Source organism: Herbiconiux sp. 11R-BC, from assembly GCF_049472555.1.
GTDB lineage: Bacteria > Actinomycetota > Actinomycetes > Actinomycetales > Microbacteriaceae > Herbiconiux.
This window is the reverse complement of the sequence record NZ_JBCEBO010000001.1, coordinates 629,614-741,627: the sequence shown is the minus strand read 5'-3', so window position 1 is coordinate 741,627 and position 112,014 is coordinate 629,614. Positions and strand designations below refer to the sequence as shown.

109 protein-coding genes, 1 tRNA gene and 1 riboswitch (2 of these 111 cut by a window edge) are annotated in these 112,014 nt (G+C 71.0%); of the genes, 60 read left to right on the top strand and 50 right to left on the bottom strand.

Features of this window, described 5'->3' with window-relative positions:
* The 3 genes from VD659_RS03325 to pcaC all read left to right on the top strand — a co-directional run.
* A protein-coding gene (locus VD659_RS03325; RefSeq protein WP_423259709.1) for a lyase family protein crosses the window boundary here: on the top strand, positions 1-466 show its end. 911 nt of this gene lie to the left of the window's left edge; the window shows 466 of its 1,377 coding nt (coding positions 912-1,377); the start codon falls outside the window, past its left edge; its stop codon occupies positions 464-466.
* Positions 467-554: 88 nt separating this feature from the next.
* On the top strand, positions 555-1,355 hold the full coding sequence (locus tag VD659_RS03320) for an alpha/beta fold hydrolase (protein ID WP_423259708.1): 801 nt from the start codon (positions 555-557) through the stop codon (positions 1,353-1,355).
* The gene (gene pcaC, locus VD659_RS03315; RefSeq protein WP_423259707.1) at positions 1,352-1,798 is read left to right on the top strand and encodes a 4-carboxymuconolactone decarboxylase; all 447 of its coding nucleotides are present in this window, start codon (positions 1,352-1,354) and stop codon (positions 1,796-1,798) included. Before VD659_RS03320 ends, pcaC begins: the two co-directional genes overlap by 4 nt.
* 11 nt (positions 1,799-1,809) lie before the next feature.
* Here the strand turns inward: pcaC and VD659_RS03310 are convergent, their stop codons facing one another.
* Complete coding sequence (locus tag VD659_RS03310; RefSeq protein ID WP_423259706.1) at positions 1,810-2,448, bottom strand: NADPH-dependent F420 reductase; 639 nt, start codon at positions 2,446-2,448, stop codon at positions 1,810-1,812.
* A gap of 35 nt (positions 2,449-2,483) precedes the next feature.
* Positions 2,484-3,296 carry an inositol monophosphatase family protein gene (locus tag VD659_RS03305; RefSeq protein ID WP_423259705.1) on the bottom strand — a complete coding sequence of 271 codons (813 nt, stop codon included), beginning with the start codon at positions 3,294-3,296 and terminating at the stop codon, positions 2,484-2,486.
* 104 nt (positions 3,297-3,400) lie between these two features.
* Here VD659_RS03305 and VD659_RS03300 point away from each other — a divergent pair, with 104 nt between their 5' ends.
* The 4 genes from VD659_RS03300 (at position 3,401) to VD659_RS03285 (ending at position 6,378) form a co-directional block, all read left to right on the top strand.
* A complete protein-coding gene (locus VD659_RS03300; protein ID WP_423259704.1) occupies positions 3,401-4,330 on the top strand; it encodes a LysR family transcriptional regulator in 930 nt (309 codons plus the stop codon).
* Between the two features lie 9 nt (positions 4,331-4,339).
* Positions 4,340-4,909, top strand: coding sequence for a TetR/AcrR family transcriptional regulator (locus VD659_RS03295; RefSeq protein ID WP_423259703.1), 570 nt, complete (start codon positions 4,340-4,342; stop codon positions 4,907-4,909).
* A 69-nt stretch (positions 4,910-4,978) separates the two neighbouring features.
* Positions 4,979-5,854, top strand: a complete 876-nt coding sequence (locus VD659_RS03290; RefSeq protein ID WP_423259702.1) for an SDR family oxidoreductase — start codon at positions 4,979-4,981, stop codon at positions 5,852-5,854.
* 56 nt (positions 5,855-5,910) lie between these two features.
* Complete coding sequence (locus VD659_RS03285) at positions 5,911-6,378, top strand: DUF2269 family protein (protein ID WP_423259701.1); 468 nt, start codon at positions 5,911-5,913, stop codon at positions 6,376-6,378.
* Positions 6,379-6,458: 80 nt separating this feature from the next.
* On the opposite strand, the gene VD659_RS03280 is transcribed toward VD659_RS03285, so the two are convergent.
* On the bottom strand, positions 6,459-7,586 hold the full coding sequence (locus tag VD659_RS03280) for an FAD-dependent monooxygenase (RefSeq protein WP_423259700.1): 1,128 nt from the start codon (positions 7,584-7,586) through the stop codon (positions 6,459-6,461).
* A gap of 106 nt (positions 7,587-7,692) precedes the next feature.
* Positions 7,693-8,148, bottom strand: coding sequence for a MarR family transcriptional regulator (locus tag VD659_RS03275; RefSeq protein WP_137838110.1), 456 nt, complete (start codon positions 8,146-8,148; stop codon positions 7,693-7,695).
* A gap of 136 nt (positions 8,149-8,284) precedes the next feature.
* Here VD659_RS03275 and VD659_RS03270 point away from each other — a divergent pair, with 136 nt between their 5' ends.
* Positions 8,285-9,535 carry an MFS transporter gene (locus VD659_RS03270; protein WP_423259699.1) on the top strand — a complete coding sequence of 417 codons (1,251 nt, stop codon included), beginning with the start codon at positions 8,285-8,287 and terminating at the stop codon, positions 9,533-9,535.
* Here the strand turns inward: VD659_RS03270 and VD659_RS03265 are convergent.
* The 8 genes from VD659_RS03265 to VD659_RS03230 all read right to left on the bottom strand — a co-directional run bounded on the left by VD659_RS03265 (position 9,495) and on the right by VD659_RS03230 (position 17,839).
* Positions 9,495-11,402, bottom strand: a complete 1,908-nt coding sequence (locus VD659_RS03265) for a heavy metal translocating P-type ATPase (protein ID WP_423259698.1) — start codon at positions 11,400-11,402, stop codon at positions 9,495-9,497. The two genes, VD659_RS03270 and VD659_RS03265, sit on opposite strands and share 41 nt — an antisense overlap.
* Positions 11,399-11,782 (bottom strand): ArsR/SmtB family transcription factor, encoded by a 384-nt coding sequence (locus tag VD659_RS03260; RefSeq protein ID WP_423259697.1) that lies wholly within the window; start codon positions 11,780-11,782, stop codon positions 11,399-11,401. The genes VD659_RS03265 and VD659_RS03260 overlap by 4 nt, the downstream gene beginning before the upstream one ends.
* A gap of 43 nt (positions 11,783-11,825) precedes the next feature.
* Complete coding sequence (gene chrA / locus VD659_RS03255; RefSeq protein ID WP_423259696.1) at positions 11,826-13,046, bottom strand: chromate efflux transporter; 1,221 nt, start codon at positions 13,044-13,046, stop codon at positions 11,826-11,828.
* 105 nt (positions 13,047-13,151) lie between these two features.
* Positions 13,152-14,402, bottom strand: coding sequence for a sensor histidine kinase (locus VD659_RS03250; protein ID WP_423259695.1), 1,251 nt, complete (start codon positions 14,400-14,402; stop codon positions 13,152-13,154).
* Positions 14,399-15,067, bottom strand: a complete 669-nt coding sequence (locus VD659_RS03245; protein WP_423259694.1) for a response regulator transcription factor — start codon at positions 15,065-15,067, stop codon at positions 14,399-14,401. The genes VD659_RS03250 and VD659_RS03245 overlap by 4 nt, the downstream gene beginning before the upstream one ends.
* A gap of 29 nt (positions 15,068-15,096) precedes the next feature.
* Entirely contained in the window at positions 15,097-15,858 is a 762-nt protein-coding gene (locus VD659_RS03240; protein ID WP_423259693.1) for an FAD:protein FMN transferase, read from the bottom strand.
* A 2-nt stretch (positions 15,859-15,860) separates the two neighbouring features.
* On the bottom strand, positions 15,861-16,424 hold the full coding sequence (locus tag VD659_RS03235; protein ID WP_423259692.1) for an FMN-binding protein: 564 nt from the start codon (positions 16,422-16,424) through the stop codon (positions 15,861-15,863).
* Positions 16,421-17,839 carry a ferredoxin reductase family protein gene (locus tag VD659_RS03230; RefSeq protein ID WP_423259691.1) on the bottom strand — a complete coding sequence of 473 codons (1,419 nt, stop codon included), beginning with the start codon at positions 17,837-17,839 and terminating at the stop codon, positions 16,421-16,423. Before VD659_RS03230 ends, VD659_RS03235 begins: the two co-directional genes overlap by 4 nt.
* Before the next feature lie 146 nt (positions 17,840-17,985).
* Here VD659_RS03230 and VD659_RS03225 point away from each other — a divergent pair, with 146 nt between their 5' ends.
* The 6 genes from VD659_RS03225 to VD659_RS03200 all read left to right on the top strand — a co-directional run bounded on the left by VD659_RS03225 (position 17,986) and on the right by VD659_RS03200 (position 25,247).
* Entirely contained in the window at positions 17,986-18,729 is a 744-nt protein-coding gene (locus VD659_RS03225) for a VIT1/CCC1 transporter family protein (protein ID WP_423259690.1), read from the top strand.
* 57 nt (positions 18,730-18,786) lie between these two features.
* A complete protein-coding gene (locus VD659_RS03220) occupies positions 18,787-19,428 on the top strand; it encodes a response regulator (RefSeq protein ID WP_423259689.1) in 642 nt (213 codons plus the stop codon).
* A complete protein-coding gene (locus VD659_RS03215; RefSeq protein WP_423259688.1) occupies positions 19,425-21,659 on the top strand; it encodes a hypothetical protein in 2,235 nt (744 codons plus the stop codon). Before VD659_RS03220 ends, VD659_RS03215 begins: the two co-directional genes overlap by 4 nt.
* A gap of 110 nt (positions 21,660-21,769) precedes the next feature.
* The gene (locus VD659_RS03210; protein WP_423259687.1) at positions 21,770-22,444 is read left to right on the top strand and encodes a GAP family protein; all 675 of its coding nucleotides are present in this window, start codon (positions 21,770-21,772) and stop codon (positions 22,442-22,444) included.
* Between the two features lie 26 nt (positions 22,445-22,470).
* Complete coding sequence (locus VD659_RS03205) at positions 22,471-24,045, top strand: carboxylesterase/lipase family protein (protein WP_423259686.1); 1,575 nt, start codon at positions 22,471-22,473, stop codon at positions 24,043-24,045.
* Between the two features lie 41 nt (positions 24,046-24,086).
* Positions 24,087-25,247, top strand: coding sequence for a cation:proton antiporter (locus VD659_RS03200; protein ID WP_423259685.1), 1,161 nt, complete (start codon positions 24,087-24,089; stop codon positions 25,245-25,247).
* A 77-nt stretch (positions 25,248-25,324) separates the two neighbouring features.
* Here VD659_RS03200 and VD659_RS03195 read toward each other — a convergent pair whose 3' ends face one another.
* From VD659_RS03195 to VD659_RS03185, 3 genes are all read right to left on the bottom strand, one after another.
* On the bottom strand, positions 25,325-25,957 hold the full coding sequence (locus VD659_RS03195; protein ID WP_423259684.1) for a TetR/AcrR family transcriptional regulator: 633 nt from the start codon (positions 25,955-25,957) through the stop codon (positions 25,325-25,327).
* 84 nt (positions 25,958-26,041) lie between these two features.
* Positions 26,042-26,956, bottom strand: a complete 915-nt coding sequence (locus tag VD659_RS03190; RefSeq protein WP_423259683.1) for a quinone oxidoreductase family protein — start codon at positions 26,954-26,956, stop codon at positions 26,042-26,044.
* A gap of 29 nt (positions 26,957-26,985) precedes the next feature.
* A complete protein-coding gene (locus tag VD659_RS03185) occupies positions 26,986-27,735 on the bottom strand; it encodes an SDR family oxidoreductase (RefSeq protein ID WP_423259682.1) in 750 nt (249 codons plus the stop codon).
* Positions 27,736-27,915: 180 nt separating this feature from the next.
* Here VD659_RS03185 and VD659_RS03180 point away from each other — a divergent pair, with 180 nt between their 5' ends.
* The 4 genes from VD659_RS03180 (at position 27,916) to VD659_RS03165 (ending at position 31,170) form a co-directional block, all read left to right on the top strand.
* The gene (locus tag VD659_RS03180; RefSeq protein WP_423259681.1) at positions 27,916-28,788 is read left to right on the top strand and encodes an HpcH/HpaI aldolase/citrate lyase family protein; all 873 of its coding nucleotides are present in this window, start codon (positions 27,916-27,918) and stop codon (positions 28,786-28,788) included.
* Positions 28,789-29,010: 222 nt separating this feature from the next.
* On the top strand, positions 29,011-29,262 hold the full coding sequence (locus VD659_RS03175; RefSeq protein WP_423259680.1) for a type II toxin-antitoxin system Phd/YefM family antitoxin: 252 nt from the start codon (positions 29,011-29,013) through the stop codon (positions 29,260-29,262).
* Positions 29,259-29,519 (top strand): Txe/YoeB family addiction module toxin, encoded by a 261-nt coding sequence (locus VD659_RS03170; protein ID WP_423259679.1) that lies wholly within the window; start codon positions 29,259-29,261, stop codon positions 29,517-29,519. Before VD659_RS03175 ends, VD659_RS03170 begins: the two co-directional genes overlap by 4 nt.
* A gap of 136 nt (positions 29,520-29,655) precedes the next feature.
* Entirely contained in the window at positions 29,656-31,170 is a 1,515-nt protein-coding gene (locus VD659_RS03165) for an MFS transporter (protein ID WP_423259678.1), read from the top strand.
* 124 nt (positions 31,171-31,294) lie between these two features.
* On the opposite strand, the gene VD659_RS03160 is transcribed toward VD659_RS03165, so the two are convergent.
* Positions 31,295-35,038 carry an OmpL47-type beta-barrel domain-containing protein gene (locus VD659_RS03160; protein ID WP_423259677.1) on the bottom strand — a complete coding sequence of 1,248 codons (3,744 nt, stop codon included), beginning with the start codon at positions 35,036-35,038 and terminating at the stop codon, positions 31,295-31,297.
* Positions 35,039-35,175: 137 nt separating this feature from the next.
* On the opposite strand from VD659_RS03160, the gene VD659_RS03155 reads away from it, so the two are divergent.
* Positions 35,176-37,614: an HAD-IC family P-type ATPase gene (locus tag VD659_RS03155; protein WP_423259676.1), complete on the top strand. Its 2,439-nt coding sequence runs from the start codon at positions 35,176-35,178 to the stop codon at positions 37,612-37,614.
* On the opposite strand, the gene VD659_RS03150 is transcribed toward VD659_RS03155, so the two are convergent.
* The 8 genes from VD659_RS03150 to VD659_RS03115 form a co-directional block, all read right to left on the bottom strand.
* Positions 37,601-38,026: a hypothetical protein gene (locus VD659_RS03150; RefSeq protein ID WP_423259675.1), complete on the bottom strand. Its 426-nt coding sequence runs from the start codon at positions 38,024-38,026 to the stop codon at positions 37,601-37,603. The two genes, VD659_RS03155 and VD659_RS03150, sit on opposite strands and share 14 nt — an antisense overlap.
* 178 nt (positions 38,027-38,204) lie before the next feature.
* Positions 38,205-39,545 carry an MFS transporter gene (locus VD659_RS03145; RefSeq protein ID WP_423259674.1) on the bottom strand — a complete coding sequence of 447 codons (1,341 nt, stop codon included), beginning with the start codon at positions 39,543-39,545 and terminating at the stop codon, positions 38,205-38,207.
* A gap of 35 nt (positions 39,546-39,580) precedes the next feature.
* Entirely contained in the window at positions 39,581-40,051 is a 471-nt protein-coding gene (locus tag VD659_RS03140; RefSeq protein ID WP_423259673.1) for an RpiB/LacA/LacB family sugar-phosphate isomerase, read from the bottom strand.
* The gene (locus VD659_RS03135; protein WP_423259672.1) at positions 40,048-41,178 is read right to left on the bottom strand and encodes a PfkB family carbohydrate kinase; all 1,131 of its coding nucleotides are present in this window, start codon (positions 41,176-41,178) and stop codon (positions 40,048-40,050) included. The genes VD659_RS03140 and VD659_RS03135 overlap by 4 nt, the downstream gene beginning before the upstream one ends.
* A gap of 102 nt (positions 41,179-41,280) precedes the next feature.
* The gene (locus tag VD659_RS03130; RefSeq protein WP_423259671.1) at positions 41,281-42,267 is read right to left on the bottom strand and encodes a LacI family DNA-binding transcriptional regulator; all 987 of its coding nucleotides are present in this window, start codon (positions 42,265-42,267) and stop codon (positions 41,281-41,283) included.
* Between the two features lie 418 nt (positions 42,268-42,685).
* Complete coding sequence (locus VD659_RS03125) at positions 42,686-43,249, bottom strand: immunity 22 family protein (protein WP_423259670.1); 564 nt, start codon at positions 43,247-43,249, stop codon at positions 42,686-42,688.
* 9 nt (positions 43,250-43,258) lie between these two features.
* Positions 43,259-43,771 (bottom strand): hypothetical protein, encoded by a 513-nt coding sequence (locus VD659_RS03120; protein ID WP_423259669.1) that lies wholly within the window; start codon positions 43,769-43,771, stop codon positions 43,259-43,261.
* A 109-nt stretch (positions 43,772-43,880) separates the two neighbouring features.
* Positions 43,881-45,374 carry an Ig-like domain-containing protein gene (locus tag VD659_RS03115; RefSeq protein WP_423259668.1) on the bottom strand — a complete coding sequence of 498 codons (1,494 nt, stop codon included), beginning with the start codon at positions 45,372-45,374 and terminating at the stop codon, positions 43,881-43,883.
* A gap of 285 nt (positions 45,375-45,659) precedes the next feature.
* Between VD659_RS03115 and VD659_RS03110 the strand changes: the two genes are divergently transcribed.
* Together VD659_RS03110 and VD659_RS03105 are read left to right on the top strand one after the other, a co-directional pair.
* Complete coding sequence (locus VD659_RS03110; protein WP_423259667.1) at positions 45,660-46,124, top strand: RNA polymerase sigma factor; 465 nt, start codon at positions 45,660-45,662, stop codon at positions 46,122-46,124.
* Positions 46,125-46,258: 134 nt separating this feature from the next.
* The gene (locus tag VD659_RS03105; RefSeq protein WP_423259666.1) at positions 46,259-48,274 is read left to right on the top strand and encodes an amidase; all 2,016 of its coding nucleotides are present in this window, start codon (positions 46,259-46,261) and stop codon (positions 48,272-48,274) included.
* 15 nt (positions 48,275-48,289) lie between these two features.
* On the opposite strand, the gene VD659_RS03100 is transcribed toward VD659_RS03105, so the two are convergent.
* The gene (locus tag VD659_RS03100) at positions 48,290-49,126 is read right to left on the bottom strand and encodes an SDR family NAD(P)-dependent oxidoreductase (RefSeq protein ID WP_423259665.1); all 837 of its coding nucleotides are present in this window, start codon (positions 49,124-49,126) and stop codon (positions 48,290-48,292) included.
* 135 nt (positions 49,127-49,261) lie between these two features.
* Here VD659_RS03100 and VD659_RS03095 point away from each other — a divergent pair, with 135 nt between their 5' ends.
* A complete protein-coding gene (locus VD659_RS03095) occupies positions 49,262-49,855 on the top strand; it encodes a TetR/AcrR family transcriptional regulator (RefSeq protein ID WP_423259664.1) in 594 nt (197 codons plus the stop codon).
* Between the two features lie 60 nt (positions 49,856-49,915).
* Here VD659_RS03095 and VD659_RS03090 read toward each other — a convergent pair whose 3' ends face one another.
* Positions 49,916-50,176: a hypothetical protein gene (locus VD659_RS03090; RefSeq protein WP_423259663.1), complete on the bottom strand. Its 261-nt coding sequence runs from the start codon at positions 50,174-50,176 to the stop codon at positions 49,916-49,918.
* Positions 50,177-50,316: 140 nt separating this feature from the next.
* On the opposite strand from VD659_RS03090, the gene VD659_RS03085 reads away from it, so the two are divergent.
* The gene (locus VD659_RS03085; RefSeq protein ID WP_423259662.1) at positions 50,317-50,841 is read left to right on the top strand and encodes a VanZ family protein; all 525 of its coding nucleotides are present in this window, start codon (positions 50,317-50,319) and stop codon (positions 50,839-50,841) included.
* A 34-nt stretch (positions 50,842-50,875) separates the two neighbouring features.
* Here the strand turns inward: VD659_RS03085 and VD659_RS03080 are convergent, their stop codons facing one another.
* Genes VD659_RS03080 through VD659_RS03070 form a run of 3 tightly spaced genes read right to left on the bottom strand, consistent with a single transcriptional unit; the run spans position 50,876 to position 53,465 of the window.
* A complete protein-coding gene (locus VD659_RS03080; RefSeq protein WP_423259661.1) occupies positions 50,876-52,048 on the bottom strand; it encodes an acetyl-CoA C-acyltransferase in 1,173 nt (390 codons plus the stop codon).
* Complete coding sequence (locus VD659_RS03075) at positions 52,045-52,770, bottom strand: CoA transferase subunit B (protein ID WP_423259660.1); 726 nt, start codon at positions 52,768-52,770, stop codon at positions 52,045-52,047. The genes VD659_RS03080 and VD659_RS03075 overlap by 4 nt, the downstream gene beginning before the upstream one ends.
* Positions 52,767-53,465, bottom strand: a complete 699-nt coding sequence (locus tag VD659_RS03070; RefSeq protein WP_423259659.1) for a CoA transferase subunit A — start codon at positions 53,463-53,465, stop codon at positions 52,767-52,769. Before VD659_RS03070 ends, VD659_RS03075 begins: the two co-directional genes overlap by 4 nt.
* Before the next feature lie 144 nt (positions 53,466-53,609).
* Between VD659_RS03070 and VD659_RS03065 the strand changes: the two genes are divergently transcribed.
* Positions 53,610-54,407, top strand: coding sequence for an IclR family transcriptional regulator (locus VD659_RS03065; RefSeq protein ID WP_423259658.1), 798 nt, complete (start codon positions 53,610-53,612; stop codon positions 54,405-54,407).
* Between the two features lie 78 nt (positions 54,408-54,485).
* Here VD659_RS03065 and VD659_RS03060 read toward each other — a convergent pair whose 3' ends face one another.
* On the bottom strand, positions 54,486-55,409 hold the full coding sequence (locus VD659_RS03060) for a LysR family transcriptional regulator (RefSeq protein WP_423259657.1): 924 nt from the start codon (positions 55,407-55,409) through the stop codon (positions 54,486-54,488).
* A 147-nt stretch (positions 55,410-55,556) separates the two neighbouring features.
* Here VD659_RS03060 and VD659_RS03055 point away from each other — a divergent pair, with 147 nt between their 5' ends.
* The 6 genes from VD659_RS03055 to VD659_RS03030 are packed head-to-tail and all read left to right on the top strand — an operon-like array spanning position 55,557 to position 61,689.
* Positions 55,557-56,573: a VOC family protein gene (locus VD659_RS03055; RefSeq protein WP_423259656.1), complete on the top strand. Its 1,017-nt coding sequence runs from the start codon at positions 55,557-55,559 to the stop codon at positions 56,571-56,573.
* Positions 56,573-57,538 (top strand): fumarylacetoacetate hydrolase family protein, encoded by a 966-nt coding sequence (locus tag VD659_RS03050; RefSeq protein WP_423259655.1) that lies wholly within the window; start codon positions 56,573-56,575, stop codon positions 57,536-57,538. Before VD659_RS03055 ends, VD659_RS03050 begins: the two co-directional genes overlap by 1 nt.
* On the top strand, positions 57,535-58,530 hold the full coding sequence (locus tag VD659_RS03045; protein ID WP_423259654.1) for a cyclase family protein: 996 nt from the start codon (positions 57,535-57,537) through the stop codon (positions 58,528-58,530). Before VD659_RS03050 ends, VD659_RS03045 begins: the two co-directional genes overlap by 4 nt.
* 56 nt (positions 58,531-58,586) lie before the next feature.
* Complete coding sequence (locus VD659_RS03040; RefSeq protein WP_423259653.1) at positions 58,587-59,720, top strand: FAD-dependent monooxygenase; 1,134 nt, start codon at positions 58,587-58,589, stop codon at positions 59,718-59,720.
* Positions 59,717-60,721, top strand: a complete 1,005-nt coding sequence (locus tag VD659_RS03035; protein ID WP_423259652.1) for an amidohydrolase family protein — start codon at positions 59,717-59,719, stop codon at positions 60,719-60,721. The genes VD659_RS03040 and VD659_RS03035 overlap by 4 nt, the downstream gene beginning before the upstream one ends.
* A complete protein-coding gene (locus tag VD659_RS03030) occupies positions 60,718-61,689 on the top strand; it encodes a fumarylacetoacetate hydrolase family protein (RefSeq protein ID WP_423259651.1) in 972 nt (323 codons plus the stop codon). The genes VD659_RS03035 and VD659_RS03030 overlap by 4 nt, the downstream gene beginning before the upstream one ends.
* A gap of 103 nt (positions 61,690-61,792) precedes the next feature.
* On the opposite strand, the gene VD659_RS03025 is transcribed toward VD659_RS03030, so the two are convergent.
* From VD659_RS03025 to VD659_RS03005, 5 genes are all read right to left on the bottom strand, one after another.
* The gene (locus VD659_RS03025; protein WP_423259650.1) at positions 61,793-63,058 is read right to left on the bottom strand and encodes an MFS transporter; all 1,266 of its coding nucleotides are present in this window, start codon (positions 63,056-63,058) and stop codon (positions 61,793-61,795) included.
* A gap of 131 nt (positions 63,059-63,189) precedes the next feature.
* Positions 63,190-63,762 carry an SRPBCC family protein gene (locus tag VD659_RS03020; protein ID WP_423259649.1) on the bottom strand — a complete coding sequence of 191 codons (573 nt, stop codon included), beginning with the start codon at positions 63,760-63,762 and terminating at the stop codon, positions 63,190-63,192.
* Positions 63,763-63,795: 33 nt separating this feature from the next.
* Entirely contained in the window at positions 63,796-64,251 is a 456-nt protein-coding gene (locus VD659_RS03015) for a hypothetical protein (protein WP_423259648.1), read from the bottom strand.
* Positions 64,248-65,462: a serine/threonine-protein kinase gene (locus VD659_RS03010; RefSeq protein WP_423259647.1), complete on the bottom strand. Its 1,215-nt coding sequence runs from the start codon at positions 65,460-65,462 to the stop codon at positions 64,248-64,250. Before VD659_RS03010 ends, VD659_RS03015 begins: the two co-directional genes overlap by 4 nt.
* Positions 65,463-65,473: 11 nt before the next feature.
* Entirely contained in the window at positions 65,474-65,734 is a 261-nt protein-coding gene (locus tag VD659_RS03005; RefSeq protein WP_423260041.1) for a DUF6458 family protein, read from the bottom strand.
* A 155-nt stretch (positions 65,735-65,889) separates the two neighbouring features.
* On the opposite strand from VD659_RS03005, the gene VD659_RS03000 reads away from it, so the two are divergent.
* Positions 65,890-66,561, top strand: a complete 672-nt coding sequence (locus tag VD659_RS03000) for an ArsR family transcriptional regulator (protein WP_423259646.1) — start codon at positions 65,890-65,892, stop codon at positions 66,559-66,561.
* A 48-nt stretch (positions 66,562-66,609) separates the two neighbouring features.
* Positions 66,610-67,461: a TrmH family RNA methyltransferase gene (locus VD659_RS02995; RefSeq protein ID WP_423259645.1), complete on the top strand. Its 852-nt coding sequence runs from the start codon at positions 66,610-66,612 to the stop codon at positions 67,459-67,461.
* Between the two features lie 7 nt (positions 67,462-67,468).
* Here VD659_RS02995 and VD659_RS02990 read toward each other — a convergent pair whose 3' ends face one another.
* Positions 67,469-68,404 carry a Ppx/GppA phosphatase family protein gene (locus VD659_RS02990; RefSeq protein WP_423259644.1) on the bottom strand — a complete coding sequence of 312 codons (936 nt, stop codon included), beginning with the start codon at positions 68,402-68,404 and terminating at the stop codon, positions 67,469-67,471.
* 91 nt (positions 68,405-68,495) lie between these two features.
* Here VD659_RS02990 and VD659_RS02985 point away from each other — a divergent pair, with 91 nt between their 5' ends.
* The 3 genes from VD659_RS02985 to VD659_RS02975 are packed head-to-tail and all read left to right on the top strand — an operon-like array spanning position 68,496 to position 70,614.
* Positions 68,496-68,942 (top strand): FAS1-like dehydratase domain-containing protein, encoded by a 447-nt coding sequence (locus tag VD659_RS02985; RefSeq protein WP_423259643.1) that lies wholly within the window; start codon positions 68,496-68,498, stop codon positions 68,940-68,942.
* Positions 68,939-69,367 (top strand): MaoC family dehydratase, encoded by a 429-nt coding sequence (locus VD659_RS02980; protein ID WP_423259642.1) that lies wholly within the window; start codon positions 68,939-68,941, stop codon positions 69,365-69,367. The genes VD659_RS02985 and VD659_RS02980 overlap by 4 nt, the downstream gene beginning before the upstream one ends.
* Complete coding sequence (locus VD659_RS02975; RefSeq protein WP_423259641.1) at positions 69,364-70,614, top strand: UDP-N-acetylmuramate dehydrogenase; 1,251 nt, start codon at positions 69,364-69,366, stop codon at positions 70,612-70,614. The genes VD659_RS02980 and VD659_RS02975 overlap by 4 nt, the downstream gene beginning before the upstream one ends.
* A 40-nt stretch (positions 70,615-70,654) precedes the next feature.
* On the opposite strand, the gene VD659_RS02970 is transcribed toward VD659_RS02975, so the two are convergent.
* Positions 70,655-71,314, bottom strand: coding sequence for a PadR family transcriptional regulator (locus tag VD659_RS02970; RefSeq protein WP_423259640.1), 660 nt, complete (start codon positions 71,312-71,314; stop codon positions 70,655-70,657).
* Positions 71,315-71,415: 101 nt separating this feature from the next.
* Here VD659_RS02970 and VD659_RS02965 point away from each other — a divergent pair, with 101 nt between their 5' ends.
* A complete protein-coding gene (locus VD659_RS02965) occupies positions 71,416-72,381 on the top strand; it encodes an ATP-binding cassette domain-containing protein (RefSeq protein ID WP_423259639.1) in 966 nt (321 codons plus the stop codon).
* A 160-nt stretch (positions 72,382-72,541) separates the two neighbouring features.
* Positions 72,542-73,294 (top strand): ABC transporter permease, encoded by a 753-nt coding sequence (locus tag VD659_RS02960; protein WP_423259638.1) that lies wholly within the window; start codon positions 72,542-72,544, stop codon positions 73,292-73,294.
* Positions 73,295-73,300: 6 nt separating this feature from the next.
* Here VD659_RS02960 and VD659_RS02955 read toward each other — a convergent pair whose 3' ends face one another.
* Positions 73,301-74,194: an ABC transporter permease gene (locus tag VD659_RS02955; protein WP_423259637.1), complete on the bottom strand. Its 894-nt coding sequence runs from the start codon at positions 74,192-74,194 to the stop codon at positions 73,301-73,303.
* Positions 74,191-75,093, bottom strand: a complete 903-nt coding sequence (locus VD659_RS02950) for an ATP-binding cassette domain-containing protein (RefSeq protein WP_423259636.1) — start codon at positions 75,091-75,093, stop codon at positions 74,191-74,193. The genes VD659_RS02955 and VD659_RS02950 overlap by 4 nt, the downstream gene beginning before the upstream one ends.
* Before the next feature lie 111 nt (positions 75,094-75,204).
* Here VD659_RS02950 and VD659_RS02945 point away from each other — a divergent pair, with 111 nt between their 5' ends.
* A complete protein-coding gene (locus VD659_RS02945) occupies positions 75,205-75,990 on the top strand; it encodes an alpha/beta fold hydrolase (RefSeq protein WP_423259635.1) in 786 nt (261 codons plus the stop codon).
* Here the strand turns inward: VD659_RS02945 and VD659_RS02940 are convergent.
* Genes VD659_RS02940 through VD659_RS02925 form a run of 4 tightly spaced genes read right to left on the bottom strand, consistent with a single transcriptional unit; the run spans position 75,944 to position 81,714 of the window.
* Positions 75,944-78,772, bottom strand: coding sequence for a hypothetical protein (locus VD659_RS02940; protein ID WP_423259634.1), 2,829 nt, complete (start codon positions 78,770-78,772; stop codon positions 75,944-75,946). The genes VD659_RS02945 and VD659_RS02940 overlap by 47 nt on opposite strands.
* A gap of 58 nt (positions 78,773-78,830) precedes the next feature.
* Complete coding sequence (locus tag VD659_RS02935; RefSeq protein WP_423259633.1) at positions 78,831-80,030, bottom strand: pyridoxal phosphate-dependent aminotransferase; 1,200 nt, start codon at positions 80,028-80,030, stop codon at positions 78,831-78,833.
* 21 nt (positions 80,031-80,051) lie between these two features.
* Positions 80,052-80,669, bottom strand: a complete 618-nt coding sequence (locus VD659_RS02930; RefSeq protein ID WP_423259632.1) for a MarC family protein — start codon at positions 80,667-80,669, stop codon at positions 80,052-80,054.
* A gap of 10 nt (positions 80,670-80,679) precedes the next feature.
* A complete protein-coding gene (locus VD659_RS02925) occupies positions 80,680-81,714 on the bottom strand; it encodes an AI-2E family transporter (RefSeq protein ID WP_423259631.1) in 1,035 nt (344 codons plus the stop codon).
* A 149-nt stretch (positions 81,715-81,863) separates the two neighbouring features.
* On the opposite strand from VD659_RS02925, the gene VD659_RS02920 reads away from it, so the two are divergent.
* The 8 genes from VD659_RS02920 to VD659_RS02885 all read left to right on the top strand — a co-directional run bounded on the left by VD659_RS02920 (position 81,864) and on the right by VD659_RS02885 (position 87,790).
* Positions 81,864-81,936: transfer RNA gene (locus VD659_RS02920), tRNA-Trp, on the top strand.
* A 27-nt stretch (positions 81,937-81,963) separates the two neighbouring features.
* Positions 81,964-82,236 carry a preprotein translocase subunit SecE gene (secE, locus tag VD659_RS02915; protein ID WP_137837773.1) on the top strand — a complete coding sequence of 91 codons (273 nt, stop codon included), beginning with the start codon at positions 81,964-81,966 and terminating at the stop codon, positions 82,234-82,236.
* A 65-nt stretch (positions 82,237-82,301) separates the two neighbouring features.
* Entirely contained in the window at positions 82,302-83,195 is an 894-nt protein-coding gene (gene nusG, locus VD659_RS02910) for a transcription termination/antitermination protein NusG (protein WP_423259630.1), read from the top strand.
* Between the two features lie 174 nt (positions 83,196-83,369).
* Complete coding sequence (rplK, locus tag VD659_RS02905; protein WP_137837775.1) at positions 83,370-83,801, top strand: 50S ribosomal protein L11; 432 nt, start codon at positions 83,370-83,372, stop codon at positions 83,799-83,801.
* Positions 83,802-83,815: 14 nt separating this feature from the next.
* Positions 83,816-84,505, top strand: a complete 690-nt coding sequence (gene rplA, locus VD659_RS02900; protein ID WP_137837776.1) for a 50S ribosomal protein L1 — start codon at positions 83,816-83,818, stop codon at positions 84,503-84,505.
* 185 nt (positions 84,506-84,690) lie between these two features.
* On the top strand, positions 84,691-85,974 hold the full coding sequence (locus tag VD659_RS02895) for a cell wall-binding repeat-containing protein (protein ID WP_423259629.1): 1,284 nt from the start codon (positions 84,691-84,693) through the stop codon (positions 85,972-85,974).
* 152 nt (positions 85,975-86,126) lie between these two features.
* Positions 86,127-86,669 (top strand): GNAT family N-acetyltransferase, encoded by a 543-nt coding sequence (locus tag VD659_RS02890; RefSeq protein WP_423259628.1) that lies wholly within the window; start codon positions 86,127-86,129, stop codon positions 86,667-86,669.
* A 62-nt stretch (positions 86,670-86,731) separates the two neighbouring features.
* Positions 86,732-87,790, top strand: a complete 1,059-nt coding sequence (locus VD659_RS02885) for a cell wall-binding repeat-containing protein (RefSeq protein ID WP_423259627.1) — start codon at positions 86,732-86,734, stop codon at positions 87,788-87,790.
* 69 nt (positions 87,791-87,859) lie between these two features.
* On the opposite strand, the gene VD659_RS02880 is transcribed toward VD659_RS02885, so the two are convergent.
* Positions 87,860-88,885, bottom strand: coding sequence for an NADP-dependent oxidoreductase (locus VD659_RS02880; RefSeq protein WP_423259626.1), 1,026 nt, complete (start codon positions 88,883-88,885; stop codon positions 87,860-87,862).
* 166 nt (positions 88,886-89,051) lie between these two features.
* Between VD659_RS02880 and VD659_RS02875 the strand changes: the two genes are divergently transcribed.
* Entirely contained in the window at positions 89,052-89,753 is a 702-nt protein-coding gene (locus VD659_RS02875) for a DUF998 domain-containing protein (RefSeq protein WP_423259625.1), read from the top strand.
* Between the two features lie 64 nt (positions 89,754-89,817).
* Here the strand turns inward: VD659_RS02875 and VD659_RS02870 are convergent, their stop codons facing one another.
* The 3 genes from VD659_RS02870 to thiM all read right to left on the bottom strand — a co-directional run bounded on the left by VD659_RS02870 (position 89,818) and on the right by thiM (position 93,852).
* Complete coding sequence (locus tag VD659_RS02870; protein WP_423260040.1) at positions 89,818-90,444, bottom strand: YqaJ viral recombinase family protein; 627 nt, start codon at positions 90,442-90,444, stop codon at positions 89,818-89,820.
* 100 nt (positions 90,445-90,544) lie between these two features.
* Positions 90,545-92,983 (bottom strand): bifunctional hydroxymethylpyrimidine kinase/phosphomethylpyrimidine kinase, encoded by a 2,439-nt coding sequence (locus tag VD659_RS02865; protein ID WP_423259624.1) that lies wholly within the window; start codon positions 92,981-92,983, stop codon positions 90,545-90,547.
* Positions 92,980-93,852: a hydroxyethylthiazole kinase gene (gene thiM, locus VD659_RS02860; protein WP_423259623.1), complete on the bottom strand. Its 873-nt coding sequence runs from the start codon at positions 93,850-93,852 to the stop codon at positions 92,980-92,982. The genes VD659_RS02865 and thiM overlap by 4 nt, the downstream gene beginning before the upstream one ends.
* Positions 93,835-93,927, bottom strand: a riboswitch (TPP riboswitch). It overlaps the preceding gene by 18 nt.
* Before the next feature lie 122 nt (positions 93,928-94,049).
* Between thiM and VD659_RS02855 the strand changes: the two genes are divergently transcribed.
* The 5 genes from VD659_RS02855 (at position 94,050) to rplL (ending at position 97,765) form a co-directional block, all read left to right on the top strand.
* On the top strand, positions 94,050-94,829 hold the full coding sequence (locus tag VD659_RS02855) for a response regulator transcription factor (RefSeq protein WP_423259622.1): 780 nt from the start codon (positions 94,050-94,052) through the stop codon (positions 94,827-94,829).
* Positions 94,826-96,295, top strand: coding sequence for a sensor histidine kinase (locus tag VD659_RS02850; protein ID WP_423259621.1), 1,470 nt, complete (start codon positions 94,826-94,828; stop codon positions 96,293-96,295). The genes VD659_RS02855 and VD659_RS02850 overlap by 4 nt, the downstream gene beginning before the upstream one ends.
* Positions 96,296-96,358: 63 nt before the next feature.
* Positions 96,359-96,523 carry a hypothetical protein gene (locus tag VD659_RS02845; protein ID WP_171010819.1) on the top strand — a complete coding sequence of 55 codons (165 nt, stop codon included), beginning with the start codon at positions 96,359-96,361 and terminating at the stop codon, positions 96,521-96,523.
* Between the two features lie 293 nt (positions 96,524-96,816).
* Complete coding sequence (gene rplJ, locus VD659_RS02840) at positions 96,817-97,332, top strand: 50S ribosomal protein L10 (protein ID WP_137837783.1); 516 nt, start codon at positions 96,817-96,819, stop codon at positions 97,330-97,332.
* A gap of 49 nt (positions 97,333-97,381) precedes the next feature.
* On the top strand, positions 97,382-97,765 hold the full coding sequence (gene rplL / locus VD659_RS02835) for a 50S ribosomal protein L7/L12 (protein WP_137837784.1): 384 nt from the start codon (positions 97,382-97,384) through the stop codon (positions 97,763-97,765).
* 53 nt (positions 97,766-97,818) lie between these two features.
* Here the strand turns inward: rplL and VD659_RS02830 are convergent, their stop codons facing one another.
* Positions 97,819-98,400 (bottom strand): TetR/AcrR family transcriptional regulator, encoded by a 582-nt coding sequence (locus VD659_RS02830; protein WP_423259620.1) that lies wholly within the window; start codon positions 98,398-98,400, stop codon positions 97,819-97,821.
* A 67-nt stretch (positions 98,401-98,467) separates the two neighbouring features.
* Here VD659_RS02830 and VD659_RS02825 point away from each other — a divergent pair, with 67 nt between their 5' ends.
* Complete coding sequence (locus VD659_RS02825; protein WP_423259619.1) at positions 98,468-98,830, top strand: DUF952 domain-containing protein; 363 nt, start codon at positions 98,468-98,470, stop codon at positions 98,828-98,830.
* Between the two features lie 28 nt (positions 98,831-98,858).
* On the opposite strand, the gene VD659_RS02820 is transcribed toward VD659_RS02825, so the two are convergent.
* On the bottom strand, positions 98,859-99,881 hold the full coding sequence (locus VD659_RS02820; RefSeq protein ID WP_423259618.1) for a LacI family DNA-binding transcriptional regulator: 1,023 nt from the start codon (positions 99,879-99,881) through the stop codon (positions 98,859-98,861).
* A gap of 301 nt (positions 99,882-100,182) precedes the next feature.
* On the opposite strand from VD659_RS02820, the gene VD659_RS02815 reads away from it, so the two are divergent.
* From VD659_RS02815 to VD659_RS02790, 6 genes are all read left to right on the top strand, one after another.
* On the top strand, positions 100,183-101,508 hold the full coding sequence (locus VD659_RS02815; RefSeq protein WP_137837788.1) for an extracellular solute-binding protein: 1,326 nt from the start codon (positions 100,183-100,185) through the stop codon (positions 101,506-101,508).
* A gap of 134 nt (positions 101,509-101,642) precedes the next feature.
* A complete protein-coding gene (locus VD659_RS02810; RefSeq protein ID WP_423259617.1) occupies positions 101,643-102,773 on the top strand; it encodes a carbohydrate ABC transporter permease in 1,131 nt (376 codons plus the stop codon).
* Positions 102,770-103,753: a carbohydrate ABC transporter permease gene (locus tag VD659_RS02805; RefSeq protein WP_137837790.1), complete on the top strand. Its 984-nt coding sequence runs from the start codon at positions 102,770-102,772 to the stop codon at positions 103,751-103,753. The genes VD659_RS02810 and VD659_RS02805 overlap by 4 nt, the downstream gene beginning before the upstream one ends.
* Before the next feature lie 132 nt (positions 103,754-103,885).
* A complete protein-coding gene (locus tag VD659_RS02800; RefSeq protein ID WP_423259616.1) occupies positions 103,886-105,793 on the top strand; it encodes an ABC transporter ATP-binding protein in 1,908 nt (635 codons plus the stop codon).
* Between the two features lie 92 nt (positions 105,794-105,885).
* Entirely contained in the window at positions 105,886-108,084 is a 2,199-nt protein-coding gene (locus VD659_RS02795; protein WP_423259615.1) for an adenylate/guanylate cyclase domain-containing protein, read from the top strand.
* Positions 108,085-108,093: 9 nt separating this feature from the next.
* Complete coding sequence (locus VD659_RS02790) at positions 108,094-109,521, top strand: mechanosensitive ion channel domain-containing protein (RefSeq protein ID WP_423259614.1); 1,428 nt, start codon at positions 108,094-108,096, stop codon at positions 109,519-109,521.
* Between the two features lie 12 nt (positions 109,522-109,533).
* Here VD659_RS02790 and VD659_RS02785 read toward each other — a convergent pair whose 3' ends face one another.
* Positions 109,534-110,589, bottom strand: a complete 1,056-nt coding sequence (locus VD659_RS02785; RefSeq protein WP_423259613.1) for a LacI family DNA-binding transcriptional regulator — start codon at positions 110,587-110,589, stop codon at positions 109,534-109,536.
* Positions 110,590-110,774: 185 nt separating this feature from the next.
* On the opposite strand from VD659_RS02785, the gene VD659_RS02780 reads away from it, so the two are divergent.
* Positions 110,775-112,014, top strand: the 5' portion of a protein-coding gene (locus VD659_RS02780; RefSeq protein WP_423259612.1) for a sugar ABC transporter substrate-binding protein. The gene runs 17 nt beyond the window's last position; only the first 1,240 of its 1,257 coding nucleotides appear in the window; it begins with the start codon at positions 110,775-110,777; its stop codon lies beyond the right edge, outside the window.

Here is a 112,014-nt window from a genome sequence, read left to right as displayed (position 1 = left end):
GGTGGCGGCCGTGCTCATCCGCTCGGCCGCACTGCGCGCGCCGCAGCTCGCCGCGACCCTGCACCTGTGCGCCGCGCTCGCCGAGGACGAGCGCCCCGCCGGGGCCTGGCATGCGGAGTGGCCGACACTGCGCGAACTGTTGCGGATCACGCTCGGGGCGAGCGCCCACGCGGCGCGGCTGGCCTCGGTGCTCCGCGTCGACCGCGAAGCCGTCGCCCGCAACCTGGCGCTGACGAACGGTCTCATCCTGGCCGAGCGGCTCTCGCTCGTGCTCACGCCCCTGATCGGCGCCGAGCGCGTGGCCGCCCTCGTGGCCGCGGCCGCCTCGGGCGCCGATGCGGCCGCGCTCATCGCCGCCCTCCCCGAGGCCGACGGCCTCGACATCCCCGCGCTGCTCGAGCCCGCGAACTACATCGGCGACGCCGCCGCCGCGGTCGACCGCGTCTCGGGCAAGGTGGAGTCGTGATGATCGCCGCCCGACCGATTCCGCCCGATCGCCCCCGCAGACCCGATGCCGAACCGGCGGCGGGCCGCGTCGCCCGGCAGGAGCCGCGATGACCGTCCCCGTGATCGCCCTGCAGCACCTCGGCGGCGGCCCCGAGCTGCCGCTGCTCGTGCTCGGCCCGTCGCTCGGCACCTCGACCATCCTCTGGGAGTCGACGGCGCCGGCGCTGGCCGAGCACTACCGCCTGCTGGCGTGGGACCTGCCCGGCCATGGCCGGTCGCCGGCCGCGACGACGTCGTTCACCGTCGCCGAGCTCGCCGATGCGGTCGTGGCCGCGGTGGATCGCGCATCCGACGCATCCGGCGGTCCCTTCTTCTACGCCGGCGTCTCGCTCGGCGGCGCCACCGGCCTCGAACTGCTGCTCCGGCACGGCGAGCGGGTGCGCGCGGCCGCCATCGTCGCCTCCGGCGCCCAGCTCGGCGAGCCGCAGGGCTGGCGCGAGAGGGCCGAGAAGGTGCGGGCGGAGAGCACCTCGAGCATCATCATCCCGTCGGCGGAGCGCTGGTTCGCGCCGCAGTCGATGGCCGCTCATCCCGATCTCACCGGCCGGCTGCTGCACGCCTTGCAGAACGCCGACGACGAGTCGTACGCCCTCTGCTGCGAGGCCCTGGCCGCGTACGACGTGCGCGATCGGCTCGGCGAGGCCGCCGCGCCCGTGCTCGCGCTCTGGGGCCGGTTCGACGCCGTCGCGCCCGAGGCCAAGGCGCTCGAGATCGCCGCGGGTGCGGCCCTCGGCGAGGCGGCCGTGGTCGAGGGCGCCGCCCACCTTCCGCCCGCCGAGCAGCCCGAGGCCACCGCCGCGGCGCTGATCGGGTTCTTCGCCCGCCACACCGAAGGAGCACACCGATGACCCGACCCCGAGGCGACGGCCTCACCGACGTCGAACGCTGGGAGCAGGGCATGGCCGTGCGCCGGGCCGTGCTCTCCGACGAGCACGTCGACCGCGCCGTGGGCGGCACCACCGCCCTCACCGCCGACTGGCAGGACTTCATCACCCGCACGGCCTGGGGCGACGTGTGGTCGCGCCCCGGTCTCGACCGCCGCTCGCGCTCGATCGCCGTGCTGAGCTCCCTCATCGCCCACGGCCACCAGGAGGAACTGGCCATGCACCTGCGCGCCGCCCTCCGCAACGGCCTCACGGTCGAGGAGATCGGCGAGGTCATCCTGCAGTCGGCGATCTACTCCGGCGTGCCCGCCGCCAACACCGCCTTCCGGATCGCCGCCGCCGTGTTCGCCGAGACCCCGGGGGGCGACGGGGCGTCGAGCGCCTCGTCAGGGCCCGCTTCGCCCTGAGCCCGGCCGGTTCAGCGGGCGATCGACACCGCGAAGGGGGCGAAGCCGAGCACGCCGAGCAGGCTCGGAACCAGGAGGGCGATGGCCTCGGTTCCGCGGGCCGACGCGATGCCGCCGAGGTCGAGCATCCCGGCCCCGGTCCACCCGAGGTCTGTCAGCAGCTCGCGCACGCGGGCCTTGGCCTCGGCGTCGTCACCCGACAGGAAGACGGTGGGTGGCGATCCGAGAGACGCCGGTGCGGTCATCGCCGAGTAGAGCATGGTGTTCAGCGTCTTCACCACCGCCGTGCGGGGCAGGGCCGCCTGCAGGAGCTCGCCCAGGCTGGACTCGCTGTGGACGAGTCCACCGGGCAGGCCGTCGCCGCCGCGGGCGGTCGCGTTGGAGACGTCGACGAGGATCTTGCCCGCCAGAGCCTCTTGGAGCGCGGTGAACCGCGCCAGGCTGCTGTCGCCGGGGGTGGCGTTGATGACGATGCCGGCGCGGTCGATGGCCTCGCGGACGTCGACGATGCGCACGGTCGGACCCGTCCAGTCGGCGCGGACCCGCGCAGGATCGCGCACTCCGAGGACGACGTCGCGACCCGACCCGATCAGGGCGGTGGCGAGGGTGGTTCCGACACGGCCGGAGCCGAGGATGGCGATGGTGCTCATGAGGTCTTCTTTCGTCAGGAGGATGGTGTGGTCGGTCACGGCAGGGCGGAGAGGGCGGCGGTCATCGCGGGCGCGAGGCCGGGTGTCGTCGCGATGAACGCCTCGCTGCTCAGCGCCCAGGGCTCGCCCTGCGCGTCGACGACCACGCCGCCCGCCTCGCGCACGAGCAGGGCGCCGGCGACGAGCCCGGATCTGATCTGCCCGAACTGCCAGAACGCGTCGGTGTGCCCGGCGGCCACCGGCGCGAGCTGAAGGGTCGCGGGCACGGCGGCTGCGACCAGCAAGGCATGCTCGAGCAGGGCGTCGATGGATGCGCTGAGCCGGCGACGGATCTCCGGCGCTTCTCCGGGTTTCGCCTGAGCTGTGGAGACCAGTGCCGCCGCGAGCTCGGACTTGGCCGAGACGCTGATCGGAACGCCGTCGAGGAACGCCCCGTGGCCGCGGGCAGCGGTATAGGTCTCCCCGGAGAGCGGCAGGTGCACGGCGGTGAGCACGGGCTCGTCGTCGCGCACCAGGGTCGCGGTGACGGCCCAGCCGGCCGCGCCGTGCACGTGATTCACGTTGCCCTCGGCGGCGTCGGTCACCCACCACTCGCCCGGGCCGAGGGGGCCTGCGCCCTCCTCGTCGTCGTCCCATCGCGCGGTCGGCCGGATGCGCTCGAGAGCGGGCCGAAGAACGGCGGTGGAGGCGGCGTCGTTCGCTTCGATCGCCGCCAGCAGCGACTCCCGGTCGGTCACGCGGTTCTCGGACGAGAAGCGCTCGAGCAGAACCCGCCCGGCGGCCTCGACCGCCTCCGTCGTCTGCGCCAGGATCCGGAGATCCGGATCGTCGCCCTCGTCGTCGGTCATCGGCCAGCCCTTCGTCGTCGCCGGCAGCTCTTGCCGGCACAGCAAAACTACGAGCCCCGCCACTTGACGTCAAAGACAATCCGCGCATCTCTATAATTACCCTCATGCAATTGGACTTGAACCTGCTCACCGCTCTGGACGCTCTGCTCGACGAGCAGAGCGTCAGTGGGGCCGCCGAGCGACTGCACCTCTCCGAACCGGCCATGAGCCGCACGCTCGGGCGGATCAGGAGGGTGACCGGCGACCCGATCCTGGTGCGATCGGGCCGGCTGATGCTGCCCACGCCGCGGGCGCTCGCGCTGCGTGAGGAGGTGCGCTCGCTCGTGCTGCGGAGCCGGGCGGTGCTGTCGCCGGAGACGGAACTGGACATCGGAGCCCTCGAGCGCACCTTCACGATCCGCTGCCACGACGCCCTCGTCTCGGTGCTGGCGCCCCGTCTGGTGGGCCACGCCGCCGGCAACGCCCCCGGCGTGCTCTTCCGCTTCCTCGGCGAGAGCACGCTCGACACCGCCGATCTCGGTCGCGGACTCGTCGACCTCGAGATCGGGTCCGCCGCTTCCGGCCCCGCCGACATCACCTACGAGCACGTGGCCGACGATCGCCTGGTGGGGGTGGGCCGGCGGGGCAATCCGCTCGTCGGCACCGGCACCGGCATCGGCATCGATGCGTACACCTCGGCTGCGCACGTCATCGTCTCGCGACGGGGACGCTTCGAGGATGCGGTCGACCGTGCCCTGGACGAGCAGGGGCGCCGGCGCCGGGTCGTGGCCTCGGTGGTCTCCACCGCGGGGGCGCTGGAGATCGTGTGCGACACCGATGCCGTGGTCACGGTTCCGGCGTCGATCGCCGAGCGGCTCCACGACGACGGTCGCCTGGTCCGTTTCGAACTCCCCGTCGCGCTGGCGCCGGTTCCGGTCGTGCTCGCCTGGCCGAAACGGTCGACCACCGACCTCGCTCACGCGTGGTTGCGCGACCTCGCCCGGCAGGCCATCCGCGCGGTCGTCGCCGGCATTCGACCTGACGCCGTCAGCTAGGCTCGGCCCATGACGACCAGGGCGGAATCCGCCGCCGCGACGCGGAGGGCGCTGCTCGGCGCGGCATCCGGACTGCTCGATGAGGGGGGCCCCGAGGCCGTGACGTTGAGGGCCGTGGGCACCAGGGCCGGGGTGTCGCGGGGCGCGCCTTACGGGCACTTCGCCGACAAGGAGGATCTGCTGGCCGCCCTGGCGATCGAGGGCTGGATGGAGCTGACGGCTGATCTGGATCGGCTGCAGGCCGCCGCGCAGCCCGCCGGCAGCGAGCGTCTCCGCCGGGCCGTCCTGGCGTTTCTCGCGGTGGCTCGCGAGCGCCCTCATCTCTACGCGCTGATGTTCACCGCTCCCGCGCGCGACCCCGAACCCCTGCTGGCTGCGGCGTCGAGGTCGCAGGATGTGTTCCTCGCGATCGTCGGCGACGTCGTCGGCCCCGATGAGGCGAGACGAAGCGGCGCGCTGCTGATGTCCAGCGCCCATGGCATCGCGGGCATGGAGCGCAGCGGCCAGCTGAGCGAGACGAAATGGGGCACCACCGGGGATGAGCTGGTCGAGCGGCTGATCGCCGCGCTCGGCGAGTGAGCCGTCGTCGAGTCGCTCGCCGACGCAATTCATTTGACAGTGTCATATGAGTGACCGTAGGGTTTCCATATGACATCGTCACATGCAACCAGCCCTCTCGCCGTCGTCACTGGCGCTTCCACCGGCATCGGCCGCGCCACCGCCCAGCGGCTGGCCGTCGACGGCTTCCACGTGCTCGCGGGCGTGCGCCGCCCGGCCGACGCGCAGAAGATCGCCGGGCCGGGCATCGAACCCGTCATCCTCGACGTGACCGACGACGCCCAGATCGCCTCGATCGTCGAGCGGGTGACCCACGATTCCGAGAAGCGCACCCTCCAGGTGCTCGTCAACAATGCGGGGGTCGCCGTCAACGCGCCCGTGGAGGTGCTCACCCTCGACGACTGGCGCTTCCAGTTCGACGTCTCGGTGTTCGGCCAGATCGCCGTGACGCGGGCGCTGCTTCCTGTGCTCCTGTCCACGCGGGGGCGGATCGTGAACATCACCTCCGTCGGCGGGCGGGTCGCGATGGCCAATTTCGCGGCGTACTCCGGCGCCAAGTTCGCCATGGAGGCGGTGAGCGATTCGCTGCGCCGCGAGGTCGAACCCTTCGGCGTCACGGTGGTCAAGGTCACTCCCGGAGCCGTCAGCACCAACCTCACCGGAAGCGGGCTCGCCGCGGCGGCCCGGATCGCCGAGACGATGACCCCCGAGCAGCGCGCACGCTACGCCGAACTGCGCCGGGCCTACGTCGCCCAGGCGGAGGGCTTCGCCCGCGACGGCGTCTCGCCCGAGCGCGCCGCGGCCGTGATCTCCCGAGCCGTGACCGCCCGCCGGCCGAAGACCCGCTACACGATCGGGCGCGACGGCGCCCTGTTCACGTTCCTGCCTCGGGTCGTGTCCGACCGGATGCTCGACGCGATGCTGCACAGCCAGAACAAGTCCCTCGCGAGGGCGGGCGCCCGCTGAGCGCTGAAAGGACCTTCGGCCCCTGGCCTCGGCATCCGCTTCGATAGATTCGTCGCATGGAAACTGTCATCTCGATTCTGCACGTGGTCGGCGCCGTCTTCATCGTCGGCCCGATGGCCATCCTCCCGATGTCGGCGATGCGGGCCGCCCGCGCGGGGAACACCAGGCAGGTGGCAACCCTGGCCCGGTCGACGGCCCTGTTCAGCTACCTCTCGCTGGTCGTCTTCCTGCTCGGATTCGCCCTCGTGGGGATGGCGGACCCCAAGTACCAGCTCTCGGTCACGACCCCGTGGGTGCTGGCGTCGATCGTGCTCTACGTGATCGCCGTCGTCGTGAGCCTCGTCGTGGTGGTGCCCGCGCTGAAGCGCGCGGCTCAGCCCTCGGATGCGGATGCCGCCGCGGTCGGCGACAGTGGCGCGGCCGCGGTGAGAGTGGTCGCCGGGCGGGCCGCGATTTCCGCCGGCTCGGGTGTGGTGGCTCTTCTGCTCGTCGCGGTGGTCGTTCTCATGGTCTGGAAGCCCTAGCGCCGGCCGGAGATCCTGGTCGGCGGCGACCGGCGGCCTCGCGAGCAACACCAACACGAGATGCAGACGTGCGGTCCCGCTCATCGGGCGAAGGGGAGCGAGGCCGCCAAGCGCCGGCCGTAGTCGGAGATCGCGCGGCCGACCGGCAGGCGTTCGCGATCGTAGTGGAGGAGCGCCTGGCTCAGCGGGAGCTCGCTCAGCACGCGTGCGAGCAGCAGCGCGTCCCCGGCCGCCTTGGCGGCTCCCATCGCGGTGTGCGGGCGCACCATCACGGCGGCGTCTCCGAGGAGCACGAGGCGGCCTCGCACCATCCGGGGCGGCACGTAGTCGAAGATGGCCTGCAGGAAGGGCCGATTCTCGGCCTCCACCGCCGCGGCGAACGGCCGGGGCAGCTCGCGCTCGGCGTCGGCCAGCAGCTCGTCGCGCAGCGGCGCGGGCAGCTGACCGGGCGCGAGCGACGCACTCTCCGCGGCGCGGCCCGATCGGAGCATCAGGCCGCGGAGCCGCTCGGCGGTCAGGGGCCGGTACCAGACCCAGTTGTAGCGCCGGCTTCCCCGCTGAACCTCGCCCGCCGGGCCGGGCACGAGGTAGCCGAGCACGTGGGCGTTCGGGCCGGTGAAGAAGGCGAAGCGATCCAGCAGCGGATCGGCGGCATCGGCCGGCAGGGAATCCTCCGCGACGAGACCTCGCCAGGTGACGTAGCCGACGTAGGAGTTCTCGCTGTGCTCGGGGGCGACGGCCGGGCGCACCACCGAATTGAGCCCGTCGGCCCCGATCACGAGGTCGAACAGCCGGCGGTCGCCGTCCGCGAAGCGCACGAGGGCGTGCTGCTCCGTCGATTCGACGGAGCGAACCGGGCTCGCGAGCCGGTACGACTCCGGTGGCAGCAGGGAGCGGAGCACCTCATAGAGGTGGTCCCACGAGACCTGCGTCTGCGGGGTGGGGTCGCGATGCAGGATGCGGCCGTCTCGAGCCAGGGTGATCCGCTCGTGGGCGACCACCCCCACCCGGGCCGCGTCGTCGCGTCCGACCGCGTGGAGCAGCTCGAACAGCTCCGGCTGGGCCACCAGACCGGCCCCGCGACGGGCCAGTCCGTGCACGGATCGCTCGAAGACGGTGACCCGGTGCCCCGCTCTGGAGAGTGCGGTGGCGGCGAACAGGCCGCCGATCGAGCCGCCCACCACGGCGATGTCGAGGGTGTCGGTCATCTCAGAACCCGCTGTCTCGGCGCATGCCCAGACGCTACCGGCGATGCGGTGGCCGGCGCCCCGACAGTCGTCGGAAGAATCGCGGAGTTCCGCGCCGGCGATTCCGTCAGGCGTGCAGCGGGCGTGTGAGCTCGTGCAGCGAGCGGGCGAGCGCCGCGAGTTCGGGGGTCTGCTCGGCCTCGTCGAGCGCGGCCTCCAGGGTGCGGTCGTGCACGGGCCGGGCGCGCTCGAGCAGGCGTTCGCCCGCCGTCGTCAGCTCGGTGTAGATGCCCCGCCGGTCGTCAGCGCACAGGATGCGCTGCAGCAGCGCCCGCTCCTCGAGCCGGTTGACGAGACGCGTGGTGGCGCTCGGCGAGAGCGCGGCCGCGCGGCTCAGCTGCTGCATCCGCATGTGCCAGCCGTCCTGCCGGCTCAGGGCGTCGAGCACGGTGTACTCCACCACCGACAGCCCGGCCTCGTCTTCGAGCGCCTGCCCGAGGGCGGCCTCGATCGCGGCGTGCAGGGCGGCCAGGGTGCGCCAGCCGTGTGCTCTGACCTCGACAGCGTCGTCACCGATGCCCATGGGAATCTCCTCTGCTCAGCAGGCGGCAGGTAATTGCTTGCGCACGTATCCAGCGTGTGCAATCATTTTACCCAGCGCGTGCAACAACCAGCGTACGCGTGTATTCACCCTCTCTCAACCCTCAGGAGACGACCACATGCCCATCGGGCTCATCGCACTGGCCCTCGGAGGCTTCGGCATCGGACTCACGGAGTTCGTCATCGCCGGCCTCCTCCCCGAAGTGGCCGCCGACTTCGGAGTCGACGCCGCTGCCGCCGGCTGGCTGATCACCGGCTATGCCCTGAGCGTGGCGGTCGGCGCCATCGTCATCACCCTCGCCGTGACGAGACTGCCCCGCAAGCAGGTGCTGATGGGGCTGCTCGTGTTCTTCATCGCGGGCAACCTCATCTCGGCCCTCGCCCCCACCTACTCCCTGATGCTCACCGGCCGCATCGTGGCCGCGCTCTGCCACGGCGCGTTCTTCGGCATCGGCGCCGTGGTGGCGGCCGGCCTCGTCGCCCCCGAGAAGCGCGCCAGCGCCATCGCGGTGATGTTCACCGGGCTCACGCTCGCCAATGTGCTCGGGGTGCCCTTCGGCACCTTCGTCGGCCAGAGCTTCGGCTGGCGCGCGACCTTCTGGGCCATCACGGTGATCGGCGTCGTCGCGCTCGCCGGCATCGCGTGGCTGGTGCCCGCCACCCCTCGCGCCGGTGCGGCCGGGGAGACCGGGCAAGCCGCCGCAGCGGGCGCCCGGGGTGTGCGGGCCGAGCTCGCCGCCTTCCGCTCCACCCAGGTGTGGCTCTCCATCACCGTCACCGTGCTGGGCTTCGGCGGCATGTTCGGCGCCTTCACCTACATCGCCTACACCCTCACCGAGGTCAGCGGCTTCGACGCCGGCGTGGTGCCCTGGCTGCTGGTGGTGTTCGGTGTGGGCCTGTTCGCGGGGAACCTGCTCGGGGGCAAGGCCGCGGAGCGGTGGCTCGACCCCACGCTGATCGCGCTGCTCGCCGCCCTCGCCGTGGTGCTCGCGGCCTTCGCGCTGCTCGCCGCGATCCCCGTCGCGGCGGTGGTGGCCCTCGTGCTGATGGGCGCCTTCGGCTTCGGCACCGTGCCCGGCTTGCAATCGCGCATCCTCGACCACGCCCCCACCGCTCCCACGCTCGCCTCCAGCGCCAACATCGCCGCGTTCAACGTGGGCAACGCGCTCGGAGCGTGGATCGGGGGCCTGACCATCGCGGCCGGTCTCGGCTACACCTCCCCGCTCTGGGCCGGTGCGGGGCTCACCCTGCTCGCCCTGGCGGTCATGATCACCGCGAGCGGCATCGACCGCCGGGCACGGGCGCACCGGCAGGCGCCGGCCGCCGCGGCTATCTCCACGCCGATCGCCGGAGCAGCCGGAGCCCGTTGAGGGCCACGATGACGGTCGACCCCTCGTGGCCCGCGACCGCGAGGGGCAGGGGCAGCGTGCCCACGAGGTCCCAGAGCACCAGGGTCGCGATGAAGACGCCGGCGATCACGAGGTTCGCGATGACGAAGCGGCGTGCCCGGCGCGAGAGGGTGATGACGTTCGGGATCGCGTGGAGCTCGTCGCGGATGATGACCGCGTCGGCGGTGTCGAGGGCCAGGTCGGAGCCGTGCCGGCCCATCGCGACCCCGATGGTCGCCGTGGCGAGGGCGGGCGCGTCGTTCACCCCGTCGCCCACCACCATCACGGCCGTCCCCGAGGCCTCGAGAGCACGCACCACCTCCGCCTTGCCCTCGGGCAGCAGCCGGGAGTGCACCTGGTCGATGCCGAGCTGAGCGCCCACCGCGCGGGCGGTCGCGTCGTTGTCCCCGGTGAGCAGATGCACGCGGCCGCTCGTGACGAGGGCCAGCCGTTCGACGACGGATGCCGCATCCGGCCGCAGGGCGTCCTCGAGCGCGATCGTGCCGACCGGCACCTCGTCGAGAGTGACCGTGACGACGGTGCCGACGCGATCGGGGTGCTCCGCGGCATCCTGCACGACCCTCACCCGGCGCCCGTCGACGACGCCTTCCACCCCCACGCCGGGGATGGCCCGGAAGTCGTCGGCGGGCGGCAGGGAGAGATGACCGGCGGCCCGCACGATCGCACGGCCGAGCGGATGCTCGCTCTGCTGCTCCACGGCGGCCGCGAGACGCAGGATGCCGTCGGCGTCGAGCGGCCCGATCGGGTCGACGGAGCGCACGAGCGGCGCGCCCTCCGTGAGGGTGCCGGTCTTGTCGAAGGCGACGAGCTGGGTGCGCCCGATCTGCTCCATCACCGTCGCGGATTTCACGAGCACCCCGTGCCGCCCGGCGTTCGCGATCGAGGCCAGCAGCGGCGGCATGGTCGACAGCACGACGGCGCAGGGGGAGGCGACGATCATGAAGGTGATCGCCCGCAGGAGCGCGGACGGGAACGGCTCGCCGAGCGCGAGGGGCAGGAAGAACACGAGCATCGTGGCGACGACGACGCCGATCGAATAGCGCTGCTCGATCTTCTCGATGAAGAGCTGGGTCGAGGCCTTCGTGGCGGACGCGGTCTCGACGAGGGCGACCACCCGCGCGATGACGGATTCGGAGGCGGGCGCGCCGACCCGCACGCGCAACGCACCGGTGCCGTTCACCGTGCCGGAGAGCACCGGGTCGCCGGGCTCGCGACGCACCGGCACGGACTCGCCGGTCATCGCCGCCTGATCGACGTCGGAGACACCGTCGACCACCTCGCCGTCGGCGCCGATGCGCTCGCCCGGGCGCACCAGGATGACGTCGTCGACCGCGAGACCGGCGGTGTCGACGGTCTCGAACTCCTCCGCGCCCGGGCCGGCCAGAACCCGCGTCGCCGTCTCTGGCGCGAGGGTGAGCAGCGACGACACGGAGTCCGCGGTGCGCTGCGTCACCAGGGCCTCCAGTGCGCCCGAGGTCGCGAAGATCACGATCAGCAGGGCGCCGTCGAAGACCTGGCCGATGGAGGCGGCGGCGATCGCGGCGACGATCATCAGCAGATCGACGTCGAGGGTCTTCTCGCGGAGCGCCTGGATGCCGGCCCACGCCGGCTCCCACCCGCCCGCCGCGTAGCAGGCGAGGTAGAGCGCCCACCACGCCCAGTCCGGTGCGCCCGCGAGCTGCAGCGGCCAGGCGAGCAGGAACAGCACGAGGGCGAGAGCGGCCCAACGCACCTCGGGCAGTCGCGCGCCGGTGCGGAGGATCGACGGCGGCTTCGCGAGCATCCGTCCGCCGGCGCGCACCGGGGCATCCGTGAGGGTGCCCGTCACGGTCCGGTCACCACCGGGCGCTCGGCGTCGGCGGCGCGGTGGTGGTGCGGGGTTCCCCCCAGGGAGTGCTCGGCCTGGAAGATCGCGTCCGCGACGAGCTGTTGCGCGTGCTCGTTCTCGAGCCGGTAGAAGATGCGGGTGCCGTCCTGCCGCGTCGACACGATGCGCGCCAGCCGCAGCTTGGCGAGGTGCTGCGAGACGGCGGCCGGCGACTTGTCGACGGTCTCCGCCAGGTGGTTCACCGACAGTTCGCCGGCGTCGCGCAGCGCCATGATGATGCGCACGCGGGTCGCATCCGCGAGCATCGAGAACACCTCCACCGCGAGTTCGACGTACTCGCTCTCCGGAAGGCGGCCGCATCTCGAGGTATCTGCATTCATACGCAGATTATCGCACCGATCCGCGGGACCTCCCCACCCGGGTCTAGCCGATCAGGGCGATCAGGATGCCCCCGGCGGCCCCCACGATGACGACGGCCCAGGCGGGCACCCGCCAGGCGATCAGGAGCACGAAGCAGATCAGCGCGAGTACGAAGGGCGCCGCGCCGGTGATGGCGGTGGTGAAGACGGGGTCGTAGAGCGCGGCGGCCAGGATGCCGACCACGGCGGCGTTGGCTCCGCGCATCAGGGCCTGGGCCCACGGCCGGGAGCGGAAGGCGTTCCAGAACGGGAGCACCCCGGTGAGGAGCAGGAACCCCGGCAGGAACACGCCGACGAGGGCGATCGCGGCTCCCGCCACGCCCCCGGGGCCGACGGTCGAGAGCGTGCCGAGATAGGCGGCGAAGGTGAAGAGCGGTCCGGGCACGGCCTGGGCGGCGCCGTAGCCCGCGAGGAACTGGTCGGGAGTGACCCAGCCGGTGTCGACCACGCCCGCCTGCAGCAGGGGGAGAACGACGTGGCCGCCGCCGAAGACCAGGGCGCCCGCGCGGTAGAAGGCGTCGAAGAGCTGCAGGGCCCCCCACTGCGTGGTCGTGGCCAGCACGGGCAGCCCCACCAGGAGCAGCACGAACAGGGTCAGGCAGATCACACCGGCTGTGCGCGCGACGGGGAAGCGGATCATCGCGGTGGCGGGCACGAGAGCGCTCCGGCAGAAGATCAGTCCTGCGATCGCGCCGATCACGATGGCGCCGATCTGCCCGACGGAGCCGGTGAGCAGGAGGGCGCAGGCGGCGGCGACCACCGCGATGGCGGCGCGCACCCGGTCGGGGGTCAGCGTTCTCGCCATGCCCCACACGGCCTGGGCGACGATCGCGACGGCGACGATCTTGAGGCCGGTGAGGATGCCGCCGCCCACGACGCCCTCGAACAGCGGAGCCCCGTAGGCGAACGCCACCATGAGGGCGGCCGAGGGCAGCGTGAAGGCGAGGAACGCGGCGATCGCGCCGGCGGGGCCGGCCCGGAAGAGGCCCAGGCCGAAGCCGACCTGGCTCGATGCGGGGCCGGGGAGGAACTGGCTGAGGGCGACGAGGTCGCCGTACTCGTTGTCGTCGAGCCAGCGGCGGCGCTGGATCAGCTCGTCGCGGAAGTAGCCGAGGTGGGCGATGGGGCCGCCGAAGGAGGTCACGCCCAGCTTCGAGAAGACCCGCAGCACCTCCCAGGCGGAACCCTGCCCGGCCACGGGGGGAGCGGTGCTGTCCTGGGTCATCGGCCGGTGCCTTCCTGGGTGGCGATGCGCATCCGTTCCCGAGCGACCACGGGTCCGGCGGGACGGCGATCGTTCACACTCTCGACGATACGGGTGAACGGGCGCTTAACGAGCCCGCGCCGCCACGGGGAAGCTGCACACGACGGCACCACCGGGGTGCGACTGGTCGATGGTGACGGTGCCGTCGTGGCGGCGGGCGATCTCCGAGACGATGGCGAGGCCCAGGCCGTAGTGACGGGTTCCGCCGCTCTCCGCGGGAGGATGCTTTCCCGCCCGGCTGCTGGCGAACCGTTCGAACGCGGTCGCGGCGATCTCGGGATCGAATCCGGGCCCGTCGTCGACGACGGTCAGCACGACTCTCGACGAGCCGGCCGTCACCGAGACGCCCACCCTCGTGCGCGCATGGTCGAGCGCGTTGGTGCACAGGGCGATGACCAGGCGCAGCAGCGCGGCCGACGACCCGGTGACGATCGCGGTCTCCGCGCCGGTGCGGGTGAGCTCGATCCGCCGGGCGGTGGCCTCGTCGGCGAGCAGGGCGACGGCCTGATCGGCGACGGCCACGAGGTCGACCGGCTCCTTCTTCGCGTCGCTCCGCGGGTCGGCGGCGATCAGGAGGTCCTCGAGGATCTCGGTCAGGGCGTTCGCGTCGGTGACGACGTCGTCGATGGAGGCGGTCACGTCGTCGGGCAGGCCGTCCCGGCTGCGGCGCCGGAGCATCTGCGCGCGCGTGCTGAGGAGGGTGAGCGGGGTGCGGAGCTCGTGGCTGGCGTCGGCGACGAAGCGGCGCTGGAGGGCGAGCGCGTCGGCGAGCGGGCGCATGGCGCGTCTGGCCATCAGGTACGACGCCGCGAAGGCGAGCACCACCGCGACGGCGCCGCCGAGCAGGAGCGCGGCGGCGAGCCGACCCAGCTCCTCCGCCCCCTCGTGGTGGTCGACGGCGACCTGCACCACGCGGTCGTGGCCGGGGTCGCCGGTGGCGGAGGTGGTGAGCAGCGAGTAGGTGTGGCCGTCGACCGTGCGCTCGGACCGCTCGTCGGCGCCTCCGGCCGCCACCGCCTGGAGGGCGGTCGTGTCGAGGAGCCCGTCGGGCAGGTCGCTCGGGGTGATGATCTTGCCGCCGGTGCGGCCGTCGACGATCGTGACGAAGGTGCCGGGTGTGGCATCCCGGCCCGAGTCGATCTGGGTGGCGGCGACCAGCTCGCGCTCGTTGGCCTCGGTGACGCTCTTGCTCACGATGGCGAAGACGATGACGCCGACGACGGCGAGCAGCACGAGCACGAGTGCCGTGAACTGCACGGTGAGCCGGAGCGACGCGCCCCGGAGGTTCTCGGGGTCGCGCCGCTTCGTCGCCGTCACCGGAGGGTCCCCAGCTGGTAGCCGATGCCGCGGACGGTCTTCACGCAGTCGCGGCCGAGCTTCTTGCGCAGATAGTGCACGTAGGTGTCGACCACGCCGGGGTCGTCGGCGTCGGGGAACACGCTGCCGAGCAGGTCGTCCCGCTCGAAGACCTGGCTGGGGCGGCGCGCGAGCCGCTCGAGCAGTTGGGATTCCCGCTCGGAGAGGGCGATGGTCTCCCCCTTGCGGGTGGTGACGGTGCGGTTGCTCGTGTCGAGGGTGCCGTCGGGCAGCGGGAGCGCGGGCACGGTGCTGCGGTGGCGCCGGAGCAGGGCCCGGATGCGGGCGAGCAGCTCATCGATGTCGAACGGCTTGCCGAGGTAGTCCTCCGCGCCCCGGTCCAGTCCTTCGACCCGGTCGGCCGGGTTGCTGAGGGCGGACAGGATGAGGGCGGGCGTCAGCACGCCGCGATCGCGCAGCCGGTTGAGCACGTCGAGGCCCTCGATGACGGGCAGGCCCCGGTCGAGCACGATGGCGTCGAACTCCTGGGTCAGCCCTTCGTGCAGGGCCCGTTGCCCGTCGCGGGCGAGAACGGTGTCGTAGCCCTCGGCGTGCAGCAGCTGCTCCAGCATGAGGGCCAGGCGCGCGTCGTCCTCGACGAGCAGTATCCGTGCGGGGTCCGGCATGTTCGCAGTATAGGCAGCGATGACCGTGCTCATGCGAGGATCAGGCCCGCGGCGGAGCGGAACCCAGGGGAGGCGGTGACGTCGCCCCGGTCGTCGACGAGGAGCACATCCACGTCGAAGCGGTCGAGCAGGTCGTCGCAGCGCTCCGGGCCGCCGGCCAGGAGCGCCGTCGCGAGCACGTCGGCGGTGACGATGTCGTCGGCGATGACCGAGACCTGCCGGTATGAGCGGCTGTCGGCCGCCGCTGCGGGCCTGCGCCAGACGTGCTCCCCGCGCTCGGCGGTGCCGGAGGTGGCCAGCGCCCGCCGTGCGCCGTCGAGCGCGACGGTGCAGAGCAGGGTTCCCCGCGCATCCGGGTCGACGATCCCGAGTCGCCACGGCATGCCGTCGACCGCGCCCCGCACGAGGATGTCGCCGCCGGCGTTGAGCATCCACGACGGTGCACCGCCGGCATCCAGGATGCGGCCGGCCGCCGCGATGGCGTCGGCCTTGACGAGGCCGGAGAGATCGAGCACGCCATCCGGGCGATGCGGGGTGAAGGCGCCCGCGGTGCTGTGGGACCACGTCATCGCCGCGGCGTAGGTGTCGCGCAGGATGCTGCCGGCGTGGTGCAGAGCGAGCTCGCCCCGGGCGACCCGGCTGAGCTCCGAGTCGTCGCGGTAGAGGCTGAACCGGCGGTCGAAGCCGGCGAAGGCCTCCTCGACCTCGCGCAGCACCTCGCCGCTCGGCGCGGGGCCGGCGGAGCGGATGCTCACGGTGGTGCCCATGGTGTCGAAGACGTGGGTCGGCACGGTCAGAGTCCTGCCTGGTCCAGGGCCGACTGCAGCGAGGTCAGGTACGCCTCGCTCGTGTAGGTGGCGCCGGAGACGCCCTGCACCTTCGCCGACTGGGCGGCGAGCACTTCCTGACGGAGCACCGGGGCGGCGCGGTTGCTGATCGACACCGAGCGGGAGTCCTGGTCGGTGAGCTGCAGCGCCGTGACGTCGGTGATGGTGCCGTTGCTGACGGTGATCTGCACCTGCACGTTGCCGTAGCGGGTGCTCGTGGAGGTTCCGGTGAACGTGCCCGAGGCGCCGGTCGCCGCGGGAGCCGCTGGGGCGGTGGTGGCCGCCGCCGAGCCGGAGTCGGTCGCCGTCGAGCTCGACGAGCCGCTGCCGGATGCGGCCGACGGGGTCGGGGTTGGCGTCGCCGTCGCCGTCGTTCCGGATTTCGTGCCCGTTCCGCTCGTCGCCGGCGCCGCGGCCGGCGCGGACGCGGCCGTGCTGGCCGACTGCTGCCCCTGGCTGCCGATCTGCCAGCCGACCGCGAGCACGGCGGTCGAGGACAGGACGCCGAGGACGACGGCGCGCGCCCTCACCAGTCGAACCTCTCGACGTGGATCTGCGACTCGGGCATGCCCGCGGCGCGGGCGTCCCGGATCACCAGATCGGTCCACGACTGCGGCCCGCAGACGTACAGATCGGAGCGCAGCAGCTCGGGCAGCGCCGAGGAGATCGTCACTCCCCGGGCGAGCGCCTCGGCCGACATCCAGGTGGCGAGGCCGGGCGGCCGGGCGCCGAGCATGGTGTACACGACGTTGCCGCGCATGCTGCGGAGCGCGGTGATCTCGTTCCACAGGTAGCTCTGGTCGGGGTCGGTGCCCCGGAGGATGACCGTGGCCTCGCCGGGGCGCAGTTGCGAGTGCTCGAGCAGCGACCGGATCGGCGTGATGCCGATGCCCGCCGCGATGACCGCGAGCTTCGGAGCGACCCGGTGCGCATCGGTGAAGACGCCGTACGGGCCCTCGATCGACACCCGGGTGCCGGGTCGCACCCGGCCGATCGCGGCACTGCCCCGGCCGAGATCGCGCACCGTGATGCGCGCCATCGTGTCGGTCGGCACCGCGGAGAAGGAGATCGGATGCGCGTGCCACCAGGTCGAGCCCGTCCAGAACCGCCAGATCGCGTACTGGCCGCCGGCCGTCTGCAGGCGGCCCAGCTCGCGGCCCGTGAGGTAGAGCGAGACGACGCCGGGGGCGACCTGCTCGACCCCGGCCACGCGGATGCCGTGCCGCGCGCTCCGGATCATCGGCACCAGGAAGCGGAACACGCCGATCGAGCCGAACGCGAGCACGTACAGGCCGAGCCAGTACACCCGCTGCACGCTGCCTCCGGCGAGCACACCACCGGTACTCAGCTGGTGGGGCACCGCGACCAGCACGGCGAGGTAGCTCAGTAGGTGGATCAGGTGCCAGGCCTCGTAGGAGAAGCGCCGGCGCACGGCGACCACCGAGCTGACGACGACAGCCACCAGCAGCGTGAGCGCGAGGTAGCCGAGCAGCAGGTCCTTGCTCTGAAGGAACCCGATCGTCTCGGCGACGACGTTCGACCCGTCGCTCATCGCGTAGCCGACGGTCAGCAGCACCGCGTGGGCGAGGATCAGGTAGAGGGCCGGCTTGCCGAGCTTCCGGTGGAACGCCATCGCCTTGTCCTGACCGATGACCCGGTCGATCGCGGGGATGCGCGCGGCGAGAACGAGCATCACCAGGATCAGGTCGGTGCCCACGAGCCCGGTCACGATGCCGAGCGCGGTGATCGCCGACGCGGGATCGGTGACCAGGTTCATCCCGCCGTAGGCGAGCCAGAGCGAGACGGCCAGGGCGACCGACAGCCAGACCGCGGCGACCATCAGGTCGGCTGCGCGCATCCGCCGCCGGGACCGGATGCGCCGCTCGCGCGCCACCGTGTCGACGGCGCGGCGAGCGCCCGCTCGGGGGGTGGGGGCTGTTCTCATCGTCATTCTCTGCTCGATTCGGGAGGAGTCGGGTCGATGGTTCCCACGATCCCCTCTCTTTCTTCCAGCATTCTTAGACCGGCGACGGGGAACGCTTAGGCTCACCAACGTTGCCGTGTCGGGCAGGCGCGTGTTTGAGTGTGCGCATGTCGACCGAGCTGCCCGGCGAGAGCCCCCAACCCCGATCCCACCCCGATGAGCCGCACCGCGGGGGGATCGCCCAGCGCCTGAACTGGCTGCGCGCGGGAGTCCTCGGGGCGAACGACGGCATCGTGTCCGTCGCCGCGATCGTGGTGGGCGTCGCCGGCGCGACGAGCGACTCCGGGCCCATCCTCACCGCCGGGATCGCCGGGCTCGTGGGTGGCGCGATCTCGATGGCCCTCGGCGAGTACGTCTCGGTCAGCAGCCAGAGCGACAGCGAGCGCGCCCTGATCGCGAAGGAGCGCCAGGAGCTGCGCGACATGCCCGAGGAGGAACTCGACGAGCTCACCGACCTCTACCGTGCCCGCGGGCTCAGCGAGGAGACCGCCCGGCAGGTCGCTGTGGAGCTGACCGCGCACGACGCCCTCTCGGCCCACCTCTCCGCCGAGCTCAACATCGACCAGGACGACGTCGTGAGCCCGTGGCACGCGGCGGCGGCGTCCGCGGCGGCGTTCACGATCGGGGCGATCCTCCCGCTGCTCGCGATCCTGCTCCCGCCGCCGGAGCTGCGCATCCCGGTCACCTTCGTGGCGGTGCTCCTCGCTCTCGCCATCACCGGAGGCGTGTCGGCCAGGATCGGCGGCAGCTCGCGCTCCCGGGCGGTCCTGCGCGTGGTCATCGGCGGCGCGCTCGCGCTCGCCGCCACTTACGGGGTGGGTGCGCTGCTCGGCGCGTCCGGGGTGGTCTGACGCGGCGCGAGGGCCGCGCCCTGAGGGCCGCCTCTGCGCGGGCCCTATCCTGAGCACGTGGCTGATGAGTGGACCCGGCGTGTGATCCTCGTGGAGGATCAGCCGCTCGTGCGCATGCTCGTCGCCGACACCCTCCGCCGCTCCGGGTTCGACGTCTCCGAGCACGCCGACGCGCACTCCGCCCTCGAGGCGGCCGACGGCTTCGACCCCGATGTGCTGGTGGCCGACATCGACCTCGGCAGCCGCCCCGACGGCATCGAGCTGGCGGTCATCCTCCGCTCGCGCCTGCCGCACCTGGGGGTGATGTTCCTCACCAACTTCCCGCGCGCCGCCTCCGCTCCCCGGCGGGCGGCCGTTCCGGGGGCGCAGTTCGTGTCGAAGGACGCGCTGGACTCCCCGCAGCACCTGGTCGAGCGGGTGGATGCCGCCACCCGGGCCGACCCGGCTGGGGCGGTCGGTGAACCGCTGGGCGCGCTGGCGTCGCTCAGTCGCGGGCAGCTCGAGGTGCTCGCGGCGCTCGCCGAGGGCTGTTCGAACGAGGAGATCGCCCGGCGCACGGGCCGCACGCTGCGGGCGGTGGAGCGGATGCTCGTGCGCACCTTCGATCGACTGGGCCTGAGCCATCGGCCCGAACTGAACCCGCGGGTGGTCGCGGTGAACCTCTACACCCGCGCGTTCGGGCATCCCGTGCGCCGATGAGACCGCTTGCCGGGCGCTGGGCGCGCGCCGCCGGGAGCGGGCACTTCTTCACCCGGTGGTCGTGGCTGCTGACCCTGCCGTTCGCGGTCACGCTGCTGGGCGGCTACGACGAGGCCCGCTCGGGGCAGGAGCGTCTCGCCGGCGTCGGGATCGCCCTCGCGGTGCACCTCGTGCTGGGGGCATTCGGGGTGCTCGCCGCCGCGGCCGAGCGGGGCGTGGCATCGGCCGGCTCGCGCCGGGCGGTCGTGGTGATCGCCCTCGCGGCCATCGCCATCGGCCGGCCGCTCCTGCTCTCCGCGTCGGCGCAGGCGCTCGGGCTCGAGCTGTTCACCGGTCCGCTCGCGGCGCGCGTGGCCACCAACCTGATCGTGGACACCGCCGCGCTCTCGCTCGTGGCGATGATGACCATCACCGTGCGCACGCACCGCGACGTCACGGGGCGCCTCCGTCTCGTGCTCGACGCCCTGGAGGTGCAGCGGGCTCACGACGTCGACGACGTGGCCGTGCTGTCGGGGCGCGTCTTGGAGAACGCCCGCGGTACGCTCCTCGCCGCGCTGCCGAGGGCCGCTGCGGGCCCGCTCGACCCGGAGCGGGCCGCGCTGCTCCTGCAGCGCTTCGCCCAGGAGGTCGTGCGCCCGCTCAGTCATCGGCTGTTCGATGATCGCCCCGCAGTCGGCGACCCCGACCCCGCCACCGCTGCCGGCACCCACCGCCCCGCGGCCGGTGACCCCGACCCCGCCACCGCTGCCGGCGGGCACCGCCCCGCGGCCGGTGACCCAGACCCCGCCACCGCTGCCGGCGCCCGATACCCCACCGTCGGCGGCGACGGGCGGCTCCTCGCGTCTCGGGAGTCGCGGACCACGCCGCCGCCGCGCACCCGGCCGCGCGCTCAGACCCGGACGCCACTCGCGCCCAGGTATCCCTTTCCGGCGCCCATCGACCGGGGCGCCCCGGTGTGGATCACGGTGGTGGCCTACGCCCTGCTCTGGGTGCCGTACCTCGTGGCGCACGCCTCGGCGGCCGCCGCTGCGACGGCCGTGCTCGCCGTGGTCGTGGTGGGAGCGTGCGGCAACCGGCTGGTCGCGGGTCGGGTCGCCCGGGCGGCGTCCAGTGCGGCGGCTCGCGCGACGGCCTCCGGTGCGGCGGTTCGCGAGGCGGCATCCGGTGGGGCGGCTCGCGCGGCGGCGTCCGGCGCGGCGGTTCGCGAGGCGGCATCCGGTGGGGTGGTTCGCGCGACGGCCTCCCGGCCAGCATCCGGCGCGGCGGCTCCGGTGGCAGCCTCGGTGGCAGCCCGCCCCGACGCCGGGACCCTCGCTCCGGCGGCAGCCCGTCCGGTGGCCGGCACCCTCGCTCCGGCCAGCACCCTCACTCCGGCCGCCGCCCTCCGTCCGGCCCCTGCCCTCCGTCCGGCCCCCGCCCTCGCCCCGGTGGCCACCCTCGCCTTGCAGTACGCCGTCGTCGGGGCGGTGATCGGGGCCGTCGCGGCGCTCTCGCCGGCCTTGTGGGGAGTGCCGCTCACCGCATCCGGTCTCGGCACCGCGGTTCTGCTGGGCGTCGTGGTGTACCCGGTCTTCGCCGTGCTGGTCGCCGGCGTCGGGGCGGGCTTCCGTCGGCTCGCGGCCGTCGAGGCGCAGCTGGCCGCCGCAGTCGACGAGGCCGCCGTGCTCGCCGCCTCGAGCCACAACAGCGCGACGATCGCCCGGCGCCGGGTGGCCCACCTGCTGCACAGCGAGGTGCAGGCCGAATGCGTGGCGGCGGCGCGCGAGCTGCGCGGCAGCCCGGTGGTCACCGAGGCGCAGTGGATGGCGGCGCTCGAACGTATCGAAGCGGCTCTCGCCCTTCCGCGTGCGGAGCCGACCGGCGCCGGCGCGCAGCAGACCGTCGAGACGATCGTCGGCGCCTGGCGGTTCGGTCTCGAGATCTCCCTGAGTGCAGACCCGGCGGCGTGGACCAGGCTCGACGCGGATGCCGCGCGGCTCGAGCTCGCCGTCGACACCATCGCGGAGGGCCTCACCAACACGATCCGGCACGGCTCCGAACCCCGTGCGCGGATCACGCTCGCCGCGGCCTCCCCGGGCCCGGGTGTCGTGGTCGACGTGGTGTCCGAGGGGCGGATCGTCGCCCGTGCCGGCCACGACGGCTACGGCCTGGCACAGCTCGGCGGGCGTGCCCGGCAGCTCACGCTGACGCAGGCGGGCTCGGCGGTGAGGCTGCGGGTCGAGCTCGCCTGAGCGGCGGTGTCGTGATACCCGAACATCCCGGATGCGCCTCGCGCGGGGGCCCGTAGCGTCGCGTCGGCGCACGCGGACGCGGTCGCCTCTCCCGACGGAAGGTTCGCTCCATGGAGCATCTCGAACAGCTGATCCCCATTGCCGCCGGAATCATGATCAGCCCGCTTCCGATCGCGGCGATCATCGCCATCCTGCTCTCCCCGCGGGCGAAGGCGAACGGCTTCGCCTACGTCGGCGCCTTCCTCCTCGTCTGCTTCGCCTTCACCCTGGTCGCGGCGCTCACCACGAAGGGTGCGGGCTCCGGCGGTTCGGGCGGCGACGAGGTGATCGTGCTGGTCCTCGGCATCCTGCTCACGCTCGGCTTCCTGGTGCTCGCCGTGGTGAGCTGGGTGACGCGGCCGAAGGGCGGCGCGGAGGCCACGATGCCGAGCTGGCTGGCGGCCGTCGACAGCCTCAGCGCGGCCAAGGCGTTCGGGCTCGGAGTGGTGATGGCCGTCACGAACGCCAAGAACATCCCGCTGGAGCTGAAAGCCGGCGCCCTGATCGGAGCCTCCGACCTCGCCCTTCCCGCCGCCGTCGGATTCGCGGCCCTGTTCGCGCTCGCCGCGTCGCTCGGCATCCTGCTCCCGACCCTCCTCGCCTCCACCGGCTCCCACGCCGTCACCCGCGCGCTGACCGCTCTGAAGGCGGAGCTGATCGCCCACAACGCGATCATCATGACCGTGCTGTTCGCCATCCTCGCGGCGGTGCAGCTCTCGCACGTCGTCGCAGCGCTCGCCAAGTAGCGACCCCGAATCGAAGGAGCACCGCCATGACCGAACTCACCCCCACCGCATCCGCCGTCCCCGCGGACCGCCTCGTGGTCCGCACCTCCGCCGGTCTCGTCCAGGGCGGCGAGAGCGACGGCGCCCTGTTCTGGAAGGGCCTGCGCTACGCCGAGGCGCCGGTCGGCCTCCTCCGCTGGCGGGCGCCGGTTCCCGTCGAGCCCTGGACGGGCGTCGTGGCGGCGACCGACTACGGGCCCGCCGCGCCGCAGATCAGCAACCCGGCCATCCCGCTCGGCCCTGACGTCGTGAAGGACGAGGACTGCCTGAGCCTCAACATCTGGCGTTCGGCGGCGAGCACCCGGCCGCTGCCCGTGATGGTCTGGATCCACGGCGGCGCCTACACCTTCGGTTCGTCGCGCCAGCCCCTCTTCGACGGCACCGCGTTCGTGTCGACGGGCGAGGTCGTCATCGTGACCGTCAACTATCGCATCGGCGCCCTCGGCTTCCTCGACCTCAGCTCGGTGGCCACCGAGGAGCAGCCGTTCGACTCGAACCTCGCGCTCCGCGACGTGCTCCTCGCCCTGGAATGGGTGCAGCAGAACATCGCCGCGTTCGGGGGCGACCCGGAGCGGGTGACCGTGTTCGGCGAATCCGCGGGCGGCGGTCTCATCACCACGCTCCTGACCGTGCCGAGCGCGGAGGGCCTCTTCCACCAGGCGATCGCCGAGAGCTCGCCCGTGTCATCCGTCTACGACTCGGTGCGCTCGGCGAAGGTCGCCCAGCGGATGCTCGATCAGCTCGGCGTGGCCGCCGGCGACCTCGCGCGACTGCGTGATCTCCCCGCGGTCGACATCGTGGCGGCCGGCATGGCCGTCTACGCGGCCGTCCCCTCCGAGGAGCCCGGAACGCTGGCCTTCGCGCCGGTGGTCGACGGCGAGCTGGTGCCGGAGCATCCGATCACCGTGCTGAGCGAGGGCCGCGGCCTGCCCGTGCCGCTCGTGATCGGCACCAACAAGGACGAAGCGGCGCTGTTCAAGTTCATGAAGTCGCCGCTGATGCCGATCGATGAGCAGAGCATCACCGAGATGCTCACCGAGATCGCCCGGGAGAACTCCGAGCTCGAGATGCCGACGCGCGACGAGATCCTCACGGCCTATACCGGTCTGCGCACCCACGCCATCGGGCTCGGCGTCGCCCGCGACGTCGGATTCCGGATGCCGACACTCTGGTCGGCCGAGGGTCACGCCACGGTGGCCCCGGTCTGGCTGTACCGCTTCGACCAGGCGACGCCGATGCTCCGGCTCGTCGGCGTCGGGGCGACGCACGCGACGGAGCTGCCCTACGTGTGGGGCAACCTCGACACCGACCCGAAGGACATCACCTTCAAGCTCGGTGGCCGCAAGACCGGCCGAGCGGTGTCGGAGCGGCTGCAGGCACGCTGGCGGGCCTTTGCGACCACCGGGTCTCCGCAGGGCGCGGCGGGCGACGTGGAGTGGGAGACGTTCCAGCCCGCGGGGGCCCGGAGCACCCTCGTCATCGACCGTCACGACGCGCTCGTGCCCGATCTCGACGGCGAGCTCCGCGCCGCGTGGGGAGACGCGGTGCTCACCTTCTCGTGAGGCGCACGGCCTCGCCCGGCCGGAGCGTCTAGGGTGTGGCCGTGAGCTTCGCGCTGCTGACCTTGGTCGTGCTGATCGGATTGCTCGGGCCGCTCCTCGCCGCCCCGGCGTCCTGGCGTGTGCCCGTCGTGGTCGGCGAGCTGCTGGGCGGCGTGCTGATCGGCACGACGGGACTGCGTCTCGTCGACCCGACGGCCGACGACTTCCAGCTGCTCGCCACCATCGGCTTCGGCTTGACGATGGTGATCGCCGGCTCGCACGTGCCCGTTCGCGACAAGGCGGTGCGGGCGGCGCTCGTGCAGGGAGCGTTCGGTGCCGCGGTGGTCGGGGTCGCCGCCGCCGTCATCGGCACGGTGATCGCCGTGTCGTTCGGAACGGGGCACGCCGTGCTCTACGCCGTGGTGATCGCCTCCTCCTCGGCGGCGCTCGTGCTGCCCATGCTGCAGTCCGTGGGGATCGGGCACGCCTCCGGAACGGTCATCCGCCTGGTCGCGCAGATCGCGATCGCGGATGTCGCCTGCATCGTGGCGTTGCCGCTCGTCATCGCGCCGGCGCAGGCGCTGTGGCCGGCCGTGGGAGCGGTGGTGATCGCCGTGCTCGCGGTGGCCCTCGCCTTCGTGCTGCGCTGGGCAGGCAGGAGAACGGATGCGCGTGCGCGCTTCCACGCGTACTCGGAGCGCCGCCGCTTCGCCCTGGAACTGCGCGTCAGCCTGCTCGTGCTGTTCGCGTTCGCGGCCGTCGCGCAGTTCGCGAGCCTGTCGATCATGCTCGCCGGCTTCGCCCTCGGCCTGGTGCTGGCGTCGGTGGGGGAGCCCCGGCGGCTGGCCCGTCAGCTGTTCGGGCTCACGGAGGGGTTCTTCGGGCCCTTGTTCTTCGTCTGGCTCGGGGCGTCGCTGGATTTCCGCACGGTGCTGGCGCATCCGCAGATGATCCTGCTCGGGGTCGCGCTGGGGCTCGGGGCGGCGCTGGCCCATCTCGCCGCGCGCCTGACCGGGCTGCCCGTGGTGCAGTCGTTCGCCGCCGCCGGACAGCTGGGGGTTCCCGTGGCCGCGGTCACGCTGGGTCTGCAGACGGGCATCCTCGCTCCCGGGGAGGACGGGGCGCTGATCGTCGGTGCCGCGATCACGATCGCGCTGGCGGCCTGGGCGACCGGCGCGATCGGGAGGCGTGGCATCCTGGAGGCCACCCGATCGTCTCGGTGAGGTGCGGCCGTGGCTGGATCACCTGAATCGCCCGTCTTGCCCACCTCGGTGCGCGACGCCATCGCGGTGTGCGACGCTCATCGCCGGTCTGGCGCGGGTGCTTCCGGTTCGGCCGTAGCGCCCGGAAAGACGCGCAGCGCGCGGTCGACCACTCGATGCAGCGCGGCGCGCGTCGCGCCGCTGGCGGCCTGCACCGCGATGCCGGTGGAGACCGTGCTGACGTACCGGGCCAGGTCGGCCGGATCCTCGCCGACGGGCAGGTCGCCTTCCTCGACGGCGCGGGCGAAGCGCTCGGCGAAGCGCTGCTCGCCGTCGGCCCGCCGGCCGGCCAGGTACTTCACGATCGGATCGTCATTCGGTGCGGCAGACAGGCCGCCCTGGATGGACAGGCATCCGGGCGGCTTCCCCGGCGTCGTGACGGCGTCGACGTTGTCGCGAAGGTAGCGGCTCACCACCTCGAACGCGGTCGGAGCCGAGAGTGCCCGATCGGCGTAGGCCATGTCGATCTCGGCGTAGCGGTCGACGGCGAGCTTGAAGGTCTGCTCCTTGTTGCCGAACGCCGCGTAGAGACTCGGGCGGTTGATGCCCATCGCCGCCGTCAGATCGCTCAGGCTCGTGCCCTCGTAGCCCTGCCGCCAGAAGACCTCGATCGCCTGATCGAGGGCCTGCTCGAGGTCGAAGCCACGTGGTCGCCCGCGGGTCGCCGTCATCTCGGCCTCCTTCGCCTCCATTTTAGTATCGACTCGGACAGAATCCGGCGACCCGGCGACCCGGCAACCGGACCGGATCTGCGCTCAGGCGAGCGTGAGCACGAGCTTGTCGTGGGTCTCGCCGGATGCCAGTCGGCGATGCGCCTCGGCCGCGTCTGCGACGGGGAGGGCCTGGTGCGCCTTGAGCCGCAGAGTGCCGTCGGCCAGCATCGGCATGGTCACGGCCAGGGCGTCGGGCGCGCGGTCGGGACCCGGATTCGACATCAGGGCTCCCGAGGCCGCGGCACCGGGGTGATCCGCCAGCGTGACCACGCGCGCGGGGTCTCCGGTCGCGGCGACCGCCTCGGTCAGCCCTCCGTGCCCGGCGACGTCGAGCACGGCGTCGACCCGATCGGTCAGCTCGGCCACCCGCTCGAACACGCCGTCGCCGTAGGGCACGAACTCGGCACCCAGCTCGTGGATGAGCCGCTCGTCGCGCGGGGAGGCCGCACCGATCACGCGCGCACCCCAGGAACGAGCGAGCTGCACTGCGATGACCCCGACCGATCCCGCGGCGCCGAGCACGACGATCGTGTCGCCATCGGCGACCCGCACCTCGCGGAGGGTGCCGAGGGCCGCCTCCGCCGACGCGGGCAGTGCCGCGGCCGCCTCCCAGCTCACCCCCTCGGGCTTGCCGAACCACACCGGAGCCGAGACGAGTTCGCCGTATCCGCCCTGCCGCGGCAGGTAGACGGCGACCGGGTCGCCGACGGCGACGCCCTGCACACCGGCGCCGAGCTCCTCGACCACGCCGGCGGCCTCGAAGCCCAGCACAGAGCCGGGGCCCTGGGGGAACACCGTCGCCAGGTGCCCCGCCCGGATGTTCAGATCGGTCGGTCCGACCCCCGCGGCCTTCACCCGAACGAGCACCTCGCCGGGCTCCGCGCGCGGGGTGGCCACCTCCTGCCAGCGCAGCACCTCGGGGCCGCCGAATTCCGTGAGAACGATCGCGTAGGACATGACTGTTGTCTCCTTCTCTTCTTGCGTGGTCAGATCTGGCTCGCGCCGCCGTCGATGTAGAACTCGGAGCCCGTCACATACGAGCTTCGCGCGCTTCCGAGGAAAAGCACCGCATCGGCGATCTCCTCCGGCGTGCCGAGCCGCTTCATCGGCACTCCGGCGGCGAGTCCGCCGAGCAGCGCCTCTGCCTGCTCGGGCTCGGCGGCGAGGCCGCTGAGCCCCGGAGTGGCGATGGGCCCCGGCGCGACCGCGTTCACCCGGATGCCTCGCCCGACGAGTTCGGCCGCCCAGCTTCGCGCGAAGCTGCGGATCGCTGCCTTCGAGGCCGCGTAGACGCTGAAGGCGGGGCTGCCCTTCACGTCGATGTTCGAGCTCGTCAGCACGATCGACGCGCCGGCATTGAGCACCGGAAGTGCCTTCTGCACCGTGAACACGGTTCCGCCCACGTTGGTCTCGAAGGTGTCGGTGAAGTGCTTCCAGGTGATCTCCTCGAGGGCGGCGAACTCCCCGCCGCCCGCGTTGGCGAACAGCACGTCGAGGCCCTGTCCGCGTCGGGCGATGGCGGCGAACACCGGGTCGAGCTCGTCGAGCACCGCGACGTCGGCGCGCACGGCGGTCACCGCCTCCCCGAATTCGGCGGAGACTGCCGCGAGCCTCTCCGCGTTCCGACCCGTCACGAAGACATGGGCCCCTTCGTCGGTGAACCGGCGCACCACCGCCAGCCCGATCCCTGATGTACCACCCGTGACCAGTGCCGTCTTACCTGCGAGTTCGTTCATGATGTTCTCTTCGACCTTTCTGTATCGACTGGTACAGAAGATAGATCCACTTCTCGCCGATGTCAAATTTACGTACCAATCGATACATAAATGGAGATCGCGGCGGATGCGCAGGAGGAAACGATCCGACCGCGATATCGTCGTCGAGTCCGTGATCGATCGAAGGCGAGAGAGAACACCGTGAACGCAGCGAACACCACTGCACCTGCCCCTGCGGGCGTGCCACCCGAGATCGCTCGATCCTGGCTCCTCGTCTCGGCCAACCGCACCGAGGAGTTCGATCAGGCGCAGCGCTCCCGGGCCGACCAGATCGTGCTCGACCTCGAAGACGCCATCGACCCGGCGCTGAAGTCCACCGCCCGTGAGGGCGTGGTCTCCTGGCTCTCGAACGGCGGGAGCGGCTGGGTGCGCATCAACGACCGCGCGAGCGACTTCTGGAGCGACGACGTCGACCAGCTCAAGGGCCTGCCGGGCCTTCGCGGCGTGATGCTCGCGAAGACCGAGGATGCCGCCCACGTCACCGAGACCTTCGACCGCCTCGGCGGCACCACCCCCGTGCTGGTGCTGATCGAGTCGGCCCTCGGCATCGAGGAATGCGTGTCGATCGCCCGCGCCCGCGGGGCGTTCCGCCTGGCGTTCGGCAGCGGCGACTACCGCCGCGACACCGGCACGAGCGCCGAGGACATCGCGATGGCCTACCCGCGCTCGCGCCTGGTGGTGGCGAGCCGTGTCGGCAACCTCCCGGGCCCCATCGACGGCCCCACGGTGTCGTCGAGCCATCCGGTGCTCCGCGAGCAGTCGGCCGTGGCGGTGGCGCTCGGCCTCACCGGCAAGCTCTGCCTCGACGTCGAGCAGCTGCCGGTCATCAACGAGGTCATCAGCCCCACCCAGTCGGATGTCACGTGGGCGCGCGACTTCCTCGACGACTTCGAGGCGCGGGGCCGGGTCATCCGCGACGGCAGCGACCTGCCGCGCCTCGGCCGAGCCGAGAAGATCGACAAGCTGGCCCGCGCCTTCGGCGTCGTGCCGCTGCCCTCGCACAACGCGCGCTAGGGCCGCCCCGGAAGGAGATCCGCGAACTGCCGCAGTCGCGGGGAACCGTGATCGATGACGGATGCGCTTCCAATGGCCGGCGGGTCCGCTTAGTCACGCGACGATCCGTGCGCAGACGCGACAAATCGTCACATTCTAACTACCCTGGTACTCATGTCGTCGCTAACGGTGATCAGTGCAAGTTCGAGTGGTACATTATTCGGTACCACTCGAGGAGGAAACGTGTCCGCCATCACCGCGACCGAAGCTCGGAAAGCCCTGTTCGGGCTCATCCAGCGGGTCAATGACGACCACACGGCGGTCGAGGTGGTCTCGAAGCATGGCAACGCGGTGATCATGTCGAAAGACGACTACGACGCGCTGACCGAGACGGCACACCTCCTGCGCAACCCCGCCAACGCCGAGCGGCTGCTCGAGTCGATCGAACGGGCCCGCCGCGGCGAGTTCGAACACCACGATCTTCTCGACGCTTGACTCGGACGGTCGCCTTCGATTCGAACGGGTGGGAGGACTACCTCCACTGGCAGACGCAGGATCGCAAGACGCTCAAGCGCATCAACTTGCTCATCGTCGACGCGCTGCGCGACCCGTTCAGCGGAACCGGCAAGCCCGAGCCGCTCAAGCACGTGCTCAGCGGCGCTTGGTCGCGCCGAATCGACGAGGTCAACCGCCTCGTCTATCTCGTGACGGATGATCACATCGTCATCCTGCAGGCCCGCGACCACTACTGACGCTCGAGCTCGCAGCTTCCACCGAGCGCCCAGGACCGGCGCGTGCGGAATCGTTAACGGAGGCGTACGTTCGATCGCGCCGCCGACGAAGCCCACGCATCCGCCTGTCGCTCGCTCGGCGAGACGGAGGTGCATGGTGGCTGTCGACACAAACGCGAAGGGCGGCGAGGCCAGGCCCAAGAGTGTGCGGAGCCTGGTTCCGGCCCGGATGGACCGGCTGCCGTGGACGAGGTTCCACTGGATGGTCGTGTTCGGCCTCGGGGTGTCGTGGATCCTCGACGGACTCGAGATCCAGATCATCGCCTCGAACGGCTTCCAGCAGTCACTCGGCATGGACTCGCAACAGGTGGGCCTGGCCGGCACCATCTACCTCGTCGGCCAGGTGGTCGGCGCACTCGTCTTCGGGCGCTTGAGTGACAAGTTCGGGCGCAAGAAGCTCTTCATCATCACCCTCGCGATCTACCTCGTGGGATCGGCGGCTGCCGGCTTCTCGCCGAACATGGAGTTCCTGTTCGCGATGCGGTTCGTGGCCGGCCTCGGCATCGGCGGCGAGTACGCGGCCATCAACTCCGCCATCGACGAGCTCATCCCGAGCCACTACCGCGGGCGCGTCGACATCGCCATCAACGGCACCTACTGGGGTGGTGCGGCTCTCGGATCCGTCGCCAACCTGTTCTTCCTGAACCCCGACAACTTCGCCGAGAACATCGGATGGCGCCTCGCCTTCTTCATCGGACCGATCCTCGGTCTCGTCATGATCTACATGCGCCGGCACATCCCGGAGAGCCCGCGCTGGCTGATGACGCACGGCAGGGAGCACGAGGCCGAGAAGACGGTCGACGACATCGAGGCCCGGGTGGAGAAGGAGTCGGGCAAGAAGCTCGACCCGGTTCCCGACGACCAGGCCATCGAGGTACAGGCGCTCGACCGCATCCCGTTCCGCAAGATCGCCAGCGTACTCATCCGCGACTACCCCAACCGCACGGTGGTGGGGCTCACGATGATGATCACGCAGTCGTTCCTCTACAACGCCATCTTCTTCACCTACGCGCTGGCGCTGCAGAACTTCTACGGCATCGCGAACGACGCCGTGCAGTACTTCTTCTTCCCCTTCGCCATCGGCAACCTGCTCGGGCCGCTCGTGCTCGGGCACCTGTTCGACACCATCGGCCGGCGCAAGATGATCCTCGCCACCTACGGCCTCTCGGGCATCATCCTCACCGTCTCCGGATTCCTCTTCCAGGCCGACGTGCTGACCGCCACCACCCAGACGATCTTCTGGTGCGTCGCGTTCTTCTTCGCGAGCGCGGGGGCGTCGAGCGCCTACCTCACGGTGAGCGAGCTGTTCCCGCTCGAGATGCGCTCGCAGGTCATCTCCTACTTCTTCTCGATCGGGCAGATCGTGGGCTCGGTCGCGCCCCTGCTGTTCGCGACGCTGATCGGCGAGGGCCAGGACCGCGGCCCGATCACGATCGGGTACATCGGCGCCGGGTTGCTCATGGTGGCGGGCGGCGTCGTGGCGTTCGTCTTCGGGGTGAACGCCGAGCGCAAACCGCTCGAGGCCATCACGAACCCGCTGTCGGCGGTCGACTCCGGCAAGCTGAAAGTCGAGGGCGAGCGCACCACGCGCGAGCGCGCGAAGCGCACCTGAGCCGCCATTGGGTTAGCGGATGCAGAAATAGCGAGGACCGACCCCGTATAGGGCGTCGGTCCCCGCTATTTATGCAGCGGCCGCCAGCAGCGTCCAAGAGCGTGCCGGCGGCCGAGGGGAGGCGCTACGACTCCGGCGTCGTTCCGGCGGCGCGCGTTGCAGCGCGACGGCGGCGGAGTAGGACGACTCCGGCGCCGAGCGCGACCGCGAGCAGGGCGAGGGCGAGCTGCGCCCACGCGAGGCTGGCGCCGGTGACGGCGAGGGTCGAGCCCACGGCAGCGGGGTCGGTCGCCGCCGCGCCGCTGACCGTCAGCGCGAGGCTCAGCGAGAGGCCCGAGTCGCGACCGGTGAGCACGAGCGCGTGACCGCCCACGGCCGTGTCGGCCGGGATGGTGGCGGTCGTGTTCACGCGGCCCTGCGCATCCGCGACCACGCTGCCGAGCGCGACCGGGGCGGAGTGGAGCACGACGTCGACGGTCTCTCCCGGGCGGAAGCCGCCGGCATCGATCGTGACGGGGGAGCCCGCGGCCACCGAGGTGGCCGAGAGTGTGCCGGCGAGGGTGCCGGTGCCGCCACCGTCGCCGGGCGTCGAGCCGCCCCCGGGCGTGGAACCGCCGCCACCCGGCGTCGTCGGCGCTGCGCCGACCTCCACGCTCGACTCCGCGCTCACGTTGCCGGCCGCATCGGTGGCCCGCACCCGCACCGAGACCGCCGCGTCGCCGAGCGGCACCCCGGCGCCGCCCGGATAGGCCGTCCACGCCCCGCCGCCGAGCGAGTACTCGACCGCGGCGACGCCCGAACCGGCGTCCGTCGCGGCCACCGTCAGCACCCGGTCACCGGATGCCGTGGCCGAGACCACCGGCGCGATGCTGTCGATCTTCACCGCGGCCGCCACCGGCTCCGAGGTGTTGCCGGCCGCATCCGTCGCCCGCGCCTCGAACGAGGAGACGCCCTCGCCGAGCAGCACCGGCGCCGTGTAGGGCGCCCAGGCCCCGCCGTTGACGCGGTACTCCACCGAGGCGACCGCGCTCTGCGCATCCGTCGCCGTCACCGTGGCCGAGGGGGCCGTGGTGAACCAGCCCGACGCCGGAGCCGCGGGCAGGGTCACCGTGACAGCCGGCGCCGCGGTGTCGGGCGACACCGCGTAGACCTGCGCCTCCACGATGCCCGCCGCCCACGCGGCATCGCTGCCGTTGTGGTCGTTGACCACGCGGCCGACGTCGACCTTCACATAGCGGTACGCCCCCGTCAACCCGTCGCTCGTGAAGCCCACCGTGGTGTTCGCCAGCCGGCTGACCAGCCGCGTCCAGGTGGTGCCGTCGACGCTGCCCGACACCGTGAAGGTGCTGTAGGTCTCCGAACCGTTGTAGCTGCGGAAGCTCAGGTCGATGCGGCTGAGGTCGCGCTGCTCACCGAGGTCGACGGACCAGGCGAACGGCACAGCCGAGGGCTGGTAGTAGTTCGTGTTGTCCCCGCTCGTGGCGAGGTTGTAGTCGATGCCGTCGTTCGCCGCGCCCGCTGCGGCTCCCGCGGAGGCCGCGGCGCTCGCGGTCACCGGCTTTCCCTCGGAGACGAGCTCTTCGAAGGGCAGCGTGACGGCGCCCGAGGCCGCGTCGAACGACCACTGCGGGTGGTAGTCCAGGCTCATCGCCGTGGGGTCGGTGGAGGCGGCGCCGGCGCCGGGGCCGGAGCCGGAGCCCGAGGTGCCGATCGACAGCGGCAGCCACACGTAGCTCGACGAGCCGAGCTTGTTCGGGTTCCACCGGTCGCCCATGTAGATGTACTCGCGGTGCCCGTCGGCGCCCTCCACCGTCATGATGTTCGTCGGCTGGCTCGAGAAGGTGGTGTTGTTGCCGAGCGGCTTGAGCGCCGACCAGCCGTTCGGGTCGGCGATGTCCTTCGTGTACGAGTACATCGCCTGGTTCGCGTACCAGCCCGACTGGCCCGAGGTGACGACGAAGTAGTAGTCACCCACCTTCACCACAGCGGGCGCCTCGCGACGCTGCCCGACGAACAGCGGGTAGGAGTTCGCCCAGTCCACGTCGGTGTAGTCGGCGCTCAGCTTGTAGACCCGCATGTTCTGGTCGTCCTGCGTCGACACCAGGTAGGCGTCGGCGCTGTCGGGGTCTTTGAACACCGTGAAGTCGCGCGACCCGTAGCCCCAGAGCTGGTCGGGGTTCGTGTACGTGGGGTCGCTCGCATTCGTCGTGACCGAGCCCGCGCCGGGGCGGAAGTCGCGCTGGTAGCGGTAGTCGCCGCCCACCGTCTTGCTCGTGGCCACCACGAGGTGCGAGGCGGCGTAGCTGTCGGCGGTCTCCCAGTGGCCCCAGAGCACGAAGGTGTCGGTCGCCGCGTTGTAGAGCAGCTTGGGCCGCTCGAGCTTCACGTTCGCGAGCTCGGGGGCGCTCGCGGTGGTGAGGATGTCGTTGACGAAGGTCCAGTTCTTCAGGTCCTGCGACTTGTAGAGGCTCACGGCCAGGAAGCTCGCGCTGTCGTGGCTCTTGTTCTCGCCCACCCAGTAGTACCAGCCGTCCTTCTGCAGGAAGCCGCCGCCGTGCGCCTGGACCGACTCACCGGTGCTGTCGTACCAGGTCTGCCCCACCGGCACCGAGCTGTAGCCGTCGGCCGGCACGGGCTCGATCGCGTAGACGGCCGAGGTCGCCGAGCTCGCGGTGCCGTTCTTCAGGGCCACCGCTTTCACTGTGGTGCTCGCGGCCACGGAGAAGGGGGCGTCGTACTTGGTGCCGTTGCTCTTCGAGGGCGTCGAACCGTCGGTGGTGTAGTAGATCGACGCGCCCGAGGTGGTGGTGCTCAGGGTCACGGTCTGCGCGGTCTTGTAGGAGCCGGCTGCCGGCGACACCGCGGGGGCGGCGACGACGAGCGGCGTGGTGTCGACCGCGACGGCTCCGGATGCGACGGCCAGCCAGCCGATCACCGGCGCCTCGCTGCCGGCCGCCAGGCTCACCTGGAGCTGGACCGTGCACGCGGCGGTGGTGGCGAAGGTTCCCGACACCATCTTGCTCTTCGAGGCGGCGGCCGAGCTCACGGTGACGTTCGGGGTGATGACCGTCGTGTCACCGCATCCGGATGCCGGAACGACCTGCACCTTCATCTGGCGCGGGCCCGACCACCACTCGCGGAAGCCCGCGGTGAGGGTGTAGGTGCCGGCGGCCGGGAGGGGGAGGTCGTAGACCACCTTCTTCGAGTTGCCGCCGCTGCCGAGGGCGTACCAGCCGGTCTCGTCCTTGTCGGCGGCGTTGGCGGAGGAGTGCGCGCCGAGCTGGCTGGCGTCGTAGCCCCAGCTGCCGGAGGAGACCGGCTTGTCGGCCACCTGGTTGAGCAGTCCCGGGATGAGGCTCTTGGCGCCCTCGAAGGCGGGGGAGGTGAAGGCGCCGGTGGTTCCGGAGCTGTCGATGAAGTAGAGCAGGCTCTGCGGCACGACCTCCACCTGGGCGCTCACGGCGAGGGTGCCTTCGACCGAGCCGGGCACGGTGAACGAGCGGTAGTGCTGGTCGAAGCTGAGGTCGCTGAGATCCCAGGTCACGGCGGCGGCGCGCGCCGGGCCGGCGGTGGTGGTGACCTGCACCTGGGCGGGCAGGTTCGGCGTGCCGCCCGGCACGGCGGCGGCGTAGACCGGGGCCGCGAGGGCCGTGGGGGAGTCGGCGGCGGCGAGGGCGCTCGCGCCCGCGGCGGATGCTGCGGCTCCGGCCGACGCAGACGCCGACGCCGACGCCGACGCCGACAGCGTGCTCGCTGAGGCGGCCCCGGCGACGGAGAGGGGGATGACGAGGGTGGCGACGAGCGCGAAAGCCCCCGTCAGAGCAGCCGCTCGGCGGGTGCGCGCCGGGCGAGGTGACATCGGTGTCATGCAGGAATCCGTCCTTGGACTCGAGGGATGGGGCGAGAACAAGGATGATTACGCAAACATCACTGTTCACGTAAACATTAGTGCACCGGCATCCGGATACTCAACGGGTGTGGGCCGCCGCACGGCAGGATGGACCCATGACCGAGACGATCCCCGATCACCGGCCCGACGGGCTGACCGCGGCCGAGGTGGCCGAGCTCACCGCATCCGGTCGCACCAACGCCTTCGTGCAGGACTCGAGCCGCAGCGTGTGGAGCATCGTTCGGGCGAACGTGCTCACCCTGTTCAACGCGATCATCCTCGCCTGCTTCCTCGTGCTGCTCGCGATCGGACGCTGGCAGGATGCGCTCTTCGGCTTCTCCGCGATCGCCAACGCCGTCATCGGCACGGTGCAGGAATACCGCGCGAAACGCGCCCTCGACAAGCTCGCGCTGCTCAACGCACCGAGTGCCCGCGTGCTCCGCGACGGTGCGGAGGCCGAGGTGGCGGTGGGCGCGGTCGTGCTCGGCGACACCCTCGTGCTCCGGGCGGGCGACCAGGTGGCCGCCGATGCCGTGACCCTCGACGGCGACGGGCTGCAGCTCGACGAGTCCATGCTCACGGGGGAGTCCGACCCGGTCGAGAAGGCCCCCGGCGACCGGGTGCTCTCCGGGTCGATCGTGGTGGGCGGGGAAGGCTCGGCCGTGGTCGACCGGGTGGGCGCCGACTCCTTCGCCAACAGCCTCGCGGCCGAGGCGAAGCGCTTCTCGCTCGTCGCCTCGGAGCTCCGCTCCTCGATCAACCGGGTGCTGAAGTGGGTGACCTGGTTCATCGGCCCGGTGGCGCTGCTCGTGCTGAACGCGCAGATGATCGCCCAAGGCGGCTGGGTCGAGGCCTCGCAGAGCGGGGCGTGGCGGGATGCCGCGGTCGCGACCATCGCCTCGGTGGTCGCCATGGTGCCGCTCGGCCTCGTGCTCATGACGAGCATCACCTTCGCGGTGGGCGCCGTGAAGCTCGCCCGCCAGCAGGTGCTCGTGCAGGAGCTGCCGGCGGTCGAGGGGCTCGCCCGGGTCGACCTGATCTGCCTCGACAAGACCGGAACGCTGACGCAGGGCGACATCGTGTTCGACGCCGCGCATCCGCTGACCGAGCGCCCCGGCTGGGAGCGGGTGCTCGCCTGGTACGGCGTGCAGAACGACGCGAACGCCACCGCGCGCAGCCTCGTCGGGCGGTTCACCGAGCAGCCCGCGGGCTCGCCCGTCGACCGCGTCGCGTTCTCGTCGGCCCGCAAGTGGAGTGCCGTCACCTTCGACGACGGCATGTGGGTGCTGGGTGGCCCGGAGATGGTGTTCCCCGCGCGCGCCGCCGGCGACGCCGTGCTCGAGGGTCTCGCCGCCCAGGCGGCCCAGCTCGCCGCCACCGGCAGCCGCACGCTCGTGCTCGCCCACGGCACCCCGACGCACGACGAGACGGTGCCGGCCGATGCGGTGCCGGTGGTGCTGCTGACCTTCCGCGAGAACATCCGCCCCGACGCCGCCGAGACCCTCGCCTACTTCGCCGCGCAAGGGGTGGGCGTGCGCATCATCTCGGGCGACAACCCGCAGACGGTCGCCGCCATCGCGCGCGGCGTGGGGCTGGATGCGCCGCACGGCTTCGACGCCCGCGAGCTGCCCGAGGACCAGGATGCCCTCATCCGGGTGCTCGACGAGAACATCGTGTTCGGCCGGGTGACGCCCGATCAGAAGAAGCGCATCGTGGTGGCGCTGAAGACCGCGGGGCACACGGTCGCGATGACGGGCGACGGGGTGAACGACGCCCTGGCCATCAAGGAGGCCGACATCGGGGTGGCGATGAACTCGGGGGCTGCGGCCACCAAGGCGGTGGCCCGGCTCGTGCTGCTCGACGGCAAGTTCTCGCACCTGCCGAGCGTCGTGGCCGAGGGGCGCCAGGTGATCGCCAACATCGAGCGGGTGTCGATGCTGTTCCTCACGAAGACCGCGTACGCCACCTTCCTCGCGATCGCCTTCGGCATCCTGCTGCTGCCGTTCCCGTTCCTGCCGCGGCAGCTCTCGGTGACCGACGGGCTCACGATCGGCATCCCCGCGTTCTTCCTCGCGCTGCTGCCGAACGCGCAGCGGTATGTTCCCGGGTTCCTGCGGCGTTCGCTCTCCTTCGCCGTGCCGGCCGGCGTCGTGGTGACGGTCGGCCTCGCGGCCTACGCGCGCCTGGCGGCGAACATGGCCATTCCGGAGGCCGAGATCCGCACGGGCTCGACGCTCATCCTCACCATCATCGGCCTGTGGATCCTCGTGGTGCTCTCCCGGCCGGTCACCCGGTTCAAGGGCGCGGTGATCGGCGCGATGATGATCGGGCTGGTGCTCGTCTACACCGTGCCGATCGTGCGCGACTTCCTGCAGCTGGTCGACCCGACGCTGCCGACGGCGCTGCTGGTGCTCGCGACCTCCGTGCTCTCGATCGCGCTGATCGAGATCGTGCGCTTCGCCCATCGCCGCATCGCCGTGCGCGACGTCGAGCGGGCGCTGAACGCCCGTGAGGCCCGCCGGCAGCGGGCGGCGGAGGCGCTCAGCGCGAAGTAGGCGCCGCCGGGGCGAAGTACCGTCGGCCCGGGCCGACCCAGAGCGGAACGATCACGAGCACGCACGCGATGAGCTGGGTGACGACTCCCGACCAGTCCCCGTCGCCGCCGATCGCGAGGTCGGCCAGGTCGAGCGCGAGCCCGGCGAGCAGCACGATCGTGGTGCCGAGCCGGGACGCCCGGCTGCCGCGGGCCACACCGGAGGCGAGCGCCACGAGGAACAGCCCGAACAGGATCGTGGCGGCCCCGAGCAGCGTGATCGGCAGCGTGAGCCCTGCGCTCGCGGTTTCGGGCAGGTAGCGGAGGAAGATCGTGAGCACGCCGAGCGCGATGTCGGCGATGCCGGCGATGTAGATCAGCACGACGGCGAGGGTCACGAGGCCGGGGCGGCGGCGCGCGGTCGTGTCGGTCATGCACCGAGCCTAACGCCGAGGAGCGCGCGAGCTGGGGAACCGGTCGCGCCCCTCGTCTGGGCGCGAGTGCGCGGAGCGCAGCCCAGCCGCCAGGTGGTCAGCGGATGCAGATATTTCGAGGACCGACCCCGTATACGGCGTCGGTCCTCGAAATTTCTGCATTTTCACACAGCGAGCACTACGCGGCCAGCGCCGCCTTCTCTGCGGCGACAAGCGCGTTGATGCGTGCGCGCTCGGCGCGGCCGTAGGTCTCGCGGGTCACGAGGATGGCGACGAGCCCCACGATCGCGGCGCTCAGGTAGAGCATCGACGCGCCCGGCCAGCCGACCCAGCCCACGAGGGCAGCGGCGAGCAGGGGCGCGAAGCCGCCGAGCGCGGCCGCGATCTGGTAGCCGAGCGAGGCGCCCGTGGTGCGGGTGGAGGTGCCGAACTGCTCGGTGAGCAGCGAGCCCTGGTTGCCGGTGAGGGTGGCGTGGATGAAGCCGATGCCGAACACGAACACGGCCACCACGAGGGCCGGCGTGCCGTCGTTCGTGAGCAGGTACATCGGGAACGCGAACAGGATGGCGGCGACGCAGGCCCCGATGTAGAGCGGCCGGCGGCCCACCCTGTCGGTCAGCGATCCGGCGAGGAAAGTGGTGAAGATCGCCAGGATGCTCGCCGCGGTGATGGCGCCGAGCGCGGTGGGCCGGATGTCGGGGAAGCGCGTCGTGAGGTAGTTCAGCAGGTAGGTGGCGGTGGAGTAGTAGGCGAACGACTCGACGATGCGCAGCCCGATGACCCGCAGGATGCTCCGCCAGTCGCGGCGGATGGTGGTGAGGAACGGGTTCTTCTCGATCTTGCCCTCGGCCTTGGCCTCGAGGAACTCCGGCGACTCCGAGAGGCGCGAGCGCACGACCAGGGCGACGATCACGAGCACCGCGCTCAGCAGGAACGGGATGCGCCAGCGCCAGTCGCCGTCGAGGTTCGCGCACACGAGGAACATGCCGCTCGCGAGCGCGATGCCGAGCGGGTTGCCCGACTGCGGGATGGCGGCGTACATGCCGCGCCGGTTCCAGGGGGCGTGCTCGTAGGCCATGGTGATGGCCCCGCCCCACTCCGCGCCGAAGGCCAGGCCCTGGATCATCCGGATGATCACCAGCAGCACGGGGGCGAGAACGCCGACGGTCGCGTATCCCGGCAGCAGCCCGATGACGAAGGTCGCGCTGCCCATCACGAGCATCGCACCCACCAGCACGGGCTTACGGCCGAACCTGTCGGCCAGGTAGCCGCCGATCGCGCCGCCCAGCGGGCGCATCAGGAAGCCCACGGCGAGCGTGGCGAAGGAGAGCAGGGTGCCCACGAAGCGGTCGCTCTCCGGAAAGAACACGGCGCTGAAGTAGAGCGCCGAGGCGGTGCCGTAGGCGATGAAGTCGTAGTTCTCGACGCTGGTGCCGAGCGCGGCGGCGATCGCCGTCTTGTTGCGGTCCTTCGAGCCCAGCGCAGAGGGCTGCGTGGCCGTCGTGGTGGTCGTGGTCACTGGTGGATCTCCTTTGATCAATGATGGATGAACGGTCAGATGGCGGTGGTGACGGATGCGGGCCGCAGCTCGTCGAGCGCGTTGAGCTTCTCGACACGGCGACGGGTGTCCTCGTCGTCGTCGAAGGTGGCGGCGAGGAATTCGGCGACGATGTCGTCGATGAAGGCGGGCGGCACGAGCCAGGCGCCGAGGGCGATGACGTTGGCGTCGTCGTGCTCGACCGCCTGGTGGGCGGAGTAGCTCTCGTTGGCCAGACCGCAGCGGATGCCGGGGATCTTGTTGGCGGCCATGATGGCTCCGGCCCCGGTTCCGCACACGAGCACCGCGCGGTCGGCGCTCCCGTCGAGCACCGGGGCGCAGGTGGCCTGGGTGATGTCGGGGAAGTCGACCGGGTCGGTGCTGTGCGTTCCGCGGTCGATGACGGTGTGGCCGAGCTTCTCGATGGCGGCGATCACTCGCTGCTTGATCGGGAAGCCGGCGTGATCGGCCCCGACGGCGACTCTCATACGGGGGTCCTTTCGGTGGTGCGGGCGAGCATCAGCTCGGCCTCGGCGAGGGTGGGGATGGACGAGGATGCGCCGGTGCGCGTCACGGTCACGGCCCCGGCGGCCCCGGCGAGAAGCAGGCGCTCGCCGAGAGGGAGGTGGGAGTGGGCGGCGAGGTAGCCCACGACGGTGTCGCCGGCGGCCGTGGTGTCGACGGCGAGCACCCGCGGCGACGCCACGCGGCCGGAGTCGGCGTCGGGGGCGCTGGTGTCGTCGCCGGTGCCGGTGCCGGTGGCTGTGCTGTCGGTGTCGCTAGCGCCGACGTAGACGGCGCCGTCGGAGCCGAGGGTGCAGACGGCCGCGGGGATGCGCGGGTGACCGGGTGGGGGCGCGAAGGCCGCTGCCGCGAGGGCCTTCGCGGTGCGCCGCAGCAGCGATTCGAGCCCGCCCGAGCCGGCCTGAGCATCCCTCGCCCCCGTCCCACCGACGCCATCGATGTCGCCGTCGCCGCCGTCGCCGCTGTCGCGATCGCCGACGCCGAGGAGCGCCGCGAGCTGGGCCAGCTCGTGTTCGTTGACGACGAGCAGGTCGATGTCGCCGACGATGTCGGCGGCGGTGGCCGGGGCCGGGGCGGCATTCCAGACCACCGTCGCGCCGGCGGCCCGGGCGAAGGTGGCTGCGGCGCGATTGGCGGCGGCCGGCACCTCGTTCTGCAGCACGAGCACGTCTTCCGCGCCGATACCCCGCAGGGAGGCTCCGACGGTCGCCGCGTCGAGCAGTTCGTTGGCCCCGGCGAGCACGATGATGGCGTTCTCGGCGCGGTCGTCGACGGCGACGACGGCTCGTCCGGTCGGCGTGCCGGGGCGCCTCGCGATGCGGGAGGTGTCGACGCCGCGAGCGCTGAGGGCGCCGAGCAGTGTCTCGGCCTCCGTGTCGTCGCCGACGAGGCCGATCATGCGGGTGGGCGCACCGGCGGCGGCGGAGGCGATGGCCTGGTTGGCCCCCTTGCCGCCGGGGGAGGTCTGGGCCGAGTGGGCCAGAACGGTCTCGCCGGGGTGGGGGAGGGCGTGCATCCGGTAGCTGGTGTCGGCGTTGAGGCTGCCGAAGACCCAGACCGTGCCGGTCGCGTTCGAGCGATCTTCGGGCATGAGCACCTCCTTGTGAACGTTTCCATGGAAACGATTCCACGGGCGATGCGACAATGATGCACCAGAATCCCCGGGGGTGCAAACCGGGAGTGAGCGGGTGGCTCAGAGACCCGAGCGGTCGACCAGTTCCATCTCGATGCGGCGGGAGGCCACCTGGCGGCCGGCGATCAGATCGATCAGCCCGCGCACGCCGAGCCGCCCGATCGAGGCCGCATCGTTGCGCACGGCGCTGATCGGGGGAGCCGTGAAGTCGAACCAGTCGAGGTCGTCGAAGGAGATCACCTCGATGGCGGAGGCCGCCGTCCGGCCCAGGCGGGCGTGCAGCGCACGCACGGCGCCGAGGGTGGTGGGGCCGTTGGTGCCGAACACCGCGGTCGGCCGCACTCCGCGGTCGAGGATGCGCGTCATCGCCGCGGCGGCGCCGTCGGGCAGGAAGTCGCCGGCGTCGAGGAAGGCGTCATCCAGAGTGATGCCGTGGGCGGCGCGGCCGGCCGTGTAGGCCTCGAGCCGCTCGGCGCCCGTCGAGATGCTCGGCGGCCCGCCCACGAAGGCCACGTCGCGATGGCCGCGCTGCTGCAGCCACTCCAGCACGAGCCCGACGCCCTGGGCGTTGTCGGTCTCGAACAGCGGTGCGGTGAGGCCCTCGGCATGGCGGTTGAGCAGCACCACCGGCATCCCCGAGGCGACCAGTGCGGTGAGCCGCGGAGTGACCGGCCCCTGCGGTGAGAGCAGCAGGCCGTCGATGCGCTGCGAGGCGAAGATGCCGAGGTATTCGTCGGCCTGCGCCTCGTCTTCGTTCGCGTTCGCGAGCAGCACCGTGTAGCCGAGCGTCAGCGCCTCGCGCTCGGCGGCGTGGGCGAGTTCGGAGAAGAAGGGGTTGCGGATGTCGGAGACGAGCAGCCCCAAGACGTCGGTGCGGGAGCGGCGGAGCGACCGGGCGGGCCCGTGGGCCACGTAGGCGAGCGCCTCGGCTGCCGCGGTGACGCGCGCACGAGACTCGGGGGAGGTGGCCGGGCTGCCGCTGAGCACGCGCGAGGCGGTGCCGATCGACACCCCTGCCCGCTCTGCGACGTCTTTGATCGTGGCCAAGCTCCAGCCCTCCGTGGAAACGATTCACCCGGGGTCGATTCTACGGCCGTGGTGCGTGAGGAACCATCACCATGAGCCTCGTCGACGACCCGGCAGCTTCCGTTCGGCGCCGTCCGACCGGGCCTCACCGGGGGCGACTGAACCGTGGGCTCGCGTCGGTCCTGTCACAGATGCCGGAGCCCGGCGTCTTTCTCTGTGAAGGTCACGGCCGCCGCTCATGCGTCACGTTCCGCGTTCCCCACCGCGGTGGCGGCTGTGGCCTTCCCCCGTTCGGCCTGGCTCCGGGTCCCCACCCGCCAGGCTCGGCGAGAGGGGTCTCGCCACGGACCGCTGCAGAGCGGTCCGGTGTGGCCGCCCGTGTAGGGCGGGTGGCCACACCATCTCCTGACCGCCGCCGCTGCACCGGATGCGCGCCCTCTCAGACCTCGAACAGGCCGAGGTACACGAGCCCGTTGAACAGCGCGCCGGGCTCCCGGATGCGCTGGGCCGGGTCGGCGTAGGCGAACGCGGCATTGGCGGTGGCGATGCCCCGCGCCGCACAGGCCTCAGCGATCCGGCGCCCCACCGCCTCCGACGCCGGCCGCGACTCCTCGATGAGCTCTCCCGCCGGAACCGTGGTCGGACGCCACGAGACCCACAGCAGCTCTTCGTCGTAGAGGAACCGCTCACCGAGATCGACGGAGAAAGCGCATCCGGTCACGTCGGCCGGCGCCCTCTCGATCTCGTCGACCTCGAGGCTCCAGTAGGCGGGGTCGTGATCGAAGTAGGAGCAGAACGCGGCTTCGTCGAGCCCGGTGGTGCCGATCCAGAAATGCGTCGCCGACGGCGGCGGCGGGTCCATGCCCCCGTGCTCGGCGACCCAGTCGAACAGGCTTCCCGCCCGCAGCCCATGGCGCCGTTCGAGCTCGGGGAAGCCACCGGGCGGGGTGCGGTTCAGCGCCTCATCGACCAGCGCCCGCTTGACGGCGTCGTCGTGTTGCACGGGGCTCGCTCACTCCGCCGCCGTGGCGGTCCAGAGGTGGTCGACGCCGCCCTTGATCGCCACCACCGCGACGTTCTGGGACAGATCGGACGCGTCGAACAGCTGCGTGGCGCAGGCGTGCACGCCGAATCGCTCGAAGAACCACTGGGAGAGCGGGCGGGTGCTCATGCCCTGCCAGGTGAAGAACACGCCCTGCTTCTTGTCACGCCCCTTGTAGGTGGCCTTCTCGTCGGCGCGGATCATCGCCTCGGGCAGCTCGAACTGCACTGCCCCGGCGATGGCGTCCAGATCGGGGGAGGTCGTAGCCGGGTTCCAGAACAGCCGTACGACGAAACCGGTTCCGGATCCTCCCGGAGCGCGCACGGCACGGTAGCCGCCGACGTACCGCTCGTCGGCTCCGTTCCACAGGGCGTAGGCCGCCTGGGCCTGCTTCTTGGCGCCGAAGACCTGTGGTTCGTCGCAGAGCGCGAGCATCTGCTCGGGGGAGTCGAGGGCGGAGGCGATGGCGGAGTAGTCAGGCACTGCGGTTTCCTTCTGGTCGGTGTGGGGTGAGGGGTGGAGCGGGTGATCGGGATGCGGCGCGGTCCCCGCGTGGGCGACGGCGCCGCATCCTGGTCTTCGGAGGCGATGCCTAGGCGGACTTGCGGCGCAGGAGGACGAGCGCGAGGCCGCCGGTGGCGAGCAGCAGGGCGATTCCGCTGATGGTCCAGGCAGCGACACCGGTCGAGGCCAGGGCGCCGCTGCCGCTCGTGCCCGACCCCAAGGATCCGGCCCCGGGGGCACCGGGAGCGCCGGGGGCGTTCGTCGCGGGCGCGGTCGGGTCGAGGGTCGCGGGCGTCGTCGGGGTGACTGTCACCGTGGGCGTGGGCGTGGGGGTGCCGGTCGTGACGACGGCGGCGGTGACGGTGACGGTGATGACCGCTCGCCCCGCGACGCCCTCGACGTTGGCTACCTGGTAGCTCACTGCTGCGGCGGTTCCGGTGAAGCCGGCGGTGGGGGTGAAGACGACGACGCCGCCGGACGCGGTGAAGGTCCCGCCGGCGACGCTGACCTGCGTCGCCGGGTCGCCTGCGGCGTCCAGCAGCGTCAGGCTGGCCGGGTCGAGGGCGGGTTCGCCGGGGAGTCCGTCATTGGCCAGCACATCGATGGTGACCGGAGTCGCGGCCGCGGTGGTCGCGGTGTCGTCGACGATCGCCGTGGGGTGAACCGCGGGCGCGAGGGACTGCTGCAGGATCGTCCCGCTGAACTGCCAGGCCGGGAACACGGGCCCCGGGTAACCCATCGCCCAGGTCACCGTGTTCGCGGCCGGCGCCGTGAAGATCCAGGATGCACTGTCGGCGGCGAGCACGAAGTCCGCGTCCCCGGTGACCTGCGTGATGATCGCGCCGTGGGGTTCGTGCAGCGGGTTCGTGGTGCTCGCACCGATGGCCACGGCCGCGAGCGTCAGGGTCTGGCCGGTCGCGTGCACCTGGTGGAGGGTCGGCAGTCCGCCCAGCGGGCTGAGGTCGGCGATGCGGTTGTCCTCGAGGGTCACGCCGTCCAACGCCGTCAGCGTTGCGAGCGGGGCGAGGTCGGAGATGGCGTTGTCGGCCAGATCGAGGCCGTAGAGCTTCGTCAGCCCCGACAGAGGGCTGAGGTCGGAGATCTGATTGCTCGTCGCACCGAAGTACGAGATCTGCGTCAAACCGCCGATCGGGCTGAGGTCGGTGACCTGGTTCTCCCGCACGGAGAGCCAGGTGAGCGCGGTGAGCGACGACAAGGGGGCGATGGTCGTGACCTGATTCTGGGTCAGGTTCAGCCAGGTCAGGTGCGTGAGGGAGCCCAGCGGGCTGAGGTCGGAGATCGAGTTGGCGAGAAGACCGAGCGCGGTGAGGGAGGTGAAGCTCTCGATGCCGCCCAGACTGGTGATTCCGGCGAAGTTGCAGCTCAGATCGGTCATCGCGGCAGCCTGGCCGGTCGAGACCGGGCTGGCCGCCGGCCGCCCGAGCTGCTGGTTGACGCAGGCCTGCAGGGCGGGGTCGGCGAACACGACGTCGGCGGCGTAGGCGGGAGAGGCGAGCAGGAGGGAGCCGGCGATCGCCGAAGCGACGATCGCTCCGGCGGCCAGGGAACGGGCATGCTTCATGGGCGATCGTCTCTTCTTTGTCGGCAACAGGGGTACGTGGAGGAAGACCGGCGCTCAGCGAAGGTGTGACAAAGAGGTTGTGGCGACTCGCTCGGGAGGGTCGGCTCGCGAGAGCGGGGGTGATCTTGAGGGTGATTTCCGTGTTCTCGTAGTGTCGGAAGGGGAAGTCGGTTGTTTCCCTGAGACAAGTGGTCGCGCGGGGTGACCGGGATGGCGGGGTAGCAGGTGATTCCGATGCGTTCGGAGCCGGTGGAGCGGTCGCAGCGGCACGCTTCTCTTGAAGCGATGATCTCCAGCGACCCGCAGCGCCTGCGGAGGCGCGCGATCTCGCTGGGCGTGCATCCCGAAGACGCCGACGACATCGCCCAGATCGCCGCCCTGCGGGCCTGGCGGTCGATCGACACCCTGCGGTCCTATGACGGCGGCCCGCTCTGCGCGTGGCTCGACGTGATCGCCCGCAACACCGTCATCGACGCCGGGAGGGCCCGATCCGCGCTCGTTCTGGCCGGTCTGGACGAGACCATCGCCGACGGGGTCGACGTCGTCGCCGACGTCGAGATCCGGGTGGCCCTCGAACACGCCCTCGACCGGATCGCGGCGCTCCCCGACGGCCTGCGGGTGCCGTTCGTGCTCAGCGTCGTCGACGGGCGGAGCGCGAAGGAGATCGCCGAACTGACGGGACTCACCCCGGTGAACGTGCGCCAGCGGATCACGCGGGCGCGACAGGCCCTGTCGCGCGATCGCTCCTAGCTCCCGCGCGCGGAGCCAGGCCTCCCGTCCGCGCGTCGCCGGGCCGTGCAGGAGACGCCCATGTCCGACCCGCGTGGCCGGGGCCCGGATCCCCTGCGGGATCGGCGAAGATGGGAGCGACGGAAGGAAACTCGTTGAACCGCATCGACGTCGTGGAACTGAGCATCGCCCAACTGCTCCAAGCCCTCGACGCGGGCGAGGTGACGAGCGTCGAGCTCGTCTGCGCCTACCTCAACCGCATCGCCTACTACGACCGCACCGGCCTGTGCCTGCACGCCGTCGCGGTGCTCGACCCCGGCTGCCTCGAGCAGGCCGCGGCCTCGGATGCGCGCCGCCGCGCCGGAAAGGCCGGCCCGCTGGAGGGCATCCCGTTCACCGTCAAGGACAGCTACAAGGTCAAGGGCCTCACGGTGGCCTCGGGCAGCCCGGCGCTCGCCGAGCTCGTGGCGACCGAGGATGCGGCATCCGTCGCCCAGCTGCGGGCTGCCGGCGCGGTGCTGCTCGGCAAGACGAACATGCCGCCGATGGCGGCCGGCGGCATGCAGCCGGGGGTCTACGACTACGCGCGCAGCCCCTACCACCCGCAATACCTCACGGCGGCCTACGGCTCGGGTTCGTCGAACGGCTCCGGCACCGCCACGGCGGCCAGCTTCTGCGCCTTCGGCATGGCCGAGGAGACCGTGTCGTCGGGGCGCGCGCCCGCCTCGAACAACAGCCTGGTGGCCTACACGCCGTCGCGGGGCGTGCTGTCGATCCGCGGCAACTGGCCGCTGCGGCCGAGCTGCGACGTCGTGGTGCCGCACACGCGCACGGTCTCCGACCTCCTGCTGCTGCTCGACGTGCTCGCGGTCGGCGACCCCGACCGCTCCGGCGACTTCTGGCGCCAGCAGAGCGCGGTCGAGCTGCCGGCCCCCGAGGAGGTGCTCCCGCATCCGGTCTCCCGGCCCCGCCCGGAGCGGCTCGACGGCCTGCGCATCGGGGTGCCGCGCCTCTACATCGGCGAGGACGCCGAGCCGATCGACCCGCCCGTCATCCGTCTGAGCGTGCGAGCACTGTGGGACCGGGCCGCCGACGACCTGCGGGCGCTCGGCGCCGAGGTGGTCGAGGTCGACTTCCCGGTGGTCTCGAACTACGAAGAAGACCGCCCGTCGGCCCAGGGGCTCGTCTCCCGCGGCCTCGTGCCGGCGAACTGGCGCGCACTCGAGGGTGGACCGATCACGGCGATGGCGCTCGACGCCTTCCTGCGCGACAACGGCGACCCGCAGCTCGACAGCTGGGCCGACGTCGACGGCGACACCGTGTTCCCCGTCGACGACGCTCCCGTGCCGGTCTGGATCACCCGCGCCCGCGGCGGTTTCGACTGGCAGCGCCTCGCCGAGCTCGTGAAGCAGGGGCTGCCGGCGTCGTACGACGAAGTGCCCGGTCTCGCCCAGCTGCTGACCGGTCTCGAGCGGGCGCGCCAGGAGGACTTCGAGGCCTGGCTGAGGGCCGAGGGCCTCGATCTCGTGGTGTTCCCCGCCGCCGGCGACGTGGGCCGGGTTGACCTGTTCACGCGGCCCGAGAGCCTCGAGGCGGCGTCGCGCAACGGCGTGGTCTACTCCAACGGCAACCGCGTCATCCGGCACCTCGGCATCCCCACCGTCACGGTGCCGATGGGCTTCATGGCCGACATCCAGATGCCCGTCGGGCTCACCTTCGCGGGGCCCGCCTACGGCGACGACGCCCTGCTCGACTCGGCCTCGGCCTACGAGCAGGCCACGAAGCGGCGGCAGCCCGCCTTCCTCACGCCGACGCTGCCGAGCAACCAGATCGACGCGGGCGTGGGGGCTCCGGATGCTCGCGACGACGCTCAGGATGCGCTCGCCGCCCCCGAGGCGACCGTCTCGATCGAGGCGCGGGGCCGCTCCTGGGAGGTGGAGGTGCGGCTGACCGCCGGTGCTGCGGCCGGCGCATCCGCGTCCGAGGCTCCTTTCGCCCAGGTCTGGGCCGACGGCCACATCATGCGCCCGGTCCCGGACGAGCCCGGCGTCTACCGCGGCGCCGTCTCGCTCGCCCGAAAGCGCCTCACCGACGAGATGATGATCGTGATCTCGGCCGGCGGCTCCGCAGCGTCGATGCAGCTCGTGCCTCTGCCACCCCGCACCGCGTAGGCACCCGCCGCCCGACTAGACCGGGCCCTCCTGGCCCGTCGTCCGGCGCGCGCGCCGGGCCGGGTCGGTCAGGCGGTGCATCAGCGTGGCGGTCGCGCGCCGGCTGATCAACCGCAGACCGAGGGCACCGGCGCGGTTGGCGGTGCCGTCGATCACGCTCGGACCGGGATCGCGGCTGTCGAGGTGGGCGAGGGCGGTGGCCACCACGTCGTCGGCCGTGCGCATCCGGGCTCCGGCGGTGGCGTCGTCGGTGCCGACGACGGCGTTGAACTCGGTGCTCGTCGCGCCGGGAGAGAGGGCGAAGACGGTGACTCCGGATGCGCGCAGCTCGGCCCACAACGACTCGGTGACGCTGAGGACGAAGGCCTTCGCCGCTCCGTACACGGCCATGCGCGGGGTGGGCGTGTAGGCCGCCGTGCTGGCGACATTGATGACGAAGCCCTGCCTGGCGGCCATCATGTCGGGCAGGAAGGCGGCGCTCAGCAACACGGGCGCGCTGACGTCGACCGCGATCTCCTGCGCGAGGCGCGCGGGGTCCTCGCCGACGAACGGCCCGAAGGTGCCGAATCCGGCGTTGTTGATGAGCCCCGTGATGCGGAGCCCGGCCGTCGTGACGGCGGAGTGCAGCTCCGCGGCGGCGGACGGCGATCCGAGGTCCTGCACCAGCGCCGTGGCCCGGATGCCGTGCGCGGCTTCGAGTTCGGCCGCGAGGGCATCGAGGCGCTCGCGGCGGCGGGCGACGAGCACGAGATCGCACCCGCGTGCGGCGAGAGCCCGGGCGAAGGAGGCGCCGATGCCCGACGACGCCCCCGTGATGAGAACGGTCTGGGCCGAGTAGTCGAGGGTGGGCATGGCGTCTCCGGGAATGTCGGTGGAGCGGGACGGAGCGCGGCGGGTCGCCGTGCCCGAACGAGCATCCGATGGTTTGTTCACGGTATGCCTGAGTGGCACTGAGTGTCAAGCGGGCATCTGGGTTACACTCGGCCCATGAGTTCCGAATCGTCGCTGTGGCAGCGTTCGCGCCAGGCGGCCTACGCCGAGATCACCGTCGTGGCGATGCGGCTGTTCCTCGAGCACGGCTTCGAGCAGACGACGATCGACCAGATCGCCTCGACGGCGGGGATCTCCCGCCGCTCGTTCTTTCGCTACTTCGGCACGAAGGAAGACATCGTCCTCGGCGATCTGGCGAGCCAGGGAGTGCTCGTGCGGGATGCGCTCGAGGCCGTTCCGCTGTCGGTCGGGCCCTGGGAGGCATTGCGCGAAGCGCTCGGCGCGGTCGATGCGCTCAAGGGCGAACCCGGTGCGACCCTGGCGATCGCCCGCATGATGTACGAGACGCCCTCACTGCGTGCCCGCAGCATCGAGAAGCACCTGCATTGGCAGGCGCTGCTGGTTCCGAACATGCGGATGCGCCTGGGACTCGCCCCCGACGATGTGACCGACCCGGCCCCCACCGCTCTCGTCGCGAGTGCGATCGCGTGCCTCGACGCCGCGGGTGAGCTGTGGACCCGCTCCGGCGGGGTGGGCGACCTCGCCGTGCTCTACGACCGGGCCGTCGAGGCGGTGCGCGCCGCATCCTGACCGTGTGCCGGAGCGCGTCGAGCGGCACCCGGCTCGGGCCCCGCCGGGAGCGGCCCAGGCTCAGAGGAAGTCGTAGTCCACGAAGTCGCCGAGGCCGGCGCCGGGGTCGTCGTCGGCCGCCGCCTCCGGCTCGTCGATCACGTCGAGGCGCACCGGGGTCGCCGGCGTGATGAGCACCTGGGGTGCCCGCTCCGAGCCCCCGACCCTCACGAACGCTCCGCCGGCGCGGGCGGCACGCTCGATGTCCGACCGCACCCGCGAGATCACCTCGTCGTCGCGCAGCACGAAGGAGTGGTTGTTCACCGACACGACGACGGGCATGCTGTGACCTCCTTCTCCCGCGTCCGACGCGGATGCCGTCAGCGAGGCCTGGGCCGACGCGAGCGAGCCTACCCCGTCACAGCCGGTTCGGGGGATGCGCGGAGCGCTCGCCCAGCCCGGCTTGCGAGACTGCGTCGATCATGATCCGCCTCCTCTCCGACACCGTCTTCGACGCCGAGCTCGCCTTCGCGGCGGTGCTCGCTGTCGTCGGCGTCGCCGGGCTCCTGCTGGCCGGCGGGGCGCGCATCCGTCGTGGCGCCGCCGCCGTGTTCGCGCTGGTGTGGCTGGTCAGTGTGCTCTACATGACGCTTCGCCCCGGTTCAGGGCTCGGCGTGCGGCTGAACCTCGTGCCGCTCGCCTTCGACGGCACGGGGTCGACGGTCGACGCCGTGCTCAACGTGTTCGTGTTCCTGCCGTTCGGGCTGCTGCTCGCCGCCGCGGGGGCGCGGTTCGTCCCTGCGTTCGCGAGCGGGCTCGCGTTGTCGCTGTTCATCGAGGTCACGCAGTACGTGTCCGACCTCGGGCGAACCGCCGACATCAACGACGTCATCACCAACTCCGCCGGCGCCGCGCTCGGCTGGGGGCTGGGCTTCCTGGTGGTGCACACGGCCGGCTGGGCGAGCCCCCGCATCCGCAGCGCGCGCATGCTGCAGGCTGCACCCTGACGGAGCGCCGGACGCTTCCGGCAGCCGCGGCCGGCTAGACCCCCTCGAGGATGACGGCGGCGCCCTGGCCGCCGCCTCCGCAGATTCCGGCGGCGCCGAGCGCGCCTGAGCCCACGATCCCGAGGCGGCGGGCGAGGGTGCCGACGATGCGCGCGCCGGAGGCGCCGATCGGGTGCCCCAGCGCGATCGCGCCGCCGTGGGCGTTGACGATCGCGGGATCGACGCCGAGCGCGCGGGTGGAGTGCACCGAGACGGCGGCGAAGGCCTCGTTGATCTCGACGGCGGCGAGTTCGGAGACGCCGTGCGCGGTCTTCGCGAGGGCCGCCGCGATGGCGTTCGACGGCTGGGCGTGCAGCGAGACGTCGGGCCCGCTCACGAAGGCGTGAGCCAGCACCCGGGCGACCGCCGGGATGCCGCGGGCCGCCGCCGCTTCCTCGCTCATCAGCACGAGGGCGGCGGCGCCATCCGTGATCTGGGAGGAGTTGCCGGCCGTGATGGTGCCGGAGGAGCCGAAGGCCGGTCGCAGGCCGCCGAGCGACTCGACGGTGGTGTCGGCCCGCAGCCCGTCATCCGCGGAGACCACGGTCGGCCCGCGTCGTCCGGGCACCTCGAACGGTTCGATCTCCCCGGCCTGGAACGCGGTCGAGGCGGCGAGGCGCTGATGCGATCCGGCGGCCCAGAGGTCCTGCGACGCGCGGTCGATCGCGAGTCCTGCGTTGCGCTCCTCGGTCGAGGAGCCCATCGACCGGTGCTCGAAGGCGTCGGTGAGGCCGTCGTGGTCGAGGGTGTCGATCAGCTCGATGGCGCCGTAGCGCTGTCCGGCCCGCGAGCCCGGCCAGACGTGGGGAGCGAGCGTCATCGACTCCTGGCCCACGGCCACGACGACGGATGCCTCGCCCGCGTCGATGAGGCGCGCCGCCGAGACCACGGCCTCCATGCCCGACAGGCACACGGCGTTCAGCGTGACAGCCGGCACCGTCAACGGGATGCCGGCGGCCACCGCGGACTGCCGTCCGGGGTTCTGGCCGCTGCCGCCCTGCAGCACCTGTCCCGCATAGACGAAATCGACGTCGTCGCCGTCGAGGCCGCACCGCTGCAGCGCCGAGCGGATGGCCGCGGCGCCGAGTCCGCTGGCGGGAACGCCGGCGAACTGCCCGGTGAACTTCACGAACGGGGTGCGGGCGTAGCCCACGATGACGGCGCTCACGCCGGCGCTCCGGCGGCAGCGGTGGCCGAGGGCGCCGAGGGCGCCGAGGCGGCGGGAGGCGCCGCCACCGCACTCGTCACGGTCGGGTCCAGCTCCATGGCGAAGGGGGCGCCCGTCTTGGTCCGCACCTCCTCGACCGTGACGCCGGGTGCGATCGCGCGCAGAACCAGCCCGCCGTTCTGCACGTCGAACACCGCGAGGTCGCTGATGATCCGGTCGACCACGCCGGCACCGGTGAGCGGCAGCTCGCACTCGGCCACGATCTTGGGCGTCCTGTCCTTGGAGACGTGGTCGGTGATCACGATCACGCGCGGGGTGCCGGCCACCAGATCCATCGCCCCGCCCATGCCCTTGACGAGCTTGCCGGGGATGGTCCAGTTCGCGAGGTCGCCGTTGGCCGCCACCTGCAGGGCACCGAGGATGGCCTTGGCCACATGGCCGCCGCGGATCATGCCGAAGCTCGTCGCGGAGTCGAAGTAGCTGCCGCCGGGCAGCAGGGTGACGGTCTGCTTGCCCGCGTTGATGAGGTCGGCGTCCTCCTCGCCCTCGAACGGGAACGGCCCCATGCCCAGCAGGCCGTTCTCGCTCAACAGCGTGACGCGCACGCCGGCGGGCAGATGGTTGGCCACCAGGGTGGGGATGCCGATCCCCAGGTTGACGTACTCGCCGTCGCGGAGTTCGGAGGCGGCGATGGCCGCCATCTCGTCGCGGGTCCAGCTCATGATGCGATCCTCACTGTGCGCTGCTCGATGTCCTTCACCCGCGGGAGGGCCGTCACGAGCCGCTCCACGAAGATGCCGGGAGTGATGATGCCGTTCGGGTCGAGGTAGTCGTCGACGACCTGCTCGGCCTCGGCGACGGTGATGCGGCCGGCCGCGGCGACGAGCGGGTTGAAGTTGCGGGCGGTGTGCCGGTAGATCAGGTTTCCCTCGCGGTCCGCGCGCCAGGCGTGCACGAGCGCCACGTCGGCGACGATGCCGCGCTCCAGCAGGTAGGTCTCGCCGTCGAACTCCGCCGTGGGCTTGCCCTCGGCCACCTGGGTTCCGACCCCGGTCCTCGTGTAGAAGCCGGCGATGCCCGCCCCGCCGGCCCGCAGCCGCTCGGCCAGCGTGCCCTGGGGTGCGAACTCCACCTCGAGCTCGCCGCTCAGGTACTGCTCGGCGAACAGCTTGTTCTCACCCACGTACGAGGCGATCACCTTCGCGACCTGCCGGTTCTCGAGCAGGAGGCCGAGGCCCTTGCCGTCGACGCCCATGTTGTTCGACACGATCGTGAGGCCTGTGGCCCCGGTGTCGCGCAGCGCCTCGATCAGGTCGCTCGGGTTGCCGCTCAGACCGAAGCCCCCGACGGCGATCGTCGCCCCGTCGGTCACGATCTCGCGCAGGGCCTCGGCGGCCCCCGGCCACAGTTTCGACATGCCTACTCCTTCGTATGTCACCCCGTCCACCAGGTGGGCGCGGTGCGGTGTCTTGCCCGACGCTAGGCCGCGGGCGAGAGGGAGTCAAAGGCCGCGATAGCGGATTCGAGGAGGATTATCGCCAGCTGGTCGACACCGGCGGGTATGCTCACAATATGGACAAGTCGGTGCACTTCCGTGGCTGAACCGATGCGCGGGGCCCAGCTGGTGTCGCGGGTGAGCCGCATCCTGAAAGCCGTCTCCGAGCATCCGGACGGCCTCACCGCGGCCGCCGCCGCACACGCCACCGGGCTCACCCGGCCCACCACCCACCGCCTGCTGGCCTCGCTCGCCGCCGAGGGCTTCGTCGACCACGACGTCGCTCGCGGCCGCTGGTTCCTCGGCCCCGAGCTGTACCTGCTCGGCTCGCTCGCGGCCGATCGCTACGACATCCGGGATGCGGCCCGCGAGAGCGTGCGCCTGCTCGCACGCGAGACCGGTGAGAGCGCCTTCTTCTCCGCCCGCCGCGGCGGCGAGACGGTCTGTCTGCTGCGGGAGGAGGGCAGCTTCCCGGTGCGGTCGTTCGTGCTGTACGAGGGGGTGCGCTTTCCGCTCGGCGTGGCATCGGCGGGGCTCGCCATCCTCTCGTTCCTGCCCGAGGAGGAGGTGGACGCCTACCTCGAGGAGGTCGACCTCGAACGGAAGTGGGGTCCCCAGCACGGCGAGGGGCCGTTGCGCGAGCGGATCGCGGCCACGCGGGAGACGGGCTACGCCGTGAACCCGGCTCTCATCCTCGAGGGCAGCTGGGGCATGGGAGCCGCGGTCTTCGACGGCGCCGGGCGGCCCGCGTGGGCGCTCTCGCTCACCGGAATCGAGTCGCGCTTCCGCCCCGAACGCCGCCCCGAGCTCGGGCGGCTCCTCCTCGAGCAGGCGCACGAGGTGTCCAGGGCGTTCGCCCCCTAGACATGCTCACGCGACTCCGAGCCGGGATGCCGGGAAGCCGACCGCCGCCTCGGTGACGGAGCGGCCGGAGCCGGCTCCTCAGACGGACAACTCGCTGACCGCCTGCCGGAACACGTCCCGCATCCAGCTGTGCTCCGGGTCGCGGCTGTGCACGGGATGCCACCAGAGCGCATTGAGGATGGGGGTCGCGTCGAACGGGAGCTCCATGGTGCGCACCCCGGGCATCGCGGCCACCATCGGTGCCAAGGCGGTCTGCAGCATTCCGATGCGGCGTGTCCCGGCGACGAAGTGCGGCAGGGCGAGGAAGCTCTCGACCACGACGTCGACGTGGGGTTCGATGCCCAGCTGCTGCATCTGCCGGCCGGCCGAGGTGAAGGCGGAGCGGGACTGGTAGGTGCTCACCCACGGGAGCGTGGCCAGGTTCTCCATGGTGAGGGCCTCGCCCACGGCGTCGTTGTCGTCGGCGACCACGGCGAGCCAGCGGTCCTGCCAGAGGTCGACGTAGGGCAGATCGGTGATGAAGCCGTGCGGGATGATCAAGCCGTCGGCCGCGCGGAGACGGAGCGCCGCGTCCTCCACGATGACGGGGTTGTGGAGCACGAAGCGGAAGCGCACCCCCGGTGCGGTCCGCGCCGCGATGTCGGAGGCGGTCTTCGCGATCGTGGCGAAGCCGTAGTCGGAGCCGAACACCGTGAACTCCCGGGTCGACCCGCTCGCGCTCCACGTCGTCTGGCTCTCGAACACCCGCCGGGAGGCTTCCAGCGCGATCGTCGTCAACTCGGTGAGGCGTGCGGCGAGCGGGGTCAGCTCGTAACTGTTGCCCTGGCGGGCCAGGAGCGGGTCGTCGAAGTGCGAGCGCAGCCGAGCCAGCGAGGCGCTCAGCGCCGGCTGGCTGAGGCGGAGACGCTCCGCCGCGCGCGTGACGCTGCGCTCGGTGAGGAGGGCGTCGAGCGACACCAGGAGGTTGAGGTCGAGGCGGGAGAGCAGGCGTTCATCGGTCACGGCGTTGTGATCCTCCGGCTAGGGGGTTGCCGTCATCATCGCATAAACCGCGTTTATGGCAACCATAGTCACACAGAGATTCCCTGATACCTGATCGGAGTGAATAGTGATCTCAGGGCCAAGGACGGCCACCAGAAAGGGTCAACGATGATCAAGCTGCTCTCCCACCTCTCCTACGTCGCGATCACCTCGCCGGATGTCGAGGCCTCCGTCGATTTCTACGAGAAGCAGGTGGGCCTCACCGTCGTCGACCGGGTCGACGGCGCGGTCTACCTCCGCTGCTGGGGCGACTACTACCGCTACAGCGTCGTCGTCCTTCCCGGCGACGAGCCGTCGTTGGCCACCATGGCCTGGCGCACGTCGAGCCCCGAGGCACTCGAGGAGGCCGTGAAGCGCATCGAGGCCTCTGGCGTGTCCGGGGAGTGGTTCGACGGCGTGTCGATCGGCCGGGCGTATCGCTTCACCGGCCCCTGGGGTCACAGCATGACGCTGCACTGGGAGGTCGAGCGGCACCAGGCTCCCGGCAACGTGGCATCCATCTTCCCCGACCGCCCCGAGAAGCGCTCGACCGTGGCGGGCGCTCCGCGCCAGCTCGACCACGTGACGGTCGCGACGAGCGACGTCGACGCCTTCGCGGCCTGGTACAACGAGGTGCTCGGATTCCGGATCATGGCACGCACCGTGCTCGACGAGGCCCCCATCTCGGTGTTCTCGGTGCTCACCACGAACGAGAAGTCCCACGACCTGGGAGTCGTGCTCGACGGCTCGAGCCGGGCCGGGCGCGTGAACCACTACGCCTTCTGGGTCGACACCCGCGAAGAGCTGCTGATCGCGGCCGACGTGCTGATGGAGCACGGGACGCCGATCGAGTACGGCCCGTCCATCCACGGCATCGGCGAGCAGAACTTCCTCTACTACCGCGAGCCGTCGAGCCTGCGCATCGAGCTCAACACGGGCGGCTACCGCAACTACGTGCCCGACTGGACCCCGAACACCTGGAAGCCGTCGCTCGGCTCGAACAACCTGTACCGCAACGGTGCGATGCCCCTGTCGATGACCGAGTCGTTCCCGCCGGCGGACGGCCCGAGCGCGACGGAGGAGGGCGTGCCGGACGAGATCAAGGACGCTCTGCTCAACCCCTACGCGGTGCAGGGTCGCGGCTGATGACGTTCGCCGAGCTTCCGTCCGCCCCCTTCTCTCTGGTGCGGATCGAGACCGGGGGCGGTGTGCGCACCGGTCTCGTGGTGGGGGAGAGGGTGCGCCTGCTCACCCCGGAGCAACTCGGGGCCGTCGACCTGAACGCCTTCCTCGCGTCGGCGGACTGGGACCGGTTGAGAGCGGTCGCCGAGTCGGACGGGGAGTGGATGCCGCTCGCCGGCGTGACCCTCACCGCACCGGTCACGCCCCGGCAGGTTCTGCAGACCGGCGCCAACTACCGCACCCACGTCATCGACCTCGTGGTGTCGGGCCTCGCGCCCGACGATCCGCGGACCCCGGAGGAGGCGCGGGCCTGGGCCGGGCAGATGATGGACGACCGGCGCGAGCACGGTGAGCCGTACTTCTTCATCGGTCTGCCCGCCTGTGTCGTCGGGGCCGGCGAGCCGCTCGCGCTGCCAGCGTACAGCCAGAAGCACGACTGGGAGCTCGAGCTCGCCGTGGTGATCGGCGCCGAGGCCTTCCGGGTGTCGCGCGAGGACGCCCTGAACCACGTCGCCGGCTACACGATCGTGAACGACATCACCACCCGCGACCTGGTGTTCCGCAAGGACATGAAGGAGATCGGCACCGACTGGTACCGCGCGAAGAACGCTCCGGGGTTCCTTCCGACCGGGCCCTTTCTGGTGCCGGCGCCGTTCGCCGACCCCGCGGCCCTCGGCATCCGGCTCGAGCTCAACGGCGAGACGATGCAGGATGCGTCGACGAGCGACCTGCTCTTCGATATCCCGGCACTGGTGTCGGGGGCCTCGCAGACGATGCCGCTGCTTCCCGGCGACCTGCTGCTCACGGGCAGCCCTGCGGGCAACGGGGCGCACTGGGGGCGGCTGCTGCGCGCCGGCGACGTGATGGTCGGCTCGATCGAGGGGCTCGGCAGTCAGACCGTCCGCTGCGTGGAGGAGGTGGCCGGATGACGCGGCCCACCGAGGATCCCGAGGAGCTGGACCGCGCCGATCCCGAAGGCGAGATCGCCCGCGCGGCCGAGGCCTATCGCAACTGGGGCCGCTGGGGCGCCGATGACCGGCTCGGCACACTCAATCTCATCGACCCGGCGAAGCGCCTCGAGGCCGCCGCCCTGGTTCGCGAGGGCGTCACCGTCTCGCTCGCGCAGAGCTTCGACATGAACGGGCCGCAGAAGGGATGGCGCCGGCGCACGAACCCCGTGCACACCATGCTCGACACCGGCACCGACGCGGAGCGCGGGAGTCAGGGATTCCCGCACGGGATCGGCGGGGCCGACGATGTGGTGGCCATGCCACTCCAATGCTCCACGCAGTGGGACGGACTGGGTCACATCTTCGACCACGGACGGGCGTGGAACGGGCGCGCCGCCGGCGACGTCGTGACGAGCGACGGCGACCTCGTGACGGGCATCGAGCACGCGTCATCCGCGATCGTCTCGCGAGGCGTGCTGCTCGATGTGGCGCGCTGGCTCGACCCGGAGCGCGGCGAGCTCCCCGACGGCTACGCCATCAGCACCGGCGAGCTCGAGGCGTGCATGGCCGCGCAGGGCGCGAGCAGCCACGTCGGACAGGGCGACATCGTGCTCGTCCGCACGGGCCGGCTCGCCCGGGCCCGGCGCGAGGGTTGGGGCGACTACGCCGGCGGCGACAGCCCAGGGCTCTCCTTCACGACGGCGGGCTGGCTGCACCGCACCGGCATCGCGGCGATCGCCACCGACACCTGGGGATTCGAGGTCCGGCCGAACGAGTTCGACCTCGCCTTCCAGCCCCTGCACCAGGTGGCCATTCCGAACATCGGTCTCACCATCGGCGAGATGTGGGACCTCGAGGAGCTCGCGCGGCGATGCCAGGAGCTCGCCCGCTACGACTTCCTGCTCAGTGCGCCGCCGCTGCCCATCACCGGAGCCGTCGGATCGCCGATCAACCCTGTCGCCGTCCTCTGACGACACCGCCCCACCCACCGGAACAGAGAGGTTCTGACAATGACCGAGGACACCAAGTGACCGCCGTGAACCGGGTGGCGATCGCCGGCGGCGGCGCAGCCGCCCTCGCGAGCGCCATCCTGCTCGCCGAAGGAGGCGTCGAGGTCGACGTCTACGAGCTGCGCCCGGAGCTGAGCGTGCTCGGCTCGGGAATCACCCTGCAGGGCAACGCGCTCCGCGTGCTCGACCGCCTGGGCGTGTGGAGCGAGGTGTGCGCACTCGGCTACCCGTTCGACGGCCTCTCGCTGAGGGCGCCCGGCCCTGGTGCGCCGGTGATCGCCGATCTCCCCGAGGTGAAGACCGGCGGACCGGGCTATCCCGCGGCCATGGGGATGTCCCGGCCGGATCTCGCCCGGGTGCTGCTCCGACGAGCGGAGTCCCTCGGTGTGCGGGTGCACTTCGGCGCTCCCGTGACAGGGCTCCAGGAGACCCCCGGGGGCGTCGAGGTGTTCGTCGCGTCGCAGTCGGCCGGCGTGTTCGATCTGCTGATCGGCGCGGATGGCGTCAATTCGGTCGTGCGGTCGTTGATCGGCATCGAGGCCGTTCCCCGGCCCACCGGCATGGGCATCTGGCGCACCTTCGTGTCGCGCCCGGCCGAGGTCGAGCACAGCGACCTCTACTACGGCGGACCGATGTACATCGCCGGTTACACGCCCACCGGTCAGGACACCATGTACGCGTTCCTCGTCGAGGAGGCCCAGGACCGCTCCGCCGTCACGGAGACCGAGGCGGTCGAGATCATGCGCGAGGCGTCGCTGGCCTACGGAGGCCCCTGGGAGTCGATCCGTGCCGACCTCGCGGCGGGCTCGCAGGTGAACTACACCTGGTTCACCGCGCACGTGGCGCCGGCGCCGTGGAATCGCGGCCGGGTCGTGATCATCGGCGATGCCGCCCACAGCTGCCCGCCCACGATCGCGCAGGGAGCGGCCCAGGCCCTGGAGGACGCCCTCGTGCTGAGCGAGGAGCTGCTCGCCGCCGAGGCGCTCGGCGACCCGGTGTGGGACGCGTTCCATGCACGCCGCATCCCCCGCGCGCAGGCGGTGGTCGAGGCATCCGTGCAGCTCGGCCAGTGGCAGCTCGATCATGACCGCGAGGCCGACGCCCCCGGGCTGCTCTTCGGTATCGCGCACCGGATGGCGGAGCCGGCATGACCACCGATGTGCACGCCCACCTGCTGCTGCCCGCCCTGCACGCCGCCGTCGAAGCTCGCGACCCGGGCGGGGCGGCGGAGGCTGCGGCCCTCGAACGTCGCCGAAACGGTGTGCCGAGCCTCGAGGCCTCGGGCCGGATGATCGGCGAACGCTTCGCGAGACTCACCGACCTCGGCGCCCGGCTGGCCGCGATGGACGACCAGGGGGTCGACCGCCAGTGGGTGAGCGCCTCGCCCAATCACTTCTATCCGTGGGCGGACGAAGCGCTCGCGGTCTGGATCGCATCCGAGGCGAACCGGCTGGTGGCGGAGCACGTGCGGGGAGCATCCGATCGGCTGGTGGGGCTCGGTCTCGTGCCGCTGCAACATCCTTCACGACTGGTGGAGCTGCTCGACGACGCTGTTCTCGCTCGCGGTCTGGCCGGGGTGGAGATCTCCTCGTTCGCGGGCGACGTGGAGCTCTCGGATGCGCGGCTCGAGCCGTTCTGGGCGCGCGCGGACGAACTCCGCGCCGTGGTGTTCCTCCACCCGTTCGGCTGCAGCCTCGATGAGCGGCTCGACCGCTTCTACCTCTCGAACACGGTGGGGCAGCCGGCGGAGAACGCGGTGGCGCTCTCGCATCTCATCTTCGCCGGGGTGCTCGACCGGCATCCGGGTCTGCGGGTGGTCGCGGCGCACGGCGGAGGCTACCTGCCCACGGTGATCGGTCGTTCCGACCGCGCGTGGCGGGTGCGACCCGAGGCCCGGCAGTGCGCCGAGACGCCGTCGGACTACCTCTCCAAGATCTGGTACGACACCGTCGTGCACGACGAGCGCACCCTGCGCGCTCTGATCGAGGTGGCTGGTGCTTCGCGGGTGCTCCTCGGCAGCGACTTCCCCTTCGACATGGGGCTCGAGGACCCTGTCGGCTTCGTGCGATCCGCGGGCCTCCCGGATGACGTCGTGCGGGCCGTTCTGGGCGGCAACGCCGACGCGCTCGTGCCTGCCGGGGAGTTCTCGTGAGGCTCGCGCGGTGGCGGCGCGGAGATCGAGTGGGAGAGGGGTTCGTGTTCGGCGACGGCGTGTGCGCGTTCCCCGGCGGAGCCACGATCGCCGAAGTGCTGACCGCGGGCCTGGATGCGGCGCGCGAGCTGGAGCGCGACGCAGCCGGCTCGCCGGTGATCCCCTTGGCCGAGGTGACACTGCTCGCGCCCCTCGTGCCCGCAGCGATCCGCGACTTCGTGGCGTTCGAGGAGCACGTCGAGGGCGTGAGCGCCTCCATCGACGGCAAGAGCGAGGTCGTTCCGGAGTGGTACGAAGCTCCCACCTTCTATTTCACGAACCCGCACACGGTGCGAGCCACCGGGGACACCGTGCGGCCGCCGCACTCCGGCCGACTCGATTTCGAGCTCGAGCTCGCCGCCGTCATCGGCGGAGTTCCCGGGCGTGCGGGTTCGGATCTGACGGCGGAGGAGGCGGCCGCGCACATCTTCGGCTACACCGTGATGAACGACTGGTCTGCCCGCGATCTCCAGGCGCGCGAGATGAAGGTGCGCCTCGGCCCGTGCAAGGGCAAGGACTTCGCCACCACCCTCGGGCCCTGGATCGTGAGCGCCGACGAGCTCGACCGCTACCTCGACGAGGACGGGTTCCTCGCGCTGCGCGCGGAGGTGTTCGTGAACGGCGAACGGATCGGCCACGACCTCACGTCGAACATGGGCTGGCCGTTCGCCGAACTGGTGTCCTATGCCGCGCGCGACTCGGCGATCATGCCGGGCGACGTGCTCGGCTCCGGCACCGTCGGCAACGGCGGGTGCCTCGCGGAATTGTGGGGTCGCGCCGGAGAGCTCTCGCCGTCGCCGCTCGGCGCCGGCGACCGTGTGCGCATGTCGATCGAGGGCATCGGTGAGATCGAGAACGTGGTCGGCGAGGCGGTCGCCCCTCCACCACTGCGTCGCGCGCGGGACCGCAGCCGGTCCCGTGCGCGCTGAGCGGCTGCGCGCCGGATGCAGATCGACGAGGCCCCCTCCACCGTGCGGTGGAGGGGGCCTCGTCGAATCCGGCGGGGTGCCGGGTACCCGAGAGCGGGGTCGGTCAGTGCGCCGCCGGCACGGGCGCGGAGGCGGAATCCGGAGACGCTGTGCTGCGCGCGAGCCCGAAGGCCAGGGCGACCGCGATCACCAGCGACGCGATCCCCAGTGCCCCGAGCGCCGCCGGCAGCGAGCCCAAGGGGGCCTGGAGGGCGAGCAGCACGAGCGGGCACGCGAACTGGCCGAAGAACAGGAATCCCGTCCAGAGTCCCGTGCCGCGGCCGCGCTGTTCGAAGGCCAGCCCCGAGACCGCCCAGGTGAGCAGGGTCGGCAGCAGGATGCCGTTGCCGAACGAGGTGATGACGGCCCCGATGATGGCCACCGGGATCGACGGCGCGAACCACACGATCACGAGCCCGACGCCGCCGAGCCCCAGAGCGAGCGGCAGCAGCCGCCGGGCCTGGAAGCGGGCGATCCAACGGAACAGGATGGCGCCGATGGCCGTGGCGAGCGAGGCCGCAGCCGTCACCGCGCCGATGGTCGACACCTCCGTCACGCCCAGTCCTGCGAGCACGTAGGGCAGCTCGACGATCAGCGAGTAGAACATGAGTCCGCCGAAGAGCGAGACGATGAGCGGCAGGGCGAGTGCGCGCCACGGGATCGGGGGAAGCTTGGCGCGGTCGGCGCCGGTCTTCTGCATCCTCGGCTGCCAGATGAGCAGTGCCACGGGAACGACGAGGAGCAGGCTCACGGCGTAGAGCCAGAACGGAGTGCGCCAGCCGTTCGCCCCCAGTGCGCCGCCGATCACGAAGAACGCCGTGGCGGCCAGCGAGGTGACGACCGTCTGGAGACCGAAGTACTTGTCCCGGCGAGCCCCGACGAAGTAGTCGGCGAGCAGCGTCGTGCAGCAGGTCATGATCGCGGCCTCGGTGATGCCGACGCCCACGCGGCTGAGCACGATGCCCGGGAGGGAATCCAGGTAGAGCGGCGCGGTGCCGAGAACGGCGTAGACGATCAGCGCCACGACGAGAAGCCGTTTGCGGCCCACCCGGTCGACGATCGCCCCGGCGAACGGGGCGATGAGCGCGATCATCAGGGCGGGGATGGTGACGATCAGAGGCACCAGGGCCTCGGATCCGGGCACCGAGGCGAAGACGCCGGTGAGCGTGGGCAGGATCGGAGCGAGGAGCACCGCGCCGAGCACCGGGAGGCAGCTCCCGATGAGCAGCAGAATGCCTTGCACGGAGCCGGCCGTGCGGCCGGTGACGGGATTGACCGCGGCGTCGCGCTCGATGCGCGGAGCGTCGGCGAGTGAAGCGCTGTTCGTCATTGAACACCCTTTCTTGGACTGTCCTCCGATGGTGGGGCCGGGGCGGGGCATCGGGGAAGTCGAATTCAGGGATGCAGCGGATAGACGCGGCTTATACTGCGGCTCCGCGGCCGGACGGTCGGCAGACCACTCTAGGTGTCGGTGGGCTCCTTGAGATGACGGGGGAGCCGCGACGGTCTCGCCGCTTTCTCCGCGTCGGCGGGGTCGGCGGTTTCGACGGGTTCGGCGGTGGAGTCCGACCGGGCATCCACGGAGCGCAAGGTCACGTAGGAGCGGCCGGCCGGGTGATCGCTGCTCTCGACATGGCGCTTGAAGCCGCCCAGGGCGACCCGCAGTGCGCGGTCGTCGGCGCCGAGAGCCGCCGCCGCGCGCTCGGCTGCGGTCGTCGGGTTCCAGGTGACGGTCAGGGTCACGGTGGTGCGCACGTCCGACGCGGCCTGGAACTCGGCGCGTCCCTCGAGTGCGAGGTCGCCGGTGATGGATCGCCAGCTGACCCGCTGCTCGGGCAGCTGCTCGACGATCTCCGCATCGAAGGACCGCGTCAGCCCTCCGATCGCGAGGGTCCACTGACTGTAGAAGTCGGATGACGTCGTGACGCTGCGTACCGCGGGCATGAAGCTCGGGAACGACCCGACGTCGAGCCAGTGCTGGTAGACGGCGGCGATCGGCGCGTCGATCGTCTCGGTGTGGTGCGCTTCGGTCATCGGTGGTGCCCTCTCGGTCGTGCGGGTCGGACGCTATTTGTCCTTGCCTTTTCCCTTGCCGTTTCCGTTCCCATCGCCGCTGTGCCCGTTCCCGTTCCCGGACTCGGCGGGCGGGTCGGTCGTCGTAGCCCCGGTCGGTGCTGCGGTCGTCGCCGGGATGGTCGTGTCCGACGGCGCCGGAGTCGTGACCGGGGCCGGCTGCAGGTCGGCGCGAACGAGATCGATGGCGTCCTGGATGCCGGCGGCCCGGGAAGCGGACACGTCGCCGGATTCGATGACGGCGTTCAGCTGCGCCTCGAGCGAGTCCAGGGTCGCGAGTGAACCCGCGGCATCGCCCGCTGCGGCCTGCCCGGCGGCGGCGATGATCGTCGACTGCATGAGCTCGCTCGTGCTCGCCGTGATGCCGGGCGAGGCCGGAGCGCATCCGCTCAGGCCGAGGGCCGTGGCGAGAACGATCGCGAGGGCGATCGCCGGTGCGGTCCGGTTCACCGGGTCACCGCATCCAGGAGCTGCTGCAGGTGGGTGCCCAGCGGATCGTCCAGCTGCGGGAGGGTCGGGGCAGGAGCCGCGCTCGAGGCGCTCAGCGTCCAGACCAGGATGCCCACGATCAGCACCACGACGACCAGCGCGATGACGGCGACGACCAGATGCCACCGCCGCCGGCGCTCCCGCCCACGCGCGGGCACCGCCCCCGCTCCCGCCCCCGCCGCAACCGTCCCGTCGCCGAGCACAGCGGTCGCGACATCCTGAACGAGCACGGCGGTCGGCGCTGAAGACGCGTCTGCAGCCTCGAGGATCTCGGTCGAAGCCACGGCAGCCCCGGCCGTCGAGGCGGCGGTCAACGCTCCCGGGTCGCGGGAATCGCCCACGGTCAGACCGCCCGCCGCCACCACGACGTCGAGCGCGCTCGGGCGCTGCTGCGGGTCGCGGGCGGTCATCGCCGTCAGCAGCGACTTCCACGGGTAGCCCAGCTCGCCGGGGATGCGGGGATCGCGGGTCAGCCGGGCCAGCGCTGCTTCGTGCGTGGACGTCTGCGGAAAGGCCCGTTCCCCGGTGAGTGCCTCCAGGAGCACCAGGCCGAGCGCATAGATGTCGGATGCCGGGGCCGGGTCGATGCCCCTGACCTGCTCCGGGCTGAGGTAGGCGGCGGTGCCGACGAGCGTTCCGGGGGTCGTGAGCCGGGTCGAGTCGACGAGGTAGGCGATGCCGAAGTCGGCGAGCTTGGCCCGGAACTCCTCGCCGGGCACGTGTGAGGGGCGCAGCAGCACGTTCGACGGCTTGATGTCGCGATGCACGATCCCGGCGTGATGCACCACGTGCAGGGCTTCGGCCAGATCGCGGGCCATGGTGGCGGTATCGCTCCGCCCGATCGGCCCTCCGGCGAGCCGCTCCCGCAGGGTGGGCCCCTCGACGTACTCCATCACCAGGTAGTTCGGGTGGCCGGAGGCGGTCTGCGCGTCGAACAGGGTGACGAGCGACGAGTGGTTGAGCGAGGCCAGCAGCCGGGTCTCCGAAGTACTCCGCGCTGCGTCGGCGGCGGACTCGCGGAAGACCTTCACCGCCACGATCCGGCCGAGCGCCTCGTCCCGTGCCCGGTAGACCACGCCCATGCCACCCGACCCGACCTCATCCTCGAGGAGGTAGCGCCCGTCGAGGAGCTCGCCGGTGCTCGGCGAGCCCCCGGGTTCGAGGCCGGACATCGTCACCGTGCTCAGACCAGCGGGTCGTTGCTGTCGCGCGTGCTCCGGGTGACCTGCTCGCCGCTGGCCGGGTCGACCGCGGTGCGGGTGGTGGCCACCGTCTGGCGGCGCCGCAGCGAGAAGATCAGGCTGATCAGGAAGACGACCACGCCGGCGCCCATCAGGATGTAGCCGATGAGCGAGAGGTTGACGACCCCACCGAGGTCGACGTTGACCGCGAACGCCAGGATGGCTCCGATCACGAACAGTGCGATGCCTGTGCCGATACCCATGATGTCCTCCGATTCCTGCGGCGAGATCTTCGCCGCGTCACGACGGCCGAGCCTGATAGTCACCTGATGATCAGTGGGCTCCGGTCGTCGTCTGGGGACATGCCTACCATGATTGAGTCAATAGCGATTGAGTCAAATTGGATGGGTGCGACGTCATGACCGATCTGAAGCGCCGAGTGGGCATCTTCGCCGCCCTCGCCGATCCGACCCGGCTCCGCATCGTGGATCTGCTCACCCTCGGCGACCTCTCGTCCTCGGAGATCGAGCTGCTGCTCGGTCTCCGCTCCAACCTCGTCGCCCACCACCTCCGCGTTCTGGAGAAGGCGGAGATCGTCACCCGCAGCCGCTCGGAGTTCGACAAGCGGCGCAGCTACATCGGGCTCCGCCCCGAGATCTTCGACACCCTCACACCCGGCGGCGTCGAGGTTCCCGAACGTGTGGTCTTCGTCTGCACCGCGAACTCCGCCCGCTCGCAGCTGGCCGAGGCGATCTGGCGCGACTCGAACCCGATCCCGGCGGCATCGGCCGGTGTGCGGCCGGGTGCTGTGATCAATCCCGGCGCGGTCGCTGCCGCAACCCGGCACGGCCTCCGCATCGAGGAGGGCCGGAGCCCGCAGCACGTGAGCGAGGTCCTGGCCGAGCACGATCTGGTCATCACCGTCTGCGACAGCGCCCACGAGCAGATGACCGGCAGAGACGACCTGCACTGGTCGATCCCCGACCCGGCGCCGATCGGCACCCCGGAGGCGTTCGACCGCGCCATCGCCCTGATCACGCAGCGCATCCGCGCGCTCTCCTTGCGGCTGAAGACCGGCCGTCCCGACTAGACCGCTCCTATGGGTGGATGCGGTCGCCGGCGCCTACAGTTGACGTCTATGCCTCCACAAGCACCGGCCCCCGGGGGGAGCCCCGTCGTCCGCATCGACACCCTCGCCGACCCCCGCCTGGCCGACTACGCCCACGCCACCGACGTGGCCCTCAAGAACGCGCGTCGCAGCGAGCCCGGGCGCGAGAACGGCCTCTACCTCGCGGAATCCCTGCTCGTGCTCCAACGGGCTCTGCGAGCCGGGCACGTGCCGCGCTCCGTGCTCGCGCTCGGCACGAGCGAGCGCGAGGCCGTCGAGACGCTCGCCGTGGCCGGGCACCCCGAGGTGCCGGTGTTCGTGGGGCCGGGCGAGCTGCTCGCCGAGCTCACCGGCTATCTCCTGCACCGCGGCCTGATCGCCGCGATGAACCGCCCGCCGCTCCCCGACCCGGCTGCGTTGCTCGAGCGCGCCCGCCGCGTCGTCGTGATCGAGAACGTCGTCGACCCCACCAACGTGGGCGCCATCTTCCGCTCCGCCGGGGCCATCGGGGCGGATGCGGTGCTCGTCACCCCGCGCTGCTCCGACCCCTTCTACCGCCGGGCCATCCGGGTGAGCATGGGCACCGTGCTGCAGGTGCCGTGGACCCGCACCGGCGAGTGGCCCGAGCTGTCGCCACTCCTGCGCGAGCACGGTTTCCACACAGCGGCTCTGGCCCTGACCCCGGATGCGGTGAGTCTCCGCGATTTCGAGACGCGCGTTCCCGAGCGGCTCGCCCTCGTGCTCGGCGCCGAGGGTGGCGGCCTCACCACCGAGGCGATCGCCGCCGCCGACACCGTGGTGCAGATCCCGATGCTGCACGGCATCGACTCGCTCAACGTCGCCGCCGCGAGCGCGGTCGCGCTGTGGGCGGTCTCCCGTTGACCGCCGGCTACTCGAGCCCGTCGAGGTAGCGCAGCAGGATGCCCTCGCGCAGCGCCCACGGCGACACCTCGAGCTCCTCCACGTCGTAGAGCTTCATCACCGAGTGCAGCACCACGGCGCCGGCCACGATCTGGAAGGTGCGGTCGGGCGTGATGCCGGGCAGCGCCTGGCGCGCCTCCGCGGGCAGCTGCCCGAGCCGCGGGATCCAGTCCTTGAGGTCGGCCCGCCGCAGCGTCACGGTCGGCTCGCCGGCTCCGGAGGCGTGCGGCCGGCTCGACCCCGCGAGTCGCGCGAGCGAGCGGATGGTCTTCGAGGAGCCGACCACGTGCTGGAACGGCGGCAGGTGCTCGAACAGCGGCAACGCATCCGCCCGCATCACCGCCCGCGAGTGCGCCCGCAGCTCGAGCATCTGCTCCGGAGTGGGCGGGTCGTCGGGAAAGAACTGCACGGTGGTGCGGCCCGCGCCGAGCGGCAGCGACACCGCCACCTCGGGGAATTCGTCGGATCCCGCCGCGATCTCGAGCGAGCCGCCGCCGATGTCGAAGAGCAGGATGTTGCCCGACGACCAGCCGTACCAGCGGCGGATGGCGAGAAACGTCAGTCGCCCCTCGTCCTCGCCCGTGAGCACGCGCAGCGCCACGCCGGTCTGCTCCTCGACGCGCGCGAGCACGGCCTCGCCGTTCGCCGCCTCGCGGAGCGCGGAGGTGGCCATCGGCAGCAGCTCGTCGATGCCCTCCCGGCGCGCCACCTCCATGGCCGCCGCGATGGCGCCGACGATCGCGGTCACGCCCTCCTCGCTGATGCTGCCGTCGGGCTCGAGGTAGCGCATCAGCCTCAGCACCGACTTGTGCGAGGCCTGCGGCACCGGCCGGGCCCCCGGATGCGCGTCGACGACGATCAGATGAACCGTGTTTGAACCCACATCGAGCACTCCGAGTCGCATCGTCCGACACTATCGCCTCCGCGGAGGGCGCCCGGCCGTCGGCGCCGGGCCATCGGCCCCGCCCGGCGGCCCTCGTCCGTAGACTGGAGCCGTGCCAGTGAATCCAGACCTCGTCGGCCGCGTCTTCGCGCCCACGAAGCCCTACCTGGTCGGCCGCGAGAAGGTGCGCGAGTTCGCCCGCGCCGTGTTCGCCTCCGACCCCAAGAACGTCGACGTCGATGCGGCGGCCGCAGCCGGCTATCCCGACGTGGTGGCGCCGCCGACCTTCGCGATCGTCGTGCAGGAGCTCACCCTCGCCCAGCTCCTCGCGCAGGACGACGCGGGCATCGAGCTCACCCACGTGGTGCACGGCGAGCAGCGCTTCGACTACAGCCGGCCCATCGTGGCGGGCGACGAGCTCACCGCGCAGCTGAACGTCACGAGCGTGAAGACGCTCGGCGGCAATGCGATGGTGACCGCCGAATCCGTGGTCACGGATGCCGCGGGCGAGCACGTGGTGACCGCCGTGTCGGTGCTGGTCGTGAGGGGGGACGCATGAGCGACGAGATCATCGTGCACGAGTACGCCGTCGGCGATGTCGTGGCCGAGGCCGCCTATCCGATCACGCGCGACTCGCTCGTGCGCTACGCGGGTGCCTCCGGCGACTTCAACGCCATCCACTACCGTGACGACGTGGCCGCCTCGGTGGGCCTGCCCGGCGTTCTCGCCCACGGGATGCTCACCATGGGTCTCGCGGTTCAGCCGGTCGTCGACTGGGTCGGCGACCCGGCCCGCGTCACCGACTACCAGGTGCGGTTCACCCGCCCCGTCGTGGTCGATCCGGTCGACGGCGCCGTCATCTCGGTGCTCGCGAAGATCGGCCAGCTCGACGAGGAGGCCGGCACGGCGCGCGTCGACCTCACCGCGACGGTGAACGGCGAGACGGTGCTCGGCAAAGCCCAGGTGCGCGTCCTGCTGCCATGACCGACCTCACCGGAGCAGGCCCGGAGCCCGTGCCGGCCGGCGGTGCGGCGCATCCGGAATCCGGCCCACGGCACGCCGAGGCAGCACCGGCGCCCGTCTTCGACGTGGACCTCGCGCCGTTCACCACCTTGCGGGTGGGCGGCCCCGCGGAGCGCCTGCTGACGGCCACCACCGAGCAGGAGCTGCTCGACGCCGCGCGCGAGACCTGGGCCGAGGGCGGCGAGTGGGCCGTGCTCGGCGGCGGGTCGAACGTGGTCGTGGCCGACGGGGGTGTCGAGGGCACCGTCATCCGCGCCGCCACCCGGGGCATCGCGCCGGTGATGGCGAAGCTCGGCCACGTGCGCCTGCGCGTGCAGGCCGGCGAGCCGTGGGACGAGCTCGTGCGCCACACCGTGGAGAACGGGTGGAGCGGCATCGAGGCGCTCTCGGGCATCCCGGGCTCCGTCGGCGCCGCGCCCATCCAGAACATCGGCGCCTACGGGCAGGAGGTGGCCTCGGCCATCGTCTCGCTCGACTTCCTCGACGCCGCCACCGGGCGGGTGCGCCGGATGCCGGTGGAGGAGCTCGAGCTCTCCTATCGCTCGAGCGTCTTCAAGCGGGGCCTGCGGGGCGTCGTGCTCTCGGTCACCTTCGAGCTCGACGACGCCCGGGGCGAGGGCGCGGGTTCCGTGGCCCTCAGCCGCCCGGTCGAGTACGCCCAGCTGGCGTCGGCCCTCGGCATCGAGGTCGGCGAGCGGTTGCCGCTCGCCGAGGTGCGGCGGGCCGTGCTCTGGCTGCGCTCGTCGAAGGGCATGCAGCTGGCTGACGACGATCCCGACTCCGTGAGTGCGGGCTCGTTCTTCACCAACCCCATCGTCACCGAGCACTTCGCCCGCACGCTGCCCGCGTCGGCGCCGCGCTGGCAGATCGAGCCCGAGGAGCCCGACACCGTGGTGGCGCTCGAGGACGGCATGGAGATCGCGCTCGACGGCGATCGCAGCCCCAAGGCCCGGCCCGCCGAGTATCGCGTGAAGCTCAGCGCCGCCTGGCTCATCGAGCACGCCGGCATCCGTCGCGGTTTCTCGCTGCCGGGTTCGACGGCCGCGGTCTCGTCGAAGCACACCCTGGCGCTCGTGAACACGGCGCCGGCCACGGGCGGCCTCGCCGCCGACGTGGCCGAACTCGCCCGCTACGTGCAGAACCGGGTGGCGGCGGAGTTCGGGGTGGTGCTCCAGCCGGAGCCGGTGTTCCTCGGTCACCAGCTCTGAGGGCGTGTCGGGCCCGAGCTGTGCCGGCCATCCGAACGGCTCAGCGCGCCGCGTCGATCTGCGCCCGGTAGCGCTGCGACTCCCGCACCATCTGCCAGCCGGCGTCGTCGTCGGGCGGGGTCCAGGCCGGATCGGCCTCGCCGGCGAACACGAGCCCACCGGCCTCGATCGTGGCGAGGTACTCGGCGGCCCAGCTGCGCTCGGTCTCGACGAGGCGCAGCTCGAGCTCGAGGCTGTGCGCCACGTGCGGGGGTGCGAAGCCCCGGGCCACGAAGGCGATGCGCTCCAGCAGGGCGGCGCTCGCCCGGCGGGCGTTGCCCTCGCGCTCGCGGAGCGCCTCCAGCATCTCGCTGCGGGCGAGCAGCGGTGAGAGGCTGAGCGCCACCCGAAAGCTCGAGGGTTGCATCGGCGCCACCGTCACCACCGCTTCGCGCAGCAGCCGGTGCAGCTCGGCGCTGCCCGCCTCGGCCATCGTGTACACGGCCACCGTGCGATCGCCGTCGCCCTCGGGCAGGTCGTGCCGCCGGATGAAGCCCTGCTTCACGAAGGTGCTCAGCATCGAGTACACCGAGCCGGGTTTGATGTTGGCCCATTCCTCCACGCCCCAGGAGAGCAGCTCGCGGCGCAGCTGGTAGCCGTTGGCAGGCTCGAACAGGCTCACCACTCCGAGCAGGAGGGCGCGAGTCGTCAGGGTCGCCATGAGCCGAGTATAGGAGCGCCGAGACCGGATGCGCGGGGGCTTGACACCGCGGTGTTCAAGTTTGAATAATGGAGGCTCCGCAACCGACCGAGGAGACCCGCGTGATTCATGCACGAGGCCTGGCACGCACCTTCGCGGGGCGCGGCAAAGGCACAGAGAAGGTCGAGGTGAAGGCCGTCGCCGGCGTCGACATCGACGTCGAGGCGGGTGAGATCGTCGGCTTCCTCGGCCCCAACGGCGCCGGCAAGACCACCACGCTCCGGATGCTCACCACCCTCCTCAAGCCCACCGCGGGCTCCGCGACGGTGGCCGGCTTCGACGTCGCCACGCAGTCGCAGCAGGTGCGCCGCAGCATCGGCTACGTCTCGCAGAGCGGTTCCACCTCGCCCGAGGCGCGCGCCGGCGAGGAGATCATGGATCACGGGATGCTCTACGGCATCAGCAAGCAGCAAGCCGAGGCCCGCGGTCGCGAGCTGTTCGAGCAGCTCGACCTCGAGGGGTTGTGGACGCGGGAGCCCCGCGCCATGTCCGGCGGCCAGCGTCGCCGGCTCGACATCGCGATGGGCCTCGTGCACGACCCCACCCTCGTGTTCCTCGACGAGCCCACGACCGGCCTCGACCCGCAGGCGCGCGCCAACCTCTGGACCCACATCTCCGAGCTCCGCACCAAGCGCGAGACCACGGTGTTCCTCACCACCCACTACCTCGACGAGGCCGACGCCCTGTGCGACCGCGTGCTCGTCATCGACCACGGCGTCATCGTGGCCAGCGACACCCCGGATGCGCTGAAGCGGCAGGTCTCGGGCGACCTGGTCGAGCTCGTGGTCGCGGATGCGTCCCGCTCGGCCGAGACCGCGGCGCTGCTGGAGCGCGTGGCCGACTCCGACCTGGGCATCGACGGCGCCACCGTGAGCGCGCGGGTGCGCGGCGCCGGCCACGAGGTGGCCGGGCTCATCCGCTCTCTCGACGCGGCCGGCATCGCCCTGGAGTCGATCGAGGTGCGGCGGCCCACCCTCGACGACGTCTTCCTCACCCTGACCGGCCGCAGCTTGAGAGAGGACGCCTAGGTCATGGCTCCTAACTCAGCGCCTACTGCGCGGCCCAGCTCGCAGCGGGCTGCCGCGTTGTCATCGTCGGCCGCACCGCCGGTGCGACCTCCTCTTCCGCCTTGCATCCCACTACGATCTGCGCCGCTCGCTACGGCGCTGAGTTAGGAGCCACGACCTGATGTTCTGGCGCGAGACCTTCATCGTGTTCCGCCGGCAGCTGCGCATGGCGCTGCGCAACCCGGCTTGGGTCATCATCGGGCTGGTGCAGCCCATCCTCTACCTCTGCCTGTTCGGCCCGCTGCTCGAGCCGCTCGCCGGCACGCTCGGCGCCGAGAACGCCTACACGCTGTTCGTGCCCGGCCTCTTGGTGCAGCTCGGCCTCTTCGGCGCGCTGTTCGCGGGCTTCGGCCTGATCGCGGAGTGGCGGGCCGGCGTGATCGAGGCCGAGCGCGTCACCCCGGCGAGCCGCACGGCGCTGCTGCTGGGGCGCATCCTGCGCGACGTGCTGCAGTTGTTCGTGCAGGGCATCGTGCTGATCGGCCTCGCGTTCCTGTTCGGGCTCACCGGATCGATCATCGGCATGGTCTTCGGCCTCATCCTCACAGTGCTGCTGGGTGCGGCCTGCGCCGCCGCCTCCAACGCCCTCGCCCTCACCACCAAGAGCGAAGACGTGATGGCGCCCGTCATCAACAGCATCGCGCTGCCAGTGCTGCTGCTCTCGGGCATCCTGCTGCCGATGACCATCGGCCCGCAGTGGCTCCAGGTGGTCTCCGACTTCATGCCCACGAAGTACATCGTGAACGCCATCCGCGAGCTGTTCACCGGCGACTTCTTCACCGTCACCACGATGTGGGGCGTCATCTGGACCCTCGTGCTGTTCGCCGCCGGCCTCTACGTCGGCACCCGCACCTTCCGCAAGGAGAACGCGTAACAGCCCTCAGCTGTCCTTCCGGATCCACCGGAAGGTGACCCGGCACACCACGAGCCCCACCACGAGCCAGACGCCGAGCACGATCGCCACGCCCGCCAGGTTCCACGAGCCGCCCTGCTCGGCGGCCGCGAACGACTCGGGGAGCAAGGCGGCGCGCATCCCCTGAGCGATCCACTTCAGCGGGAACACGCTCGCGACGTTCTGCAGCCAGTCGGGCAGCAGGGCGAAGTTGAGGTACACGCCAGAGATGAACTGCAGGATCAGCAGGGGCGGGATGATCACGGCCGACGCGCTCTTGCCGCTGCGGGGCAGCCGCGAGATCGCGATGCCGAGCACCGCCGCCGTGAAGATGCCCAGCAGGTACACCCAGACGAAGGTGATCCAGTGCTCCACGTCGCTCGGCAGTGCCACGCCGAACACCACGCGGGCGAGCAGCAGCAACAGCACCACCTGCGCGGCCGAGGTCACGAGAACCTGCCCCATCTTGCCGATGAAGTACGACAGCACCGGCAGCGGCGTTCCGGCCAGCCGCTTGAGCGTGCCGTCGCCGCGTTCGACGGCGATGTCCACCCCGAGGTTCTGCACGCCGCTCAGCAGGATGCCGGCGGCCACCATCCCGGGCAGGTAGTAGGCCGCCTGCGAGATGCCGCCCGTGCCGTCCGGGTTCGCACCCACATCACCGAGCCCGTCGAAGGCCACCGAGAAGATGGCGAGCAGCACCACGGGGAACAGGAAGGTGAAGAACACGGTGTCGCCCGCACGGAAGTACACGCGCGCTTCGTAGCCCACGCGGCCGATGCCCAGGCGGAGCGCGCGGCCCACACCGAACGAGGGGCTCCCGGATGCGCGGGGCCCGCCGCCGCTGCCTGCGCCGGTTCCGGATGCGGTCGCCGCGGTCATGCGCGCACCGCGGCATCCGCGCGGGCGGGCTGGGCCTCAGCGTCCGCCTCCGCCTCGGCCGCGGCCACGAGCTCGAGGTAGATGTCCTCGAGCGAGGGGCGGATCACCTCCAGCTCGGACGGCTCGCCACCCCGCGCGAGGAGGTCGGCCACGGCCCGCGCCGGTGCCGGGGTGCGCTGTTCGTGCCGGCCGTTCGCATCCGTCCACCGCACGATCGGGATGCGCGCCTCGGGCGAGCCGAGCTCGTCGACCGGCCCGATGTCCACGAGCCGCCCGCCCGCGATCACGGCCGCGCGGTCGCTCAGCTGGGCGGCCTCGTCGAGGTAGTGCGTCGTGAGCACGATCGTGGTGCCCTCGCGGGAGAGCGAGCGGATGAGCTCCCAGAACTGCCGGCGCGCCTCGGGGTCGAAGCCCGTGGTGGGCTCGTCGAGAAAGAGGAGTTCGGGGCGGCCGATGACGCCCAGGGCCACATCGACCCGGCGGCGCTGCCCGCCGGAGAGCGCCTTGATGCGCGTCTTCGCCTTGAGCTCGAGGCCCACGGCCGCGATCACCTCGTCGATGTCGCGTGGGTTCGGGTAGAGGCTCGCGAAGTGCGTGAGTTGCTCGCGCACGGTGACGTTGCCGCTTTCGCCGGTCTGCTGCAGCACGATGCCGATGCGGGCCTTCCAGGCGAGGTTCGCGTGCCGTGGGTCGGTGCCGAGCACGCGCACCTCGCCACCCGAGCGCTCGCGGTAGCCCTCGAGGATCTCGACCGTGGTGCTCTTGCCCGCCCCGTTGGGGCCGAGCAGCGCGAAGGTCTCGCCGGCTGCGATGTCGAAGCTGATGCCGTCGACCGCGGTGAAGTCGCCGTAGCTCTTGCGCAGCCCGATCACGCTGACGGCCGGAGGCGGAGTTGTCATGGCTCCATGCTGGCCGTGTTCGGGCGGTCATGCCAGCCGAGAACGGGTTATATTCCCCTGACATCGCCGGGCCACGCTGATGTATCCTCAGTTTTGGAGGAGGGGGTGGCCATGAAGCTCTTCAGTCGCTCAGCGCACGAGGTCGAGGTTCCGCGCCTGAATGTGGCGGTCGACGTGGGGGAGGGCCCCGTGGTCGTGCTGTTGCACGGCATCGCGTCGTCGTCGGCGAGCTGGCGTCTCCTGGTTCCGCTCCTGACGCCGCTCTACCGGGTGATCGCCATCGACGTGATGGGCTTCGGCGGCTCGGTGGCGCCGGAGGGCATCCGCTTCACGCTCGACGAGCACGTACTCGCCGTGCACAAGACCATTCGTTCGCTGCATCTGCGCGGGCGCTTCACGCTGATCGGCCACAGTCTCGGCGGTCTCATCGCGAGCCGCTACGCCGCCGTCCATCGCCGGGAGGTGTCGCACCTCGTGCTCGTCTCCCCGCCCATCTACCCCGAGCAGCGCTACATCGGCGAACTGGCCCACCGAATGCGCGTGGGCGGCTATCTGCGCTTCTACCGCTTCGTGCGCGACAACCGCCTCACCATCATCAGCAACGTGGGGCGCTTCTCGCGCTGGATGCCGGGTGGTTCGCTCAAGATCGACGATGCCTCCTGGGCGGCGTTCGCGAGTTCGATGGAGCACTGCATCGAGTCGCAGACCACCACCACCGATCTCGCGCAGGTCTCCGTGCCGGTCGATGTGGTCTACGGCTCCCGCGATCAGGTGATCGTGCCGGCCACCGTCGAGCGTCTCGGCCTGATGAGCCACGTGCAACTGCACGAGGTCCCCCGTGCCGATCACCTCATGCGCGAGCCCCTGGCCCGCGAGATCGCCCGGCTCGTGCGCTGAGCGCCTCGGCGGCGACCAGTTCGGCCTCGGCCGGCTGGGGCGCTTCGTCGGCCTCGCCCGGGTCGGGGCGGAACCGGAACCAGGCCCACACCCCCAGACTGAGCAGAGCGAAAACCGCGAAGGCGATGAACCACCCGGTGAGGTCGCCGCCCACCTGCGACCAGGCATCCGGCAGCGGCAGCAGTACGGCCGCGAAGACGAGCACGGCGAGGGAGTAAGCGACGCCCCAGAGCACGCGGGAGTGGGCGATCAGCGCGGAGCCGTCGAGGAATCGCAGCGGCAGCAGCCCCACGACCGGGCTGCTCAGAGCGCCGACGGCGATCGCCGTCAGGGCATCGAGCGCGGTGGCCCCGAGGAGGTCGGGATGCGCGAGCACACCGGGCGCGAGAGCGCTGCAGCCGAGCCAGGCGCCGAGGCCGGCGCACACGAGCACGGTGTTCGTCACGACCGTCAGGCGGGCATTGGCCGCCACGCGGGCCGTCGAGGCGAGCTGGATGCCGATGACCGCGCCGAACACGAACCCCGGCTCGAGACCGGCGAGCCGGGATGCCGCCACGCTCGCCGCAGCGAGCAGCACCGTCGACGGCTTCACGGCGAGCGTGGCCCGCTCACGCAGCCGGAGCTCGGAGTAGCGCGCCCCGAGGAGCGCCGTTCCGAGTCCGGTGACCGTCATCGCTGCGGCGAAGGCGAGGAACAACCGGATGCCCTCCCCATCGACCACGGCCCCCGGCGCCACGAAGACGCCGGCGGCGGCGCCCACGCCGATCGCGAGGGCGACCCGCGACCCGCGCGCCCGCGGAGCGCGGCCGGAACCATCGGCCGGGCGCCACCGTCGACCGCGGAGACGGTTCCACAGTGCACGCCCCGGCACGAGGCGCAGCGCGGCGCGGCGGATGCGGTCGTGATTCGCGTGCACCGTCGACTCCAGCAGCCCACCGGGCACGATCACGAGCAGCACCACTCCGGCCAGCAGCGCCGCAAGAAACCCCACCCCCGGCGCAGAGACATCCCCCGCCCGTCGAAGGCTCCGGCTGAACGCCGACACCCGATCGAGCCCGCCCATCACGGACAGCGCAGCGGCCTCTCCGGTTCCTGCAGCCCCCGTCGTCGCGTCCTCCGCCTCGGAGCTGGCCCCGGCGACCCCGGTTCCCGCTGTGCCGGCCTCCGCTGTGCCGGCCTCCTCTGTGCCGGCCTCCGCCGTGCCGCGGCCGGGCGCCCCTGGTGCCTTCGCCCCGCCCCGCTCTGTCTGCCCCGTGCTGCCCGCTCCGGCGCGCGGCACAGCCGGCGTCGACGGCGCCACACCCGTCGCTCCCGACGCTGCACGCCGGTCCGCGGCGCCCCTCTCGCCGTCGCCCCCAGCCGCCCTGCTTCCCGCCATCGAGCGGCCTCCCGCTGCGAACGCCTCGGCGCTGCCGGCTCCGCCTGTGGCACCAGAACCTCCGGCCCCCGTCGCTCCGGCCTCCGCACCGGCACCGTTGGCTCCGGTTCCCGGCGCTCCGGCCCCACCGCCGCTGCCGCCGGCTTCGCTGCCTCCTACGCCTGACCCGCCGCCCGAGCCCGCACCGCCGCCCGAGCCCGCACCGCCGCCCGAGCCCGCACCGCCTCCGCTTCCCACACCACTGCCGGCGCTGCCGCCGCTTCCCGTCCCGCTGCCGCCCACCCCGGTTCCGCCGCTGCCGCCGCTCGCCCCGGTTCCGCCGCCGCTTCCCGTCCCGCCGCCGCTCGCCCCGATCCCGCCGCTGCTACCGCCCGCCCCGCTACCGCTACCGCTTCCTGCCCCGCCGCCGCTTCCTGTCCCGGCTCCGCCACCTGATCCGGTCCCGCCGGAGCCGCCGCTTCCGGTCCCGCCAGAGGCGCCGCCGCTTCCGGTCCCGCCAGAGGCGCCGCCGCCCGTCCCGCCGCCGCCGGTCCCGCCGGAGCCGCCGCTTCCGGTTCCGCCGGTGCCAGCGCCGCCCGTCCCGGTACCGGTCCCGCCGCCACTTCCCGTCCCGGCACCCGCGCCGCCCCCGCTCCCGCCGCCGCCGGGCCCCACGATGTCGGTCGACCCCACCACGTAGTCCACCGGCTCCCCGTCGGCCCAGAATCCGGGCGCTCCCGCGAACGCCTCTCCCGCCGTGAGGGTGAACGGCCCCGCGCCGGCCGGCAGCGCGGTGAGTGCGCAGCTCCACGCTCCGCCCGCGCCGACCGTGCCGGAGCATCTGCTCCCGTCGCTCACGACCACCCGCAGAAGAGCCCCCGGAAATCCGGTGCCGGTGAGCACCTGCACCGGGTCGTCCACGGTCGCGGTGGACGTGATGGTGCCGGGGGCACCCGCATCCGTCGTGATGGTCGGCGCGTGCAGGACGCCCACATTCAGAATCACCGACTCGTGGCCGTTCGTCACCGTCACGGGCCCGGAGAAGTCATCGGCCGTGCCGGCTGACGACACCGTGCAGGCCCAGCTCAGATCGGCCTGTGCCGTCGCCGCACAGAGCGGGAAGGCCTCGCCGTTCCGGTGGATGCTCGCGGTGATCGCGTCGCCGGCGGAGCCCGACCCGGCCAGCTCGAACGCCACGACGCCCGCAGCCGGCCCGAGGACGATCGTCCCCCCTGGAGGGGACGAGCTCACCACGAGTGCGGCCGGCCCGCCGTCGCGGACAAGCGCCGGCGACAGCCTGGGGGAGGCCCAAGCGCGATCGCCTCCAGTGCCAGCCGCGGCGACGCCCCCGCAGAACGACGCCACGAGCACGGCGCAGGCGATCGCGCCGCGACGCCGTCGCTGGGAGCCTGCCCACGAGTACATGAGCAAAACTCTACGCCGAATCAGCCCCTAAGTGATGATTTCTCGGGAAACTATGACGCTACGAGAACAGCTTCTGCAGCCTCGCCACGCCCTCGGCCAGCGCGTCGTCGCCGAGCGCGTAGGAGAGCCGCAGGAAGCCGCTGGGCCCGAACGCCTCGCCCGGCACCGTCGCGACCTCCACCTGGTCGAGGATGAGGTCGGCGAGCTCGAGAGAGGTCGTGGGCGTGACACCGCCCCACTCGCGACCGAGCAGCCCCGTGACATCCGGGTACACGTAGAAGGCGCCCTCGGGGAGCGGGGTGTGCACGCCGGGGATCTTGTTCAGCTCCGCGACGATGAAACGCCGCCGCCGGTCGTATGTGGCGCGCATCACGTCGACCGTGTCCTGCGGGCCCGTCAGGGCGGCGATGGCCGCGCGCTGCGAGACGTTCGCGACGTTCGAGCTGAGGTGCGACTGCAGGTTCGAGGCGGCCTTGATGGCATCGAGCGGCCCGACCATCCAGCCCACGCGCCATCCGGTCATCGCGTAGGTCTTGGCCACGCCGTTCACGAGCAGCGTGCGGTCGGCCAGCGCCGGCACGGCCTCCACGATCGACTGCGCGCGCAGCCCGTCGTAGACCAGGTTCTGGTAGATCTCGTCGCTGACCACCCAGAGGCCGTTCTCGAGCGCCCACTCGCCGATCGCCTTCGTCTGCTCGGGCGAGTACACGGCACCGGTGGGGTTCGACGGCGACACGAACAGCAGCACCTTCGAACGTGGCGTGCGGGCGGCCTCGAGCTGCTCCACCGTCACCAGGTAGTCCTGGTCGCTGCCCGCGAACACCTGTACGGGAACACCGCCGGCGAGCGCGATGGCTTCGGGGTAGGTGGTCCAGAACGGGGTGGGCACGAGCACCTCGTCGCCCGGGTCGAGCAGGGTGGCGAACGCCTCGTAGACCGCCTGCTTGCCGCCGTTGGTCACGATGACCTGCGAGGGCTCCACGGCGAGACCGCTGTCGCGCAGGGTCTTCTCCGCGATCGCCGCGCGCAGCTCGGGGAGCCCGGCGGCGGGCGTGTAGCGGTGGTTCTTGGGGTCGCGCACGGCCACGGCCGCCGCCTCCACGATGTGCGCGGGCGTCGGGAAGTCGGGCTCCCCGGCGGCGTAGCTGACGACGGGCCGGCCGGCGGCCTGCAGCGCCTTCGCCTTGGCGTCGACCTTGAGGGTCGCGGATTCGGCGATGGCGGCGATACGGCGGGAGATGCGGGAGTGCTCGGTCACGGAAGTACAGCCTATCCGGCTCTACTTCGTCAGCACCGGGAATGCGTCGGAGAGTGCGCTGAGGATCGACTGCACCGCGATCGCGAGCAGCAGCAGCCCGAAGATCCGCGTCACGATGCTCATGCCGGTCGGCTTGACGATGCGCGCCACCTGCGGCGCGAAATACAGCGCCACCGCGATGATCGCCGAGATCACGAGGATCATCAGGATGCCCATGCCGTAGTCGAACAGGCTCGAGTACGTCTCCTGGAAGGTGATGATCAGGCTGATCGCCCCGGGCCCGGCGATCACCGGGATGGCGAGGGGCACGACCACCGGCGATTCCGCATCCGTCACCGTCACGATGTTCGTCTTGGCGGTGAGCATCGCCCAGCCGATCGTGGCCACGAGCAGGTTGCCCGCGATGCGGAACGAGGTGAGGTCGATGCCGAAGGCCTGCAGCACGAAGCTCCCGGCGATCAGCGACACGGTGAGCACGGCGAACACCGCCAGCCCCACCAGCAGCCCGAGCCGCTTCTGCCGCGCCGGCTCGTAGCCTTTCGTGAGGTTCAGGAAGATCGGCAGGCTGCCGATCGGGTTCGTGATGGTGAGCAGGCCGATGGCGCTCGTCACGAGGGTGGGCGTGGAGATGTCGGTCAACGGATGCCTCTCACAGCTCGGCCTGGCGCGGCACGATCACCTGTTTGATGATGATCAGCATCGACGCCACCACGGGCACGGCGATGAGCGCTCCGAGCACCCCGAGCAGCGTGCCGCCCACCAGGGCGCCGATCACCACCAGGATGCCGGGCACGTCCACTGCCTTGTTCATCACGCGCGGGCTGAAGACGTATGCCTCCACCTGCATGTAGACGAGGAAGTAGATGCCGATGAAGATCGCCGTGGTCGGCGAGACCGTGAGCGCGATGAAGGTCACGATGACGGCGCTGATGATGGTGCCGACCAGCGGGATGAGCGCGAGCAGGAAGCACACCACGGCCAGCGCCCCCGCATAGGGCACCCCGATCAGCACCATCGCGATGAAGCCGAACACGCCGTTGGTGCCCGCGAGGATGACCTGCCCGCTCACGTACTTGCCGATCGACTGCACGATCTGGTCGGTGATCGAGATCACCCCGGCCCGGCGCGACATCGGCACCAGCACGTAGAAGCTCGACTTCACGGCCTCGAGCGACCCGAGGAAGAACAGCGTGAGCACGAGCACGAGGATGGCGGCCGAGATGCCGTTCACCAGCGCGAGCCCGATCTTCAGCACGCCCCCGGTGAGGGTGGCCAGGTTGTTCGGGTCGGCCAGGTAGTTCTCCAGGTCCTGCACGAGCTTCTGCGTGTCGACCGAGTCGCCGAACACCTGGATGAACCATTGCTCGTGCGTCACCGACTTGACCGCGGCAGGCAGGTTCGTGATCAATTCGGTGGTCTGCGCGACCACCGCGGGGATCACGAGGAAGAACACCAGAACCGCGAACGCGATCACGATCACGAAGACGATCACGATCGACCAGCCCCGCGGAATGTGCCGCCGGGTCAGCCAGCGCACCAGCGGATCCAGGCCGAGCGCCAGGAAGAGCGAGGCCAGGATGCAGATCACCACGGTCGACAACTGGGTGAAGGCGAAGCCCAGTGCGATGGCGACGAGACCGCCGAGCGTCGCCACGAAGCCGATCCGGAATGCGTTCGTGCTCATGGTGTTCCCCGTTTCACTGGCTTTGCGGTGCTGCCCGATGTGACTTACACTGAGTGTCGGTAGTTGAAATCTGCCAAGCTTTTCTATGCCTATTTTCTGGCGCTTATTCCTTGAAGTGAGTGTAGCGAAGCCGCGCGATTTCTCTCTTTAGGGCGGTGGCTCAATTGGTAGAGCAGCGGTCTCCAAAACCGCAGGTTGCAGGTTCGAGTCCTGTCCGCCCTGCTCCTGTTCGTGAAAGGTACTGACACGGTGGCAAGAAAAGTGATCGACGAGCCTTCTGAAGACGTCGTCGAGAATGCCAAGAAAGATCGGGCGGCCAGGCGCAACCCGTTCGCCCGTATCGTCCTGTTCATCCGGCAGGTCTTCACCGAACTGAAGAAGGTCGTCACCCCGACCCGGCGTGAGCTCGTGAGCTACACGCTGGTCGTGCTGGTGTTCGTCATCATCATGATGGCCATCGTCGTGGGGCTCGACACCCTGTTCGGCTGGCTGGCACTCGTGGTGTTCGGCACGCCGGCCTGACGAGAGCGACCGATCGGTTCGCCGCATCCCGCGGCCCAAACAAGCTAAGAAGTGGAACGAATTCAGTGTCTGACGCAAAGCCCGAAGAAGCCGGTGTCCCGGCTGACCTCGACGCCCTCCTCGAGGCGATCGACGAGGCAGCCGACCCCGAAGCCGACGCGGTGGTCGACGACGCACTGAACATCGACGACTTCGACGAGGCCGCCGCTGTTCTCGAGGTGCTCGAAGACGACGAGGCCGAGGCCGCCGATGAGCCGGTCGCCGATGAGCCGGTCGAGGGTGAGGATGTCGCGGCCGAGCTGGCCGCCGACGCCGAGGCCTCCGACGAGGAGGTCGTGGTCGACCCCTACGACGCCTTCCGTGCCGAGCTGCGTGCGCTGCCCGGCAAGTGGTACGTCATCCACTCCTACGCCGGCTTCGAGAAGCGCGTGAAGTCGAACATCGAGAGCCGCAAGACCTCGATGGGCATGGAGGACTTCGTCTTCCAGGTCGAGGTTCCGATGGAAGACGTGGTCGAGATCAAGAACGGCCAGCGCAAGCTCGTGACCCGCGTGCGCATCCCGGGCTACGTGCTCGTGCGCATGTTCCTCAACGAGGACAGCTGGTCGGTCGTGCGTCACACGCCGGGCGTCACCGGCTTCGTGGGCAACTCGCACAACCCCACGCCGCTGCGCTTCGAAGAGGCGTTCAACATGCTGAAGAGCCTCGTCGAGGTCGCCGAAGTCCCCACCGCCAAGGCGTCGGGCGGCAAGGGCGGCAAAGCCGTCGCACGCTCCATCCCGGCCGAGGTCGACTTCGAGATCGGCGAGACCATCACCATCAAGGAGGGCTCGTTCGCCGGGCTCCCCGGTTCGATCAGCGAGATCAAGCCCGAGAGCGGCAAGCTCACCGTGCTCGTCTCGCTCTTCGAGCGCGAGACCCCGGTCGAGCTCTCGTTCGACCAGGTCACGAAACTCTAGATCGCGCCGCCGCCTCTGCGGCGCGAGTCGTCCGATTCGCGGCACGATGCGATCGCGCCGCGAATCGGCTAAGATCACAAGGTTGCTTTCGCAGCGTTTCACACCACCGCATCCGGGAATCGCTCGGCTGTGGGAGCGTCATCCATTCGGATGGCACGAAAGAGAAGAGAAGAAATGGCACCGAAAAAGAAGGTCACAGGTCTGATCAAGCTTCAGATCAACGCCGGCGCCGCCAACCCCGCACCGCCCATCGGGCCTGCGCTGGGTCAGCACGGCGTGAACATCATGGAGTTCTGCAAGGCGTACAACGCCGCGACCGAGTCGCAGCGCGGCAACGTCATCCCCGTGGAGATCACGGTCTACGAAGACCGCTCGTTCACCTTCATCCTGAAGACCCCGCCCGCCGCGGAGCTCATCAAGAAGGCCGCCGGAGTCGCCAAGGGCTCCTCCACCCCCCACACCGTCAAGGTCGCCAAGCTCACCAAAGAGCAGGTGCGTCAGATCGCCGAGCAGAAGCAGGCCGACCTGAACGCGAACGACGTCGACGCTGCAATGAAGATCATCGCCGGTACTGCCCGTTCCATGGGCATCACGGTCGAGGCATAAGGAGGAGGCTGGAAATGGCACAGAAGTCAAAGGCCTACCGGGCCGCGGCCGAGAAGATCGAAGCCGGCAAGTACTACACCCCGTCCGAAGCCGTGTCGCTCGCTCGCGAGACCGGCTCCGCCAAGTTCGACAGCACCGTCGAGGTCGCGCTCAAGCTCGGGGTCGACCCCCGCAAGGCCGACCAGATGGTTCGCGGAACCGTCATCCTGCCCCACGGCACCGGCAAGACCGCCCGCGTCATCGTGTTCGCGACGGGACCGGCCGCTGAGGCCGCGATCGCCGCGGGTGCCGACGAGGTCGGTGGCGACGAGCTGATCGAGAAGGTGGCCGGCGGCTACACCTCGTTCGACTCCGCCGTCTCGACCCCGGAGCTCATGGGCAAGGTCGGCCGTCTCGGAAAGGTGCTCGGCCCCCGTGGCCTCATGCCCAACCCGAAGACCGGCACCGTGACCCCCAACGTGGCCAAGGCCGTCGAGGAGATCAAGGGCGGAAAGATCGAATTCCGCGTCGACAAGCACGCCAACGTGCATTTCCCGGTGGGCAAGGCGGCGTTCACGCCCGAGCAGCTCAGCGAGAACATCAAGGCGGCGCTCGACGAGGTCATGCGCCTCAAGCCGTCCTCGTCGAAGGGCCGCTACGTGCAGAAGGGCGCCGTCTCGACGACCTTCGGCCCGGGCATCCCGCTCGACGTGAACTCGATCTGATCGTCTTCACCCGCACCACCTGAACACCCGGAAAGGGCTCGCCTCGCGGCGGGCCCTTTCTGCGTTCCCGGGCGCGGATGGCGGATGCGCGGATCGCGTCGCGTGAGTACCAAATGCTCATAACGCTGCCTGGCGCGTGCGGGTCACCCTGAGAAGATCCATCTCTCTTCTCGAAAAGGAACACCATGCCTGTGTCTCTATCCGCTCTCCGCACGACCGTTCTCGGGGGTGTTGCGGCCCTGCTGCTCGCGGCACCGATCGTGCCGGCTCTCTCCGCGCAGGCAGAGGAGGTCATCGTGCCGGGCGTCAGCTGCCCGCAGGCTGTGGCCGTCGTCGGATTCCCCATTGGGTTCGCGCAACTCGCCTCGGAGGGATCCACGATCGCCGTGACGGCCGGAGCGCTGCCTTCGGGTCTGACCATCAACCCCAGCGGGCCGGCGATCATCGGACAGCCGGGCACCGTGGAGACCGCCCATTTCACTCTGTCGGCGACCCGCCCCGGGAGCTCGGCGGCCGGGGGCGTCGATTGCACCATGACGGTGAAGAAGGCGCCGGCGGTCGCGCGCATCGCGGGGTCGGATCGATACGCGCAGGCCATCGCCGTCTCGAAGCTGAAGTTCACCAAGACGGACACGGTCTTCGTCGCGAGCGGCGAGAAGTACGCCGATGCCCTGAGTGCCACAGCGATCGCGGCCGCGAACGGGGGCCCCCTTCTCCTCACTGCGCAAGGATCGCTGCCCGCCGGACTTCTCGCAGAGATCACGCGCCTGGGCGCCAAGGACGTCGTGGTGGTCGGAGGTCCTGCTTCTGTCTCCGATGGTGTCGTCCAGGCCCTGACCGTGGGGAGCGGTGGCGCGCGAGTCAAGCGCATCGGCGGCGCCGATCGCTACGAGGTCTCCCGCAACCTCATCGCCGACGAGGACTTCGGCATCCAATCGGCGACAGGCCTCTACATCGCGACGGGGACGAACTTCCCTGATGCTCTGACGGCCTCGCCCGCTGCGGCGCAGCACAGCCAGCCGGTCCTGCTCGTCAACGGCACCGAGCCGACTCTGACCGCTTCGGAATCGAACCTCCTGATGTCGCTCGGCGTGCGCGACGTGTTCATCGCCGGTGGTCCCGTCTCGGTCAGCGCTCCCCTCGAGGCATCGCTGAAGAACACGTTCGCCGTCACTCGGTATGCCGGGACCGACCGCTACGAGGCCGGAGCATCGGTGAACCGCGCCTCGTTCCCGAACGGCGTCGGCAGCATCTATCTCGCCAGCGGAGCCGTCTTCCCCGACGCGCTGAGCGGGGGCGCGGCTGCTGGTGCGGAGAAGAGCCCGCTCTACGTCACCCAGCCCGACTGCCTGAGCTCCGCGGTGTACTTCGAGATCGGACGCGTGGCGCCCGACACCGTCTATGTGCTCGGCGGCACGAACACGCTCAGCCGGGACATCGAATCGCTGACCCCCTGCGGACTCGACTGACGGCATCCCGCTGCACCACCGAACCCCGAACGCCCCTCGAAGCCCAGACCGAGGGGCGTTCGGCTGTGGCCCGCGGCCCGAACGGGTGCCGCGGTTCTCGGGGGCCGCGTGTCCGAACGGGATTGCGGGTCTCAAACGCCTAGCGTGAAGACATGGTCACGAGAGTTCGCCGCGCACGCATCGAGGATGCAGGTATCGTCGCCGCGGTCGCCGCGGAGACGTTCGAACTCGCGTGTCCTCCGGGAACCGCGCCGGAGGCCATCGCCGCGTTCATCGCCGAGCACCTCTCCGAGCAGCGCTTCGCCGGCTACCTCGCGAGCCCGGAGCGCACCGTGCTGCTCGCCGACGTCGACGGAGAGATCGCGGGCTACTCCATGCTCGTCGCCGCCGACCCGGCCGACCCTGAGGTGGCCGCCGTCGTCACGGCCCGGCCCACGGCCGAGATCAGCAAGTGCTACGTGCGCGCGAACTTCCACGGCCTCGGCGTCTCGACCGCGCTCATGGAAGGATCCATCGCCGCCGCGGACGAGGCCGGAGCGATCACGGTGTGGTTGGGCGTGAACCAGCGCAACTCCCGCGCCATCCGCTTCTACGAGAAGTCCGGTTTCCGCCGGGTCGGCACCAAGCACTTCCTCGTGGGCGACGAGCTGCACGACGATTTCGTGCTCGAGCGCCCCCTGACAGCGGCTGAGTAGCAACTGCTCATAACGTCGGGGGAGTGCCCCCGGCGACGATGGACCCCCAGCCAGGGAGTTCCATGTTCCGCCTCCGCCGATCCGCCGCCTCGCTGAACGCTGCTGCGCTGGGGCTGGCCCTCGTCGTCGCCCTCGTGGCCGCACCGGAGACATCCCTCGCGGTGGTGGCACGGGGAGGCGGCGCACAGCCTGCGGCCCCGCTTCCGGCCCCCGCTCGCCTGGCCGGCGCCGACCGCTACGAGCAGGCGGTTCTCGCCGCGAAGGCGGCCTTCGGCACCTCCGCCACCGTGTTCCTGGCGAGCGGTGAGAAGTTCCCGGATGCGCTCAGCGCGGTCTCCGTCGCCGCGCAGAACGACGCGGCCCTGCTGCTCACCCCGGCCGCCGTGCTCCTGCCGACGGTGGGCGACGAGATCGCCGCCCTGCGCCCGAGCGTCGTCGTCGTGGTGGGCGGGCCGGCATCCGTGTCCGACGAGGTGCTCGAGCAGCTCTCCCGCCGGGTGCGCCAGGCCATCGTGCTGCGCATCGGGGGCGCGGACCGCTTCGCGGTGTCGCGCGCCCTGATCGCCGACGCGAGTGTGGGCTTCGGAACGGCAGACGAGATCTTCCTTGCGAACGGAGGCGGGTTCGCCGACGCGCTGACCGCCTCGCCGGCGGCCGCGGCCGGCGCACGCGTGCATCCGGTGCTCCTCGTCGACGGTGCCGAGCCGGCTCCTTCTGCGGAGGAGACCACGGTGATCACGGGGCTCGGTGCACGCTCAGCGCATCTCGTTGGCGGGCTCAACTCGATCGGCGCCGCCCTCGAGAGCTCGCTCCGGACAGGCGGGCTCGGTGGCCGGCGTTTCGCGGGCGCCGACCGGTTCGAGGTGGGGGTGCTGGTGAATCAGCAGGCCTTCGGCTCCGCCCGGGTCGTCTACCTCGCGAGCGGACTCGTGTTCCCGGATGCGCTGAGCGGTGGGGCCTTGGCCGCACACGAGAAGGCGCCGCTGTACGTGGTTCCGCAGAACTGCGTGCCGCAGCTGGTGCTCGACGAACTCGTGCGCCTGGCGCCGTCGAGGATCGTGGTGCTCGGCGGCCTCGCGACCCTCGGCCCCGGGGTCGACGCGCTGACGCCCTGCGCGTGACGATCGCGGCCAGATAGCCCAGACGGCCGAGACAGCAGAGCCGCTGGAGGCGCCGCAGCCGCGACCCCCCTAGAAGGGCAGATCGCCGATCTGCAGCACCAGCTTGCCCCGCGTGTGACCGCCCTCGATCGCGCGGTGCGCGGCGGCGGCCTCGGCCAGCGGGAACACCTCGTCGACGTGCACACGCACGTCTCCCGAGTCGATCAGCCGCGAGATGACGGCCAGTGTCGAGGCATCCGGCGCCACCTTGAAGGTCGTGGCGCGCATCCCGGCCGCCGCGGCCTCCTCCTCGAACCCCGGCCAGCTGCCGGTCGGTGCGTTGATGATGAGCCCACCCGGGCGCAGCACCTTCAGCGACCGCGACCCCGTCGAGGAGTGCACGTTGCCGACGAGGTCGATCACGACATCCAGGTCGGAGAGCTGCTCGTCGAAGGCCACGGCGGAGTAGTCGATGACGCTCGTGGCTCCCAGCTCGCGCAGCCAGCTCTGGTTGCGCGAGGAGCCCGTGGCCGTCACCCGGGCCCCGAAGTACGCCGCGAACTGCACCGCGAAGTGCCCGACGCCGCCCGAGGCCGCGTGGATGAGCATCCGCTGCCCTTCGTGCGCCTTGGCGAGGTCGACCACCATGCCCCAGGCCGTGAGCGCCGCGAGCGGCACGGCCGCCGCTTCGGTGAGCGAGAGGGTCTTGGGCTTTCGGGCCACCTGCAGGCTCGGCGCCGAGACGTACTCGGCGTACGAGCCGTCGCCGCGCGGCACCGACATCATGCCGTAGACCTCGTCGCCCACGCTGAGCGGGTGACCGGCGAACGGGGTCTCCACCACCACGCCCGCGAAGTCGTAGCCGAGGATGTAGGGGTAGCCCGGGATGGCGGCGGAGACGCCCTTGCCCGACCGCGTCTTCGCGTCGATCGGGTTGACCCCGGCGGCGGCGACCTTCACGAGCACCTCGGCATTGACGCGCAGCGGCGAGGCGACTTCGGCGACGGTGAGGACGTCCGGCGAACCGGTCTCGGCGATGACGGATGCGCGCATCGTCTTCGGGTGGGTCAGAGTGGGGCTCGATGTGCCCGACGATCCACTCCACTGCTCGATCATCGTGTGCCTTCCGTCGATCTTCAGAACACGCAGGAACGGGCTCGGGCATCCCGCCTCGCTGCGTAGCCTCTTCGGCTGCTCCACACGCTATGCGGTGAATAATTCACCGGTGTTACGGCGAGGTCACTGTGGTGCAAACTCGAAGGCCGCACGTTAACATTCAAAGATGCTGTCGCCGTGGCCCCGTGTGCGTTCGGGGATGCTGTGGCTCGCGGCTGCGGCCGCGGGCGCCGGTCTCGGGCTGATCTGGGTGGCGCGCCTCTCCGCGAGCCGTTTCCTCTACGTCAGCGAGCTCGGCGCCGACGGGGAGCCCACCGCGGCGACGTTCCGCTGGGCGCTCGTGCTGGTCTCGGTGGCCGCCGCCCTCGTGGCGCTGGCCGCCCCGCCGCTGACCCCGCGCATCCGCTGGCTCGCCGTGGTGCCGCCCGCGGTCGTGCTCGCGGGCGCCGCGGTCGCCTTCGGCATCGCTTCGCAGGTCACCTGCACCGCCTACTGCCCGCTGCCGGTGGGGCCTGCGTTCACCTGGCAGGACCTCATCCACACCCTCTCGGCGGTGCTCGGCTTCGCCGGGGCGGCCTTCGTGATGCTGCAGGTGGCCGCAGACAGGCGCTTCCGCCGGCTGGCGCGTTTCTCGCTCGGCTCGGCGATCGCGGTGGCGCTCATCTCGGCGACCGGCGGGATGCTCTCGGTGCTGCGCTTCGGCACCCAGGTGGGCGGGGTGCTCGAGTTCGTGGCCACCTCGATCGCACTGCTCTGGCTGGTCGGCCTCGCGATCGTGCTCGCGGTGGAGGCCTGGCGCTCTCGAAACGACGGATCCGTCAGGCAACACGCCGTCCCTGAGTCCGTCGTTTCTGGCATCCCGGTCTGAACTCCGTCGTTTCCGGGTGCGGGGATGCGGCGAGTGGCCCGACGGGCGACAGGCCGGGGCCGGACTAGCGGCGCTCGCCGCGCATCCAGGCCAGCAGCTCGTCGGCCCGCCGCACGAGCAGCTCGATCTCCGACTCGTCGCGCTCCACCCACTGGCACCGGGGTTCCTCGGCCACCGGCACGAAGTCGAGGTGCTGCTCCCACACCACGAGGGTGCGCTCGGCGCCGAGCACGTACTGCTGCCACCACACCTGCCGCAGGTAGCTGCGCGGGATGCGCGACCACGGCTTCGAGGTCGTCTTGATCTCGGCGAGCTCGACCGAGCCGTCATCGGCCACCCGGATGCCGTCGGGCGTGGCGAGGTGCCGTGCCTCACGAGCGGCGTGGAACAGCGCGACGCTCGGCTCGATCGCGTATTCGCGGCGCACCCACGCGGCGATCTCCGGCTCGCGGGCCCGGCCGTGATCGGTGAAGGCGTTGCCGCCGAAGCCGGTGCCGTGCAGTTTGTCCCACGCCACCGCGGCCACGGCGCGCGAGCTCGACAGGCGGGCGACGTCGGTGGCGGTCACGCCGCGGCTGCGGGCGCGCAGCCAGGCGACGCGATCGGTCGACTCGGCCACGATGCGCGCGAGATGCGGCGGCGGGGCGGGCTCCGCGGATGCCTCGTCCTCCTCCCAGGGGAAGAAGAGCATCGTGTCGGTCACCTCCCCATTCTCCCCTCCCGGGCCGACACCGCGGGATGAATCGCCGCCGCGTCGTCGCAGGCCGGATGTGTCGGGCGTGCCGGGGTGGTCAGCGGGTGCCGGAGGCGGCCCCTTCCGCCGTCGCCTGGGCGAAGAAGGCGTGCTCGTGCTCGCAGGAGCGCACGAACGCCGTGCGTATGGTCTCGCGCGCCCCCGGTGAGGCTGTGCGGGCCGCGCGGTCGGTGATGCGGACGGCCGTCTCGGTGGCCTCGGCGAACCCCGGGTCGCCGTAGCTCTGCAGCCAATCGTCGAAAGGATGTCCCGGGTGGCGCCGGGCGGCGAGTCGCCGGCCGAGGTCGACGTAGATCCAGAAGCAGGGGAGCAGCCCGGCGACCAGCGCGCCGTAGTCGCCGACGGCGGCGAGCGCGTGCAGATGGTTCACATAGGCCAGCGTCGTGGCGCTCGGCAGAGGGCTGCCGGCCCCGGCGCCGCGGGCGCGGTGCAGCCTCGCCTCTTCGGCCAGGGCGTCGGCGGCCGACCGCGCCCAGAAGACCTGCTCGTCGGAACTCGGCGCCAGCTGACTGGCGCGGGCCAGGCAGCGAGCGTATTCGGAGAGGTAGAGCAGGTCTTGCGTCAGGTAGTGCTCGAAGGCCGCCGGTTCGAGGGAGCCGTCTCCGAGGGCTCGCACGAAGTCGAGCTCGTCGATCTGCCCGCGGAGGGCGCGGGTCTGCGACCAGAGGCTCGCCGTGAACGACTCGGCATCGGCATCGGCATCGGTGCCGGCGGCGTCGTGCGGCCCGGATGCGCCGGTCCGCACGCGCGCGGCGGCGAGGGCCGCTCGCGTGGCGTGAGCATGATCGATCGGGCCGTTGCCGTGCCCGACGTCGAGCGCGTCGGCGCCCCGCAGTGCACCCGTCAGCCAGTCCTTGGCCTCGCGGAGGGCCGACGACCAGGGTTCCCCGTCCCCGTCCCCGTCGTTTCCGGTCCCGCCGCCGGCTCCCGTGCCCTGACCCGCCCCGCGGATGCCGCCCGTCTGCGCGCCGAGCGTGGCCAGAGCCGACGAGAGCGAGCATCCGGTGCCGTGGGTATTGCTCGTGAGCACCCGGGCGCCGTCGAGCTCGGTGACGGACGCCCGCCCCTCGCACACCCGCACGATCGCGTCGGGCGCGGAGTCGCCCGTCAGGTGGCCGCCCTTGACGAGCACGGCGACGCCGGTGCGACGGGCGAGCTCCTCGCCCTGGCGGAGCGCGGCCGCCCAGTCTGCGGCGGGAGCGGTGTCGAGCAGGGCGCCCAGCTCGGCGAGGTTCGGCGTGATCAGATCGGCTTGGGTGCACAGCCGGCGCATCGACTCCTCGCCCTCGGGGGTCAAGAGCCGGTCGCCGCTCGTCGACACGATCACGGGGTCGAGGACCACGAGAGGCGGCTTGGCCTCGGCGAGCCAGCGGGACACCTCGTCGGCGAGTTCGGCGGTGCCGAGCATCCCGATCTTCACCGCGTCGATCTCCACGTCGTCGGAGACCGCCTCGAGCTGCTCGCGCAGGAAGTCGACGGGGGAGAGGTGCACGGAGCGCACTCCGCGGGTGTTCTGCGCGACGAGCGCGGTGACCACGGCCATGCCGTAGCCGCCGAGGGCGGCGATCGACTTGAGATCGGCCTGGATGCCCGCACCCCCGGTGGGATCGGTCCCGGCGATGCTCAGCACGCGCGGCACGGCACGGCCGCGGGCGCCCAGAGGTCTCGCGAACAGGGCGCGGTCGGCGTGGGCCGCGGCGTCTGCGGACGTCGGGGGCGCGGATGCCGGCGGAGCGGTTGCGGGGCGCGCGGACGCCGGCGCGGAGGTCAGACGCGCGGATGCTGACGGCGCGGCGCTCGCCGCGGCCTCCCGCCAGCGGGCGGCGAAGCCGGCGGCGGCGGCGCGGGGCTGGGGCGCTGCGCAGATCGCCGAGACCACAGCGGTGCCTGCCGCCCCCGCGGCGACCAGAGCGGGCACGTCGGCTTCGACGATGCCGCCGATCGCCACGCAGGGAAGAGGGCTCCGGGCGGCGAACGCGGCGAAGCCGTCGATCCCGAGGGGTTCCGGATGATCGGCCTTGGTGCTGGTGGGGCGGATGACGCCCACGCCGAGGTAGTCCACCGTGCCGGCGGGCAGGGCCGTCGCGGCCTCGAGGTGCTCCCGGGTGTTCGCGGTGAGGCCGACGATCGCGCCGGGCCCGAGCAGGGCTCGGGCGGCCTCGACGGGCAGGTCGCTCTGGCCCAGGTGCACACCGTCGACGCGCGCCCCCGCCCGCCGGGCGGCGAGCACGACGTCGACGCGGTCGTCGACCACGAAGAGCGCCCGCCCGTCGATGACCGCCGAGAGCTCGATCGCCGCGGCGACGAGCGATGCGGCGTCGGCCGCCGGGTCGCGCAACTGCACGATCGTCGCTCCGCCGGTCACCGCCGCGTCGACCACCTCGGCCAGCGAACGGCCGTCAGCGTCTCCGCACTCCTCCGCGAGAGCGCGATCGGTCACGAGGTACACGCTCAGGTCGAGCACGCGCGCGGTCACGACAGGCGCGCCTCGGCGCGCACGGCCGGGGCGTCGAGTGCCGCGAGCGCGTCGAGCAGACCCACGGCGAAGCTCCCCGGCCCGGCGGCCGAACGGGCGGCGTGCTCCGCCGCGATGCCGTAGACGCTCGACGCGGCGACGGCGGCGTCGAGCGCCCGGGATGCGTGGGCCGGGCCATCCGTGTCGGGCCCGGATCCCGGCGAGGTCGCGATCGCGGTCGCGGTCGCCGCCCCGGCGAACGCGGCCATGACGGCGCCGAGCGCGCATCCGCCACCGGTCACGCGTGTCAGCAGGGCGTGCCCGTTCGCCACGCGCACCACGGTCGTGCCGTCGGTCACCAGATCCACGGGCCCGGAGACCGCGACGGCCCCTCCCGTGAGGAGGGCGAGCCCCCGCGCCGCCTCCTCGGCCGCCTCGGCGCTGTCGGTGGCGTCGACACCGCGCCCGCCGGCTCCGGCGCCGGCGAGGGCGAGGATCTCCGAGGCGTTCCCGCGCACGATCGTGGGCTTGTGCAGGAGGAGTTCCCGGGCGAGCGCGGTGCGCACCGGTAGGGCGCCGACGGCGACCGGATCGAGCACCCAGGGCACCGCCGCCTCGGCGGCAGCGGCCACCGCCTCCCGGGCCGCGTCGCGCTGCTCGCCGGTGGGGGTGCCGAGGTTCACCAGGAGGCCGGAGGCGATCCGGGCGAAACCGCCGGCCTCGCCGGGGATGTCGACCATCGCGGGCGAGGCCCCCAGCGCGAGCAGCACGTTGGCGGTGAACCCCGTCACCACGGCGTTCGTGATGCACTGCACGAGCGGTTCGCGCTCGCGCAGCAGGGTCAGCAGGTCGGACGGGTGGGCAGACGTGCGAAGGCTCATTCGCGACATCCCTTCGCTAGTACGAACTAGATCAGGTTCGACGGGTCTCATCTCAGCCCGCGAAGGGCACCCCGTGTCACTCCCGACGACAGTAGCAGCACTCGGTCGGCCCTCTCGAGGGGCGTCGGTGCCGGGTCTGTCAGGATTCTCAGGGTGCGCTTCGCCCGGTCATAGATTCCTCATAGGAAACTGCCAATACTGGAACTGTGACCATCGACGCCTCCCTCCTCTCCGGTGCCGGCAACGGCAACTCCTCCAATGCGGCCAAGCAGCCGCGGCTGCGACGCGCCGACGGCACGCCGGTGCGGGCGCTCGTCGTCGACGACGAGAACACCCTCACCGACCTGCTCTCGATGGCCCTGCGCTACGAGGGCTGGGAGGTCAAGACCGCGAGCGAGGGCCGCCAGGCCATCGCCGTGGCGCGCGAGTTCCGCCCCGACGTGATCGTGCTCGACGTGATGCTCCCCGACATCGACGGCCTGCAGGTGCTGCAGCGCGTGCGCGCCGACGGCCACGAGACCCCCGTGCTCTTCCTCACCGCGAAGGATGCGCTCGACGACCGCATCGCCGGCCTCACCGCCGGCGGCGACGACTACGTCACCAAGCCCTTCTCGCTCGAGGAGCTGGTCGCGCGCCTGCGCGGCCTCATCCGCCGTTCCACCCTGGTCGTGGCCGACGCCGACGACCCCATCGTCACGGTGGGCGACCTCGAACTCAACGAGGACAGCCACGAGGTGTTCCGCGACGGCGAGTCGATCGAGCTCACCGCGACCGAGTTCGAGCTGCTGCGCTACCTCATGCGCAACCCCCGCCGCGTGCTGAGCAAGGCGCAGATCCTCGACCGGGTGTGGAGCTACGACTTCGGCGGCAAGTCGAGCGTGGTGGAGATCTACATCTCCTACCTGCGTAAGAAGGTCGACGCCGGCCACCCCGCCATGATCCACACGGTGCGCGGCGCGGGCTACATGCTGAAGCCCGCACTATGACTCTGCGCCGCACGCTGATCCTGAGCGTGATCGGCCTCATCGCCGTCGCCGGCGCCATCATCGGCGTGCTCAGCACGGTGGCGCTCAACGGGTTCCTGGTCAACCAGCTCGATGCGCAGCTGCGTGAGGCCTCGAACCGCAGCATCCAGCAGGTTCTCCCGTCCGGCAACGGCGGCCCGCCCGGCTTCTCGCTCGGGCAGGCCTCCGGTACTTTGGTGGCCGCCGTCTCGAACGGCGTCGCCACGCAGGGCTTCGTGCTCGACTCGGCAGGGCAGGTGCAACGGCTCACCGCCGACGAGCTGGCCTCGCTGGACGCGGTCACCCCCTCGCGCGCACCGGTGACGATCACCGTCGCCTCCCTCGGCTCCTACCGGATCGAAGCGCCGACGGTCACCACGGCCGGAGACATCCTCGTCACCGGCCTCCCGCTCACCGACGTGACCGCCACGCTCTCGCAGCAGATCATCGTGATCGTGCTCGTGACCATCGGCGCCATGGTGCTCGCCGGAATCGCGGGGCTGCTCATCATCCGCCTCGCGCTGCGCCCGCTCGACCGCGTGACCGCCACGGCGACGCGCGTGGCCGAGCTGCCGCTGGACCGCGGCGACGTCGCGCTGGCGGAACGCGTGCCCGTCACCGACCCGCGCTCCGAGGTGGGCCGCATGGGCCTGGCCTTCAACCGGATGCTCGAGCACGTCGCCTCCGCCCTCACCTCTCGCCAGCGCAGCGAGAACAAGGTGCGCCAGTTCGTGGCGGATGCGAGCCACGAGCTGCGCACGCCGCTCGCCTCGATCCGCGGCTACGCCGAGCTCACGCGGCGCACGAGCACGGGCCTGCCTGACGACGTCACGCACTCCCTGGGGCGCATCGAGTCGGAGGCCACGCGCATGACGAGCCTCGTCGAGGACCTGCTGCTGCTGGCCCGCCTCGATGCGAAGCCGGAACTCGACACCACCGAGGTCGACCTCTCCCTCGTGCTCGTCGACGCCGTGAGCGATGCCCACGTGGCCGGCCCCGATCACGTGTGGGACCTCGACCTGCCCGAAGAGCCCGTGACCGTGGCCGGAGATCCGCACCGGCTGCATCAGGTGTTCGCCAACCTCCTCGCCAATGCGCGCGTGCACACGCCCGCAGGGAGCACGGTGCTCGTGTCGGCACGGCAGGCGACCGCGAAGGACGGAACCCCCTCGGCCGTCGTCACGATCGCCGACGACGGCCCCGGCATCGACTCCGAGCTCGTGCCCGCGCTGTTCGAGCGCTTCGTGCGCGGGGACAGCTCCCGCTCGCGGCACGCCGGCAGCACGGGGCTGGGCCTCGCGATCGTGAAAGCGGTGGTGGATGCCCACGGCGGCGAGGTGAGCGTCGACACCCGGCCCGGCCGCACGGCCTTCACCGTGGTGATCCCGCTCGCGCCGCAAGAAGCGGAGGCGGAGAAGTCCGCTTTACCCCCGATCGGGGTACGGTGAAAATCACGGCCCACAGGCCGGAGGGGTTCGTCCCCGCTTCCCCGAAAGGTATAGGAGCTCAGAATGAATCTTCTCCTCATCATCATCGCCGTGATCGCTGTCATCCTGCTGTTCACCGGCGGTTTCGTACAGACGCTGAACTTCCTGCTCTGGATCGGCCTGATCCTGCTGGTGTTCGCGGTGATCGTGTTCATCGTGCGCGCCATCACGGGTAACCGGCGGGTCTAGATCGCCGGATGTTCCCTCTGCGGCCCCCGTCGTCGATGCGATTTGCATCGGAGGCGGGGGTCGCTTAGTCTTGACGGAGCCAAAGACCGCCGGTTATCGGCGTGCGCGCAGTTCACGGACTGGGCATACGACGATCGAAGGTTCGCATGAGCGAAGACCTGCGCAGGTGTACGTAGTCAGTTTCAAGCGGTTCTACCGCTTCTTCTCGCTCCGGCCTCCTGCGCCGGAGCTTTTTTTGTGCGCATCCCGTACGACGGTCGTCCCGGCTGACGACAATCATCATTAGGAGCGCCATGGCGAACAAGGAAGCCTCGGTTGCCGAACTCACGGAACTTTTCCAGAGCTCGACCGCCGTTCTGCTGACCGAGTATCGCGGTCTCACGGTCGCCCAGCTCAAGCAGCTGCGCGGCAACATCCGTGAGCACGCGTCATACGCCGTGGTGAAGAACACGCTGACCAAGATCGCGGCGAACAACGCCGGCATCTCGTCGTTCGACGACGAGCTCGCCGGTCCTTCCGCGATCGCCTTCGTCCACGGAGACCCCGTGGCCGTCGCCAAGTCGTTGCGTGACTTCGCCAAGGCAAACCCTCTTCTGGTCGTGAAGGGCGGTTACTTCGACGGTAACCCTCTGACCGCCGCTGAGGTCACCAAGCTCGCCGATCTCGAATCCCGTGAAGTCCTGCTGGCGAAGCTCGCCGGTGCCTTCAAGGCTTCGCTCTTCGGTGCCGCATATCTCTTCAACGCCCCGCTGTCGAAGGCCGTTCGCACGGTCGATGCGCTGCGTGAGAAGCAGGAGTCCGCTTCCTGAGCTTCGGCTTCGGATGCGGTTGAACTAACTACCAAACAAGGAGAACAACATGGCTAAGCTTTCCACCGCGGAACTGCTTGACGCTTTCAAGGAGCTCACGCTCATCGAGCTCAGCGAGTTCGTCAAGGCATTCGAGGAGACCTTCGAGGTCACCGCCGCTGCCCCCGTCGCCGTCGCCGGCGTTGCCGGCCCGGCCGCCGCTGCCGAGGAGGTCGAGGAGCAGACCGCTTTCGACGTCATCCTCGAAGCCGCCGGCGAGAAGAAGATCCAGGTCATCAAGGAGGTGCGCGCCCTCACCAGCCTCGGCCTCGGTGAGGCGAAGGCTCTCGTTGACGGCGCCCCCAAGGCCGTGCTCGAGGGCGCGACCAAGGAGGCCGCCGAGAAGGCCAAGGCTCAGCTCGAAGAGGCTGGCGCCACCGTCACCCTCAAGTAGTCTTCTCTACTTCGCAACGGATGCCCCGGGCCACTGGCTCGGGGCATCCGCCGTTAAGGCGCGAGCAGTGCCCAGGCCGCGCGTGCCTGTGTGGCGGACTGCGCCCGCGACGGGGCGGGGTCGAGGCCGAGCAGCCGCCGCCGGTGCGGTTCGCCGAGGAGCAGGGTGTAGAGCGCGGAGGCCCGCTCTGCGTCGATGCCGAAGCGCTCGGCGAGCAGCCCGATCGAATGCCGCGGGCCGGCCGTGTAGAAGGCCTCGGCGAGCAACGGCTGGCGCACGGCCTCGGCGATCACGGCGCGGTGCAGCCCGATCGCCGCATCGGAGTGCAGCACGTGCACCAGCTCCGCAGCGACGTCGAGGGCGGAGTCGGTGACCGAGGCCGCATCGCGGATGCGCTGGTGCTCGCGTTCGACCGCGGCGGCGAAGAGGGCCGCCTTGTCGCCGACGTCGACGTAGAGGGTGCGCTTGGTGACTGCCGCCGCGTCGGCGATGTCGTCGAGGCTCGTGCGTTCGAATCCGGCGCGGCCGAACGCGGCGACGGCGGCGTCGAGGATGCGCGTGTGGCGCCGTTCGCGCTCGACCGCGGTCGGGCGGCCCCGCTTGGCGCGCGCGGTCGCGGTGCTGGCTGCGGGCATCCGCCCTCCTTCACGGGAATCGCTTAATGATACTATGAAGTGTCATTACTTGAAGGAAGGCTGCCGGATGACCCGCATCGCACACGTCGCCATCGTCGACGACTGGGAGTCGGCGCGCAATCTCGGGGAGTACGAGGTCTCGACGCGCGGCGTCAGCCTGGCCGATGCGGGCTTCGTGCACGCGGTCGCGCTCGACGGCGTGGGCGGGGTGCTCGACGAGTTCTACTCCGACATCCGCTTCGCGCTGCTGCTCGTGGTGCTCGACACGACGGCCCTCGCCGAAGCCGGCCTCGAGGTCACCGAGGAGACGCCGGGGTTCCCGCACGTGCACGGCCCCATCCCGACCGACGGCCCCGTGGTGGTCGCCGAGCTGCCGATCGAGCGCGCCGGCGGCGCGTTCGTGCTGCCCGACCTCACGCGCTTCGCCTGACGGCCGGCCCGCGGGCGCGTGGGCCTTCTCAGGTGCGCGGTCGCGGCGACGCCGTCGAGGAGCGCATCACCAGGCGTGCGGGGAGCACGGTGTGGCGGGCCGGGGGAGTCCAGCCGGGCTGCTCGAGCTGGCGGATGACCCAGTCCACCGCCTGCTCGCCCTGCAGGTCGGGCCGCTGCTCGATCGTGGTGAGCCCGAAGAGCTCGGCCAGGGGATGGTCGTCGATGCCGATCACCGAGAGCTCCTCGGGTACCGAGATGCCGAGTTCGCGGGCGGCCAGGATGACGCCGATCGCCACTTCGTCGGCCGCCGCGAAGATCGCCGTGGGGCGGCGCCGCGGATCGCCGAGGATCTGCTTGCCCACCCGGTAGCCGCCCGGGATGTCGAAGCGCGTCGCCACGTAGGAGTCGCGATCGTAGGGCACGCCGGCGCCGGTGAGGGCCTCCATGTAGCCCTTGAGGCGCTTGGAGTGCACGTGGAAGTCCATCTGCTCGTCGATGTCGCCGCCGACGTGCATGATGTCGCGATGGCCGAGCAGCAGCAGATGCTCCGTGGCGAGCCGGGCGGCGGCCACGTCGTCGATGCTCAAGGTCGGGATGCCTTCGAGTGGGCCGCCGATGCCGGCGATCGGCTTGCCGAGGGCGAGCAGCGTCTTGGTCTCCTCGGGCGTGATCTCGAGGGTGACGGCGATCACCGCGTCGACGCGTTTGCGCACCAGGAAGTACTCGAACACGCGGGTGCGCTCTTCGTGCGACTTGGTGAGGTTGTAGAGCATGAGGTCGTAGCCGCGCTCGAGCAGGGCGCGCTCGACGCCCTCGATGATGCTGCCGAAGAACCACTGGTTGATGACCGGGATGATCACGCCGACGTTGCTCGTGCGGCCCGTGACGAGGCTCGAGGCGCTGGAGGAGACGACGTAGCCGAGGCTCGCAGCGGCGGCCGAGACGCGCATCCGGGTCTCGGCGGAGACGTAGCCGCGGCCGCTCAGGGCGCGGGACACCGTGGCCTTGGAAACACCGGCAAGGCTGGCGACGTCCTCGATTCCCGACACAGAAGACCTCCTCGTCTGCAAACGCTTCCAGAATCCTAGCGCCTGGGGGCGTCGGGTGCGGAAGTCGACGATTCCGGCAGACCCCGCTCAATGCAAGATGAGAGCGCTCTCTGCAACCGAATCGTTACCTTTTCGACTCGCCTTGGATGCGGGTTGTGATTTCCTGAGAGTTATGGAAAGGTTTCCCTACACACGCCACCGAAGGCACCACGACGGGGGCGTCCTGTCCTAGTCCGATCGAGAGATCGGGCGTGGTCGGGCCGCAACGGCCCGAGTCACATCTACTCAATGAGGAGGAGAAATGCGGTCTTTCCTGCACCGCCGGGTCGCAGCACCCATCGCCATCGCGGCGGGCCTCGGGCTCGCCCTCGTCGGTTGTTCCGGTGGAGCCGGTGGCTCCAGCGGCGGAACCACGACCGTCGGCAAGGCCGACGGGGTCGTCACCGTCTACGGCACCATCGCCGACACCGAAGCGAAGCTTCTCGAGCAGTCCTGGGCTGACTGGGAGAAGGCGAACAACATCGACATCCAGTACGAGTCGTCGAAGGAGTTCGAGTCCCAGATCGGCATCCGCGCCCAGGGCGGCAACCCGCCCGACCTCGCGATCTTCCCGCAGCCGGGCCTGCTCGCCGACCTCGCCTCGCGCGGCTTCATCCAGCCCGCCCCCTCGGGCGTCGAGGCCAACGTCGACCAGTACTGGTCGAAGGACTGGAAGGCCTACGGCACGGTCGACAACACCTTCTACGGCGCTCCGCTGATGGCGAGCGTCAAGGGCTTCGTCTGGTACTCGCCGAAGCAGTTCGCCGACAACGGCTGGACGGTTCCGACCACCTGGCAGGAGCTGCTCGACCTCACCGCCAAGATGCAGACCACCCTCGGCAAGCAGCCGTGGTGCGCGGGCTTCGGCTCGGGCGACGCGACCGGCTGGCCGGGCACGGACTGGGTCGAAGACCTGGTGCTCCGCCAGGCGGGCCCGGATGTCTACGACCAGTGGGTCAAGAACGACGTGAAGTTCACCGACCCCAAGATCGCCGACGCCTTCACCGCCGTGGGCAAGATCCTGCAGAACCCGGCCTACGTCAACGCCGGCTACGGTGACGTCAAGTCGATCAACTCCACCGCCTTCGGCGACGTGGCGACCGGCATGGCACAGGGCACCTGCTCGCTCACCCACCAGGCCTCGTTCTTCGACGGCTTCCTCACCGACGCCGGAGCGACGGTCGGCCCCGACCAGCAGATCTGGGCCTTCGTGACCCCGCCGGTCACCAAGGGCGACACCGCCGTCACCGGTGGTGGCGAGATCGTCGGCGCGTTCTCGAACGACGCCGACACCGTCAAGGTGCAGGAGTACCTGTCGAGCCCCGAGTGGGCCAACAGCCGTGTGGCGCTCGGTGGCGTCATCTCCGCGAACAAGGGTCTCGACCCGGCCAACGCGAAGAGCCCGATCCTGCAGCAGGCCATCAAGATTCTCCAGGACCCGAAGACCACGTTCCGCTTCGACGCATCCGACCTGATGCCCGGAGCCGTGGGAGCGGGAACCTTCTGGAAGGGCATGGTCGACTGGATCAACGGCACCCCGCAAGACCAGGTGCTGACACAGATCGAAGCCGGATGGCCCAGCTCCTGAGCTGAGGCCCTCCTGCACCGAGGCCGCCCGGAGAGATTCGGGCGGCCTCCGTGCACCCCGGCTGCTACGGTGTCTCCACGACGCCCGGCGCGCCGGACCGGTCCTGAGTTCAGAGTTGCACTCGAAAGGTTGTCATGTCGGAATTCCTCCTCTGGGTGGGAGGGCTGCCACCACTGGCCCAGATCCCCATCGTCGTCATCGCGTTCGGCATCGTCGTCGCGTTGATCCTCTTCTTCGTGGAGATCGCGCCCCGCACGGGTCGCAAGTACACGATCATCCGCCTCGCCGTCTGCATCATCGCGCCGTTCCTGGTGCTCGTGCTGATCGGCTCCGTCTGGTGGGCCGCGTTGATCGCCGCCGCACTGGGCCTGCTGTTCTTCTGGCTCGACCGTCGGTCGAAGCAGGGAGCGGGCTACCTCTTCCAGCTCTTCGGGTTCCTCGCCCCGGCCGTCATCCTGCTCCTCGTCGGCCTGATCTACCCGACGGTCAAGACCTTCATCGACTCGTTCTTCTCCAGCCGGGGCAACTTCGTCGGCGTCGAGAACTTCGTGTGGGTGCTGACGAGCCCCCAGAACCTGCGGGTCATCCTCAACACCATCATCTGGGTGCTCGTGGTGCCGACGCTGTCGACGATCTTCGGCCTCGCCTACGCGGTGTTCATCGACAAGAGCCGCGGCGAGAAGTTCTTCAAGATCCTCGTCTTCATGCCGATGGCGATCTCCTTCGTCGGCGCCTCGATCATCTGGCGCTTCGTCTACACCTACCGCCCGGTCGACGAGACCCAGATCGGCCTGCTCAACCAGGTCGTGGTGTGGCTCGGCGGGCAGCCCGTGCAGTGGCTCCAGGAGTCGCCGTGGAACACCTTCTTCCTCATCGTGGTGCTGATCTGGATCCAGACCGGCTTCGCGATGGTCGTTCTCTCGGCCGCCATCAAGGGCGTTCCGACGGAGCAGCTGGAGGCCGCGGAGCTCGACGGGACCAATGCCTGGCAGCGGTTCATCAACGTCACCGTGCCGGGCATCCGCTCGTCGCTGGTCGTGGTGATCACCACGATCTCGATCGCCTCGCTCAAGGTGTTCGACATCGTGCGCACCATGACCGCCGGCGCGAACGACACGAGTGTTCTCGCGAACGAGATGTACACGCAGTTCAAGAACTTCGAATACGGGCGGTCGGCGGCCTTCGCCGTCATCCTGTTCATCCTGGTGATGCCGATCGTCATCTACAACGCCAGGCAGATCAAGAAGCAGAGGGAGATCCGATGAGCGCCGTGCAGCCGATCGACCTGCCGGTCGACCCAGAGTCCCGACGCCGCCTGCGCAGCGGCGAGAAGGAGATCGAGCGCGAGGAGACCGCAGTCAAGCGCACCAAGCGCCGCCTCACCAGCCGGGGTGCCACCATCGCGGCGCTCGTCATCGCGATCCTGTGGACCATCCCGACCTTCGGGCTGTTCATCTCCTCGTTCCGCGAGCGGAACGACATCCAGACCAGCGGCTGGTGGACGATCTTCAGCAACTGGGGCTTCACGCTCGACAACTACGCCTCGGTGCTGCAGGCCGGAAACTCCTCGGTGACGATCGCGTCGTCGTTCATCAACTCGATCGCCATCACCATCCCGGCCACGCTCATCCCGCTGGTCATCGCCTCGCTCGCGGCCTACGCCTTCGCGTGGATCGACTTCAAGGGCAAGGACTGGCTGTTCATCGGGGTGTTCGCCCTGCAGATCGTGCCCATCCAGATGGCGCTCGTGCCGCTCCTGTCGCTGTTCTCGCGCGGTATCGCGGTGGGGAACGACTGGATCTTCTCGGGTGTGCCCTCCGAGGGGACGTTCTCGCAGGTCTGGATCGCGCACACGATCTTCGCGCTGCCGTTGGCGATCTTCCTGCTGCACAACTTCGTGTCGGAGATCCCGCGCGAAGTGATCGAGGCGGCCCGCGTCGACGGTGCGGGTCACGGCCAGATCTTCTTCCGCATCATCCTGCCGCTCACCATGCCGGCGCTGGCCTCGTTCGCGATCTTCCAGTTCCTGTGGGTGTGGAACGACCTGCTGGTGGCGCTGATCTTCGCCGACGGCTCGGTGGCGCCGATCACCAAGCTGCTGGCCGAGATCACGGGCTCGCGCGGTCAGGACTGGTACCTGCTCACGGCGGGCGCGTTCGTGGCCATCGTGGTTCCGCTGATCGTGTTCTTCGCGCTGCAGCGCTTCTTCGTGCGCGGCCTCCTGGCCGGCTCGACGAAGGGGTAACCCGCCTCGCGAGTGCCGAAGAGCGCCCTGTTCGGTCTCGGACAGGGCGCTCTTCGGCGCGTCGGGCGCAGCCGGATTCCGCCGTCGGAGATACCGGGCCGGGGCGTCGGGAGCCGGGCGTAGGGTCGAGGCATGAGTGGAATGGGCGGCGGCCGGATGGCGGCGGTGGCCGCGGCCGGCGGTGGCGGGCGGGGCGGCGGCGGTGGTGGCGGCGGAGGCCGCGTGTCCGGCGGCGACGCGGCGGCCCAGCGTGCGGCGAACGCCGAGGCGCCCAAGATCCCGCACCTGCTCCGGCGCATCGCCACCCTGTTCGAGCCCTACCGCGCGGCGCTCGTGGTCACCGGCATCCTGGTGCTCATCGGCGCCGCCCTCACCGTCGTGCCGCCGCTGCTGACCCAGCAGGCCTTCGATCTCGGGCTCTTCCCGGCGGGCGGAACCCCGAACATCCCGGTGCTCCTCGAGCTCGTGGGCTTGATGGTGCTCATCTGGATCGTGTCGGCGGCCCTCGGCGTGTGGCAGACCTACCTCACGGCCAAGGTGGGCAACCGCGTGATGGGCGATCTGCGCATCCGGCTGTTCTCGCACCTGCAGCGCATGGAGCTGGCCTTCTTCACCCGCACGAAGACCGGCATCATCCAGTCGCGGTTGCAGAACGACGTCGGCGGCGTGGCGAGCGTACTGACCAACACGGTGTCGAGCGTGCTCGGCAACACCGTCACGGTGATCGCCGCGCTCGTGGCGATGCTGCTGCTGAGCTGGCAGCTCACGGTGGTGGCCGTGGTGCTCATGCCCCTCCTCGTGCTCGTGCAGCGGCGGGTGGGGCAGGTGCGGGCTCGCATCGCGTCGAAGACGCAGGAGTCGCTGTCCGACATGACGGCCATCACGCAGGAGGCTCTCAGCGTCTCGGGCATCCTGCTCGCCAAGAGCTTCAACCGCCAGGGCGCCGAGGTGGCGCGCTACTCCGACGAGAACGACAACCAGATCTCGCTGCAGGTGCGGCAGCAGATGAGCGGCCAGTGGTTCTTCGCCATCGTGCAGATCGTGCTCTCGATCGTGCCCGCCGTGGTCTACCTCGTGTCGGCCTACCTCATCCAGGGCGGCGTCGACATCACCGCCGGAACCATCGTGGCCTTCACGACCGTGCAGGCGCGGCTGATGTGGCCGCTGCTCGGGCTCATGCGCGTGGGCCTGGACCTGCAGACCTCGGGGGCGCTGTTCGCGCGCATCTTCGAGTACCTCGACCTCACGCCCTCGATCACCGACGCTCCGGATGCGGTGGCGCTGCCCGTTTCGACCCGCGCCGGCCGGGTGGAGTTCGACCACGTGAGCTTCGTGTACCCCGATGGCGAGCCCGAGCATCCGACGCTCGACGACGTGTCGTTCGTGGTGGAGCCCGGCCAGTTCGCCGCGTTCGTGGGGCCTTCGGGTGCGGGCAAGACCACGGTCTCGTATCTCGTCCCCCGCCTCTACGAGGCCAGCGCCGGCAGCGTGCGGGTCGACGGGCTCGACGTGCGCTCGGTGCGGCAGGACTCGCTGATCGCGCGGCTCGGCATCGTGAGCCAGGAGACCTACCTCTTCCACGCCACCATCGCCGAGAACCTGCGGTACGCGAAGCCGGATGCGACGGGCGCGGAGCTCGCCGAGGCGGCGCGCCGGGCGAACATCCACGAGCGCATCATGAGTTTTCCGGCCGGCTACGACACCGTGGTGGGGGAGCGGGGCTACCGCCTCTCCGGCGGCGAGAAGCAGCGCATCGCGATCGCCCGCGTGCTGCTGAAAGACCCGGCCGTACTCATCCTCGACGAGGCCACGAGCGCCCTCGACTCCATCTCGGAGCGCGTGGTGCAGCAGGCTCTCGACGCCGCCGCCGACGGGCGCACCACGATCGCCATCGCCCACCGGCTCTCCACCATCGTCAACGCCGACGTCATCTTCGTGGTCGACCACGGGCGCATCCTCGAGCGCGGCACACATGACGAACTGCTCGCCCTGGGCGGCGTCTACGCGGCGCTCTACGCCGAGCAGCTCTCGACCGTGTGAGAGAGGTGGTCTCCGGCACCGCCCGCCTGTGACTAGAGTTGTGCCGAGGCTCAGGATGGGGGAGCCGATTCCGGGGGGAAAACGTGACGGCAGTGCCGACAGACGCTTCGAGTTCGACCACCAGCACCGGCGCCGGAGACGGCGCGCCTCCGGCGCCCACGCCGGCGCGATCCGCCCGGCCTCCCCGGCGCCGACGGCGGAACGGGCTGAGCATCCAGTCGAAGCTGCTCATCATGCTGCTCTCGGTGAGCATCGGGAGCACTCTCGTGGTGGGTGCCGTGGGCTACGTCTCCGGCACCGACAGCCTGCGCAACGCGGCCTTCAGCGAACTCACCAATGTGCGCGAGTCGCGCACCCTGGCCTCGGAGACGCTGTTCAAGAACGTCACCAACACCCTCGTGCTCGAGAGCAAGGGCGCCACGGCGATCGGGGCGGCGAAGGACTTCACCGCCGGCTTCGACCAGCTCGCGAGCACGACCCCCACCACGGCGCAGACGGCGGCGGTGAAGGACTACTACGACAAGACCTTCGTGCCCACCTACGAGCAGCACACCGGTGAGACCACCACGGCCGACCTGTTCCTGCCGAAGAGCCCCGCCCAGACCTACCTCCAGTCGCAGTACACCGCGCCCTTCGACTCCTTCGACGCGGCCGCGGCGGTCGACGACGCGGGCGACGGCAGCGCGTGGAGCGCGGCCAACGCCGCCTACAACCCGTATTTCCGCGACGCGGCGACGCGCTACGGCTACGAGGACATCCTGATCCTCGACACCCACGGCAACGTGGTCTATTCCGTCTACAAGGGAGTCGACCTCGGCACGAACATCGAGACCGGGCCGTATGCGGGCAGCGGTCTCGCGAGCGCCTACTCCGGGGCCCTCAACGCGAACACCGTCGACTACGTGGGGCTGAGCGACTTCGAGCGCTACCAGCCCTCCTACAACGTGCCCACGGCCTGGGGCGTCTCGCCGCTGGGCTCGGGCGACGACGTGGTGGGCGTGCTCGCGGTGCAGTTCCCGATCACCTCGATCAACGACACGATGACCGCCGGCGGCAACTGGGAGCAGGAGGGTCTCGGCAACACCGGAGAGACCTACCTCGTGGGACCCGACCACCTGATGCGCTCGGTCTCCCGCGAACTGCTGCAGCATCCGGAGGACTACGCCGAAGAGGCCATCTCGGCCGGCACCCCGCCCGCGACGGCCCAGCGGATCGTCGACGTGAAGGGCACGGTTCTGCTGCAACCGGTGAACACCGACTCGGTCGACGCCGCCTTGAAGGGCGGGACGGGCACGGTGATCGAGAAGAACTACCTCGGTCACGAGGTGCTCACCGCCTACACGCCGGTGCCGATCGACGGCATCAACTGGGTGGTGATCTCGAGCATCGACACCTCGGAGGCCTTCGCCCCGGTGGCCGATTTCGCGCGCAACCTGGTGCTCACCATCGCGGGCATCCTGGTGCTCGTGTCGCTGCTGTCGCTCGTGCTCGCCCAGGTGTTCGCGCGGCCGGTCCGCGGCCTCGTGGGCGCGGTGCGCCGGGTGGCCGGCGGCGAGCTCGGAGTGGAGGTGCCGCAGGGCTCCCGCGACGAGTTCGGCGACCTCGCCTCGGCCTTCAACGACATGAGCCGAACCCTGCAGATCAAGCAGGACCTGCTCGACGAGCAGCGCAACGAGAACGAGAAGCTGCTGCGCACGGTGATGCCGGATGCCGTGGCCGCCCGGTACCGCGACGGCGAGGACAACATCGCCCAGGTGCACAACGACGTCGCCGTGGTGTTCGCCGACATCGTGGGTCTCGACGAGTTCTCGGGCACGCTCAGCCCCGACGCCGAGCTCCGGCACCTGAACGAGCTGCTGCGCGGCTTCGACGAGGCGGCCGAGCGCACGGGCATCGAGAAGGTGCGCACCCTGCGCGAGGGCTACCTCGCCAGCTGCGGCCTCGTGGTGCCGCGCGTCGACAACGTGCGCCGGGTGCTCGAGTTCACCCTCGAGATGCAGAAGGTGCTCGCGCGCTTCAACGCCACGAACGGCGCCGAGCTGTCGCTGCGCGCCGGCGTCGACGCCGGAACCGTGACGAGCGGCCTGGTGGGCCGGGCCAACATCGCCTACGACATGTGGGGCGAGGCGGTCAGCCTCGCGAACCGCGTGCAGGGTGTCGGCGGCCGGCCGGGCGTGTTCGTGACCGATCGCGTTCGCGAGGTGATGGCCGACGCGATGGCCTTCACCGAGTCGGGCAGCATCGAGACGAGGGCCGGCACCGAGACGGTCTGGGAACTCGTTCAGGGCTAGGAGACGACGATGCTCGAATTCTGGAAGGAACCCTGGTTCGTCGGAGCCGTCGTCGTGGCGATCGGCCTGCCGGTGCTGCTCGTGGTGCTCACCGAGATCCTCGGGGTGCTCGTGCGGCGGGGCAACCCGGCCGCGCAGCCCGTGCGGCTGCTGCGCAACCTCGTGCTGCCGGTCGGGGCGCTGCTCGCCCTGCTCTCGTTCGCCGACCACGTGACGGTGGAGTTCACCTGGGTGCGGGTGGTGGCGACGGTGTTCGGCTTCCTGCTGATCCTGCTGGTGCTCTCGGCGTTCAACGTGGTGCTCTTCGGCAACGCGAAGGCCGGCACCTGGCGCGACCGCCTGCCCTCGATCTTCATCGACCTGGCTCGCCTGCTGCTGATCGTGGTGGGCCTCGCGATGCTGTTCTCCTGGGTGTGGGGAGCGGATGTCGGGGGCCTGTTCGCCGCCATCGGCGTCACCTCCGTGGTCATCGGCTTCGCCCTGCAGAGTGCCGTGGGCTCGGTGGTGTCGGGCCTGCTGCTGCTGTTCGAGCAGCCGTTCCGCCTGGGCGACTGGCTCGACGCCGGGAGCGTGCGTGGCCGGGTCGTCGAGGTCAACTGGCGCGCGGTGCACATCGAGACCGACGAGGGCGTGCAGATCGTGCCCAACGCCTCGCTCGCGGGGAGCTCGTTCACGAACCTCTCCCGTACGCCCGGGCCCTACTACGCGACGGCCACGGTGGCCTTCGCTCAGGATGACGCCCCGCACGCCGTGATGGCGGTGCTGCGCCAGGTCGCGGGTGACCTTCCCTTCGCCGACCCGGCGGCCGCCCCCGCCATCTCGTACGCCGGCGGTGGCTCCTACTCGGTGGGCATCCCGGTGCTCGGGCCCGCCGCCTCCGACGACGCCCTCGCGGTGTTCGCCAGCTGGCTCTGGTACGCCGCCCGGCGCGCCGGGCTCACGCTCAACGGCTCGAAGACCGACCCGGCGAACACGCCCGAGGCCGTGCGGGCCTCGCTCGTGCGGGTGGCCTCGACCCTACGCATCCCGGTCGACGAGATCGAAGACCTCGTCCCGCGCTGCAGCATCGAGCGCTTCGCCGCCGGCGAGGTGGTGCAGCGCGAGGGCGAGATCGCGAAGGCCATCCGCCTGGTGATCGAGGGCCGCATCGGACTCTCGGTGATCGTGAGCGGGGGCGCCGTGCCGCTGGCCTCGCTCGAGCGCGGTGAATACGTGGGCCAGACCGCGCTCACCCGCGAGCGCACCCTCTCACGCGCCTCGGCGGAGACCCCGCTGACCGTGCTGCGGCTGCCGGTGGACGTGATCGACGCTCTGGTGCAGCAGCATCCCTCGCTCGCGAAGGAGATCGGCCAGACCATCGACCGCCGCCGCGCCGCAGCGAAGGCGGCGCTCGCGGAGAACGCGGTGGCCGCCGGCGTCTACAAGATCGCGCAGTAGGCCGAACCGCCGTCAGGCGGAGGCGGTCGACTCGCGCGGCACGAGCCGCACCGGCAGGCGGTGCAGTCCCGGGCGGGCCGCCTCGCCGCCGATGGCCGAGAAGAGCTCCCGTGCCGCCGCGCGGCCCAGGTCTTCGAGGTTCATGTCGATGCTCGTGAGCGGCGGGCGCGAGGCCGCGCTCAGCAGCTCCCAGTTGTCGAAGCCGATCACGGCGACGTCGTGCGGCGCCGAGCGCCCGCGCTCCCGCAGCTGGTCGAGCACGCCCCGGGCGATCTGGTCGCTCGCGGCGATGATCGCGTCGATCTCCGGATGCGCGTCGAGAAGCGTCTCGGTGCACTGCCGCCCCCAGCTCTCCGTCCACTGGCCGTAGAGCACGTCGCCACCGAGCAGGCTGAGGCCGTGGGCGGCGAGCCCGTCGCTCACGCCCTGGGCGCGGTCGCGCGCTGCCGCGTAGCTCGGCTCGCCGTTCACGAGCGCGATGCGCCGGCGCCCGCGCTCGACCAGATGGTCGGCGGCGAGGGTTCCCGCCATCACGTTGTCGGGGGTGAACGACGGGTCGGCCGGGTCTTCGGAGGGGGCGTAGGCGTAGACGACCGGAACCGGGATGCCGGCCGTGATCGACTGCCGCGGATTGGTGGTGCGGCCGAGGATGACGATGCCGTCGACCCGCTTCGCGATGAGCGTGCGGATGTGGTGCTGCTCGCGGATGGAGTCGCCGCGGGCGTCGCAGAGCAGCACCGAGGTCGAACCGGCGCCGAAGGCGTCTTCGGCGCCGAGCAGCACGGGCAGCACGAAGCGGTTGTCGAGGTCGGCGGTGAGCATGCCGATGGTGCCGGTGCGGGTGGAGTTCAAGGCCTGCGCGAAGGGGTTGGGCGTGAACGACAGGGCCCGCGCGGCCTCGAGAACACGCTCGCGCGTCTCGGCCTTCACCTGGGAGCGCCCGTTGAGCGCCTTCGACGCGGTGGCGAGGGAGACGCCGGCCTCGCGGGCCACGTCGGTCAGCGTCACCGTCGACTTCGTGCGCCGCCGCTGTTCTCGCTCCATGGTCTCCTCGCCCTGCTTTTCCATGATCATCGCACACGCGACCGAAAACCCGAAAACTTTTGGTGGCATGCTTGACGTGCTGTCCGTCCATCCATATCGTGAGAACGCAGAAAGTACTTTCGGTAACTTTCGGCACACTGATCGGGATCTCACGAAGACGGACATCCCGGTCCAACGCACCAGATGATTCCAAGGAAGGAATGTCCGTGATGACGAAGAAGCACATGCGGGGGATGGCCGCCGTGATCGTGGCCGCCGCAACGGCCGCGACCCTCGCCGGTTGCGCAACGGGAGGCACCACGAGCAGCAGCTCGACCTCCGCCGCCGGAGGCACCTACACGTTCTGGGACCCGTACCCCCAGTTCGACGCGACCTCGGCCTGGGCCAAGCGCATCGACAGCTGCGGCACCGAGGCGGGTGTGACCATCGAGCGCACCGGCTACGACACCACCGACCTCACCAACAAGGCGCTGCTCGCCGGCCAGCAGGGCTCCTCGCCCGACCTGCTGCTCGTCGACAACCCGGTGGTCTCCACGCTCGCCGACGCGGGCATCCTGAACACCACGAAGGACCTGGGGCTCGACACCAGCGCGTTCGAGGCGAACATCCTCGCGGCCGGCCAGATCGACGGCGACACCTTCGGCGTGCCGATCGGCGCGAACACCCTCGCCCTCTACTACAACAAGTCCGTGCTCAGCGCGGCCGGCGTCGACATCGCCTCGGTGAAGGACTGGTCGAGCCTCACGGATGCGCTCACCAAGGTCACCGCGGCCGGCAAGAAGGGCATCACCTTCTCCGCCATCGGAACCGAGGAAGGCAGCTTCCAGTTCCTGCCCTGGTTCTGGGGATCGGGCGCGAAGCTCACCGAGCTCAACTCCACGGCGGGCGTCGACGCGCTCACCCTGTGGACCGACTGGGTGAAGAACGGTCTGGCCCCGAACTCCGTGCTGAACAACACGCAGACCACCACCTGGCAGGAGTTCCTCACCGGCGAGTACGCCTTCGGTGAGAACGGCACCTGGCAGCTGCAGTCGGTGAAGGACTCCGGGATCGACTACGGCATCCTCACCATCCCGGCGAAGACGGGCGGCCCGGCTCCCGCGCCGACCGGTGGCGAGTTCCTCACCATCCCGGTGCAGAGCGACACCGCGCGCTACGACACCTCGGTGAAGATCGCGAACTGCCTCACCTCAACGGCGGCTCTGGTCGACACCGACAACACGCTCTCCTACGTCGCCCCGACCAAGGAGGCGCAGGCCGCTCAGGTGGCCAAGACGCCCGACCTGCAGCCGTGGGTCGACGCGGTGGCCTCGGCGAAGGGCCGCACGAGCGACAACCTGGGAACGAAGTACCCGCTGATCTCCGAGCAGCTCTGGGGCGCGGTGCAGCAGTCGCTGAGCGGGTCGCAGACTCCGCAGGCGGCGGCCGACCAGGCGCAGAGCGCCGCGG

Bases quoted from the DNA above. Each gene is read 5' to 3' on its own strand.
- VD659_RS03320 (WP_423259708.1), top strand. From the start codon at position 555: ATGACCGTCCCCGTGATCGCCCTGCAGCACCTCGGCGGCGGCCCCGAG.
- pcaC (WP_423259707.1), top strand. From the start codon at position 1,352: ATGACCCGACCCCGAGGCGACGGCCTCACCGACGTCGAACGCTGGGAG.
- VD659_RS03310 (WP_423259706.1), bottom strand. From the start codon at position 2,448: ATGAGCACCATCGCCATCCTCGGCTCCGGCCGTGTCGGAACCACCCTC.
- VD659_RS03305 (WP_423259705.1), bottom strand. From the start codon at position 3,296: ATGACCGACGACGAGGGCGACGATCCGGATCTCCGGATCCTGGCGCAG.
- VD659_RS03300 (WP_423259704.1), top strand. From the start codon at position 3,401: ATGCAATTGGACTTGAACCTGCTCACCGCTCTGGACGCTCTGCTCGAC.
- VD659_RS03295 (WP_423259703.1), top strand. From the start codon at position 4,340: ATGACGACCAGGGCGGAATCCGCCGCCGCGACGCGGAGGGCGCTGCTC.
- VD659_RS03290 (WP_423259702.1), top strand. From the start codon at position 4,979: ATGACATCGTCACATGCAACCAGCCCTCTCGCCGTCGTCACTGGCGCT.
- VD659_RS03285 (WP_423259701.1), top strand. From the start codon at position 5,911: ATGGAAACTGTCATCTCGATTCTGCACGTGGTCGGCGCCGTCTTCATC.
- VD659_RS03280 (WP_423259700.1), bottom strand. From the start codon at position 7,586: ATGACCGACACCCTCGACATCGCCGTGGTGGGCGGCTCGATCGGCGGC.
- VD659_RS03275 (WP_137838110.1), bottom strand. From the start codon at position 8,148: ATGGGCATCGGTGACGACGCTGTCGAGGTCAGAGCACACGGCTGGCGC.
- VD659_RS03270 (WP_423259699.1), top strand. From the start codon at position 8,285: ATGCCCATCGGGCTCATCGCACTGGCCCTCGGAGGCTTCGGCATCGGA.
- VD659_RS03260 (WP_423259697.1), bottom strand. From the start codon at position 11,782: ATGAATGCAGATACCTCGAGATGCGGCCGCCTTCCGGAGAGCGAGTAC.
- chrA (WP_423259696.1), bottom strand. From the start codon at position 13,046: ATGACCCAGGACAGCACCGCTCCCCCCGTGGCCGGGCAGGGTTCCGCC.
- VD659_RS03245 (WP_423259694.1), bottom strand. From the start codon at position 15,067: ATGCCGGACCCCGCACGGATACTGCTCGTCGAGGACGACGCGCGCCTG.
- VD659_RS03230 (WP_423259691.1), bottom strand. From the start codon at position 17,839: ATGAGAACAGCCCCCACCCCCCGAGCGGGCGCTCGCCGCGCCGTCGAC.
- VD659_RS03225 (WP_423259690.1), top strand. From the start codon at position 17,986: ATGTCGACCGAGCTGCCCGGCGAGAGCCCCCAACCCCGATCCCACCCC.
- VD659_RS03215 (WP_423259688.1), top strand. From the start codon at position 19,425: ATGAGACCGCTTGCCGGGCGCTGGGCGCGCGCCGCCGGGAGCGGGCAC.
- VD659_RS03210 (WP_423259687.1), top strand. From the start codon at position 21,770: ATGGAGCATCTCGAACAGCTGATCCCCATTGCCGCCGGAATCATGATC.
- VD659_RS03205 (WP_423259686.1), top strand. From the start codon at position 22,471: ATGACCGAACTCACCCCCACCGCATCCGCCGTCCCCGCGGACCGCCTC.
- VD659_RS03195 (WP_423259684.1), bottom strand. From the start codon at position 25,957: ATGACGGCGACCCGCGGGCGACCACGTGGCTTCGACCTCGAGCAGGCC.
- VD659_RS03190 (WP_423259683.1), bottom strand. From the start codon at position 26,956: ATGTCCTACGCGATCGTTCTCACGGAATTCGGCGGCCCCGAGGTGCTG.
- VD659_RS03185 (WP_423259682.1), bottom strand. From the start codon at position 27,735: ATGAACGAACTCGCAGGTAAGACGGCACTGGTCACGGGTGGTACATCA.
- VD659_RS03160 (WP_423259677.1), bottom strand. From the start codon at position 35,038: ATGACACCGATGTCACCTCGCCCGGCGCGCACCCGCCGAGCGGCTGCT.
- VD659_RS03155 (WP_423259676.1), top strand. From the start codon at position 35,176: ATGACCGAGACGATCCCCGATCACCGGCCCGACGGGCTGACCGCGGCC.
- VD659_RS03150 (WP_423259675.1), bottom strand. From the start codon at position 38,026: ATGACCGACACGACCGCGCGCCGCCGCCCCGGCCTCGTGACCCTCGCC.
- VD659_RS03140 (WP_423259673.1), bottom strand. From the start codon at position 40,051: ATGAGAGTCGCCGTCGGGGCCGATCACGCCGGCTTCCCGATCAAGCAG.
- VD659_RS03135 (WP_423259672.1), bottom strand. From the start codon at position 41,178: ATGCCCGAAGATCGCTCGAACGCGACCGGCACGGTCTGGGTCTTCGGC.
- VD659_RS03115 (WP_423259668.1), bottom strand. From the start codon at position 45,374: ATGAAGCATGCCCGTTCCCTGGCCGCCGGAGCGATCGTCGCTTCGGCG.
- VD659_RS03110 (WP_423259667.1), top strand. From the start codon at position 45,660: ATGATCTCCAGCGACCCGCAGCGCCTGCGGAGGCGCGCGATCTCGCTG.
- VD659_RS03100 (WP_423259665.1), bottom strand. From the start codon at position 49,126: ATGCCCACCCTCGACTACTCGGCCCAGACCGTTCTCATCACGGGGGCG.
- VD659_RS03095 (WP_423259664.1), top strand. From the start codon at position 49,262: ATGAGTTCCGAATCGTCGCTGTGGCAGCGTTCGCGCCAGGCGGCCTAC.
- VD659_RS03090 (WP_423259663.1), bottom strand. From the start codon at position 50,176: ATGCCCGTCGTCGTGTCGGTGAACAACCACTCCTTCGTGCTGCGCGAC.
- VD659_RS03085 (WP_423259662.1), top strand. From the start codon at position 50,317: ATGATCCGCCTCCTCTCCGACACCGTCTTCGACGCCGAGCTCGCCTTC.
- VD659_RS03075 (WP_423259660.1), bottom strand. From the start codon at position 52,770: ATGAGCTGGACCCGCGACGAGATGGCGGCCATCGCCGCCTCCGAACTC.
- VD659_RS03070 (WP_423259659.1), bottom strand. From the start codon at position 53,465: ATGTCGAAACTGTGGCCGGGGGCCGCCGAGGCCCTGCGCGAGATCGTG.
- VD659_RS03065 (WP_423259658.1), top strand. From the start codon at position 53,610: ATGCTCACAATATGGACAAGTCGGTGCACTTCCGTGGCTGAACCGATG.
- VD659_RS03055 (WP_423259656.1), top strand. From the start codon at position 55,557: ATGATCAAGCTGCTCTCCCACCTCTCCTACGTCGCGATCACCTCGCCG.
- VD659_RS03050 (WP_423259655.1), top strand. From the start codon at position 56,573: ATGACGTTCGCCGAGCTTCCGTCCGCCCCCTTCTCTCTGGTGCGGATC.
- VD659_RS03045 (WP_423259654.1), top strand. From the start codon at position 57,535: ATGACGCGGCCCACCGAGGATCCCGAGGAGCTGGACCGCGCCGATCCC.
- VD659_RS03035 (WP_423259652.1), top strand. From the start codon at position 59,717: ATGACCACCGATGTGCACGCCCACCTGCTGCTGCCCGCCCTGCACGCC.
- VD659_RS03025 (WP_423259650.1), bottom strand. From the start codon at position 63,058: ATGACGAACAGCGCTTCACTCGCCGACGCTCCGCGCATCGAGCGCGAC.
- VD659_RS03020 (WP_423259649.1), bottom strand. From the start codon at position 63,762: ATGACCGAAGCGCACCACACCGAGACGATCGACGCGCCGATCGCCGCC.
- VD659_RS03010 (WP_423259647.1), bottom strand. From the start codon at position 65,462: ATGTCCGGCCTCGAACCCGGGGGCTCGCCGAGCACCGGCGAGCTCCTC.
- VD659_RS03005 (WP_423260041.1), bottom strand. From the start codon at position 65,734: ATGGGTATCGGCACAGGCATCGCACTGTTCGTGATCGGAGCCATCCTG.
- VD659_RS03000 (WP_423259646.1), top strand. From the start codon at position 65,890: ATGACCGATCTGAAGCGCCGAGTGGGCATCTTCGCCGCCCTCGCCGAT.
- VD659_RS02995 (WP_423259645.1), top strand. From the start codon at position 66,610: ATGCCTCCACAAGCACCGGCCCCCGGGGGGAGCCCCGTCGTCCGCATC.
- VD659_RS02990 (WP_423259644.1), bottom strand. From the start codon at position 68,404: ATGCGACTCGGAGTGCTCGATGTGGGTTCAAACACGGTTCATCTGATC.
- VD659_RS02980 (WP_423259642.1), top strand. From the start codon at position 68,939: ATGAGCGACGAGATCATCGTGCACGAGTACGCCGTCGGCGATGTCGTG.
- VD659_RS02975 (WP_423259641.1), top strand. From the start codon at position 69,364: ATGACCGACCTCACCGGAGCAGGCCCGGAGCCCGTGCCGGCCGGCGGT.
- VD659_RS02970 (WP_423259640.1), bottom strand. From the start codon at position 71,314: ATGGCGACCCTGACGACTCGCGCCCTCCTGCTCGGAGTGGTGAGCCTG.
- VD659_RS02960 (WP_423259638.1), top strand. From the start codon at position 72,542: ATGTTCTGGCGCGAGACCTTCATCGTGTTCCGCCGGCAGCTGCGCATG.
- VD659_RS02955 (WP_423259637.1), bottom strand. From the start codon at position 74,194: ATGACCGCGGCGACCGCATCCGGAACCGGCGCAGGCAGCGGCGGCGGG.
- VD659_RS02950 (WP_423259636.1), bottom strand. From the start codon at position 75,093: ATGACAACTCCGCCTCCGGCCGTCAGCGTGATCGGGCTGCGCAAGAGC.
- VD659_RS02945 (WP_423259635.1), top strand. From the start codon at position 75,205: ATGAAGCTCTTCAGTCGCTCAGCGCACGAGGTCGAGGTTCCGCGCCTG.
- VD659_RS02940 (WP_423259634.1), bottom strand. From the start codon at position 78,772: ATGTACTCGTGGGCAGGCTCCCAGCGACGGCGTCGCGGCGCGATCGCC.
- VD659_RS02925 (WP_423259631.1), bottom strand. From the start codon at position 81,714: ATGAGCACGAACGCATTCCGGATCGGCTTCGTGGCGACGCTCGGCGGT.
- rplK (WP_137837775.1), top strand. From the start codon at position 83,370: ATGGCACCGAAAAAGAAGGTCACAGGTCTGATCAAGCTTCAGATCAAC.
- rplA (WP_137837776.1), top strand. From the start codon at position 83,816: ATGGCACAGAAGTCAAAGGCCTACCGGGCCGCGGCCGAGAAGATCGAA.
- VD659_RS02895 (WP_423259629.1), top strand. From the start codon at position 84,691: ATGCCTGTGTCTCTATCCGCTCTCCGCACGACCGTTCTCGGGGGTGTT.
- VD659_RS02890 (WP_423259628.1), top strand. From the start codon at position 86,127: ATGGTCACGAGAGTTCGCCGCGCACGCATCGAGGATGCAGGTATCGTC.
- VD659_RS02885 (WP_423259627.1), top strand. From the start codon at position 86,732: ATGTTCCGCCTCCGCCGATCCGCCGCCTCGCTGAACGCTGCTGCGCTG.
- VD659_RS02880 (WP_423259626.1), bottom strand. From the start codon at position 88,885: ATGATCGAGCAGTGGAGTGGATCGTCGGGCACATCGAGCCCCACTCTG.
- VD659_RS02875 (WP_423259625.1), top strand. From the start codon at position 89,052: ATGCTGTCGCCGTGGCCCCGTGTGCGTTCGGGGATGCTGTGGCTCGCG.
- VD659_RS02870 (WP_423260040.1), bottom strand. From the start codon at position 90,444: ATGCTCTTCTTCCCCTGGGAGGAGGACGAGGCATCCGCGGAGCCCGCC.
- thiM (WP_423259623.1), bottom strand. From the start codon at position 93,852: ATGTCGCGAATGAGCCTTCGCACGTCTGCCCACCCGTCCGACCTGCTG.
- VD659_RS02850 (WP_423259621.1), top strand. From the start codon at position 94,826: ATGACTCTGCGCCGCACGCTGATCCTGAGCGTGATCGGCCTCATCGCC.
- VD659_RS02845 (WP_171010819.1), top strand. From the start codon at position 96,359: ATGAATCTTCTCCTCATCATCATCGCCGTGATCGCTGTCATCCTGCTG.
- rplJ (WP_137837783.1), top strand. From the start codon at position 96,817: ATGGCGAACAAGGAAGCCTCGGTTGCCGAACTCACGGAACTTTTCCAG.
- rplL (WP_137837784.1), top strand. From the start codon at position 97,382: ATGGCTAAGCTTTCCACCGCGGAACTGCTTGACGCTTTCAAGGAGCTC.
- VD659_RS02830 (WP_423259620.1), bottom strand. From the start codon at position 98,400: ATGCCCGCAGCCAGCACCGCGACCGCGCGCGCCAAGCGGGGCCGCCCG.
- VD659_RS02825 (WP_423259619.1), top strand. From the start codon at position 98,468: ATGACCCGCATCGCACACGTCGCCATCGTCGACGACTGGGAGTCGGCG.
- VD659_RS02815 (WP_137837788.1), top strand. From the start codon at position 100,183: ATGCGGTCTTTCCTGCACCGCCGGGTCGCAGCACCCATCGCCATCGCG.
- VD659_RS02810 (WP_423259617.1), top strand. From the start codon at position 101,643: ATGTCGGAATTCCTCCTCTGGGTGGGAGGGCTGCCACCACTGGCCCAG.
- VD659_RS02805 (WP_137837790.1), top strand. From the start codon at position 102,770: ATGAGCGCCGTGCAGCCGATCGACCTGCCGGTCGACCCAGAGTCCCGA.
- VD659_RS02800 (WP_423259616.1), top strand. From the start codon at position 103,886: ATGAGTGGAATGGGCGGCGGCCGGATGGCGGCGGTGGCCGCGGCCGGC.
- VD659_RS02790 (WP_423259614.1), top strand. From the start codon at position 108,094: ATGCTCGAATTCTGGAAGGAACCCTGGTTCGTCGGAGCCGTCGTCGTG.
- VD659_RS02785 (WP_423259613.1), bottom strand. From the start codon at position 110,589: ATGGAAAAGCAGGGCGAGGAGACCATGGAGCGAGAACAGCGGCGGCGC.